This window comes from Oceanisphaera ostreae (genome assembly GCF_042676125.1).
GTDB classification, from domain to species: domain Bacteria; phylum Pseudomonadota; class Gammaproteobacteria; order Enterobacterales; family Aeromonadaceae; genus Oceanimonas; species Oceanimonas ostreae.
In genome coordinates this window covers 115,344-221,179 of record NZ_JBHTJS010000058.1, presented here as the reverse complement: position 1 = coordinate 221,179, position 105,836 = coordinate 115,344, and the positions used below count along the sequence as shown (strand labels likewise).

The window sequence follows — 105,836 nt, the reverse complement described above, 5'->3', positions numbered from 1 at the left end:
CCTGTATATCTGATGAGGTGATGATATCACCTCTGAACAGGTGGCCACTTTAAGTGTGCCACTACAATAAGGTACGAAAGTACTTCAGAGATAATGCTACTGGCACGGCTGGGAACATGCCAAAAATAAACCAAAAGGTAGTTTGCTTAGCTCCAATTAACTTACCCCCTATAATTGAACAAACCGAAATCGTCCGTCGAGTCGAGCAGCTGTTTGCCTTCGCCGATCAGGTCGAGCAGCGGGTCAAAGACGCCCAGGCTCGGGTCAACCACCTCACTCAGTCCATTCTGGCCAAAGCCTTTCGCGGCGAGCTTACCGCCGACTGGCGCCAGCAGCACCCGGAGCTTATCAGCGGCGAGCACAGTGCAGAGGCCCTGCTGGCTCGCATCCAGGCCGAACGCGCCGCCCAAACACCCGCCAAGCGGGGCAGGAAAAAGGCGAACACATGAGCATAGGGCGCACCATCAGGATCTACCTGGACGACGGCTCTATTACCGGTATCCGTCATGCTGAAATCGTCAACTGGACGGGCCAGGCCATTTCCGCGCCCAGAACCCAGATCAAGGCCCTGGCCGAGTGGCCCGAGTCGAACAAACCGGGGGTCTATTTTCTGTTTGGCATCGATGATGCGTCCGGTAGCCAGGCCTTGTACATAGGCGAGGCCGAGAATGTACTGGAACGCCTGGACCAAGACCTAAAGGGTAAAGACTTCTGGAACGAGGTGGTGTTTTTCACCAGCAAGGATGAAAACCTCACCAAGTCCCATGTGAAATACCTGGAGTCTCGCCTCGTTGAACTGGCCAAGTCCGCCAACCGCTATGTACTGTTAAACGGTAACAGCCCACAGCTTTCCTCATTGCCCCGTGGCGATCGAGACTCGATGGAAGAGTTTATTGGTAACCTGCGCACGCTATTGGGGGTGATTGGCCATAAGGCGCTGGAGCCGGTGGCCAGCCATGAGCAGGTAAAAGAAGAAAAGGTGCTGATCCCCAACCCAGCCGAAGCGAATGCGTCACAAGGCTTCACCCTGAGTCATAAAAAGCTTAAGGCAAATGCTATCGTCAACAACGAAGGCATCGTCGTGCTGCAAGGTGCCGAGTTATCACCCAAGATGACCCACTCCCTGGCGGAGGGTTACAAAAAGCTGCGCCAGCAACTGCTGGATAACGGCACCATAGCGGAAGACAACGGGCGGCTATTTTTCACCAGGGATCAGCTGTTCACCAGTCCGTCACAAGCCGCCGCCATCATCGTCGGCTACCCAATTAATGGCCGTACCCATTGGCTCAACGCTCAAGGGCTGAGTATTAAAGACCTAGAAGAGCAAACTGCCCCCTGACCATCACCTGAGGCTGGCTTATCACCAAGGCATCGGTTGTGCTTGATCGGGGGCATCGGTTGTAGTGAACAACCTATCCCGGCCAATAAATTAGGCCGATTTTAGGCCTGATCTGGCGGCAACCCGTCAGTGTAATAATGGGTGCGCTGCCGGTTGTAGTAGCCATTAAGTAATCGCAGATATCGTTTTTGCCTCAGCCATGGCGAGTAACAGATAGCGGGAACCCAGTCCGTTTTCAGGCTGCGGACATTTTTCCATGGAAGCATTCCCCCAGCAGTTACCACAGCGGCTCATATTCTGCGTAATGCGATAACCTCACAGTCGTTGCCGGAAGACTCGGCGGGCGTATTGACGACCCAGATCTGAGTGTTGAACAACAGCCCTGTTGCTCTGCCTGCCCGATAACGCCCTACCTGATAACCTTTCTCCTGCATTATCAATAATAGGGCGAATAACTGTACCTATTACGACCTTTTTATCTCATCTCGAAGGTCGACCAACCACATCAAAGCGTTCATTTTCTTGATTAAGCAAAAATAGGGCGAATAACTGTACCTATAACGCTCTTCTGGTGATAGTTATTCGCTTTTTACCCTTTTTAGGTGTCGTTAGGCTGGAAAATGACTGCTTTGAGGGTAGCTAAACAAGGCTGTTTGGCTACCGTACCGCAACAAGTAGGTATCTTGTTTAGGTACTACATAATTCAGCTACTCAATAAGGGGGTTGCTCGTGATGTAAAGTCAAAAAACGACCAAAAAGCCGATGTTTTGCAGTACCTCAACAAGCGTGTTTGGCTACCGTACCGCAACAAGTAAGTATCTTGTCGAGCAACCCGTTTTTTTAGCAGAAAAATTGGCGGTTGCTCGTGATGAAAACTCGCCAATGGTCGCCTAATTAAAGAAAAGGCTCGATTAGACAAGTAGTGTTTTTTTACCGGTAGGTGAACATATCTATCTTGTTTACCTACCCATCATAAAACAATCATGTCGAGGTACTTGTGCTGTGCCTCTGGGTAGGAAAAGGGTGGTACCTAAACAAGTAGGTATCTTGTTTAGGTACCACCTGAATGTAGGTGGTCGCCTTCTTGTCTTAAAGGGGTAGCGCGACATGTAGATAGTTAATGTTTAGGAGCCAAGTTATGGTGAAAGCGGTTTCAACTCAAAAACGTAACTAATTGATGAGCGAGATGATGAGCAGGTTATTTGGACGTCAATTCGGGAAGAGCCGGATGTGTTGTTGCTCAATGGTATGGATTTGGTAGATATCGGCAGGCGACAGTGGAAGCGTGATTTAGTGGCTTGGGCAACGCGAGTGGCTAATGAGTTTTGGGAAACGCACGCGAAGTACAAAAATGGTGACGGTGGCGATAAGGAATATGGGGAGTACGGCGTAAGGGTGAGAGAGAGCTTTGACTACGATGGTTCAGTGGTACAAGGCAAGGGAGGGGGTAACAAAGGGAAGAGCATGATGTACGACACCATGTGGAAGCCCAAAGGTAACTCATTCCATATGCCAGCACAGAAGTTAAAGGATGCAAAGGATTGGGAACTTGAGGCCATCATGAAGGCCGAAGACGAGTTCCAGATCGTGCGTCGGTGCAGTGAGCACCTGAAAGCTATGCAGGGGCCGACCCAGGGATATGCGCAAACGCTGTTGGTGCACGAAGTCAGTAAGTTGGATCATTTGGGATGATATGGTGATTTGGATGTATTTCGAGGTGAGATAAGCGGGCTATAGATTCGGGCCAGCGCGTTGTACTTCGAGCCTGTAAATAATTCGGTGTACTGTTCCAGTCGGTTGCGTAATTGATGCTCGGCGCTGTCGTGTACACCACTAACCAAAGCGTTCGCAGCGATTTCCGTTAGACAGCAAGGTTTGTAGATTCGGGCCATCTCTTCAGCCGGCTTTTTATCATGCCTGCGTTCAATGCTACTTTGTCGCTTTGAACAGAGCAGGTGCTCCATAACTGGAGCAGACCTTCCCTTAGATGCCTCTACAAGCCTTTATTGTGCTCTCTGTTGCAAGATCTTATGTCGACAGATAAATCCCCGGTCGATGCGGGATTGTGCGTAGATTCGGGCAATTCGGGCGTTTTTGAGGTACTCCCAGCAACTACGGTGATCCCAGTTGGTTGCATCACTGGCTAATGCCTCGCAGTCCAGACCGGACCTTGATGTAGTAAGGAAAAGATACCGTTTGCTCCCGACGGTATCTTTTTTAAGATCAGCTGTATTTGTCTATTTCGGATTGGGCAATATTCCACTTTCTGGCGAGCCGGTGCACGCCAACCGACATCAGCTTTGAGCAAAGCCGCCTGGCATTTCTTCCGTGAAAGATGACGTAATGTGCAGTTTGATTCTGGTGAATGCAGCGCGTAGGTCTTGCTCCAGCAATATGCTCCCAGCTGTATTGCAGCCAGTCAGCAAAATCTTTGGATGCTGTGACCATGCTTACTGTCAGTGTGCCATTGTTGTGGCGTACGTGGCCATCTCCCTCGATCAAGCCTACATGATAAGCGAGTATTTGCTCCCTAGTGAGATGGTCCTCATTGGGGGGCTGTATAGTATAGGACTTGTTAGGAGTCAGACTCCAGTGAGTATTAAGATCTTCGATCCATTGAGGTACACCGGAGATTCTGAGTTCGTTCTGAGAGTGTCCCTTAACTTTAAAAGACCGAATGACACCTGTGTAGCCGGTCACTTCACGAATATATTCCAGCAGGTGCAGATCTTTTTCAGCTAGAGCAATCCCTACCTGGTTGATGGGTTTGTCTACGTTCATGGGCTTGATCCAGCCATCGGCGGCCAGCAGGCCGGCTACATACGAGTTTTCTACTGTTGGCTGATTAAAGTAGGTGTGGTTTTTCTCATACTTGGCACATTTGGCCGGGTTTTTAAATGCCACACCAAGGCGAAGCCCCCGTTGATACACTGAGCCCTCAGAGCGGCCCAATACAAGTCCAATTTCAGCCATTGTCATTTCCTGAGCATGTTCCTGGATGTACTTGTCTTCTTCTCGACTGTAGAGCAGATCGTCTCGCCAGGAGTGAGTCAGACTCAGCATGTGGGCCTTCCCACGCACTGACCGCCAGGTTCGTTTTAGTTGTGCTGCGATTTCCTGAGTGGGAGTACCGTCTTTGTAGCCCTTCTTCAGCAGTTCGATTTCCTCTTCAGTCCATGGTCGTTTGGTGGGTTTTGGCATATTATGGTCTCCTTGGATTATCGAGTGATAATATAAATAATCACTCGATAATAAATATACCGCATCAACTGATAATAGCAATCATCAATTGATAAAAAATATATTCGGAGTAAAGGGCGTGCTGAGGTTTCATTTAAAGGAGTTGATTGCCGAAAAGGAGTTTTCGGAGAACAGGCGGATCACGGTTAAGGAAATTGCAGAGGAAACAGGTATTAACAGAATGACTCTGTCCAAGATCATCAATCATCGTGGGCACAGCACAGTGACTGATAACCTGGATAAGCTATGTGCGTATTTTGGTTGCCCGATAGAAAAGCTGGTGACCTATATGGAGGATCCGGTAGATCCTCAAGCCTGAGTCCTGGAGGCAGGCGCAGGTAACTTAGAGCTGAGACTGATGGCTGAAGTCTGCATCAGACAAAGTGGCCATACACATAAAAAGACACTGCCTGTATCCGACGGTGTCTTTTTGTTGGTGGGGACTTCAAAACAGCCCGACCAGAAAGGAAGGGATCAACCAAGAAGGAGTGGGGATCGCCAATGCGGTGGAATCTGTTTATTTAGTCTGGGGGAGCCTTGGATCGAGCCTGACTGTAGTACGCTAGACTCTGCTCTCGGCTGAACTTCAGCTTCGCGTCCGTTGACGTTATAGCGGTTCATTGGTGCTTCTCTTACAGCACGGTTCTGCGGGTAAACCGTTTCAGCGTGGCGTTGCTACTGTACAAGTGAGTCTAAATGGCGACTGTAGAATGCTAAGGTCCGATACCGACAACATTAGCAGACCCCGTCTACACCCGACGGTGTCTTTTGATTAGCGGTCATTTTCAGCCAGGCGCGGTATGAGGATGCTTGCCAGCTTTTGGTGCGGCCGTTTATCCTGAGCGCTGCAGAAATCTTTCGCTCTTAACCCATGCCCAAGGCGTCCGGCGATCCCTGGTGATGAGCGTGGCTACTTATTGTTGACCACTACAGTCTGCCATCGACCTAAAGGGGCAACGTTCTGGGTTACTAAACCCTGCAACCCATGGCCAGTATAAAGTGGCTGTCCAACCGATAGTGCCATTCCTGTCACATACAAGCCTTGGAAATTTTCCTTCTTCAACCCAGTCTAACAAGGTTTCTGGGGTTTCCTTTAGCCACCCGCTCATCTGAACGATAGTAATTAAGTCACTACGATTTACTTGCGTCATACACTTTTAACCTTTGCTCAACTCATCAAGGCCTAACTGTATCGAGGTGGGGTATGCTGGTAACTCGTGTAAACGACGAATTTCTACACTAACTCTAAGAAGCGATAGGATAGTCGATAGGGCCACTAAGTGTTTTAAATTTGAAGGATTGGTTCGCTCGGCCACTACACCCTAAGTGCAGGCAATAAAAAGGGGCTAACAAACTTTATCTGCTAGCCCCTAATTTAAGCCTGTCGAGAGACACTTTGACTAGGATCTGGATCTTCTTTGTATACCCCCCGACAGTGAGTTAGAGGGTTAAGACAGTCTTATTTATTATCCTTCCCCTCTAACCACGCTTCGTAAACTGACTCTCGCCAGCCAATCGCTCGGCCGTTGTAACGTATGGGTTCTGGAAAAAAGCCTTTTCGTACCCAAAGCCACAAAGTCTTCGGCACTCGGCCTACTAACTCACACATCAGACTGACGGGAATTATTCGATCATATTCTTTGGTCATAATTTCATTAACTCCTTTGTTTAGAGGAGTTCAGAATATCGAGGTTTTGTTCAGGCGTGGTTTGGGTAATTGACAGTTTTCTGTGCAAACTCGAGAAAGTTGAGAAAAACGGTAGAAAAGGGCGGTAGGCAGTAAAATATTTATTTGGAGCCGAAGGGAGCCAAATAGCTTCGAGCTTACTTGACCCATTACTTGACCCAGAAACGCAGGCAACAAAAAAGGGTTAGCGGCTGTTAACCTGCTAACCCTTACTGTATATGGTGGCCCCTCCCAGACTTGAACTGGGGACCTAACGATTATGAGTCGTGTGCTCTAACCAACTGAGCTAAGGGGCCTAAAGTGGTGGTGATTATATGTAAAGCGGTGTGGGCTGTCTAGTCGCGTTGGCGGATATCCGTTTGATTTTTAAACGATTGGCGCTCTTTAGTAAATAAAAATAATTTGGCACAAAAAAAAGGGCGCTCATGCGCCCTTTTTTCATTTTGCTGTACAGTGTCTAACGACTTACTCGTCGAGAAAGCTGCGTAACACTTCTGAACGGCTGGGGTGGCGTAGCTTGCGCAGTGCCTTAGCTTCAATTTGGCGAATACGCTCACGCGTTACGTCAAACTGTTTGCCTACTTCTTCCAACGTGTGGTCGGTGTTCATGTCGATACCAAAACGCATGCGCAGTACTTTGGCTTCTCGTGCGGTTAGGCCCGAGAGTACGTCTTTGGTGGCGGCACACAGGCTTTCGTTAGTTGCTTGGTCAGCCGGTAAGGACAAGGTCGTGTCCTCAATGAAGTCGCCCAAGTGGGAGTCTTCATCATCACCAATGGGGGTTTCCATTGAGATCGGCTCTTTAGCAATTTTAAGTACCTTGCGGATCTTATCTTCTGGCATAACCATGCGATGCGCCAATTCTTCTGGCGTAGGCTCACGACCCATCTCTTGCAGCATTTGGCGCGATACACGGTTGAGCTTATTAATGGTCTCAATCATGTGCACCGGAATACGAATGGTGCGCGCTTGGTCGGCAATAGAGCGGGTGATGGCCTGACGGATCCACCAAGTAGCATAAGTTGAGAACTTATAACCACGACGGTATTCAAACTTATCTACCGCTTTCATCAAGCCGATGTTGCCTTCCTGGATTAAGTCGAGGAACTGCAAACCACGGTTGGTGTATTTTTTGGCAATAGAAATAACCAGACGCAAGTTGGCTTCAACCATTTCTTTCTTCGCGCGGCGAGCTTTGGCTTCACCTATGCTCATGCGACGGTTGATGTCTTTAATTTGCAAAATGGTTAAATCAGTTTCTTCTTCTACTAGCTTAATTTTGCCAATAGAGCGCAATACGTCTTCGGCAACTTCTTCTAGTCTTACCGACCAGCTTTTGCCTGCAGCTAGCTGCTTGTGGAACCATTCAGTATTACTTTCGTCTTGAGCAAAGGCTTGCACGAAGGTTTTCTTCGGCATTTTGCACTGATCAACACACAGTTTTAGAATAAGACGCTCTTGCACGCGAACACGGGTCATGGTGTCACGCATGGCGTTAACCAAGCGATCAAATTGCTTAGGGATCAACCGGAATTCGCGGAAGATGTAAGCCAGCTCGGCAATTTCAGCAGCGGCTTCCGGTGACGGACGACCTTTGCTGTTAATGACGCCGCGCATAATTTCGTACTGCTCGCGCAGCGCTGCAAATTTTTCGCGTGCTAGTTCAGGGTCGGGGCCAGTATCAACTTCTTCCTCGTCCTCTTCGTCTTCATCCGTTTCTTCCAGTTCTTTGTCACTCAGTTCTGAGCCGATATGCGTCGCGGTTGGCGCAGCAGGTTCGGTTGAATCTGGGTCAAGAAAGCCGGTGATGATATCGCTTAGCTTGATGTCGCCGGCTTCAAAGCGGTCAAACTGATCAAGCAAAGTGGTAATCGTCTGAGGATATTCAGACACCGAGCTTTGTACTTGATTAATGCCTTCTTCAATTCGCTTGGCGATAACGATTTCGCCTTCACGAGTCAGTAGCTCTACCGTACCCATTTCGCGCATATACATACGCACGGGGTCGGTAGTACGACCAATTTCTGACTCTACGGAAGCTAGCGCCTGAGCGGCTGCTTCTGCGGCGTCTTCATCGGCCGACGTTTCAGACATCATTAAGTCATCGGCATCGGGGGCACTTTCTACCACCTGAATACCCATGTCATTGATCATTTGAATAATATCTTCAATTTGATCAGAGTCGACAATGTCTTGAGGAAGGTGATCGTTAACCTCGGCGTAAGTCAGGTATCCCTGTTCTTTACCTTTGGCAACGAGAAGTTTAAGCTGTGACTGTGGGGTTTGCTCCATAGAACTCGTCCGGTTAGATCTTGCAAGAGGGTGTAGGCGATTAGGCACACATAATGTAGTGCACAATTGGCCGGTTATAACAAAACTTAACCAACGCCGCTATGTTGTTGGTGTGTGCTTGCCAACACGCCCTGCCTGAATGGCCGGTGAGAGTGTTGCAGCTTTTCTAGGGTTTTATATTACCCGTTTTCCGGGCCTGTTTTACTTTATGGGGGCATCGCTCCCAATTTTCAATGTTCAGTTGTTATTTGCTTTACTTTCGCTGAGTAATAGCATTAATTCTTGTGTTTCTACTGACGTTAGACCGCCTTGTCTGCTTTTTTGTTGCAGCATTTCTATATGACCCGCCAAATAATCGTTAATTAACACCACGAAAATATCTTGCAGCTCTTGTTCTATATGTTCGCCTGCGAATAATTCATCCGCCATGGCTAATCGTGCCAGTGCACGTGCTGAGCTATGACCACGCCAATGCTCAAGCAGCTGAGCGGTGGTAATGCCTGGCTGGCGTTGCACTTGAGCCAATAGGCTTTGCAATAAGTCCATTCCCGGAGTGGATAACTCGGCGAGATCTGGCATTGCTGGCAGATTGGCTGCGGCAGCCGGATATTGTAGCACAAGGGCAATGGCTCGGCGAATCGGCGTTAGCTTTATCTTTTTATTTACGGGCTTTACCGTCGTTGGCGATTGACCACCCGGTTGCAAGCGATGAAATAAATCGCGCACCCGGCGCTCATTTTCGCCCCAGTTTAGTTGCCGAGACAGCTGAGTGATCAGCCCTTCTCGAGTAAAGCCTTCTGGTACACGAATAATAGCCTCTGCTGCTTTATTCGCCAGTTCATGTTGTCCGGCATCGCCGGCCATGGCGTCTTGGCCAAGGCGTTCAAATAAGAAATCGCCAAAGTCTTGTGCTTGATCTAACTGTTGGGTAAAGGCTTCGTTGCCCAACTTGCGCACTAGGGTATCTGGGTCTTCACCGTCGGGTAAAAATACAAACTTGAGGCTGCGGCCATCTTGCAGCAGCGGCAGGGCATTTTCGAGTGCCCGCCATGCGGCTTCACGCCCGGCGCGGTCTCCGTCGTAGCAACAAACTACTTCGCGTGTGGTGCGAAATAACAGCTGAAGATGCTCTGGCGTGGTGGCGGTTCCCAGGCTGGCTACGGCATAGTCGATACCAAATTGCGCCAGTGCGACGACATCCATGTAGCCTTCTACGATTAAAACTCGCTCGGGGTTCCGGTGTGCTTGGCGTACTTCATAGAGGCCATACAGCTCACGGCCTTTATGGAATACCGGTGTTTCGGGCGAGTTTAAATATTTAGGGGTGCCATCGCCCAGCACGCGCCCACCAAAGCCAATCACACGACCACGGCGGTCGTGAATGGGGAACATAATGCGATCGCGAAAACGGTCGTAAACTCGACCATTGTCACTTTTTAGCAGCATGCCACCTTCAATTAACTGGTTTTCTGCTTCGGTGTTGATAGCGAATTTTCGTTTTACGCCGTCCCACTGTTCGGGCACATAGCCGATATTAAAGCGCTTCACCACTTCACCGCTTAGGCCGCGACCTTTTAGGTAGGTAATGGCGTCTTGCGACTGGCGTAGTTGGGTTTGGTAAAAACGGCTGATGTCTTGTAACTGGGCGTATAAATCTTGGCGTACGGCTTTGGCCGCCGCTTGTTGTTGTGGGGTCAGCGAAGAGTTGCTGTTCTCGCGTGGTACCGTTACCCCGTGCATGCCAGCGAGTTCGTCGATGGCATCTAAAAATTCTAGCCCGTCATACTCCATTAAAAAACCCAGCACGGTGCCGTGTGCGCCACAGCCAAAGCAGTGATAAAACTGTTTTTCGTGACTAACGGTAAAGGAGGGGGATTTTTCGTTATGAAAAGGGCAGCAAGCTTGATAGTTTTTGCCGGCTTTTTTTAATTTTACCCGCTGATCGATAAGATCGACTATGTCGGTTCTGGCCAACAGGTCGTCAATAAATGATTGGGGGATTCTGCCTGACATGATTCACCGGGAAAGCGAAGAAAAAACAAAGCCGTGCATCAAAAAGAAGCACGGCTCGTCGGCAGGGAACAGCGTAAACCGTTAAGCCAGTTTGGCTTTAATGCTAGCGCTGACCTTACCCATATCTGCACGTCCCTGGATTTGCGGTTTTAACACCGCCATCACTTTGCCCATATCTTGCATGCTAGTTGCACCGGTTTCGGCGATGGCATGCTTAAGCAAAGTATCCAGTTCGTCTGCGCTAAGAGGTTGCGGCAAAAACTCTTGCAGCACCACTATTTCCTGGCGCTCACCATCGGCTAGCTCTTGGCGTCCGGCCTGCTCATAAAGAGAGGCGGCGTCTTTGCGCTGTTTTACCATTTTGGTAACGATGGTGATGATCGCGTCATCGTCCAGGCTTTCGCGGCTATCAATCTCTTTTTGTTTGATCTCTGCCAGCAGCATTCTCAACGTACTAAGGCGTGCCTTATCTTTGGCACGCATAGCAATTTTTTGCTGTTCAGACAGTTGGTCTTTTAAGGACATGAGATCAACAACTTTTAGTACAGGCGAATGCGACGAGCGTTTTCACGAGAAAGCTTCTTAGCATGACGCTTAACAGCGGCAGCTTTAGCGCGCTTACGCACTGTAGTTGGCTTCTCGTATTGCTCACGACGACGCACTTCAGACAGGATACCTGCCTTTTCGCATGAACGCTTGAAGCGTCGCAGAGCTACGTCGAAGGGCTCGTTTTCACGTACTTTAATTACTGGCATGTGCCTCTCACCTCGGTTAACTGATTTTTTATTAAACCAGTCTGACTATAAAATGGTGCGAAATTCTACTCCGAAGCCTTACCTAAAGTAAAGTCCGAAGGCGGTCCGCTGGTTAAAAAACCACTAGAAGTGTAACATAAGCTCCTCTTGTTCAATAGTCCAGCGATAAGACCAACATGCGTGTATTAGGTATAGAAACCTCCTGTGATGAAACTGGCATTGCCATCTATGACGATAAGCTCGGCATTATGGCCCATCAACTCTACAGTCAGGTGGCGCTGCATGCGGATTATGGCGGTGTGGTGCCTGAGCTTGCTAGCCGCGACCACATTCGTAAAACTATTCCTTTAATTGAAGCGGCGCTGCTTGATGCTGGCTGCACCAAAGACGATATCGACGGCGTGGCTTTTACCGCCGGGCCCGGTTTAATGGGCGCGCTGTTAGTGGGTGCCACCATCGGGCGCAGCTTAGCCTTTGCTTGGGGCAAACCGGCAGTGGCGGTGCATCATATGGAAGGTCATTTATTGGCGCCCATGTTAGAAGAGCACGCACCTGAGTTTCCGTTTGTCGCCTTGCTGGTGTCCGGTGGCCATACATTATTAGTGCGGGTAGATGGCATTGGCCGTTATGAGATCTTAGGTGAATCGGTAGATGACGCGGCCGGTGAAGCATTTGATAAAACCGCCAAGTTAATGGGGTTGGATTATCCTGGTGGGCCGCGTTTGGCAAAGCTTGCAGAACAAGGCCAACCTAATCGCTTTAAGTTTCCGCGCCCAATGACGGACAGACCTGGGTTAGATTTTAGTTTTTCTGGCCTAAAAACGTCGACTGCCACCACCATTGCCGCCGAGAGCAAGAAGGCCGTTGATGGTCAAATAGATGAGCAAACCCGCGCCGATATTGCCCATGCGTTTCAGCAGGCGGTAGTAGATACGCTGGCGATTAAGTGCAAGCGCGCCTTAAAGCAAACTGGGCTGAATCGTCTAGTCGTCGCCGGAGGTGTGAGTGCCAATGTGTCGTTGCGCGCGCAATTAAGTGAGCTAATGGCCAGCCTCAATGGCGAGGCGTTTTATCCACGTAATGAATATTGCACCGATAATGGCGCCATGATCGCCTTCGCCGGTTTGCAACGATTAAGAGCAGGGGACACTGAGCCGTTAGCCGTACGTGCGCGACCACGCTGGCCGCTAGACGAACTAACTGCGGTTTAAAAACGCGCCGAGCGCCTGGCACCAAGCTAAACAAAAAACGCTAAAGACTAATGATTTCTCGTCACGGAATACACGGAAGAACACGGAAAAGTTAAGATAAAAACTAAGAGGGATTATTACAGGTTAAGGCCTTATATATCATAAGCCCTGGTCGTTTTTGATTTGTCTTTACGTCCGTGAGTTCCGTGGCAAAAATAGCTTTGGTTGTTGGTTTTAGCTAGGCGCTTGGTGCTGGGCGCTATATTTATTACTCTTCACCTGTTTTATCCGGGCGTTTAAATCGGTCGATGATGGGTTTTTCTTGGCGGTGATAGAGGCGGCTGATGTTGCCGTGGTGGCGTAGGATAATCAGGCAGGAAAGCAAAGACACCGAGAGCGTGTATTCGGGCTTAATGAAATAGACGTAAAGCGGTGCCACTAAGGCGGTGAGCAAAGACGCCAGCGACGAATAGCCAAAAAGACCTAAACACACCAGCCAAGTCAGCATCATTAGGCCGGCCATGTCCATGCCGAGCGGCAACAAGGTGCCGAGAGCCGTGGCTACGGCCTTACCGCCGCGAAAGTGAAAAAACAGCGGAAACATATGGCCAATGCAGGCCGCCATGCCAATAAAAGCCAAATATAACGGGCTGATCTCTAGATACCACCCCAGATAAACCGGCAATGTGCCTTTTAGAATATCCAGCAACAGTACCCATACCGCAGCACTGCGATTACCTGTGCGCAGTACATTAGTGGCGCCAGGGTTGCCCGATCCATGAACGCGAGGGTCAGGCAGGCGATAGAGTCGGGAGATCAGTACTGCGCTGGAGATGGATCCCCCCAGGTAAGCGAGTACAATCATAAAGAAGATGAGGGCCGTCATTGCGGTTTATACCTCGGGATCAATCCGTTACTATTGCGAGCCTAAACCGAGCCATTTGCAAGCTAAGCAACTACTGTCTGCTAGCAAGCGAGACTCGATTCCGCACATAGTCACCAGCTTAACAGAAGATAGAGATGATGGATAAAGTGTTTGTACAAGGCCTAGAAGTGCTGACCACCATAGGCGTTTATGAGTGGGAAAAGGGTATTCAGCAGAAGCTGCGTTTCGATCTAGAAATGGGTCATGATAATGTACCAGCCGCGCAAAATGACGATATTAATAAGGCACTTGATTACGCCACCTTGTCGCAGTTAGTTACCGAGTACGCTGAACAGCATCAATTTGAGTTAGTAGAAACCATGGCTGAACGCGTGGCTGAGTTGATCCTAACTCGCTTTGCGGTTAAATCGGTTAAAGTGCGCCTGACCAAACCTACCGCCGTGGCTAATGCCAGTGGTGTAGGTGTAGAAATCGAGCGGTTTGCTAATTAAACGCTAACGTATTTTTAATATTATCGCTAACAAACCTTGTGCGAAGCCGTCATAAATGCGTCATTGTTCATTGTTAAGATATTGGCGTTACTGGCTAAAGGAATGATGTAATGGAAGTGCATGCCATACTATTGGCTCTTATTCAGGGGTTTACCGAGTTTTTACCTATTTCTAGCTCGGCGCACCTTATTCTCCCCTCGGTGTTATTGGGGTGGGAAGATCAGGGCATTGCATTTGATGTGGCGGTACACCTAGGTAGCTTGTTGGCGGTGGTGTATTACTTTCGCCAAGAGGTGGCAAGCTTGACTGTTGCTTGGTTGCGCTCGATAAGAGAAAGGGAGCAAAGCACGGAATCAAAACTAGCTTGGTGTCTCGTGCTAGCTACCCTTCCAGCCTGTATCGTCGGTGTTTTATTTGGCAGTTTAATCGCCGATTTTTTACGCTCAGGGTGGGTGATTGCCGTTACCACTATCGTATTTGGCTTGCTGTTGTGGTGGGCCGATAAAATAGCGCAGCTGTATAAAAGTGAATATCAAACCGGTTGGCGAGGTGCTTTACTACTCGGTTGTGCCCAAGCGCTAGCACTTATCCCCGGAACGTCCCGTAGTGGTATTACCTTAACCGCTGGATTAATGTTGGGGATGACGCGCGATGCTGCTGCTCGTTTTTCTTTTTTAATGTCGATTCCCATTATCTTGTTAGCTGGCAGCCATCAGGCGACCGGACTCGTGAGCGCAGGTATAGCTATTCCTTGGGTGGCTATTGGTTTGGGCGTAGTGGTCTCATTTATCAGTGCTTTAGCCTGCATTCATTTGTTTTTAGCCTTACTAAATCGCATCGGCGTTATGCCATTTGTGCTATACCGGTTAGGTTTGGGAGGGGTGTTATTTTGGGTAATGGCAGGCCAGATATAGGTCTCTTACAGCACCCAGCGCCTAACTAACCCAAAACACCGGTTTTTGTAGTCCCACGCTTTAGCTGTGGGTCTTGCGGAGCAAGAATGTTTACAGCGTCGAGCACCACGCTCAAATAAAAGACGGTGTTCATCTATCTGAGTGTTGAATTTTAATCTCCATTCCCTAATCCCCTGCACCTTCTAATATCTGCTCAAGGCGTTGTAGCCGAGCTTGGGTGATTGCTTCACCAATGGCGGGGCCGGTTATCCCTTGAGCGAGAAAAGGGGCGGCGGTGATGGTTTTTAGTTCATTAAACCACTGCCAAAGCTGGATGAGTTGCGGGTAGTCACTAAGGCCCGATTCAGCTTGGGCGCACAGCAGTAATTGAGCAAAACGTTCGGGTCTGCGCCACGCATCAGTTGCTTGAAATAACGCTAATATATCCTTGGCTTGCGCCACGCTTGGCTTGCTTAATTGATGCACCTCCATATGCCAACGACTAGCTAGTAGCGCTAACTCTTTATGCTCAGTGGGCACTTTTATGCGTTTGCATAAACCACTAATGGTATCTGCGGTTAGCTTATGGCACAGCACGGCAAAACGACAAGCGAGGTCGGAGCTGATTGACGCACAGTGTAGCAATGCCTGCAGCGTATGCTCTGCGACGCTAGGTTGGCTAGCTGAGTCGTTAGCCGCTTCATTAGCAAACAGGGTGTCAATCTCTGGAAATAATACAGCTAGTGCATTGCAGCGACGCAATACCTCAAAAAATACTTGCGGGTGATCACTGGCCAATGCTTTTTCGGTTTCTTTCCATACTCGCTCGGGCGTAAGCGTGGCTAGCTCGCCGCTGGCGGCCATTTGCTGCATTAAAGCCTGAGTTTCACCGGCGACACTAAAGCCTAAATGATAAAAGCGGGCGGCAAAGCGGGCCACGCGCAATACGCGCAGTGGATCTTCACCAAAAGCATCCGACACATGGCGCAGGCTACGGGCCGCAATATCAGCTTGGCCATGGTAAGGGTCAATCAGCGTGCCGTCATTACTTTGGGCAATGGCATTAATGGTGAGGTCGCGTCGGCTTAGGTCGTCTTCTAGGGTAACTTGGGGGCCAAAATCGCAAATAAAGCCGGTATAACCGGTGCCGGCTTTTCGCTCGGTACGGGCAAGGGCATATTCTTCTTTGCTTTTAGGGTGTAAGAATACCGGGAAGTCTGTGCCTACCTGCTGATAACCCAGTTGCACTAGCTGTTCAGGCTGGGCACCAACTACCACATAATCCCTGTCGTAAACGGTTAAGCCCAATAACGAATCTCGTACCGCGCCCCCGACTAAATAAATTTCCAACGGTTATTCCTCAATCAAGAATGTACGGCTGCAACTAGCTTATACCAATCAGCGACACTGTCTCTTTACCGTCATTCTAACTGTTTACACGCAGCCGCCGCATAGATTCTGGGCTGCTGCTGATACGGTAAGTGTATCAAGTTGAGCTGATAGTGCCGCGCCTGCTCTACTGCAAGCGTGGTGGGCGCGCTTAAGGTGATCAGAGTAGGGTTGTAAGTGCGTACCATCTTTAGGATCAGCTCTATGCTGCAACGGCTAGTTACTAATATCATGCCCTCAGGCTGACTGGGCTGCCGATGCCGCCATCCCAATAGCTTATCGAGTGCATTATGACGACCGACATCTTCACTGGCATGCTGTATTTGGCCCTGCTTATCGGCAAAAAAAGCGGCGTGTAGGGCGCCACAGTTTCGATTCAACTTTTGCCAGTCTGGAAGTTGAGCGCGCAGCCCCATTAGTGCCTCTGTGCTAGGCAATGGGCTAATCGGCAAGGGAGGTAGGTTGGGTAAGGCGGCTTGTAACGATTCGATGCCGCACAAGCCACAGCCGGTACGACCCGATAGATTGCGCCTTTGCTCCTGCCACGGCTGATGGCAGCGGTTGGCCAGTGTGGCGTTGGCTATAATGGCATTTTTCTGGCGAGTAAACTCGAGATCGTGAATGTCTCTGTGATGCTGGATAATACCTTCCGTCAAGAGAAAGCCGATCATAAAGGCTTCAAGTTGATAGGGGCTGACCATCATTACCGCATGATTAACGCCATTGAGGGTAATGGCTAATGGGACTTCATTGGCTAGAGTGTGTTCTGTGCCTGCCAAGGTGCTGACTACTTGGCTGGGTGCCAAGTTATCAAAGGTAGCATCGTCCATTATATCGTCCTGCGCAAAAAGGCGAGAGTAGAGCTGTGGCGGAAAGTAGTAGGAGTCGAACCTACCTAGGAGCGTCTAACACCCCCAACTGGGTTTGAAGCCCAGCCGCACCACCGGATACGATTACTTTCCACAGAGATAAGATCTATTAAGCCTAACAATGCCAACATAACGCTAGGTTGTAAATAGCATATTGTCGGTACGGATCACATGCTTATCTTGCAAGCGCCGACTATAGCCAATTCGTTGAAAAAACTCGAGTATTTGCAATGTTCTTTTTCGCCCAAGCGCCAATTGATCCCGAAGTTCGGCAGCTTTAATACCTTGTTCCTGAGGGTACTCGCGCAACAGTTGAGCAAGTTGTTCGATATGCTGATGGTGATAGAGCAAATCAGGTTGCACTTGATACAGTTTGCCACGCTGCACCAGTTTTCGGGAAAGTTGGCGAATATCTTGCTCGGGCATTTCCAACAGGGTTGCTATATCGCGTACCCAAGGAGGATCATACTGACCTTGGTAAGCCAGATGCAGAATTTGCTCTGCCAGTTGCTGCTCTTGCTCACTGAAGCTCACCGTATGCTGAGGCATATGGTACCAAGCCCCTTGAACCCTAAGGCGCTGCTGCTGTACTAGGGATTGTAATGCACTTTGCCACAAAGAGAGCGGCATGGCGGGATCCGTCATACGGCGCAACCTATCAGCTCCCATGCCCGGTTCATCCGGATAGCGTTGATGGGCCAGCTCCAGCGTGGTTTCAATCTTGCTTAGCAGATTCTCCCAGAGCTGCTGATCCATCAGTACGGCCACTTGCTTGTTCGTTGCTGGCGTTATCCACAATGCATGGTCGGGAAGAGCAAGCTGCTCGACGTCTCCGTTAACCAGTCGCTGCAGATCTGGATAGGTAACGCCGTAAGGAGCTTGGCGAAGCAAGGGTTGCAGGTGATTGTTGGCTAGACTCTTTCTTTCTAGATAATTGGCAATGGCGGCCAACCAGCTCAGGCGCGCTGGGGTGCGGCGTTTTCGATCCGGCCCGTTGGCATCAAGCACACAGCCCCCCCCAATAGTGTGTTTGGCCTGTGCGTTGCGAATAATAAAGCGATCGCCGGGCATAGCACACTGCGGACTGTCAAATACCAGCTGCGCAAAAGCTTGTTCCCCGGCCTGCAATGTCTCTTTGTTGAGCGGTACTAGATGCGCCATCACATGCGCCGCCCCTATATGCACATGCACCGGGGCCCAAGTGGTGAGCGGCTGCACCATATTACTGAGTAAATTTAACTGTACATCGATGCGCGTCGAGGGTGTAAAGCAGCGATCATCCGCCAGCCAGGCGCCACGGTCGATGGTCTCTTTGGCGATATTAGCAATATTCAGTGCGCAGCGCTGACCCGCTAAAGCGGTGTTGCTGGGCAGATTTTGCGCATGAATACTGCGTACTCTTATTGGGGTATTGACGGGCATCAAGCGCAGCTTAACATTGCTGCTTTGCAAATCGAATGCTCCACCGTGTACGGTGCCGGTGACCACTGTGCCTTGGCCGGTCAAGGTAAAGGCGCGATCGATGGCTAAACGAAACAGGCCCGTGCGGGTCGCAGCTTGCTGCTGTTGAGCCTGCTGTTGCAAAAACGCACTTAAGGTTGCTATGCCGGTGCCAGATAAGCTATCAACGATAAACTGCGGTGCCGTGGCTAAAAAGGTATTAGCCAGCGCTTGGCTGAGTTGCTGTAGCGTGTGGGTCAGTTGCTCTGGCTGAGCTTTGTCTTGTTTGGTAATAACCACACAGCCCTGAGATAGGCCGAGTAAGGATAAAATAGCTATGTGTTCAATGGTTTGCGGCATAATTCCATCGTCAGCCGCTACCACTAACATGGCATAATCAATACCTGTGGCACCCGCTACCATGGTATGAATAAGCCCTTCGTGGCCGGGCACATCAACAAAACCGAGGGTGATATCATCAGCAAGCTGTTGATAGGCATAGCCCAAGCTAATGGTAATACCTCTTTGTTGCTCGTCCTTTAAGCGGTCAGTATTCACGCCGGTTAGCGCGCGTACCAAGGCCGTTTTGCCATGATCAATATGACCCGCCGTACCTATAATCATAACCGAGTGGCACTCCATGTTTCTTGCAGCAGACTTGCTTGTTGAGCCGTTAGGCAACGGCAGTCTAAGTAGATCGCGTTTTTATGGATGCGGCCAATAATAGGCTGCGATTGATTACGCAGCCAGCGCTCTAGTTGCATGATTTGACGTCCGGCCTTGTCGGAGCCCGCATAATGAACCACCAGCCCGAAACTTGGCAGAGATTCAATCGGCATAGCACCGCTGCCAATTTGGCTGTGCATGGGCGCGCAGCTCACTTGATAATCGCCACCCACCGCGAGCTGTAAGCTCGATTGCAGTCGTTCGGCTTGCTGTTGTATCTCGGCCTGAGGGCGAGTTAGCAAGCGCAGAGTGGTTAATCGCTCGGGTAATAATTCGGGGCTGCGATATAGCGACAGCACGGACTCTAACGCTGCCATGGTTAACTTACCCACCCGCAAAGCGCGCTTTAACGGATGTTTTTTAATGATCTCAATGAGTGATTTGCGACCGACAATAAAGCCTGCTTGCGGCCCACCTAATAGCTTGTCGCCGCTAAAAGTCACCAGATCGACACCCGCGTCGACAATCTCTTTTACGGTGGGCTCATGGGGCAGCCCCCACTGCGCTAAATCAACCAGAGTACCGCTGCCTAAGTCCACCGTGACTGGCACCTGATGTTGCTGGCCGAGCTTAACCAGTTCACTCAGGTCGGTCTCTTTAGTAAAACCCACTACCGCATAGTTGCTGCAGTGTACTTTCATCAGCATGGCGGTGTGCTCATTAATGGCCCGATCATAGTCTGCATAATGGGTGCGGTTGGTGGTGCCCACCTCGACTAGTTTACTGCCAGCACTGCTCATAATGTCGGGGATGCGAAATGAGCCGCCAATTTCTACCAACTCGCCGCGTGACACAATGACTTCCTTTTGCGACGCCAAGGCGTTAAGCATCAGTAGCACGGCGGCGGCGTTGTTATTGACCACGGTGGCGGCCTCGGCGCCGGTCAATTCGCAGATCAGCTCTTCAATCAAACTGTCTCGGTCACCACGCTTTCCGCTGGCTAAGTCAAATTCGAGGTTGGTGGGCTGAGTCAGCACCTGAGTGACGGCCTCTACGGCACAGTCGGGTAATAAGGCGCGGCCCAAATTGGTATGTAGCACGGTACCAGTGAGGTTAATAACGGTTTTTAGCTTAGAGGCTGTTAAGGCGTTGAGCCGCTCGATAAGCTGCGCGATTATGTAGGCGGGATCTACATCGGCTGTGGTCAGTTGCTGTTGCAGGACCCGAGTGCGCAACTGCGCCAATAACAAGCGTAATTGTTGAGTGACCAGCGTTAGCCCGTGTTGATTGATGGCTGGTGTTAACTCTGGCTTATGCAGCACCTTATCCAATGCCGGCAAATCTGCCGGCAGGGCGAGTGGCTGCTGGGAGGAAGTGGATAGGGTCATTATTGTTCAGCTGCTTGCCAAAAATAGGGGTTGTTATTGGCACGATAAAAGTTCGCTTCGCCCATTAAAATATCTAGCGGAAGACTGGCTAGATCATCGGCGAAAGCCTCAGCAAACTGCTCTTTATCAAGATAGAAAATCTTGCGGTAATGCTGGCAATGATCACAAGACTCGGCCTTGATACCGGCACTACCTTCCTCCAGCGAGTGATAAGCCAGCTTTTTGGTATCTTCGCAATGGGTGCAGGTGACGCGCACAATATGCCATTGGCTCGAGCATAACGAGCAGGTAGCGTAGCGGATCTGCTCTTTGGGCCCGCCCAACATCACGGTGCTGGACACCGGCTGGCTGCCACAGCAAGGGCACAAACCAAAAGGTGTGTGCGCAGGAATTTTCTGGCTTTCGAGCCCTGCTACTAACTGGCTCCAGTAAACTTGTAAACCGGCCATGATAAAAGGCGCACGAGCCGCATCGATTTTTTCTAGTTTTTGGTTGAGCAAGTCATCGGCCTGTTGCTCAATAAGTTCAGGCTTATTATTAATATCATCAGCCAATTGCACTAAATTGTTGCGTACCGCATCTGGCAGGGGTTCGGAATGAGTCGTTTGTTGTAACAGCTGCTCGAGAATGGCGCTCAGCATAGCGCGCCAAGTGGCGTCTCGCTTAATGTTGCTGGCGCTAAAAGGCGGCATACCGTGAGCTTGCGCTTGGGCAAGCTGTGATTCATCGATGGCGGTTAGTGACCAGTCTTGAGCAAATACCTGTTGCTGGGCATCTGCCAGCTGAGCAATCAATAGCAGATAATCCTCAATCGGATTATCGGTGGCTAAATCTCTCAGCCGCTGGGCGCGCGTGCTAAAGGTGTCCGGCATGGGGGAAATAAGGCGCACTACGCTGGTGCGATCCAGCGTTTCTATTTCGCCACGGGTAAGAATTCGCTGCATGAGCACTCCTTGAGTGAAGTCAGTATTTGTCTATTTATAAAAAATTGAAGCACAAAAATCTAAGATAAAAAGCCGTCAAACGAGTCTGGTCATTTGACGGCAGTCGGATAATTGTGATGCGAACTTACCCGCTTACTTTAGGTTGGAATCACGCATTTTCTTGCGATACCACTTACGGTGATGCTTCCACGCCCAGCCCGGGGTTACCGTGCCGCGAGTCATGGCGCGTACCGAGCCTTTCACCCAAATGCCCGCGTAAGCGTGCACTATGATGGCGCAAATAAGTACGAAGGCAAACAGTGCATGCAGCAAAGATGCCCAGCGAATCAGTTCCACCGGAAAGGTGAAATAGGTCCGCCACATCAGCACGCCCGAGACCAACAAGCCCAACATCAGCACGATTAACACCCAAAATAGTACCTTTTGGCCACCGTTATAACGGCCGGCTTCCGGCACGCCTTCTTCTTGATGAGAGATAACCTTAGGCACGGCTTTCAACCAAGCTCGGTCGTCCGCCGTCATGCGGTTATCTCGCCACAGCTGCAGCGCAAAGCTGAAGAAGCTGACAAACATCACCACACCAATAAAGGGGTGCAGGATCCGCGTCCAAGTGCCACCCCCTAATAGGTTGCTCAGCCAAAATAGGCTTGGGTGAAATAATGCAACGCCAGAAATGGTCAGCAGTACGAAGCTCAGGGCAATCAGCCAGTGATTAAGTCGCTGATTAGCCGTGTAGCGCACAATTTCTTGGTCATCGTTAACCATGTTTATCCTCCTCGGCCGCTTGTTCTGCAGCCTGCAGCGCCACCAGCTCTGCCGCATGCTTGGCAGCCAGCTCGTCGGCCTTCGTCACCTCTGAAGGGCGATTGCGGATATAGTGCGCCGCGCCCACCAGCGCGGTTAGCACCATGGCCGCCACCCCAATGGGTTTGGCCGGCCCCTTCCACAGCGAAACAATCGCGCTGATCTTGGGTGCTTTTGGCAAATCACTGTAAAGCTGTGGTTTGTCCGCGTGGTGCAATACATACATCACATGCGTACCGCCTACGCCTTCGGGATCGTACAGGCCCGCATTGTCATAACCGCGAGACTTGAGATCTTTAATACGCTCGTCGGCGTGATGCTTCATATCATCCTTGGAGCCAAACGAAATGGCGCCCGTGGGGCAAATCTTCACGCAGGCCGGTTCTTGGCCCACCACTACTCGGTCCACGCACAAGTTACACTTGTAGGCTTTTTTGTCCGTTTTAGAAATGCGTGGTACATCAAACGGACAACCGGTTACGCAGTAACCACAGCCGATACAGCTGTCTTGGTTGAAGTCCACTATGCCATTGGCATGCTGCACTATGGCACCGGGAGACGGGCAGGCTTTTAAACAGCCGGGGTCTTCACAGTGCATGCAGCCATCTTTGCGGATCAGCCACTCCAAATCGCCGTCGTCTTTTTCATATTCAGAAAAGCGCATTACGGTCCAGCTGTTCTCGGTCAAATCGGCGGGGTTGTCGTACACGCCCACGTTATGCCCGACCTCATCTCGCAGGTCGTTCCACTCCATGCATGCCACCTGACAGGCCTTACAACCTATGCATTGCGACACATCAATAAGCTTGGCAACGCCCCCGCCTTGCACGGGGGAATTACGAACGCTGGGTGAAGGTGTGGTGGTCGCCGAGCGACGTTTAATATCCATTCCTTGTGAAGCCATGACTTCCTCCTACACCTTTTCTACGTTGACGAGAAAGGACTTAAACTCAGGTGTTTGTGAGTTAGCGTCCCCGACCGAGGGCGTGAGCGTATTGGCCAAAAAGCCCGGTTTAGTCACGCCGACAAAGCCCCAGTGAATGGGAATGCCGATGTGATGTACCCGCTTGCCGTCTATGTCCATGCCACGAATGCGCTTGGTGACCACCGCCTTGGCTTTAATGTAGCCACGGTTGGATGACACTTTCACCACATCCCCTTGGTTGATGCCCAGCTCACCTGCCAGCTCGGCGCCAATTTCCACGAACTGCTCTGGCTGAATAACGGCGTTCAGCAGTACGTTCTTACTCCAGTAGTGGAAATGCTCGGTTAAGCGATAAGTGGTGCCCACATAGGGGAATTGCTCCACTTTACCCATTTCAGCTCTGTCAGCATCAAACAGGCGCGCGGCGGGGTTATTGGTCGCTCGTGCGTTGTCTTTAAATAAAGGGTTATAACCGAGCGGCGTTTCAAAAGGCTCGTAATGGGTAGGAAAGGGACCTTCGGCCATGTTGCCCTTGGCAAAAAAGCGTGCTACGCCTTCGGGGTTCATGATGAAGGGACCCATGCCATCGGTGGGTGGCTCATTGGCTTTAAAGTCTGGCACATCCGCGCCTGTCCATTTGCTGCCATTCCAGTGCACCAGCGATCGGCTTGTATCGAAGGGTTTGCCTTCGATATCGCAGGAAGCTCGGTTATATAGCACGCGGCGGTTAGCCGGCCATGCCCAAGCCCAGTTTAGTGTCTGACCAATACCGGTGGGGTCGCTGCTGTCGCGGCGCGCCATCATATTGCCTTCTTCGGTCCAAGAGCCCGAGTAAATCCAGCAGCCACCTAAAGTGGAGCCGTCATCACGCATTTCGCCAAAGCCTGATAACTGCTCTCCGGCCTTGCGAATCACCTTGCCTTCACCGTCAGTTAAGTCAGTTAAGGCGCGGCCATTCAGCTCTTTTGCCAACTCTTCGGCCGTGGGCTCGTAGGGATTAGCATAGGGCCAAGACAGCTGAGTAATAGGCTCGGCAAAGGTGCCGCCCTCGGTTTCGTAGAGCTTGCGAATATGCTGATACAGAGTGGCCATGATCTCGATATCGGTCTTGGCTTCTCCCGGTGGCTCGGCGGCTTTCCAGTGCCATTGTAGCCAACGGCCCGAGTTAACTAAGGTGCCGGCTTCTTCGGCAAAGCAAGAGGTCGGTAAGCGATATACTTCAGTTGGAATATCCTTCGAGCTCACATCATTGGACTCGCCCATGTTGCGCCAAAATTCGGAAGTCTCGGTCACCAGAGGATCCATGATCACCATGAACTTCAGCTGAGATAATGATTTGATCATCTTGGCTTTGTTCGGTGCCGCTGCGAGCGGGTTAAAACCCTGACAGATATAACCGTTCATCTTGCCTTGGTTCATCAACTCATAAACTTGCAGCATGTCGTAGGGTTTATCCAGCTTAGGCAGCAGGTCGAAGGCATAGTTGTTTTCTGCTTGCGCATGATCGCCCCACCAAGCCTTGGCTAGGCTGACATGGAACTTTTTATAGTTTTGCCAATAGCTCAGCTGATTTTGGCGCAGCGGTTTTTGGGTGCGTTTGGCAATGTAGCCATCAAAATCTTGCTCGGCTTCATTTGGCAGCGTCATATAGCCCGGCAGCAGGTTGGTCATTAGCCCTAAATCCGTTAAACCTTGGATATTAGAGTGACCGCGCAGCGCGTTCATGCCGCCACCGGCTATGCCGATGTTACCTAGCAATAGCTGCATCATGGCGCCGGTGCGAATAATCTGCGAACCAATGGAGTGCTGAGTCCAGCCCAATGCATAGAGAATAGTGCCTGCGCGATCGGGGGTATGAGTGGAAGCCAGTAGTTCACATATCTGATTAAATTTAGGAACAGGCGTGCCACAAACTCGCGCCACCATTTCTGGCGTATAACGTTGATAATGTTGCTTTAACAGCTGATACACAGAGCGCGGATGCTGCAAGCTAGGATCGGCAATGACCTCACCTTGCTCATCCAGTTGGTAATCCCAGCTGGATTTATCGTAATGGCTGGTGTCTTCGTTATAGCCGGAGAAAATGCCATCTTCGAAGTCGAAGTCTTCATGCACCAAGAACGATAGATCTGTGTAGTTTTTCACGTATTCGTGCTGGATCTGGTTGGTATCAAGCAGATACTTGATAACCCCGCCTAAAAAGACGATATCGGTACCGGTGCGGATCGGCGCATACACGTCGGCCACCGAGGCTGAGCGGTTAAAGCGCGGATCGACCACGATCAGCGTGGCATTATTATGTGCCTTCGCTTCGGTTACCCATTTAAAACCACAAGGGTGCGCCTCTGCAGCGTTGCCGCCCATAATAAGAATAACGTCGGCATTTTTAATATCGACCCAATGATTCGTCATAGCGCCACGGCCAAATGTTGGGGCAAGACCTGCCACCGTAGGACCGTGTCAAACGCGTGCTTGGTTATCGAATGCCAATATACCCATAGGGCGTATTACTTTATGGGTGATGTAACCCACTTCGTTACTACTGGCAGATGCGGCCAGCATGCCGGTGGTAAGCCAGCGGTTAACGGTTTTGCCATCGTCAGTCTGTTGAACGAAGTTCGCATCGCGATCTTCCTTCATTAATTTCGCGATGCCGCTATAGGCTTGTTCCCAAGAAATACGCTGCCACGTATCGGAGCCGGGGGCGCGATATTCAGGAAAGGTCAGACGGTTAGGGCTGTGAATAAAGTCCACGAGTCCCGCACCTTTCGGGCACAAGGTGCCGCGGTTAACCGGATGGTCATGATCGCCTTCGATGTGCATCACACTTGGCTTGGCGTTCTTGGCGCCATCACCCATGCTGTACACCAAAATACCACAGGCAACGGAGCAGTAAGGGCAAGTGCTGCGAGTTTCGGTGGCGCGCAATAGCTTATATTGTCGCGCCGCCGCTAAAGCGGGGGTGGGCGTCATACCTAACACCGCCATGCTCGACGTTGCTAGGGTGGCACCTGTTATCTTAAAAAAATCGCGTCGGCTGATATTGCTCATGACGCTCTCCTTGTAACATAAAGTTCTAGTGGTAAGGGTCAATAGACCCTCATCATTGTGCGATGGTGTACAGACAGTGACGTTGACTGATACCGCATTTCATATAAAGAGTGATGTGGGTAATATGAATCCCATCATTCTATCAGCCAGCGTAGCTTAGTTCATTATGCTTCGCTATTAGACCATAGTAACAATATGGATGGTCTCGCTATTAAGCTGCACTCCTTCGGGTGGCGATACGCTGTACGCTTTCCGCCGTACGTTAAAGCAAAACACCGGTTTGGCCTTTACGTAAAGCGTACGGCGTATAGCGTACCGCTTATATCTAACAGCTATGATTTTTAACCTTCTCCTAACGATAACAGCGTGGCGTTGCCGCCAATGGCGGTGGTGTTATTGCTGATGGTTTTCTCGGTAATAAAGCGGGTGAGGTAATGAGGGCCACCGGCTTTGGGGCCGGTGCCTGATAAGCCTTGGCCGCCAAAGGGTTGTACGCCAACCATGGCACCAATTTGGTCGCGGTTAATGTACACGTTCCCCACATTGGCGCGCCGAGCAATATGGTCGGCAAACGAGGCATTACGGCTGTGAATACCCAGCGTTAGGCCGTATCCGGTTTGATTAATATCGTCGATGACTTTGTCTATCTCTTTTGCCTTAAAGCGGATCACATGCAGGATAGGGCCAAAGTGTTCTTTGGTTAGCTTACCAATAGCGGCAATCTCTAGCGCCGTGGGCTGAACGTAGTAGCCATTATGACAATTATCGCCTAGTGGCGTTTGGGCAATAAAGGCATTACCCGCCTCTTGCATGGCGGCGAGATGAGCCATGAGCCCTGCTTGTGCGCCTTGATCGATAACTGGGCCAACATCTGTAGACCATAAAGCAGGATCGGCCACACTAAGCTCAGCCATGGCTCCTTTAAGAATCTCTAGTACTCGCTCGGCGATGTCTTCTTGTAAATACAGCACTCGCAGTGCCGAGCAACGCTGGCCTGCACTTTGAAAGGCGGCGCGCACAACATCGCGCACCACTTGCTCGGGCAGGGCGGTGGAGTCCACTATCATGGCATTTTGGCCGCCAGTTTCGGCTATTAGCGGAATAATAGCGCCCTGACGCTGAGCCAAGGTTTGGTTGATGCGCATGGCGGTGTCGGTCGATCCCGTAAAGCACACCCCGGCAATACGTGGGTCGGCGGTAAGTGCTGCGCCCACCGTGGCACCATCGCCGGGTAACAGCTGTAGCACCTCGGGGGGAATACCGGCTTTATGTGCCAAGGTGGTGGCGAGCTGAGCAATCAAACTGGTTTGCTCAGCAGGCTTAGCTAGCACCGTATTACCGGTGACTAGCGCCGCACTTACTTGGCCTAAGAATATGGCCAGCGGAAAGTTCCAAGGGCTAATACATACAAAGGAGCCGCGCCCTTGGGCTTGCAAGGTGTTGAGCTCGCCGGTGTAGCCTGGCAGGGTTGAGGGCGCCATTAAGCGTCGCCCCTCGTTGGCATAGTAACGGCAAAAATCGACGGCTTCGCGTACTTCGTCTATGCCATCTTGCAGCAACTTACCGGCTTCTCGGGTACATAAAGAAATAAACTCAGCCTGATGCGCTTCTAACAAATCGGCGAGCTTTTCTAGAGCCTGGGCTCGCATTTCTACCGGTGTATCGCGCCATGACACAAAGGCCGATTGAGCCGTGCTCACCGCGTGTTCAACCATGGCCTTATCGGCGAAATGCACTTGGCCTACGGCGTGTTTATGGTCCTGTGGGCTGAATACCGTATGCGGCGTGCCGCGGGTTTCGGCTTTGCCCCCGATGAGCGGACTGGCTTGCCACAGCTGCGTACTGAGTTTATCTAGCGTGGTAAAGAAGGGGGTGCGAATGCCTGCAATATTCAGGTTTAGGCCGCGAGAGTTCAGGCGGTCGGGGAAGATAGCCAACGGCAGGGGGATCTTATCATTGGCTAAGGTGTCGCATTCGGCCAAGGACTCTCGCGGGTGCGTCACTAAAGTATCAATGGGCGTTTTTGGGTCTACCAGTTTATGTACAAACGAGGTGTTAGCGCCATTTTCCAGTAGACGGCGCACCAGGTAGGGCAAGAGATCTTTATGCGCACCAACGGGGGCATAAATGCGGCAATTCAATCTGGGGTGCTCGGCCAATACTGCGTTATATAACTCTTCGCCCATGCCATGCAGGCGTTGAAACTCATAATCGCGGTCATTTGCCATGGCCATTACTGACACCACCGTATGGGCATTGTGGGTAGCAAACTGCGGGTATATGGCTCCTTGAGTGGCATCACTGAGCAGATAACGAGCACAGGCTAGATAAGAAATATCAGTACCTGCCTTGCGGGTAAATACTGGGTAACCATTGATGCCACCTTGTTGGCAAAGCTTTATTTCGCTGTCCCAGTAGGCACCTTTTACTAGGCGTAATGGAATTTCGTCGCCTTGATCTTTGGCCAAGGCGGTTAGCCAGCATAATACGGGTAGCGCTCGCTTAGAGTAGGCTTGAATAACAATACCTAATCCCCCCCACCCTTTATTAATTGGGCTCTTATACAGCGCTTCAAATAGGTCGAGAGAGAGCTCGAGTCGGTCCATTTCTTCGGCATCAATGGTCACAAATACGTTTAATTGGCGAGCCAACTCAAGCAACTTAAGCACCGTATCAAATAGCTCACAGAGTACGCGCTCACGATTTGCCTCTTCATAACGCGGATGCAATGCAGACAACTTAATTGATATAGAGGGGCGGGGCACTGGGTTGTTATGAGCCGCGGTCTCGTCTAACTTTTCATTACCCACGGTGGTAATGGCATTAGCGTAATCCTGATAATATTTGTCGGCGTCGGTGGCGGTCATGGCCGCTTCGCCCAGCATATCGTAAGAGTGGGTATAGCCGTTCTTGCGCGCTTTGCGGCTGGCTGTAAGCGCTTCTTTGATATTGCGGCCCAACACAAACTGCTTGCCCATAATCTTCATAGCGGCGTACATGGCCGAACGCACCATGGGCTCGCCCAAACGGTTGATCATCCGGTTAAGTACATTAGCTGGGTGACCTTCCAGATTTTTGTCCATGGAAATGACTTTACCGGTCAACATGAGCCCCCAGGTGGAGGCATTCACCAGCGTGGAGTCACTTTGGCGAAAGTATTTGGCCCAGTCGGCACCAGATAGCTTGTCTTTAATTAACTCATCAGCAGTGTGGCTATCAGGAATACGCAGTAATGCCTCGGCCAAGCACATTAAAATAATGCCCTCTTGAGTATCTAGGCTGTATTGCTGTAGGAAGGCATCAATGCCATCCCCGCCGTCGCTTTCTTTGCGTACCCGAGTGACCAACTTGTGGGCTTGTTCTTGAACGTGCGCCAAGTCTTGACGGCTGGAGGGTATTTGCTCCATCAACGATTTTAGATAGGTGTTCTCGTCAACAATGTACTGTTCGGTAATCCCTTGGCGTAGGGCCTGTCGATCACTGGAAGTATAATGAGGGGCAAAAGCGGCGGCGACGGTAAACATAACGGCACTCCTAACATTAGGGCTTGTTGACCCTTCGAGATGATTTTTAAAACCCCTGCGGGTTCGGCTAAACGCGTTTGGCTCGAACAAAACTTAACCGCGAAAGGTCAACAGATCCTAATAAGGTATACGATTTAAAAGCCAATAGTAGAGGGTGCTATCGGAGTTTGCCGATATTTGCGATCCCTGCGCGGTTTTAGGGGCTCAGTTTGGAGCTAGCTAGCCCTATAATCCAAGAGTGCTAATCTTGGGCGCATTGTTTGCTTGCTACACACCTCCTATAATGTGGGCTCTTTTTCTCTGTGGTAAGCAAGCACTGTGCACTATCAACGTCTTCCTAAAGGGCACTTCGCCCTGACTGTAGTTTATTTGATCACCGGCGCCTCTATTGCCGCTTCTATGGTGTTTTCTTTATTGCTATTTTTGTCCCTCGAGCAAGGCTTGCTAATGAAGCTGATGTTTGGTGGCTTAGCTTTGGTCTTTGAAGTAGGCAAATTTTATATCTGGTATGAAATGGGCGAACGCGTCAGTCGCCGCGACTCCGTTGGTGCCGCTAAGGCGCTGTGCTTTTACGCTGTGCTGGCAGGGTTATCGATTGCAGGCAGTGTGGGCGGTATTAATGCCGCGACCAATACCTTGCTAGAAGGCGATGCGGCTAAGGCCGGCGAGGTGCAAAGCTATAACGATAAAATTGCCGGCCTAGAGAGAGAAATAGACATTAATGAGCAGGCGGCACAGGCCTATATTGATATGAAGCGTATCGCTAATGGCATGACCAATATGCTGGAGCGCAATGCAGATTTACGTCAACGCCAGGATGAGCTGCGCCGCGAGCGAGACCAAGTGGCTATTACCAGCCAAAGCTCGTTGATGGGGTTAATGTCGAGCTTAGCCGATGGTTTAGGCTGGCCGCTGTCGCGGGTGCAGTTTGGCATTGTGGCGGCGTTGTCTATGCTATTAGATTTTTTTGCCGCCTTTTTCATTGCCTTGCTCGGGGATGAACTTCGGTTTCGGCGCAGCCAAAAGCAAGCGCAATTACCTGTGATTACCGAAGCTAGCCAAGAGGCAAGCCCCGTGGTGCCTGTTCGCCCAGATTATTACCATGAAGTGGTTAATAAGCTGCGAGCAGGAGAGTTACGTTGTGCGAAGGGCGCGGTATCACGAATGTTAGAAAAACCGCTGGAAGAAGTGGAAGATATTTTTCACTGGCTGCTGCAAGACGGCATTGTCTATCGCAAGCCCAACCGGCATTTTGCAGTAAAGGTTTAAACACGGCTTACCCGCTGCGCGGGAATCTATGAATTAAAAGTGGGACTAGGGACGGGTGAATAGGGAGTAGTTAATGATAGGTAAACACGATTTTCTAATCTCCAATCCCCAATCCCTCAATAGTCATTGCAAGGAACGTAGCGACGTGGCAATCCATGTTGTGCAGTGTTGTTTGCAGAATGGATTGCTTCGCAGTACTCGCAAAGACAGTGTTTATCTTTATCTGACAGCTTCAAGCTTATGGCTTCCTACTTTCTTTTAAGCCGTCTTGCCGGACTTGCTCCGGTATCTCAGCCCTTTCAGGGAGCTGTACGTTTAACGCTGTACGCCATACGTTCAAAAAGGCACCGGTTTGTTTTTTCGTACAGTGGTCAGCGTAGGGCGTACGGCTGTTTCTTCTAAGCCATAAAAAAACACCGTCGGCTGACGGTGTTTTTTTGCTAGTCTCTGATTTCAAATCAATTCATCCAGCGGCCATTCTTATTCTTGCGGCGTAGTGGGATCATGGGCAGGAAGATACCAAATAGCAGACCGATGCCAGCGACTATACCGCCGTTCAATAGCCAATCTAAACGCATTTGATGCTCTTTATCGTCCATTAAACTGGTTAAGCGCAGGTTTTCAGTTTTAAGCTGAGTATGTTGCAAGCGCAGTTCACTTAACTGGTCGCTGACATTGGTTAGCTCTTGCTCTTGTTGCTGCAAGCGGGTGCTCTTATCCAATATGTCTTGTTCGTGACGCTCGCCCGCTGTACTAAGCAGTAGCTTCGTTTCTTCTAACTGCGTTTCTAGTGCGGGCAACTTAGAGCGAAAACTCTCGTTGCTTTGCATAAACTGGCCATCTACCCAGCCAACACGGCCGTCTGCGTCACGAATTTGTACATATTCGGTCTGCGCATCACGGTCTAGTTGCACCACGGGCTCGCCCGCATTAATGGAGCCAATAATACGGTATTTGTTACTGGATCCTGCGTGCAAATAAGTGTGCACATCGTCAGCAATATAACGATTAGCGGCTTCGGCCATGCTGATCCACGGCAGATAGCATAGCAGTGCTACAAGAAGTTTCGCTTTCACCTGAGGTTCCTTCACTTTTAACGATGAAGTCATGGTAATGGGTGCGGAGGAAGAGGACAAGAACAAGGGGGCAATCTTGCCCCCTTGAAAGTGGAATTTAGCTAAAGGACCACTGAATAATATAGAAAAAGATAATCGATAAGATAGCACCTGCAGGCAGAGTCACTATCCAAGAAACTACTATATTACGCAATACGTTAAGGTTTAACGCGGCAATGCCGCGAGCCAAACCTACCCCCATAACGGCACCCACTAGAGTTTGAGTTGTGGAAATAGGCAAGCCGGTACCAGATGCGATCACCACTGTCGCAGCTGTGGCAAGCTGAGCAGCAAAGCCGCGGCTAGGCGTTAGGTGAGTAATACCCGTGCCCACTGTGGCCATAACTTTATGACCCATAGAGGCTAAACCGATCACAATACCAATGCCACCTAACGGCAGTATCCACCACGCGATGCTGGACTTAGCCGCAATCTCGCCTGAGCTTTGCACTATGCTCACTACGGCAGACAAAGGGCCGATAGCATTGGCTACGTCGTTAGAGCCGTGAGCAAAAGCCATGGCACAGGCGGTCACCACCATCAAAATGCCAAAGACCTTCTCTACGTTCGAGTAGGACATGTCTTTGTCATTTTGCGGATTGTATTCTTTGCGCTTGATGTAGAAACCACACAACACGGCGGAAGCCAAAGAGACGGCTATTGATACTCCCCAACTTTCTACATCGTTCATCTCTAAGCCAACGTGTTTGAGACCCTTTTTCAAGGTCACTAAACAGATGACCATCACGGTCAAAAAGATATAGGCAGGAACGTATTTTTTAGCGGCCGCTAGCGGGTTATCGGCGTTGAAGATAAGCCGCTGTACGCTAATAAAGGTAAAGTAGGCCAACACGCCCGAGAGTGCCGGGGTAATAATCCACGAGCCGACCACGCCGCCTACCTTACCCCAATGAACGGCGTCTGAACCCATTGACACCAGCGCAAAACCAATAATAGCGCCAATAATCGAGTGGGTGGTCGACACCGGCCAGCCGTAGTAAGAAGCAACGAGTAGCCAAGTACCCGATGCAAGCAAAGAGGCAATCATGCCGAACACCAGTAAGTCTGGGTGATCGATAAAGGCATTAGAGTCAATAATGCCATTTTTTATGGTTGAGGTGACTTCGCCACCGGCCAAATAAGCGCCGGCAAACTCGAAGATCATGGCGATGAGAATGGCTTGCTTGATGGTCAGCGAGCGCGTACCTACCGACGTACCCATGGCATTTGCCACATCATTTGCACCTATGCCCCAGGCCATAAAAAAGCCGAAGAGCGCCGCCATCAAAATAAGCAGGGTGCCATAGTTTGCGATGATATCCATTTGTATACCTTGTTATGTCGCTCAGGAACGAGACAGCATTAGCTCTAAACGGGAACCTACCCGTTCGGCCTGATCTGCCAAATCACCAACCCATTCAAGGATTTTGTATAAGAACATGATGTCGATGGGGTTATAGCCATCTTCAATAGCGTGCAATTGCTTGCGTAACTTGGCTTGCATCACATCGGTATCATCTTCAATGAGATCGAGTTGGTGGATCATCTCGGATACCAAGTCCATTTCACGACCTTTAAAGCCGGTTTCTAGCAGCTCGTCGAGTTCGTCAATGGCTTTTGCAGCTTGAGCTGTAGCATCAATGCACCGGCGCAGGTAAATCATGAAATCAGTTTTAAGTTGCAGCGGTATCGCCATTTGGCGACCGACAATACGACCCGCGATATCTTTCGCCTTATTAGCGATTTTGTCTTGCTGTGTAAGCAACTCCAACATGTCGGTGCGTTCCACCGGCATAAAAAGACCTCGAGGCAGCTTGAGACGGATTTCCCGTTTCAAGGTATCAGCTTCCCGTTCGAGCTGTGAAATGCGTCGCTGAATACGTTCTGCTTGCTCCCAGTCCTGCTCCCACATGGCGTCGAAGAAGGGAATCAACTCTTGCGCAGTTTCATGTACTTTTGCAACATGCTTCTGCAGCGGCTTAATAGGAGACTTGGCAAAGAGTCCCAAAATAGTATTTACTGACATGGATAACCCTGTGTCGGTGAAAAAACACTCGATACATAAATGTGGCGCGAATGGTAACTTAACTACCATGGCAAGAAAACAGCATTTTTAATAATACTGTAGAATTTGCCGCTTGTTATTTTTTATTTAACTTTAAAATCAAAAGGTTGGAGTGTTAAGTCGCCCTTATGGATACTGAAATTGAACTTAAGTTTCTCGTCACCTCTGATGTGGGTAGCCGACTACCTGCCCTGTTGCAGTCTTACCAAATTAGCGAGCATGACCAACAACATTTAGCTAATACCTACTTTGACACCGCCGATTTGGCGCTAGGTAGTATAAAAGCGGGCCTGCGTATTCGTAGTCAAAACGGCAAAATGGAACAAACCGTGAAGTTAGCAGGTAGCCAAGTTGGTGGCTTGCACCAACGTCCAGAATACAATGTGCCGCTGACGGTGCACAGCCCGGATTTATCACTGTTTTCGGCCAGTATTTGGCCTGAAAAATTCAATGTTGAACGAGTACAGCAGTCATTACAGCCGCTATTTAGCACTGATTTTTTGCGCCAACGTTGGTTGATTACCATCGAAGATACCGACATTGAGCTGGCTCTGGATGCGGGTGAAGTGCAGTCAGGCTTTCAACGCGAGGCCATTCACGAACTTGAGTTAGAGCTGGTAAAAGGCGATGTGTCGCAGTTATTTGAACTCGCTGATGAACTCGTTAAGGCGGGAGGGCTTCGTTTAGGCGCAATTTCTAAGGCGCAGCGTGGCTATCGCTTAGCTGGTTTTGGTACCAGCCCCAAATTACAGATGCTCGAGCCCTTAGCATTGACTAGCGCCGATCACTGCGAGCAAACCATGATGGCGTTGCTGCATAAAGGTTTGCATCACTGGCAGCATCACGAAGAGGGCTGGCTGGCGGAGTCTGGCGAGCGACTCGATTGGTTAATGCAGCTACGAGAAGGGGTGTCTTTAGTACATCAAACCTTGCTGTTGTTTAGAGAGCAGGTATCGCACCGTGTTAACAGCGGATGGATTGACGATTTATTGTGGTTGCAGCAACAATTTTCTTGGTTAGATCGCGCACAAATGTTGGCGTATCTGACGGCCGACAAGGGACATTATTTACGGAGGTTAGACTGCCAGTCGTCGGTGCTTAGTCTGCTAGAAGCTCAGCAGCAACAACTGCCCGATGAAGCGCAACTAGAAGCGCTCTTTTACAGTGCCCGCTATGGCCGCCTAATGCTGGGACTAACGCACTGGCTATATCGACAAGACTGGCGAGCCGGTCTTGTACCAGAGCAAACGGCTCAGCTAGCCGCTCCCATCGTAGATTTAGCACAACAACGGTTAAATGAAAGCTGGCATGTATTACGCCACAGTGCGTTGGGGGAGCCTAGTCTGAATGGAGAGCGTTATATCCAGCAAAAGGGCAAGCTCAGACGAAACTTAATGGTGGGGTTGTGTTTTAGCACTCTGTATCAGGAAGCTGAGCACATTGGCTTTCGCATGCCATGGCTAGATATTTTGCGCGGCATAGAAGACTTAGACATGTTGTCGCCGTTAGAAGATGTGCGTGAACAACTGGATGCGACCGAGGGGGCAGAGCTTGAGCTCTGGCTGGCGCGCAAACAGAAGTTTCTATTGGAGGCGCTAGAGCAATCTCGTACTCAAGCATTGCAGCTACAGCCTTACTGGAAATAAAATGGCCTTAGATGCCTGCTGACGTGAAAGGATAATAATATGCTCGAAATGCCTCCCTTGCTGGTAGCTCAAGCGGATAAGCACTGGGTCCGTTTTGTTGAACGAGCCGGCGATGTGGTAGAGCACGTCGGCGAGTCACGTCGAGCCCAACTTTATCGGTTGTTTGCCTGTAGCGACTTTGCCGCCACTAGTCTGTGCCAGCAACCCGAGCTGGCGCTAGAGCTGGATGATGACCAAGATTTGCATAATAGCCAACGAGACGCGGATTATGTATCGACTTTGGCGCAGCAGTTAGCTGACATTACAGACGAAGCCGCGTTACTACGCATTTTGCGCCATTTTCGTCGTCGCGAGCTGCTAGTCATTGCGTGGCGCGAAATGCTGCTAGGCGCCGAAGTGGAAGAAAGCTTTGTGCACATCTCAGCGCTGGCCGATGCGCTTATTTTGGCGGCCTATCGCTGGCTGTATCAACACCAATGTAACGAGTTGGGCACGCCTACTGATACTGAGGGCAACGCAGTGCCGATGCTGATTATTGGCATGGGTAAGCTGGGGGGGCGTGAGCTTAATTTCTCTTCTGATATCGACCTTATTTTTACCTTTCCCCATAACGGAGTCACCCAAGGCGGGCGGCGTGAGCTGGCCAATCAGCAGTTTTTTATCCGTTTAGGGCAAAAGTTAGTGAATGCGCTGCATCAAACCACCATTGACGGCCAAGTGTATCGGGTAGATATGCGGCTGCGGCCTTTTGGTGAATCTGGGCCGCTGGCGGTGAGCTTTACTGGTATGGAAGATTATTACCAGCACCATGGCCGCACTTGGGAACGCTATGCCATGGTGAAGGCGCGCGTTATCAATGGTGAAGGCGAATACAGCGACCAACTACGCGCCATGCTTAGGCCGTTTGTATTTCGCCGTTACATCGACTTTGGTGTGATCGACTCGCTGCGCCAGATGAAGGCGATGATCGCTGCCGAAGTACGCCGCAAAGGGCTGCATGACAACATTAAGTTGGGCGCGGGTGGAATTCGTGAAATTGAATTTATTGCTCAGGTGTTTCAGCTTATTCGCGGTGGTCGCGAGCCCTCGCTGCAAGTGCGCCATCTACCTACGGCCTTGGCCGCCATTGAGGCACTAGGTGATATCAGTGCGGCAGATGCCAAACAATTGCACCAAAGTTACCGCTTTTTACGCCGAGTTGAGAATTTTTTGCAGGCGTTTGACGATCAGCAAACACAAACGTTGCCCCATGATGAGCTAAATTGCAGCCGACTTGCGTGGCTAATGGGGCATGCGCAGTGGGATGATTTTTACCACGCACTACGCGATGCCATGAGTCAGGTTCGTCTGCAGTTTGATGGCCTTATTGGGGACAGTACCGAGGCGGAAGAAGAAGGTGCGGCGCAAATTTGGTTCGATGTTTGGCAAACCGATCTTGATGAGTCTGAGCTGATCCCGTTGTTACAAGAACAAGGCATTCACCAAGAAAAAGCCACGCGCTTGGCACAAGCGCTGTATCGTTTTAAAGATGAGTGCCCGCGCCGCGCTATGGGGCCTCAGGGGCGAGAAGCGCTGGATAAACTGATGCCGGTGTTGCTTGAGCGGATTAATCAGTCCGACACGCCGGGCATGTTATTTTTGCGACTACAAAACTTGTTGCTGAAAATTGCCACCCGCACCGCTTACTTGCAATTATTGGTCGAAAACGCTGGGGCTCTCACGCAGCTTATTCGGTTGTGTGAAGCCAGCTCTTTAGTGGCAGAGCAGCTCGCGCTTTATCCAATTTTGCTAGATGAGCTGTTGGTGCCTCAGGTGCTGTACAACCCTATTCCGCTTGAAGGTTACCGAGATGAGTTGCGCCAGTTTTTGCTGCGCGTGCCAGAAGAAGATGTAGAGCAACAAATGGAGGCATTACGCCAGTTTAAGCAAATTCACCTGTTGCGTATTGCTGCCGCCGACATTGCCGGTGTCATGCCGCTAATGAAAGTCAGTGATCACTTAACGTGGCTGGCCGAGGCGATTGTTGATGAGGTTATTAATCAGGCGTGGACGCAAATAAGCGCCCGTCATGGTGTACCTGACATGTTGGCTGACAGCTCACACCGTGGGTTTGGTGTGGTGGCCTACGGCAAACTGGGCGGCATAGAATTGGCCTACAGTTCAGATCTCGATCTGGTGTTTTTGCATGAGACGGGGCTGAAAGGACAAACCAATGGTAATAAGCCGCTGGATGTACGCCAATTTTACCTGCGCTTAGCGCAGCGCATTATTCATCTATTTAGCACCCGCACTGCCAGTGGCGTACTTTATGAGCTAGATATGCGCCTGAGGCCCAGCGGCGACTCTGGCCTAATGGTCAGTCCCCTCGATGCGTATCAAGACTACCTGCAGCGCCAAGCCTGGACGTGGGAGCACCAAGCACTGGTGCGTAGTCGCTTGATAGTCGGCAATAGCACATTGCATCAGGAGTTTGCACGCGTGCGGCAAGAGACCCTTACCCGTATTCGCGATAAGGCGACGCTGGCCGAGGATGTGGTAAAAATGCGTGAAAAAATGCGTACCCACATGCTAAAAGTCAAACCCGGTGAGTTTAACCTTAAGCAATCAATGGGCGGCTTAGTTGATATCGAGTTTTTAACTCAGTACTTGGTACTGGCTTACGGGCAAGATTATCCTGATGCCTTAACGCGTTGGTCAGACAATATTCGTATTCTGGAAGCGGCTGTAGAAGTGGGCTTGCTTGACGAAGACGAGGCCGAGCGCTTAAAAGCCGCTTATTGCGCGATAAGAAACCAAGGCCATCGACTCAGCCTGTCAGATCAACCCGGCCGCATACCCGACACCGAGCTTATTCAAGAGCGAAGCTGGGTGACAGATAGCTGGAAAAAATGGCTCAAGACACAGCTGTAAGCTATAAGCCGTAAGCCGTAAGTGAAAGCTAAATACAGACCAAAACAGCCATTTTTACGAGGTCGGAGTGGCTGTTTTTATTTTTAACTGACAGCTTAAAGCTGACGGCTGAGAGCTGTGTTTTAATACCGATAAGGTACGCCTTCGGGGGTGGTCTTAAAGCGTCTGTGTAGCCACATGTATTGCTCGGGTGCTAAGCGAATGGCGGCTTCTATCACTTTATTGCTGGCGATGGCATCGGCGACGTCGTCGCCGATGGGGAAGTTGCTCATTGCCGGCTGAATTAACAAGCGATAGCCGTCTTTTTCACGCAGCGTAAAACAGGGCAGGGTGACGGTCTTTTTCACGCGCGCCAATGTAGCGGTGCCGGTAATCGTGGCGGCTTGCTCAACGGCAAAAAAGGGCACAAAGACACTGGCATGGCGGCCATAGTCGTGATCCGGAGCATACCAAAGCGCATCGCCTTGGCGCAGGGCTTTCAGCATGCCCTTGATATTGAGACGGTTTACCAAGTACTTATTAGATCGGCAACGGCCCTGTACCTGCGCATATTCCAGCACCGCATTGGTATTGGGGCGATACACGCCCACGCCGGGGCGATATAAGCCAAACTGGCGAGCGTTAAGCTCGAGCGTTAAAAAGTGCGCAGATAGCAAAAGCATGCCTTGGCCCTTGGCCACGGCGTCATCTACGTGCTCGGTGCCTTCCATGCGCGTAATAGCACGCATCCGCCAATGGGGCCAAAACCAGGCCATGCCCGTTTCAAATACCGCACAACCAACACTCTCAAAATTAGCAATCAGCGTGCGTTCACGTTCGGTTTCATTGAGCTCAGGCAGCGCTAGCTCAAGGTTGCGCCGGGCAATTTTAACGCGAGAGTTCAGTATGCGCATCGACAAGCGACCCAAACCACGGCCCAGCACCATTTGCCCACGCCAGGGTAATAGCGTCACTAATAACCACAATAGGCTAAGACCGAGCCAGTTAAAGAGATAACGCGGATGCAGTAACGCAGTAGTAAAAGGAGGAAGCCGAGAGTCTTGCATAGAAGTCGCCATGATCAATTAATGACGGAATACTAATTAACTTACACGCCAATGACTAGTCCTTCGGGCCGCAGTGCGCCATACGTCGTACGCTTTACGCTGTAAGCACAGGAAATAACTGCGTCTTTTTACGTATGGCGTGCGGCGTAAGGCTTACGGCTATGTTTTAAAGTCGTTTGTGATAAGATTTCGGCTTTCCCCAGTTCAAAAGAGTCGAACCATGAAGATCAAGTTACCGGAATTCGATAATGCCAAGGTGTTGGTGGTAGGAGATGTGATGTTAGACCGCTATTGGTCTGGCCCCACAGGGCGTATCTCACCTGAGGCACCGGTACCTGTGGTCAAGGTTGAGCATAATGAAGAACGCCCAGGCGGCGCGGCTAACGTGGCGCTCAACGTGGCGGCACTAGGTGCCAAGGCTCGCTTACTGGGTCTTACCGGCGACGACGAAGCGGCCACCGCGCTGCAAGATAAAATGCAGGGTGTAGGCGTAGAGTGCGATTTTTTACGCTTAGCCACTCACCCCACTATTACTAAGTTGCGGATCATGAGCCGTAATCAGCAGCTGCTACGTCTTGATTTTGAAGACTGTTTTGCACCAGATGATGCGTTACCACTGACCGAAAAAACCTGTGCGGCACTAAGCCAAGCCGGTGTGGTGGTGCTATCGGATTATGCCAAAGGCGCCTTAACGCAAGTGCAAGACTTGATTCAGGCGGCAAATCAGGCAGGCGTGCCGGTGTTGGTTGACCCTAAAGGCTCTGAGTTTGAGAAGTATCGCGGTGCCACCTTGCTCACGCCGAACATGACTGAGTTTGAAGCGGTAGTGGGCAAGGTGAAGGACGAGCAAGAACTGGTGGCTCGTGGCCGTGAGCTGATCAAAAAATTCGACTTTAAGGCGCTGTTGGTTACGCGTTCTGAACACGGCATGACCTTAATTCATGCGGATGAACATGAGCTACATTTGCCGGCTCAGGCCCATGAAGTATTCGACGTCACCGGTGCCGGTGATACCGTGATTGCCACATTGGCTACCGCGCTGGCGGCGGGTTTACACCTAGATGAAGCCTGTGCGTTGGCTAACGTGGCTGCCAGTATCGTGGTTGGCAAGCTGGGCACCTCGACAGTGTCCGCCATCGAGCTGGCCAACGTGTTATACGGCTCGCCAGAGTCTGGCATGGGGGTGGTGACCGAGCAGCAGCTGAAGCAGGTCATGGACGCGGCGCGTCGCCGCGGCGAAAAAATCGTGATGACCAACGGTTGTTTCGATATTTTGCACGCCGGCCATGTGTCTTACCTGAGCCATGCGCGCAAGCTGGGTGATCGCCTAGTGGTGGCGGTGAATACCGATGCTTCGGTACGGGCGCTTAAAGGCGATGGCCGTCCGGTAAACACCGTTGATCGACGCATGGCGGTATTAGCCGGTTTGGGCGCGGTAGATTGGGTTGTGCCCTTTAGTGAGGACACGCCGCAGCGTTTGATTGCCGAAACCTTGCCCGACGTATTGGTGAAAGGCGGCGACTATAAGGCTGAAGATATCGCCGGTTTTGAGGAAGTCACCGCCAACGGCGGCGAAGTTAAAGTGCTTAACTTTGAGGAAGGTTGCTCCACCACCGCCATTATTCAAGCTATTCGTACGCGGGGATAAGAGATAGCCGGAAGCGGTAAGCTAGAAGGCAAAACCCGCGCCAAGCTAAATATAAAAAACCGAGCTCACAGGCTCGGTTTTTTATTGGTGGCACCTTTGTGTTGTGAATAGGCATTAGGAATGGGAAATCCAACGACTAAACCAACCCGCGCAGCCTTTTGTAGTGTGCCGCTTTAGCTGGCACTCCCGTCTCAGCGGGAATGTTTAAAGCTATCCTGCTTCGCAGGACCCACAGCTAAAGCATGGGACTACAAGTACGGTGTCTATCTTTGTAATTTACTGTGTTCATCTCTAGTTTTATGTTTAAAAAACCACCGAGCCAAGCCTTTTCCCTCACGCCTTACGCCTCACCTTTTCATCATTCAATGCCTGCCAGGCGTCAAATTGGCTGAGGAATACCTGGCCAGTGAGTTGCTCGAGAAAGTGACTCTTTTGTAATCGGTCCATGACGGGGCCTTTTACTTCCGATAAGTGAAAGGTCACGCCGCTGTCGTGCAGCCGATGGTTAATGGCTTCTAGGCTTTCCAGTGCCGAAGCATCAATTAGGTTCACGGCCGGGCACATCAATACCAAATGCTTAACCTGAGGCTGCTCTACTATGAGCGCATAAATACGGTCTTCAAGGTGACGGGCATTGGCAAAGTAAAGGCTTTCATCAATGCGTAAAGTGATGAGCCTAGAGTTGGTTTCTACCTGATGACGGTCGATATTACGAAAATGTTCACTGCCCGGCACTCGGCCTACTACGGCACTGTGTGGCTTGCTGGTTCGATATAGAAACAACAGTAACGACAGGCTCACACCGGCAATAATTCCCACCTCTACTCCCTGAACTAAGGTCAGCACTATGGTGACTAACATGGCCGAGAAATCACTGCGTGAGTACTGCCAAGTGCGCTTGAGAGCCCCCAAATCAATGAGCGATAACACCGCAACGATAATAGTGGCTGCAAGTGTCGCCTGTGGTAAATAAAACATCAGTGGCGTTAAAAATAACGCGGCTAGGGCAATGCCCAGGGCGGTAAACGCCCCTGCGGCGGGTGTTTGCGCACCAGCATCAAAGTTAACCACAGATCGTGAAAAGCCGCCGGTAACCGGAAAGCCACCACACAACGCTGAGCCAATATTGGCGGCGCCTAAGCCAATCAGTTCTTGATTAGGCTCGATGCGCTGACGCCGCTTGGCGGCCAGGGTTTGCGCCACCGATACCGATTCTACAAAACCCACCAAACTGATGAACACGGCCGATACCAGTAGTTGCTGCCACAACTCACTATCAAACGAGGGCAGGGTAAAGCTGGGTAAGCCCGCAGGGATAGCGCCCACCACGCGCACTCCGGATTCCGTAAGCTCACCGGCCCATACGATTAAAATAGTGCTGATTACTGCTAATACAGGCGCGGTTTTAGACACTAAAGCGGCCCCATGGGCGGTTAACCCACAGTGAGTGAGTAATGGGGTTAGACCTTTGCGAGACCAGAATAAAAACAATACCGCGCTACCACCAATAGTCAGTGTGATCAGGTTGGTGTGCTGAATATTAGCCGCTATCGCTAGCAGCATATCTAACAAATTATGGCCGCTGGCACTGATGCCTAATAGGTGTTGTAACTGACTAGCAGCAATCAGTAGGCCAGAGGCGGTAATAAATCCAGAAATGACCGGATGGCTTAAAAAGTTGGCTAAGAGACCTAACTTTAAAAAACCCATTAGCATCAACATAATGCCCGATATAAAGGCCAAAGCGATGGCCGCCGCTATGTATTCGCTACTGCCTTCTAGCGCTAGGTTACCGACTGCCGCTGCTGTCATTAATGAAATAACCGCCACCGGTCCCACCGATAAGGTGCGACTAGTACCAAATAGGGTATAAGCCAGTAGGGGCAAAATACTGGCGTACAGACCAATTTCGGGAGGTAACCCTGCCAGCATGGCATAGGCTAAAGACTGAGGAATCAACATGATAGTGACAATAATGGCCGCTATCATGTCGCCAGCTAGGGTGCGTCTGTTATACACACTGAGCCAGCCCATTATCGGTAAATAGCGTTTGAACATTAAAAAGCCTTAAATGGATGTCACAGCAAAACTAGTAATTAAGTATATTCTTAACTAATGGCGAGGGGCAAATAACAATGTTGAATGTTGAATGTTGAATGTTGAATGTTGAATGAAATATAGCGCCACCTCTTTGTAACAAAAAAAAGCACCGAACCTGCCGGTCCGGTGCTTATATTTTTCTGGGCGCTGGCCGCTACAAGTTACTTGCGAATCAAACCATTATTAATATCGACTAAGTCTTGCTCGGTTAAGTTACCGGCTGCTTGACGCAGCGTTAGCTGGCTTAGAATATAGTCATAACGCGCCGAAGATAGATTTTGCTTAGCGTTATAGAGTTGGCGGGTGGCATTCAACACGTCAACGATGGTGCGGGTACCCACTTCATAACCGGCTTCGGTGGCATTAAGTGCACTTTGTGCCGAAATAACAAACTGCTCGAAAGCACGCACCGAACCAGCGGCGGCATCTACGTCATTATAAGAGGAGTAAACGCGACTTTTTACTGCGCGAAAGCTGCTTTCTAACTGTTCGCTGGCGGCTACATAGCCAAACTGAGCTTGCTTAACCTGTGAGGTAGTGGCGCCACCACTGTATATTGGCAAATTGAAAGATAACCCTACCAGCCCTTCGTTTACGGTACCTCCTTGCGTGCTAACCCCAGTATTGTCTCTGTAATTGGTGTAGTTGCTGCTGAGTGCCGCATTGAGATCCAGCGTAGGATGATGACCGGCCTGAGCCAAGCCAATATTTTCATTGGCAATTTCTTTACCTATACGCTGTTGGTGCAATTCTAGATTCTGCTCTAGAGCAATTTCTAACCAAGCATCTGCGTTAATAACGGATTTTTGCGGGCTAAATGAGTCGGTATTAAGTTTATTGAGTTGGGCATAGCTCATGTTGGTCAGCTCGCGCAGCACTTCTTTGGCATTATTCACCGCATTTTCGGCATTAATCTCTTCGGCTAACGCTTGATCATATTGAGCTTGGGCTTCATGTACATCAGTCATGGCCGTTAAACCGACTTCAAATCGTTGCTTGGTTTGATCGAGCTGGCGGCTTACCGCTTCTTTATTTGATTGCACAAAACTTAAGGCATCTTCGGCACTTAGCACATTAAAGTAGGCCTCAGTGGCGCGCAGAATAAGGTTCTGTTGCACTTGGTTGTATATTACATCGGCTTGAGTGGCCAGCTTTTCGGTGATATCGAGGTTTATCCAAGCTGATTTTCTATACAAGGCTTGGCCCAATTTAAGGTTGGCGCTTGCCGTATTACGGTCACTGCCGCTGCTTTGTATATAGTTGGCATCGGCGCCTAAATTTATTTGAGGCAGCAATGGAGCGCGAGACTCGTTAACTTTCTCGAAGGCAGAATCCCGCTCAGCCTTGGCTTGACGTACCTGAGGATCGTTATTGGTAGCCTGCTGATAAATATCAAGTAAGTCTTCGGCTTGGGCTGGGCCTGCCGCACAGAGTAAGATCAGGGTCGATAATAGCGTTTTTTTCATTAGTTTTGCCTTATGTAACAGGTGAGCCATGATCGCCGTGCAGGGCAGGCTGGTTGTTTTTGTTGGTAAAGTATAAGAGTAACATCACTATTCAGGGTTAGGCAGCTTATAAAATGAATATCTAACCGAGTTGGATAGTTTGTGAATGAACGTTCATTCATTTGGGCTGTAGTCTAAAATCTAGCGCTTAAAAGTCAAGGAAGGAGTCGAAATGAGTAATAAACAAGGCCCCCACTTTGGGCATGAGGATGTGCAGCTCTTGGCCGAAGATGTGGGGTATCAGGGATTTTTTCGCTTATTACGCTTGCGTTTACGGCACAAATTGTTTGCCGGTGGTTGGAGCAAAGAGATTACTCGCGAGCTATTCGATCGAGGCCACGCGGCGGCGGTATTGCCTTACGACCCAATCACCGATGAAGTGGTGTTAGTCGAGCAGTTCAGGGTTGGGGCCATTTATGGTGACGCCAGCCCGTGGCTACTAGAAGTAGTGGCAGGCATAGTAGAGCCTGGAGAGACAGCAGAAGACGTAGTTCGCCGCGAGGCCGAAGAAGAAGCAGGATTAACATTAAACAGTTTAACCCGAGTGATGAGTTACTTTCCGAGCCCTGGCGGTTGTGGCGAGCGAATTACCTTATTTGTTGGGGAAGTAGATGCGAGCCAAGCGGCGCAGCATGCAGGATTGGCTGATGAGAGTGAAGATATTCGCGTGCATCGCGTACCCAGAGAGCAGGCGATGCAGTGGATGGCCGAAGGCAAGCTAGATAACGCCAGCACTATTATTGCCCTACAGTGGCTAGCCCTACAGCGAACATAGGTTGGTGAATAGTTTTTTTGTAGGGTGCCGCTTTAGCTGGCACTCCCGTCTCGGCGGGATTTAAACTCTGCTCCACAGAACTTGCAGCTGAAGCGCAAGTCTACAAAGACGGTGTGCGTTGTAGCTTGTTAACCCAGTTGCCTCTGTTGTGGCGAAGGGGCAAGCTTACTACTCTATTTTTTATTAGCCTGATAGAGGCGGATCAGTAGTGTCAGCCCTGAGAGCTGGCAAGGAGATAAATGTTGACTACTAGGGTGTACGCCCGCAAACATGTGCCTGATTTAAAAACCTTGCAGCGCACCTGTGATGTGAATTACATGGCACTAATGAAGCTGCTACCCCAAGGATCCGTGGTGGGTGATAGCGTGTCGGTCGGTATTAGTGAGCAAGTCTTGTTTGTACTGAAAGTACTAGAAATTGCGCCCTACACATGGCATGTGTCCATCGAGCAATGTACTGCTGGTTTGCCTTCTTTTATGCGCATGAAGATAAAAGTTCGTATATATCATGACGCAAGAATGGCTGAAGTGTGTGCTAGCCAGCAGATATTGACTCTGCGTTCGAGTTATCATTACCCTAATACCAAGATGCATCATCGCAATGAAAAAGAGCAGGTAAACCTTTTTTTAGCCGAATGGCTGAAATGTTGCCTACAACATGGATTTAGTACGGTCAAACAGATTTGAATCACACACACCCTCAGTTAGATACCATTGAACTTAAGCCACTGCGCCAAGACGGTGTGGTAGAGCTGTTGCAAATTACCGATACCCACCTATTTGCCGATAAAGACGCCGACTTCTTAGGGATTGCGCCTTGGCATAGTGGGCAAGCGGTAGTGAATGCCATCCTTGAAAATGAACAATTGGCAGGGACACAGCCCCACGACTTAATTCTAGCCACCGGTGATTTATCTCAAGACCATTCCCGCGACTCATATCGCCATTTTAGCGAATTAATGAGCGAGTTAGCCCCCCCCGTATTCTGGCTGCCGGGCAACCATGACGACGCCGATTTAATGCAGGCCGAGCTGGATAATGCCGGCATTAGTAATGCCAAACATTTATTGTGTGGCCAGTGGCAAATACTGTTGCTGGATACCCAGCTTGCCGGCGAAACCCACGGTGAACTGTCGGCGGCGCAATTATCACTGCTTGAGCAAGCCATTACCGCTTATCCTCGCCATCATCTGCTGTTGGCGGTGCATCATCAGGCGATACCGGTGGGCTGTGCTTGGCTGGATCAGCATAACTTGCGCAATGCGTCGGCCATGCAGGCCTTATTGGTTAAACATCAGGCTTCGCGGGTGGTGTTGTGCGGGCATGTGCATCAGGGCTTTGATCAGCGTGAGCAGGATATTCGCTATTTAGCCAGCCCTGCCACCTGCATTCAGTTTAAACCATTGTCGGACGAGTTTGTCCTCGACAGTATGGCGCCGGGCTGGCGCGCACTGTCGTTGCATCCCGATGGCCGCTTAAGCACTCAAGTGTGGCGATTGCCACCTCATGCCTTTGAGCCCGACTTCAGTGCTACAGGGTATTAAGATGCCAACGCTTCTTTATTTGCATGGTTTTAACTCATCACCACAATCGGTTAAAGCGCAACAAATGCAGAAATACCTGCAACAAAAGCGACCCGATATTCATTTTATCTGCCCGCAACTGGCCGCCACACCCGCCGCCGCGTGGTCACAAATACGGGCTATTTGTGACGACCTTCGCGCAAAGACGGACGGTGCGTTTGGTGTAGCCGGTAGCTCATTAGGGGGCTTTTTAGCCACCCAAGTGGCCGAGCGATACGGCGTACGAGCGGTGGTGATTAACCCCGCCGTTAATCCGCATATATTGCTGCAAGATTATTTAGGTGAGCAGCTTAATCCCTATACTCATCAGCGCTATCAATTAACCGAACAGCACATACATGAGCTGCGCGAGCTGCGCATCGATGCCCCTAGCTGCATGGAGCGCATTTGGCTGTTACAACAGCAAGGCGATGAAGTATTGGATTATCGAGAAGCCCTCGAATACTACCGCTTCGCCCGAGTCTGCATTCAAAAAGGCGGCGATCACTCCTTCATCCGCTTCGACCACTACTGCGCCCAAATTATCCGTTTTTTGGAGCTCTAGATCTTAATGACCAACACCTATCTGCAACGGAATCCACGGAAGAACACGGAAGAACACGGAAAAATAGTGATCAGATCTGAAAAAGACCTTAGGGGGTAAGGGCTAAACCATCAGATAGGGCTTCTAGCACTTACCAATAACAAGCTTTTATCTTGGTCACTCGTCGATCTTATCTCAGCTTAATTTTTCCGCGCCTTCCGTGTTCTTCCGTTACAAAAGTAGCTCTGGCTCTAGATCTTAGTTTTTCTCTTCAACATTACCACTCGGCACTGCTCTTCATCCTTAAAGCTGACATCCCATAGCGGTAGGTAGTAAGATGCCGCCACGCATTCTGATTATTTAGGGTCAACATGACATCCAGTCAATATACTGCTGATGCTATTGAGGTACTCAATGGCCTAGAGCCGGTGCGTCGTCGCCCTGGTATGTATACCGACACTACGCGCCCTAATCACCTCGGCCAAGAGGTCATCGACAACAGTGTTGATGAAGCCCTCGCCGGCCATGCCAGCAAAATTGAAGTGATTCTGCACCCAGATCAATCGCTGGAAGTGATCGACAATGGTCGTGGTATGCCGGTTGATATTCACCCAGAAGAAGGTATTTCTGGCGTAGAGCTAATTTTTACTAAACTGCATGCGGGCGGTAAGTTTTCTAATAAAAACTACCAGTTCTCTGGCGGTTTGCACGGCGTGGGTATTTCTGTAGTGAGCGCTTTGAGCTCGCGGTTGGATGTAAGCATACGACGTGCCGGCCAAGTGTATGAAATGGCTTTTGAGCACGGTAACAAGGTGAGCGAACTCACCGTTACCGGCACGTGCGGCCAACGCAATACCGGCACTCGAGTGCACTTTTGGCCTGACGCCAGCTACTTTGATTCCCCCAAGTTCTCGGTGACGCGCCTTAAGCACTTACTAAAAGCCAAGGCAGTATTGTGCCCAGGCCTGACGCTGCGTTTCGTCGATAAAGTCAACGATGAAACCACCGAGTGGTATTACGAAGACGGCTTACAGGATTATCTGGTTGAGTCAGTAAAAGATTATACCTGCCTGCCTGAGATCCCCTTTGTCGGTAATTTTAGTGCCGAATTTTCGGCGGCCGAATGGGCGCTCACGTGGTTGCCCGATGGTGGCGAAGGCATAGGCGAAAGCTATGTTAACCTAATCCCCACTACCCAAGGCGGCACCCACGTTAACGGCTTACGCCAAGGTCTTTTGGATGCTATGCGCGAGTTTTGTGAGTTTAGAAACTTGTTGCCGCGCGGCGTAAAATTAACGCCCGACGATATCTGGGAGCGTTGCGCTTATATTCTGTCGGTTAAAATGCAAGACCCGCAGTTTGCTGGCCAAACCAAAGAACGATTGTCGTCACGCCAAAGCTCGGCATTTGTGTCGGGCGTGGTCAAAGACGCTTTTAGCTTGTGGCTAAACCAGCATACTGAGCTGGCCGAGCAAATTGCCGAGCTGTGTATCAGCAGCGCTCAGCGTCGCTTGCGTCAAGCGAAAAAAGTAGTGCGTAAAAAGGTCACTCAAGGGCCAGCCTTACCGGGAAAATTGACCGACTGTGCTTGTTCGGATCCGATGCGTGGCGAATTGTTCTTAGTAGAGGGTGATTCGGCGGGCGGCAGTGCTAAACAGGCTCGAGACCGTGAATTTCAGGCCATTATGCCGCTGCGCGGTAAAATTCTGAATACTTGGGAAGTCGATTCAGGCCAAGTGCTTGCTTCACAAGAAGTACACGATATTTCGGTCGCTATTGGCCTGGATCCCGACTCGACGGATCTCACTGATTTACGCTACGGCAAAATCTGTATTTTGGCGGATGCGGACTCGGACGGTTTACATATTGCCACACTACTGTGTGCCTTATTTGTGCGCCACTTTCGTCACTTAGTTGAACAAGGGCATGTGTACGTGGCGATGCCGCCTTTGTACCGTATCGATATCGGTAAAGAGCTGCATTACGCGCTCGATGACGGTGAACGAGATGGCATATTAGAGCGCATTAAAGCCGAAAAGAAACGCGGCAAAATACAGGTCACCCGCTTTAAGGGCTTGGGCGAAATGAACCCCAAGCAACTGCGCGAAACCACGCTAGATCCGAACACTCGTAGACTGGTGCAGCTGACGGTGGATGATATGGAAGCCACCGAAACCTTAATGGATATGCTGCTGGCTAAGAAGCGCTCCAGTGATCGTCGTGAATGGCTAGAAACCAAGGGTAACTTGGTCGATCCCCTGGCCTGAGGAAAGAAATTAAATGAGTACTAACGATTTTACGATGGAAGGCGTCGAGCGCCTACCCATGCACACCTTTACCGAGCAGGCATACCTCAACTATTCCATGTATGTGATCATGGACCGCGCCTTGCCACACATTGGTGATGGTCTTAAGCCAGTACAGCGGCGTATTATTTACGCCATGAGCGAGTTAGGATTATCGGCCAGCTCTAAGCATAAAAAGTCGGCCCGCACCGTGGGCGACGTACTGGGTAAGTATCACCCGCACGGTGATTCGGCCTGTTACGAAGCCATGGTTTTGATGGCCCAGCCGTTTTCTTATCGTTATCCACTGGTGGACGGCCAAGGTAACTGGGGGGCGCCGGACGATCCTAAGTCGTTTGCCGCCATGCGTTATACGGAAGCGCGTTTGTCGCGCTACGCCGAACTGTTGCTCTCAGAACTTGGCCAAGGCACGGTCGAATGGATCCCCAACTTCGATGGCACCATGAACGAGCCGCGGGTGCTGCCTGCGCGCTTGCCGCACATTTTGATGAATGGCATTACCGGCATAGCGGTAGGCATGGCCACCGACATTCCGCCTCATAATATTCGCGAGCTGGCAGCGGCCTGTGTGCATTTGCTAGATAACTCTAAGGCCAACGTGGCCGAGCTAATGCAGTTTGTGCAAGGGCCCGACTATCCGACTGATGCCGAGATCATCACGCCGCGCGCAGATATTCAAAAAATTTATGAAACCGGCCGCGGCAGTATCAAAATGCGCGCCGTGTATGAAATGGAGCAGGGCGACATTGTGGTTACCGCCTTGCCCCATCAGGCCAGTAGCGGCAAGATCCTAGAGCAAATCGCCGCGCAAATGCAGGCCAAGAAGCTGCCGATGGTGGCCGATTTACGCGATGAGGCGGATCATGAAAACCCGACGCGCTTGGTGATCATCCCGCGCTCAAATCGAGTTGATGTTGAGCAGCTGATGCAGCATTTATTTGCCAGCACCGATCTTGAAAAAAGCTATCGCGTTAACTTGAATATGCTGGGGCTGAATAGCAAGCCGCAGGTAAAAGCCCTCGATGTAATTTTAAGCGAATGGTTGGTCTTTCGTCGCCAAACCGTGCGTAACCGCTTGCAGTATCGATTAGACAGAGTAGAAGCTCGGCTGCACATTTTGGATGGTTTGCTGGCCGCGTTTTTAAACATCGATGAAGTGATTGAGATAATTCGTCGCGAAGACGAACCCAAGCCGGTGTTAATGGCGCGCTTTGAGCTTACTGAGATCCAAGCAGAAGCTATCTTAGACCTGAAGTTACGCCACTTGGCCAAGTTAGAAGAAATGAAGATCCGTGGTGAACAAGACGAGCTGGCCGCCGAGCGTGATAAGTTAGCCTTGTTGCTCGGATCTGAGCGCCGTTTAAGCACCTTGATTAGAAAAGAAATATTGGCCGATGCCGAAAAGTTTGGTGACGATCGTCGCTCGCCACTGATCGAGCGTAGCGAGGCCAAAGCACTAAGTGAAAAAGAGCTGATCCCCAGTGAGTCGGTAACCGTCGTGCTTTCAGAAAAAGGCTGGATCCGTTCGGCCAAGGGACACGATGTAGATGGCGCCAGCTTGAGTTATCGCGCTGGCGACAGCTTCTTATCGGCGGCCAATGGTCGCAGCAATCAAATGGCGGTGTTCATATCCAGCATCGGACGTGGTTACGGTCAAGATGCTCACGGCTTGCCATCGGCGCGGGGTCAAGGCGAACCACTCACCGGCCGCTGTAGTTTAAGCCCCGGCGAGCAGCCGAGCTTCGTATTAATGGGCGAAGATGAGCGATTGTTCTTGCTCGCATCCGATGCGGGTTACGGCTTCGTCTGCCGCTTTGGTGATATGGTCAGTCGTAATAAAAACGGCAAGGCGCTGCTCACTGTGCCAAAGGGTGGCTTGGTGTTAAAACCGGTAGCCATCGACCAGCTCGAGAGTAGCCAGTGCTTAGCGGTCACCAATGAAGGCCGTATGCTGTTGTTCCCGCTGCAAGACTTACCGTTACTCAGTAAGGGTAAAGGCAATAAGATTATCGGCATTACTGGTGCCAAGGTGCAAGCACGCGAAGACTTCATCAAACAGGTAGTGGTGGTGCCAGCAGGGGCCAGCGTTACCTTGCATGCGGGCAAGCGCAAGCTCACTCTCAAGCCCAACGATTTAGCTCACTATCAAGGCGAACGCGGCCGCCGCGGCGCCTTACTACCCCGCGGTTTACAGCGAGTAGATAGCTTAGAAGTTGAAAACATATTAGCGGGCAATGAAGAGTAAATAGCGAAGGTGAGCTGGGTCTGCGCAAGTTGACTCAGCTCACCTTTTTTACTGTAATGACGGCCTATTTTAGTACTGAAAGGAATCCAGAATGCCGATTTTGAATATTGCATTAATTGCAGGCCGTAGTAACGAGCAAAAAGAAGCGTTGATTAAAGAAGTGACCGATGCCTGTGTGAAAGCGCTCGATGTGAAACCCGAAACCGTTCGTATCTTGCTGCAAGATATTGCCGCTCAAGACTTTGGCGTGGCGGGTGAGTCGGTGCGAGTCAAGCGCGAGCGTTTAGCTTAACGAGCTTGCTATTAGCAGGGTAGCTACCCTGCTAATACTGTCCCCTGCGGGTAGCTGTAAGGCGCCAGCATTAAGTGATCTGCTATATAAATCAGCCCGAGAGCTGTCAAAAATCAGAAACTTAGCCTTCGGCTTGGTTTCGCTTTTTCTTTTGTTCTTCAACTTACAGCCTATAGCTTACGGCTGTAAGCGGTGTCTCATCCTCACGTCTTATTCTAATGTCGGTAGGCTTTTGTGGCTGCTAGGCGTAAACTGACTCCCTATTTTTTGTCGTTAACTGCTTGGCCTACGCATGAAAACCCTGTTATTTATCGCACTCGGTGGTGCTTTAGGTGCCACGTTACGCTTTGGCATTACGGACTTAATGGCGCGGTTATTAGGCCGTTCATTTCCTTACGGCACCTTAACGGTGAACCTGCTGGGCTCTCTGGTAATGGGCTGTGTATTTATTTTGGTGCAACAACAAATAGTGAATGCTCATAGCTGGCGGCCGTTTGTAATGGTCGGCATGTTAGGTGCCCTCACGACCTTTTCATCCTTTTCACTGGATAGCTTATTATTACTTGAGCAAGGTCAATGGCTTAAAGCGATGTTGAATGTGTGCCTTAATGTGGTTTGTTGTATCATAGTGACCTATTTGGGCATGCAGATAACGACCAGCGTATTGGCTTCTCGTTAGTCTAGGCCACGCATTTGCAGTACACTCACTTACTTTGATTTTATAGGTGCCCCCAGCATGTCAGAACAAGACAAGTCGACGACTCACTTCGGTTATAAGACGATAGAAGCTAACGAAAAAGAGCAGATGGTCGCCGGCGTATTTCATTCGGTAGCGGCGAAGTACGATTTGATGAATGACCTTATGTCGTTTGGTGTTCATCGACTGTGGAAACGTTTTACGGTTGATTGTTCTGGCATTCGCAAAGGGCAAAAAGTGTTGGATCTGGCGGGAGGCACTGGTGATTTAACCGCTAAGTTTTCGCGCATTGTGGGCGAAACGGGGCAGGTGGTGTTGGCCGATATTAATGATTCCATGCTAAAAGTGGGCCGCGACAAGCTAAGAAATAAAGGCTTGGGCAGTAATATTGCTTACGTGCAGGCGAATGCCGAACAATTACCCTTTCCTGATAATCATTTCGATTTAATAACCATCGCTTTTGGTCTGCGTAATGTGACCGATAAAGACAAGGCGTTGGCCTCTATGCAGCGCGTGCTTAAGCCCGGTGGTCGTTTGTTGGTGCTGGAGTTTTCTAAGCCGCAGCACGAAATTATGAATAAGCTATATGATTTCTATTCATTTAATATTCTGCCTAAAGTGGGCAGCTTAGTGGCCAAAGACAGCGACAGCTATCAGTATTTGGCAGAGTCTATCCGTATGCATCCCGATCAAGAAACCTTGAAGAGCATGATGGAGCAGGCCGGGTTAGAGCAAGTGGAATACTTCAATCTAACCGATGGCGTAGTGGCACTGCATCGCGGGTTTAAATTCTGATGAAATCACTGTTGCGGCCCTTGCTCAATGGCACTATTGAAACGGCGTTTAATCGTTTTATACGCCAAGACGGCGAACGATTGAAGAAGATGGCACCATTGCAAGGCAAGGTGCTGCAGCTGACGATCACCGATGTTGCGAGTCTCTATTTGCTATTTTCTGGTGATAGGCTGGCCGTGTTACAGCAATATGAAGGTGCGCTAGACAGCCACCTGAGTTTGTCATTGAATGCACTGGGTTTATTAAAAGACAAAAGCCTATTGATGCAGTACATCCGTGACGGACGTATTGACCTGCAGGGCGACCCTACGCCGTGGCAGGATTTTTCTGCGTTACTTAAAGACCCCACCCTCGATATAGAAGGCTGGCTGGCTTCTTATACCGGAGATATTGCCGCGCACCTGCTGTGCCGCCACGGTGGAGAGCTTAAAGCCGGATTAGCCCGCCGAGCATTAGGCTTGCGTGATCAGCTTGGCGATTATGTGCGTGAAGAAGCGCGGCTGGCGGTGGGACCTTTAGAGTTGGCTGATTTTAATGACGAGGTAGTCGAGTTACATAAAGCCATGTTGCGACTAGAGCAGCGACTGGCGACGCTAACAGATAAGGTTAGGCATTCATGAAAAAGTGGCGTGAGTTGGTTCGACTCTATCAAATTGGCAAAACGTTGTTCGACTACGGACTGGACGAACTTATTCCGGCTCGGCTACAAATATGGCCGGCACGCATTGCCAGAAAAAGCCTATTTTGGCTGAAAAATCGTCACCCAGACTTATCTCGAGGCGAACGCATACGGCTCGCATTTGAGGAGCTTGGCCCGGTATTTATTAAGTTTGGCCAGATGCTGTCGACACGCCGAGACTTGCTGCCACCGGATATCGCCGCAGAGTTGGCGCTGTTGCAAGACAGAGTGCCACCGTTTGACGGTCGCTTGGCGCGTAAACAAATAGAAGCCAGCCTAGGTGCGCCTATTGGCGAACTATTTGATGACTTTGATGAAACACCGCTGGCATCGGCCTCTATTGCTCAAGTGCACACCGCGCGTTTAAAAAGTGGCGAAGAAATCGTTATTAAGGTGATCCGGCCGAGTATTTATAACGTTATTGAAGCCGATGTGAGTTTAATGCACTCCATGGCCAGCCTCATCACGCGGCTTGTGCCGGAACGTAGCCGTCGGTTTCGGCCAATTGAAGTAGTAGAAGAATATCGCAAGACCCTATTTGATGAGTTAAACCTGTTACGCGAAGCGGCGAATGCCATTCAACTGCGTCGTAACTTTGAAGGCTCTCGTACTCTGTATGTGCCCGAGATCTATACCAGTTATTGCCAAAAAGATGTACTGGTGATGGAGCGTATCTACGGTATTCCGGTGTCTGATATTGATGCTCTGGAAGCGAACGGCACTAACATGAAATTGTTAGCAGAGCGGGGCGTTGAGGTGTTTTTTACTCAGGTGTTTCGCGACAGCTTTTTTCATGCAGATATGCATCCCGGGAATATTTTCGTCTCTTATGAGCATCCAGAAGACCCGCAGTGGATTGGTATCGACTGCGGCATCGTTGGTACTCTAAATAAAGACGATAAACGCTATCTTGCAGAAAACTTTTTAGCTTTTTTCAACCGAGATTACCGCAAAGTTGCCGAGCTGCATGTGGAGTCTGGCTGGGTACCTGCGGATACTAAAATAGAAGAATTTGAGTCGGCGATTCGTACCGTGCTGGAGCCTATCTTTGAGAAGCCACTCTCAGAAATATCCTTTGGTCATGTGTTGCTGAACCTGTTTAATACCGCGCGCCGTTTTAATATGGCGGTGCAGCCGCAGTTGGTGCTATTACAGAAAACGCTGCTTTATGTAGAAGGTGTTGGCCGCCAGCTCTATCCACAACTGGACTTATGGAAAACGGCTAAACCGTTTTTAGAAGAATGGATGCAGCGTCAAGTAGGTTACAAGGCGGTGATCAACGCGGTAAAAGAAAAAGCGCCGTTTTGGGCCGAAAAATTGCCAGAATTACCCGAGCTGGTTTATGACGCGTTACGCCAAGCCAAGATGCAGCAGCACCAAGTGCAAGGGCTGTATCAGCAGTTTGCACAGCAGAATAAGAAGCAAGGCAAAGGGCGGTTTTTGTTAGCCATGGGAGCGTCGCTGTTATTGGCCAGTACCTTGTTGTTAGGAATGGATAAAACGGAGTGGGCCATGTCTGGTTTGATACTCACTTTGGTTGTATGGTTGTTAGGTTGGCAAAAAATCGCACGTTAATTTGATCTGGTATCAAGGCATTGTCATTAAGGTCGGATATCATGTTGTTTTATTTTCGATATAGGAAAGTGGATTATGGGTAACATCGGTATATGGCAATTATTGATAGTGGTATTGATAGTCGTACTTTTATTCGGCACTAAAAAATTACGCGGTATGGGTAGCGACTTGGGCTCGGCAGTTAAGGGCTTTAAAAAGGCGATGGGCGACGACGATAAAAACGGTGAGAAAGACCAGCAAGATGCTGACTTCAAGCAAGCGTCTTTATCTGAAAAGAAAGATGAATCAGAGATCATCACGCCTAAAGAACAGGAAAAAAACAAAGATAATGATCGAGTGTAATCATGTTTGATATCGGTTTCTGGGAGCTGGTGGTTATAGCCGTAGTCGGGCTTTTGGTGTTAGGGCCAGAGCGGCTGCCGACGGCGATCAGAACCGTCTCTCGATTTTTTAAAACCATAAAAACCACGGCTAATGCGGTGAAAACTGAGCTTGCTCAGGAATTACGCATGGATGAGCTGCATCAAGACCTAAAAAAAGCCGAGCAGCTCAATATGAAAAAACTGAGCCCAGAGCTACAAGAGTCTATTGATCAGCTCAAAGATGCAGCAGACTCTGTGACGCGGCCATATGAAAAGAAAGCGGCCCCCACGGATAAAAGCGATCAGGATCCGTCTTCTCAAGCACCGCAGGATAAATCTTAAATGAACAAAATACATCAGCCACTTATCAGTCATTTAGTGGAGCTGCGGGGCCGCCTGTTACGGGCATTCGCCGCCATTGTGCTGGTCTTTGTGGCCTTGGTGTATTTTGCCAACGACATTTACAGTATTTTAGCCGAACCTTTGCTACGACAGTTGCCCGAAGGCACCAGTATGATCGCCACTGGCGTGGCAACGCCATTTTTAACACCGATGAAACTGACTTTAATAGTGGCGTTTTTTTTGGCCATTCCTTATGTGCTGTATCAGGTGTGGGCGTTTATTGCGCCTGGGTTGTATAAGCACGAAAAGCGGTTGATTGCGCCACTGGTATTTTCTAGTGCGCTACTGTTTTATGCGGGCGCGGCCTTTGCTTACTTTGTGGTGTTCCCACTGGCGTTTGCTTTTTTTACTAAGATGGCCCCAGCAGGCGTAACCATTGCCACCGACATTGCCAGTTATCTCGACTTTGTATTGGGGCTGTTTATCGCCTTCGGTATTGCCTTTGAGATCCCCATTGCCACCATTTTATTATGTTGGACAGGGGTGACCACACCTAAAGACTTGGCCAGCAAACGCGCTTATGTGATTGTGGTGGTCTTTATTGTGGGTATGCTGCTGACGCCGCCGGACATTATTTCTCAGACCTTGCTGGCCATTCCCATGTGGCTGCTATTTGAAGTAGGCGTGTTCTTTGCGCGCTTCTATACCCGACCCACAGACGACGAAGATAACGAAGCAGAGCAGGATCAAGCGTCATGATTGATATTGGGGTTAACTTAACCAATAGCCAGTTTGACCATGACAGAGACCAAGCAATAGCACGCGCTAAAGCAGCGGGAGTGTCAGGGCTGATCCTTACCGGTACCAACGTGGCAGAAAGCCAAGCGGTAGCCGACTATGCCGCTACTGAGTCTGGTTTTTGCTACGCCACCGCCGGTGTACATCCACACGATGCCAAAACCTTCGAGGCACACACGCTAACCGAGCTACGAGCACTTGCCGTACGCCCCGAAGTAGTGGCTATTGGCGAGTGTGGGCTGGATTTTAACCGTGACTTTTCGCCGCGCCCCCAGCAAGAGTCGGCGTTTGAGGCACAGCTTGAATTGGCCGCCGAATTACAGCTACCGGTATTTATGCATTGTCGAGATGCGCATCAGCGCTTTATGGACATTCTCACGCCTTGGCGTTCTAAGTTACCCGCGGCAGTACTGCATTGCTTTACTGGTAATGAGGCCGAATTGCGAGATTGTCTTGCGCTCGATTTGCACATTGGCATTACCGGCTGGATTTGTGACGAGCGTCGTGGCCAAGAGTTGCAGCAGCTGGTGTCGCTTATACCCGCTAATCGATTAATGATAGAAACCGACAGCCCGTATTTGCTGCCACGAGATTTACCCAAAAAGCCCAGTGGGCGGCGTAATGAGCCCGCTAACTTAGCGCATATCGCACGCCGTATTGCCTCCTGTCGGGGCGACAATCCCGACGCGCTGATTGCTGCAGCCACAGCGACCAGTCGCGCCTTTTTCCGTATTTAAGCCCTTTCAGGACTAATTTAGGAGTAACTATGACTCAACAAATATTTGGTGGTTTTCATTCCCGTCGTCTACGACGTACTCGTAAGAACGACTTTAGCCGTCGTTTGGTACGTGAAAATACCTTAACGGTTGATGATCTTATTTATCCGGTATTTGTACTGCCCGGCCAGGGCCGTCGCGAAGCCGTTGAGTCTATGCCGGGCATCGATCGCTTATCCATCGATTTACTGTTAGAAGAAGCCGCCGAATTGGTCACGCTAGGTGTGCCGTTAATTGCGCTATTCCCAGTAGTGGACGCCAACCAGAAAACCCTGATGGCCGAAGAGGCATACAACCCAGAGGGCTTGGCACAAGAAGCGGTACGCGCACTGAAAGAAGCCTTTCCTGAGCTGGGAGTGATGACCGATGTAGCTCTGGATCCGTTTACGGTACACGGTCAAGACGGCATTTTAGACGACAATGGCTACGTGTTAAACGACATTACCACAGAGGTATTGGTAAAGCAGGCGCTCAGCCATGCACAGGCTGGTGCCGATATAGTGGCGCCGTCGGATATGATGGATGGCCGTATAGGCGCTATTCGCCAGGCACTGGAAGAAGCCGGCTTTATTAACACGCAGATTATGGCGTATTCCGCTAAGTATGCGTCTAACTATTACGGCCCATTCCGTGATGCGGTGGGCTCGGCGGCTAACCTGAAAGGCGCGAATAAGTCGACTTACCAGATGGACCCAGCTAACAGTGACGAAGCGCTGCAAGAAGTGGCGCTCGATATTGCAGAAGGCGCCGACAGCGTGATGGTTAAGCCGGGCATGCCGTATTTGGATGTGGTACGACGAGTGAAAGATCAGTTTGGCGTGCCTACCTTTGCTTATCAGGTGAGTGGCGAATACGCCATGCACATGGCAGCGATTCAAAATGGCTGGTTGAAAGAGCGCGAAACGGTGATGGAATCCTTAATGTGCTTCAAGCGCGCCGGTGCCGACGGCATCCTGACTTACTTTGCCAAGCGCGTAGCCACCTGGCTGAAAGAAGAGCAGCTGGCCAAATACGCAGATAAAAAGTAATTATTCTGGTATTCGAAAACGATAAAGGCGCCGAGAGGCGCCTTTTTTGATCTTATGAAACGGTGAAGAGAGGACGAGCCAAAGACCGACACAAAACCGAGAACCTGACGAAGACGGTAACAATACAAAACACTGTGTTTAGCTTTAACTTACGGCGTATGACGTACCGCGTACAGCTTGGTTAACGCTCTTCAATCACCAACGGCCAACCCATCTCAGTTTGGCGCTGAGCTTCTTGCTGTAGCTCATTGGCGCGCAGGTGGTGAGACTGACCCCAGTTGGTGGGTAATGTCAGCGTGAGCTGTACCCCTTGGGTAGTAAGCTGAAACTCAGGCACAGTGCCGCGGGTGCGGCGCAAGCATAAAATAATGGCGAGGCGTAATAACCGCGCCAGCAAAATCGCCTGCTCGGGGGCAATGGCACTTTGCTGCTCTAGTGTTGCTAGCTGAAACGTATCGCGTTGATTCAGTAGCAAGGCACCCAGTAGCTGTTTTTGTGCGGTAGTGAAACCGGGTAAGTCGATATGATGAATGATGTAGGCGGCATGCTCAGGCGCACGCTTGTACTCTATGCACAAACCCAGCTCGTAGAATAAGGCAGACCAGGCCAGCATGGGCTTGGCCGTCGTATCTAATGGCTGACTGCTGGCTACTTGCTGCAATGCAGCTAGGGCGGTGTTACGCACCCGCTCAGCTTGCTCTCGGTCGAGTTGATAACGACTGATCAGGCTATCTGCAGTGCGCTCGCGGGCATCGCACTCTTGGCGTCGCCCTAACATGCCATACATTAATCCTTCACGCAGCGCGCCTCCCGCCAGCACCATGTTTTCGATGGCTAACAAGTTGAACAAGGCAATAAGAATAGCCAAGCCCGATGGGAAAACACTAATGCGGTCGGCCTGTAAGCCGGGTAAGACAAGCTGGCTTATGTGTCCGCAGGCAATAACTTGCTGTTTAAGCGCGAGCAGCTTTTCTAGGGTAACGTGCTCATCTTGCCCTTGGTTAACCATGATTTCTTGAATGGCTTGTATGGTACCCGAGGCACCAATGCAGCCCTGCCAGCCCAGCTTCAAATAGGTGCTGGCCACGGGGGTGAGCACCGTGCGCGCAGCGGCAATGGCTTGCTCGAAGTTGGCGTCGGTTAAGGCTTCATCGGCAAAGTAGCGTGTTAGCCAAGTCACACAGCCCATATCTAGGCTGTTTAACAACTGGGCTGAGGTGCCTTCACCAATAATGAGTTCGGTGCTGGCACCGCCAATATCAATCACTAACCGCCGCCCAGTGCCTGATGACGTCCAGGACACACCTTCGTAGATGAGGGCAGCTTCTTCTTCACCAGAAATAATGCGCACCGGATGGCCGAGTATGGCCTCGGCTTGTGCTAAAAATACGTCAATATTGCGGGCGAGGCGTAAGGTCGCGGTGCCCACAATGCGAATATGGTCGGCGGGAATATCCTGCAATTGTTCGGCGAACAAGTGCAGGCAATCCCAGCCTCGTTGTAGCGTTGGAGCATCTAAGTTGCCGTCGGCTTGTAAGCCGGCGGCAAGACGTACTTTACGCTTTATTTTAGCCACGGTACGGCTGGCACCTGCCACCTCGTGTACCACCAGCATATGAAAGCTGTTTGAGCCTAAATCGATGGCGGCATATAGGGCGGCATTGTTCATGTTGTTTAGCTCTGCCCGCTTTGAGTGCGACGGTGGCGATTCTGTCCACCAGGTCGACGCTGGCCACTACCCTGACTGCCCCGGTTGTTGCGGTTGGTATGAGCTCTGTGGTGGTGAATGTGCGTTGGCGTTGCTACATCACTCAGCAAATGGTTACTGTCATAGTTGCTGACCGAAATGTCATGCTCAATGTAGGCTTCTATCGCCGGCAGATTAAACACATACTCTTCACAGGCAAAACTGATAGAACAGCCACTCGCACCGGCACGACCGGTACGGCCAATGCGATGTACGTAGTCTTCCGCGTCGTCGGGTAAGTCATAGTTAAAGACGTGGCTCACGTTGGGAATATGCAAGCCTCGTGCGGCGACATCGGTAGCCACTAAAATATCAAGCGCGCCGCTGGTGAAGTCTTCCAAAATAGCCATGCGTTTGCGTTGTGGCACATCACCGGTGAGCAGCCCTACGCGGTGGCCATCAGCCTCTAACCAGCCATGTACTTTTTCACAGCTGTGCTTGGTGTTGGAAAATACGATGGCTTTATCGGGCCATTCGTTTTCCATCAGGGTCAGCAACAGCAACATCTTGTCTTCTTGTGCTGGGTAGAATAGTTCTTCTTTGATACTGATGCCGGTTTTTCGCTCAGGCTCAATCGCTACGTGCTCTGGGCTGTTCATATGCTCATAAGCAAGCTCTTGCACCCGCAGTGACAGCGTAGCAGAAAACAGCATATTGATGCGCTGTGCAGCGGGTGGCATGCGACGGAATAAAAACCGAATATCTTTGATAAAGCCCAGATCAAACATCCGATCCGCTTCATCTAGCACCACCACTTGAATGGCACCCATATCGATCACCTGCTTTTTCAAGAAGTCGATGATGCGACCCGTGGTGCCGATTAAAATATCGACGCCGGCGTTTAATACTGCGGTTTGTTCTTCGTAGCCTTCGCCGCCATAAGCTAGACCTAGCTTTAATCCGGTGCTCTCACTTATGGTGTCGGCATCGTTATAAATCTGCACTGCCAGCTCGCGCGTGGGGGCCATGATGATGGCTCTTGGCTGATTGAGTTGGCGATGTTCAGGAATCGGTGTGGTTAATAGGTGATTAAAAGTGGCCGCAAGAAAGGCGATGGTTTTACCCGTTCCCGTCTGGGCTTGCCCAGCGATATCTTGGCCCGCAATTAAATGGGGTAACGACAGCGCCTGTATTGGCGTGCAGTTGTGAAATCCTTTTGCGTCCAATCCGGTGACAACTTGAGGTTGTAGACCCAATTGGGCAAACTTTACGTCTGTTAAATGTGTTTTGCTCATAATGTTCAGAATATCAGGTTAGGCTTGCAATAATAAACAGGATCATTTGAAATAGGGCAACTAAATTGCCTTAACGTTGAGTGTTGGGGCTTAAAACAACTGAATTGGAGTTGGTGATGAGTGACAAAATTGTTCAGCTGACCGATGCCAGCTTCGAAGCTGACGTCGTTAAAGCCAATGGTCCAGTATTAGTCGATTTTTGGGCTGAGTGGTGTGGACCTTGTAAGATGATCGCCCCTATTCTGGCTGAAGTAGCCGAAGAGTATGAAGGCAAGGTGACGGTAGCGAAGCTAAATATCGACCAAAATGCTGAGACCCCGCCAAAATTTGGCATTCGTGGTATCCCTACTTTGTTGCTGTTTAAAAACGGTGAAGTAGCGGCCACCAAAGTAGGCGCGCTGTCTAAGAGCCAGTTAAAAGAGTTTTTAGACGCTAACCTGTAATGCTAAAAAAGAGGTGCGCAAGGCACCTCTTTTTGTTTTTGCTAGACTGCATTAGATTTTGGTGCTAGTTTAATAATCGTTTGTTAATCCACATTTGTGCCAATTTAACGGCCCTGCAATTTTAAGTCTCACTCCAGCAGACTTTTTTCCTCCTAATTACATATCCTGGTTGATAGAAACCCACCACTATGAATCTGACTGAACTCAAGAATACCCCCGTTTCTGAGCTAGTAAAGCTTGGAGAAACAATGGGCTTGGAAAACCTCGCCCGTTTACGTAAGCAAGACATCATTTTCGCTATCCTCAAGGCGCATGCTAAAGGTGGTGCAGATATCTTTGGCAACGGCGTGCTGGAGATATTACAAGATGGTTTTGGCTTTTTGCGCAGTGCCGACTCTTCTTATTTGGCAGGGCCTGACGATATTTATGTCTCACCCAGTCAGATTCGTCGTTTCAATTTGCGCACCGGTGATACTATCTCCGGCAAAATACGCCCACCCAAAGATGGTGAACGCTATTTTGCACTGCTAAAAATTAACGAAGTTAACTACGACCGCCCCGAAAACGCCCGCAATAAAATTCTGTTTGAAAATTTAACGCCTCTGCATGCCGACGAACGCATGAAAATGGAACGCGGTAATGGCTCAACAGAAGATATTACGGCTCGGGTACTGGATTTAGCATCGCCGATTGGTAAAGGTCAGCGTGGCTTAATTGTAGCGCCGCCTAAGGCTGGTAAGACGATGCTGCTGCAAAATATTGCGCAAAGCATTGCCTATAACCACCCTGAGTGTGTGTTGATTGTGTTGCTGATTGATGAGCGTCCCGAAGAAGTAACCGAGATGCAGCGTATGGTAAAAGGCGAAGTTATCGCCTCTACCTTCGATGAGCCCGCCCAGCGCCACGTGCAAGTGGCCGACATGGTGATTGAAAAAGCCAAACGCTTAGTTGAACATAAGAAAGACGTAGTGATTTTGCTCGACTCTATTACTCGTCTGGCTCGTGCCTACAACACGGTTGTACCGTCTTCAGGTAAGGTATTAACCGGCGGTTTGGACGCGAATGCGCTGCACAGACCTAAACGTTTCTTTGGTGCGGCACGTAATGTAGAAGAGGGCGGCAGTCTGACCATTATTGCCACCGCACTGGTAGACACCGGCTCTAAGATGGATGAAGTTATCTATGAGGAGTTTAAAGGTACCGGTAACATGGAACTGCACTTGTCGCGCAAAATTGCCGAGAAGCGGATCTACCCAGCCATCGACATTACGCGCTCAGGCACCCGACGTGAAGAGCTACTCACCACGGCAGACGAACTGCAAAAGATGTGGATCTTGCGCAAAATCGTCCACCCTATGGGTGAGAGCGACAGCATCGAGTTCTTGATTGATAAGTTGGCGATGACTAAAACTAACGACGAATTCTTTGATGCCATGAAACGCCAGCAAAAATAAGCGTAACATGCCTAAAAGCCGCGGCCGGTCCGCGGCTTTTTTATTGCCCGATACAAGCCCAGTTGAACAGGGTATAATCTTTGATATTAGTCGATGCTCTTGGAATAAACCTATGAAATATAAGGACTTGCGTGACTTTATTGCGCAGCTCGAAGCTCAGGGCGAACTCAAGCGTATTCAGCATGAAATCGACCCATATCTGGAAATGACCGAAATTTGTGATCGCACGCTCAAGGCGGGCGGTCCGGCGCTATTATTTGAAAACCCTAAAGGTTTTGATATGCCGGTGCTGGGCAATTTGTTTGGTACACCCAAACGAGTAGCCATGGGTATGGGGCAGCAAGATGTTGATTCGTTACGTGAAGTGGGGCGCTGGTTATCTTATTTAAAAGAGCCAGAGCCGCCCAAAGGCCTGAAAGAGCTGATGGAAAAACTGCCTATTTTTAAGCAAGTGCTGAATATGCCGACCAAACGGCTAAAAAAAGCGCCTTGCCAAGAAATCGTGCTAGAAGGCGATCAGGTTGATCTCACCAAGTTACCCATTCAGCATTGCTGGCCCGATGATGCCGCGCCGCTTATTACTTGGGGGCTGACCATTACGCGTGGTCCTTACAAAAAGCGGCAAAACCTTGGTATTTATCGCCAGCAATTACTGGGCAAAAACAAAGTTATTATGCGCTGGCTCAGCCATCGCGGTGGCGCGTTAGACTTTCGTGAATGGCAAGAAGCCAATCCGGGCCAGCCATATCCGGTAGCTGTGGCACTGGGCGCCGATCCGGCGACCATTCTCGGCGCCGTCACACCGGTGCCTGATACGCTGTCGGAATATGCGTTTGCCGGTTTATTGCGTGGTAGTCGTACCGAAGTGGTTAAGTGCATCGGCAGTGATTTAGATGTGCCGGCCAGCGCCGAAATCGTGCTTGAAGGCTTTATTTATCCCGATGAAATGGCACCAGAAGGGCCTTATGGCGATCACACCGGCTATTACAACGAGATTGATGAGTTTCCGGTATTTACCGTAGAGCGTATTACTCGTCGTAAAGATGCGATTTACCATTCGACCTATACCGGACGGCCACCGGATGAACCGGCTATTTTGGGTGTGGCACTGAATGAGGTCTTCGTACCCATTCTACAAAAGCAGTTTCCCGAGATAGTCGACTTCTATTTACCGCCCGAGGGCTGCTCGTATCGTATGGCGGTGGTCACCATTAAGAAACAGTATCCGGGTCATGCCAAACGGGTAATGCTCGGTGTTTGGTCATATTTACGCCAATTTATGTACACCAAGTTTGTTATTGTCTGCGATGATGATATTAATGCTAGAGACTGGAACGATGTAATTTGGGCCATTACTACCCGAATGGACCCTGCGCGCGATACTACCTTAATTGAGCACACCCCCATCGACTATTTGGACTTTGCCTCGCCGGTATCTGGCCTAGGCTCCAAAATGGGAATGGATGCCACTAATAAGTGGCCCGGTGAAACCGACAGAGAATGGGGCGTTCCAATTGTGATGCCCGACGAAATAATACACAGAGTCGATGACTTATGGGATCAGCTCGGGATCCTCGACTCCAGTACTAAACAGAGTGAACTCAAAGGATAGTCATGCAGAACGTAACATGTAGTGTGGAAGCCCTAGAAGAAATGGTCGATACCCTGTGGTATGTGCGGTTAAAGCCGGAATTACCCGTAGATTTTCTTCCTGGCCAATATTTGTTGGTGGTCATGGCAGATGACGATAAACGTCCTTTTTCTATTGCTAACACCATGAATGACGAAGGGGTGTTAGAAATGCACATTGGTGCCACTCCCGATAATACCTATGCCATGCAGGTGCTAAAGCGCATGCAAGACCAAGGTCAAATTGAGGTGCAGTTGCCAGCAGGCAAGGCGCATTTGCGAGAAGGCTCTCCCCACCCTGTGATCTTAATCGCCGGTGGCACTGGCTTTGCTTACACTCGCTCTATTTTGCAGCAGATGATCGTTGATGGCTTGCGCCAGCCAGTCTTTTTATACTGGGGTGTGCGTTTTGCAGACCAGCTGTATGCAGATGAAGAAATGAAAACCTGGGCCGCCGAGCATTCAGAGTTTACCTATGTGCCGGTGGTTCAAAATAATGATGAATCTTGGCAGGGACGCTCCGGCTTGGTGCATGACGCGATTATGAGTGACTTCGTTAGCTTGTCTGATTATGACGTCTATATTGCCGGGCGTTTTGAAATGGCCGGCGTGGCGCGCGAAGCGTTCAAAGAAAAAGGTATCAATCCAGAGCAGTTATTTGGCGATGCTTACGAGTTTATTTAAGCCAGTACGTTACAACAAGGCCTGTACCTTAGGCTGATAGCGTAAACAAAAACGGCACCGGACAATAATTTGTCCGGTGCCGTTTTTATATGCGGGTCTGGTGTTACTTACCAAGACTAATACCAATCAGATTAGGTATTTGGTTAGGTGTTGGGTCGGAACTAGGAGGTAATACAGCCCCCTCTCATGGCACGCTACGAGTACATCCATGTAAGCTCGGACATGCCATCCTTGGCATTGTTCGGCCTTTACAGAGCAGCTCAACAGAGACTGTCACTTGCTCAGATTAGTATTATGGGTTCAAGATCTAGTGTCTTGATGGCATCTAGCGCCAGCTCAAACCGACCTTGCTGGCACAAACCCAACATACCGCCTTCTTCATACGCCGCGAGTGCCACTGCTAGGCAAGCCAGTCGCACTTGTTCTGCTAGCGCTAACTCAGCCTTGTTGTTTATCATCTAACGACTGCGCATTCTGACTGCCAGTTAACTTAGATTCTGCTGAATTACCGTCTAACTTACGCTCTATCAGCGCTAGCTTAGCTTCCATCTGGTTGATTTTTTCACGAGTGCGCAGCAAGACTTTGGTTTGCACATCAAACTCTTCTCGCGTCACCATATCCAGTTTACCTAATTGCGCCTGCAATACGGTACGAATGCGTTTTTCCGCTTCTTCGCCCATATTTTTAAGGCCGCTGGGCAGACTGCTTTGAATTTGTTTGGCGATGTCTTCTAATTTTTTAGGGTCTAACATGATGATCTCCTTAGGCTATGGCGACATTTTAGCCTTAATTAGTCGGCTACGTCAGCCTTTCAGGCAGCTGTACGTTATACGCCTTACGCTATACGTTAAAAAAGACGGTGTTGGCCTTTAACTTACGGCGTACGGCGTCAGACGTATAGCTTTCTTTAAACCGGTTCTAGTGCTGTTTGTTGGAAGGCTTGGATCAGTGGGTCATCGAGGCGTTTTTTCAATAAACAGACTCCTACTTCAATCGACTTAAGAGCAGGGCTGGCCGACAAAATACGTACTTTATCGCCCATCGGGCTGTGGTCGATCACTACGCGCGGTACCACACCAATGCCAAAGCCCAGTGCCACCATGCCAATAATGGCTTCGTTGCCTGCCACTTCTGCATAAATATTAGGGCTGACGCCTTTAGCTTTAAACCACTGGTTGGCGCGTTTTCTGGCTACGCCTTGCTCGGACACGATCACCGGTAGCTTTCGCCAATCGAGTGGTCGCAGCTCGAGTAATTCACTAACTGGGCCGGCTTGTGTGGGGGCGATAAATACCATGGGCACGGTTTGGAGATTAATAAAATGCACCTTAGCGGGTAGCGCATCGGGCCGAGCAGCAATGGCCAGCTCACTTTCATCATCTAATATCTTGTCGATGGCCAGCGCTGGGTCGCCGGTTTCGAGGCGAATTTCGAGCCTTGGGTAGCGGCTGCGAAAGCGTTCTAAAATACCGGGTAGCAAGAAGTAGCTTGCGGTGACCGAGCAATACACCCGCAGCCGACCTTGCAAGCTGTCATCCCCGTGTTTGAGTTCTTGCTTAAGGTGTTGCCAGTCGCTGAGCCAACCTACAGCAAATTGCTGTAGGCGTGCGCCCGCCGGTGTCAGTGACACGCTACGATTATCTCTTATCAACAGCTCGCTACCGGTATCTTGCTCTAGGCGTTGAATAGCACGGCTTAACGTTGAAGGGCTTACCGCCATGGCATCGGCGGTGTGGCCAAAGTGTAAACTCTGGCTTAAATGTACAAAGAGTTCTAGATGGCGAAAGTCCACGGTGGTTCCTTAAAACATAGCGCCAAGCGCCTGGCGCCCAGCACGAAGAAAAACCAAAGCGGTGTCTTATTTTAGCTGGGCGCTTGGTGCCTGGCGCTCGGCGCTGTATTTAACATTGCAAAAATCGCAACACTCTGTTTCGAATATATCATTTTAAGCAATGATGCGTCTGAGGTATAGTAGTTCTGTCGTCACCGCCAGCAACACACTTAAGCGGTGCAAAAATTTATCATCAATGAATTAATAGGAAGTTTATTCATGGCTAACAATTACTTTAATACCCTGACTTTGCGCGAGCAGCTTGAGCAACTGGGCAAGTGTCGCTTCATGCATCGCAACGAATTCGCTGATGGCTGTGATTACTTGAAAGGTAAAAAAGTAGTTATCGTCGGTTGTGGTGCTCAAGGCTTGAACCAAGGCTTGAACATGCGTGACTCAGGCTTAGACGTTGCCTATGCACTGCGCGACGAAGCCATCGCTGAAAAGCGTCAGTCTTATAAGCAAGCGACTGAGAACGGTTTTAAAGTAGGCACCTACCAAGAGCTGATCCCAACGGCTGACTTGGTAATGAACCTGACTCCTGACAAGCAGCACACCTCTGCCGTTAACGCCGTTATGCCGTTAATGAAAGAAGGCGCGACGCTGGGCTACTCACATGGCTTCAACATCGTTGAAGAAGGCATGCAGATCCGTAAAGACATTACCGTAGTAATGGTTGCTCCTAAGTGCCCTGGTACTGAAGTACGTGAAGAATATAAGCGTGGTTTCGGCGTACCTACACTGATTGCCGTGCACCCAGTAAACGATGCTAAAGGCGAAGGTTTGGCCATTGCTAAAGCATGGGCTTCTGCCACTGGTGGCGACCGTGCCGGTGTTCTTGAGTCTTCGTTTGTAGCCGAAGTTAAGTCTGACTTAATGGGTGAGCAAACTATTCTGTGTGGCATGCTGCAAGCCGGTGCTATTTTAGCTCACGACAAAATGCTATCCGACGGTATCGACGCCGGTTATGCAGGTAAATTGATTCAGTTCGGTTGGGAAACTATCACCGAAGCACTGAAGCAAGGCGGCATCACTAACATGATGGACCGTTTGTCTAACCCCGCTAAAATTAAAGCCTTCGACCTAGCTGAAGAGTTGAAAGAGCTGATGCGTCCATTGTTCAACAAGCACATGGATGACATCATTCAGGGCAACTTCTCTGCTGGCATGATGGCCGACTGGGCAAATGACGACAAAGACCTGCTGACTTGGCGTGAAGAAACTGCCGAAACTAGCTTCGAGCAGTATCCTGCAACAGACGTAGTAATCGACGAGCAAGAATACTTCGATAACGCGATTTTGTTGGTTGCCATGGTTAAAGCCGGTGTTGAGCTGGCGTTTGAAGCCATGACCGCATCAGGCATCATCGATGAGTCTGCTTACTACGAGTCTCTGCACGAACTGCCACTGATTGCTAACACCGTTGCGCGTAAGCGTTTGTACGAAATGAACGTAGTAATCTCCGATACTGCAGAGTACGGTAACTACCTGTTCGCTCACGCCGCTGTGCCTTTGTTACGCGAAAAGTTCATGCCTAACGTGAACACCGACGTAATCGGCAAGAGCTTCAAAGTTGCGTCTAACTCAGTTGATAACCGTCGCTTAATCGACGTGAACGAAGCCATTCGTAATCACCCAGTTGAGACCATCGGTAAGACCCTGCGTTCTTACATGACCGACATGCAAAACATCGCTGTTGGCGGTTAATCGCGAAATTTAAATAACGCGATATAAAAAAGAGAGCTTCGGCTCTCTTTTTTTGTTTGCCCAGCAAAGCTGGCAAACCCGATAGGCTGAAAGAGGCCTTATCACCCTGACTAAGGGGAAGATAATCCGAATGGCAAGGGCGTCACTGGCTAACGGTGGGGACTGAAGGAAGCCATAGGAAGTTAGATGTACACAACTAACCGTAACCTGTTTCGGCAGCATTGGTGGGTAAGCGTGCGAAATAGCGCAAAGCCCAATACTTAGTCAGACCAATGCTGTGTTTGAGGGTGGAATATCTAACAGGGAGTCAGTGCAATAACTGGGGAAGCCTGGCACTGTATCCAACCAAGTGGTTGGACGTATGATTCAAGGGGTGACCCAAGAATATTGCGAGTGTGAGGTGGCAGATGAACCCGTAGTAGTGAGTAAGGCTAGGCCGATGAAAGCCAGTAATGGTGTGGAGGATAAAACCAAGCCGACTATCAGCATTGTGTTTGATAGGGTCAATTTAAGTCAAAAGCTCTAATTGATTGCGAAGGGGGGAAGCATGCTTTAAGACTGTAATGAATAGTTTATTTTTTTCATGGGTACACAAGCTGTCTGATCAACAGGAGACGTAGATTTGGTGCGCTAGGAATAGTGTTAACTGATGAATATGCTCGTATACGGGAAGTATTTGTAGTCAATTTTGGTAGATTGCCTTTGAGCTAGAACGCCAAGATCCTACATCGAAAATTACCACCATGTCAGGTTTAGATTATCCCCATACAACGCACGATGTTAGTTTTCATAATGATGTTGTGTCACAAATTAAAGTGATATGAAGTATGCATGAGCCGTGTACGAGGTCCGTACGCACGGTTCTGTGGGAGGGATGAGGAGTAATCCTCACCCTACCCGATATTTTAAAAACGAGATGGGGGGAGGCGTGCAGTGAAGGGGACGACATAAACAAGCGCCGAGGGCTCTCTTTTGTAGGCAAACGCTTGTTCTTGCATTTTGCCGCAGGCAAAACGGCTTTAAACCGACATTCCGCACCTAATTTCTAGATTTAAAATTGAGATTTACATCACAACTTTGAATCTGGGGGCAGAATTTAGCTGACACCTAAAATGGTGTCATGTATTAATAATCGGTTACGCTGTTTTTATCCCACATTAGGAAGCTGAGGAGCATGCATTACCATCCCGAAACTCGATTTTACACTTTGATTTCAAAACAGCTACTTTCCTCATCTTCTGTAAATGTGTAGGCATCTTCGTCGAAAATAAATATTAAAACAGGTGCGGAATGTCGGTTTAAAGACTCCCGCTGAGACGGGACTGCAGCTAAAGCGCAGGCTACAAAACACCGTTCCCTGATCCCCATTCCCTAATCTTGGGTTGAGTTGATATACTGGCCGCCAATTTAGGGGAGTGAATATGAGTTTTGACGAGCGTTTTGGGGGGATTGCCCGATTGTACGGAAATGATGCCTTGGCAACATTTGCACAATCCCACATCTGTGTGATCGGCATTGGTGGCGTAGGATCATGGGCGGCAGAAGCTCTGGCACGATCAGGAGTCGGCGCCATTACCTTGATCGACATGGACGATATCTGCATCACCAATACTAATCGTCAGATCCATGCGCTCAGCAATCAGATCGGGCAAGAGAAAACGGTGGCCATGGGTGAGCGAATCGCACGGATCAATCCAGATTGTAAGGTGACGATCGTCGATGATTTTATTAGTGCCGACAATCAAGCCGAGTATTTACTGACGGATTTTGATTATGTGCTGGACGCCATCGACTCGGTAAAAGCCAAAGTAGCCTTAATAGCCTTTTGTAAGCGCAACAAGATCCCGATCATCACCGCCGGTGGCGCGGGCGGACAAACAGATCCCAGTCAGATCATGATCCGCGATCTCAGCAAAACTATTCAAGATCCCTTGGCGGCCAAAGTGCGTAACGATCTTCGTCGTTTTCACAACTTCAGCAAAAATCCCAAGCGTAAGTTTGGCGTCGACTGCGTATTTTCCACCGAGCAGCCGCGCTACCCTGATGGCAGCGGCGGTATCTGCAATGCCAAGCCCAGCTTAGACGGCACCATGAAAATGGACTGCGCCTCCGGCTTCGGCGCCATCACCCACATCACCGCCACCTTCGGCTTCTTTATGGTCAGCCGCATACTCGCTAAATTAGCGGTGAAGCAAGCCGTAAGCGATCAGCTGTAAGCCGTCAGCAAAGCAAAGTCCTGACGTTCGTCAGGATGACGATAATAAACAGCAAAGTAATCACGCAGAACTTATATTGGATTATGTGGCTAGCTTATCTTTATCGTCACCCTCGCGAAGGCGGGGGTCCAGTGCCTTTGCAGGCAGCTATCTGGCTGACAGCTCTGCGCCACAAACCCTGGATTCCCGTCCCAACCTACGCGAGGATGACGTTCCTTCGCGGGAATAACGACAGAATCACGCTGGTTATGCGGCATTACTTATGAGTATTTATGTAGTCTGCGCTTTAGCTGCAGTCCCGTCTCAGCGGGATTCTTTAATACCATCCTGCTCCGCAGAACCTGCAGCTAAAGCACTGGGCTACAGGGGGCGGTGTTTATCTTTGACGGACAGCGTACGGCTTACGGCGTACAGCTGTGTTTTATAGCCGTTACTACAGCCCGCAAGCCGTTGCCTCTGGATGGGCTGAGGTGAGCCAGCAGTTGCAGCTCGGCAAAATAAGCGTCAATGTCGAAGCCGTGAATATTGGCGGCAGTCTTGTTGTTCAATGCCGCCAGTACTACCGCCATTAGACCCTTGACGATGCGCGCGTCTGAGTCGCAATGAAACTGCCACAAACCTTCCTCATGCTCATTCTTCACCAACGCACTCACCAGCCAGGCCTGGCTTTCACAACCGTGAATGGCGTTTGCCTCGGTTTTATCTACGCTATCCAATGGCGGTAACTGCTTAGCTAGTTTGATCAGCTCTTTATAGCGGGCTTCCCAGCCGTGGGTGGCTTGAAAGCGGGCGCGAATATCGGTGTCGGTAAGGGTATGGCCCAGGGGGTGACTATAGTGCTGCATTAGAAAAACTCCCGTGCTTTATCTATGCCGGCCAATAAGGCGGCAATGTCGTCAGACGTATTATAAAAGGCGACAGAGGCGCGAGTCGTGCCTTGCTCTAGCCCCAAGGCCTGCATTAGTGGCATGGCACAATGGTGGCCGGTGCGCACCGCTACCCCTTGCATGTCCAGCAAAGTGGCCAAGTCTTGAGGGTGTACATCATCAATTACAAACGACACGGCACCGGCTTTAGGACGACCGATAATACGTACGTCTGGCATGGCGCTTAAACCGGCTAATAGCTGCTGCATTAAGTTATGTTCGTGGGCAGTGATTGCGTTGCGATTTAAGCCTGATAAATAATCAATGGCTGCGCCTAAGCCAATGGCCCCAGCAATATTGGGGGTGCCGGCTTCAAACTTGAAAGGCAACTCGCCAAAGCTGGTGTGGGTGAAGCTCACATGCTTAATCATCTCGCCACCGGTTTGCCACGGGGGCATGGCTTCCAATAATTCCCGCTTGCCGTACAGCACGCCTATGCCGGTGGGGCCAAACATCTTGTGCCCAGAAAACACATAAAAGTCGCAATCTAACGTCTGCACATCAATAGGGAAATGACCCACCGCTTGCGCACCATCCACCAAGGTGACCGCACCCACCGCCTTGGCCATGGCAATCAGCTGTTTAATGGGGTTTATTACCCCAAGTGCATTAGAGATATGACTAATGGCCAGCAACTTGGTGCGGGGGGAAAACAGTGTGGCGGCCGCGCTCATATCTAACTCGGCATCAGCTGTTAACGGAATCACCTTGATGATGGCGCCAGTGGTGGCGGCCACTTGCTGCCACGGCACTATGTTGGCGTGATGCTCGAGCGTCGATAATAAAATTTCATCGCCGGCCTTAAGGCTGTGCATGCCAAAGCTGTACGCCACCAAGTTAATGGCTTCTGTGGTGCCGCGAGTCCAAATTACTTGCCGTGTATCGGGGGCATTAATAAAGGCCGCGACCTTAGCGCGTGCGGCCTCGAAGGCTTGAGTGGCTTGGCCACTTAAGGCATGGGCGGCACGATGCACATTGGCATTTTGCTGTTGATAATAATGGTTAAGCGCATCCAGCACCGCTTGTGGCTTTTGCGTGGTGGCGGCGTTATCCAAGTACACCAACGGATAATCATTGACGGATTGCGCCAGAATAGGAAAGTCGAGTCTAAGAGTGTCTATGTCTAGTGGCATCATAAGTTCAGGTAAATAAGCGGCTGGCAAGATCATGTGCGGTTAAGAGTGAAGAGTAAAGAGTAATTGATAGCTGTCAGCCGTCAGCGGTAAGCGATCAGCTAAGAAACTCCAAACCCAAGAAAGGTGGTTTTATCTTCCTCTGACAGCTTATAGCTTACGGCTTAAAGCAGCCCGAAGGGCTTACGCCTTTCACCCAGAGTCGGCAACCGTTAGAATACGGGCCCTGTTTAACTGTCGGAGTGCCCTTATGAAACTCAACCCAGCCCAAGACGAAGCCGTGCACTTTATTGGTGGCCCCTGCCTGGTGTTGGCGGGCGCCGGCAGTGGTAAAACACGAGTGATCACCAATAAAATCGCCTACTTGGTGCGAAAATGTGATTATAAGGCGCGAAATATCGCTGCGGTGACCTTTACCAACAAGGCCGCCCGCGAAATGAAAGAGCGGGTGCTACAAACCCTAAGTAAGAGCGAAGCCCGTGGTTTGATGGTGTCTACCTTTCATACTTTAGGTTTAGATATTATTCGTCGTGAGCATAAGACACTAAATCTAAAGGCGGGCTTTTCGCTGTTTGACGATCAAGATCAGCTGGCGCTATTAAAGGATCTAACCGACAAGGAGTTAGACGGGGATAAAGATGCGCTTAGTCGCTTAGTGAGTACCATTTCTAGTTGGAAAAATGATCTGGTGCTGCCGGCTCGTGCCGCACGTATCGCTCAAGATCCTGAGCAAGTGCTGTTTGCCGAATGTTACGCTCGTTATCAGCGCCAAATGAAAGCCTACAATGCGCTGGATTTCGATGACTTGATCTTAATGCCTACCTTATTGTTGAAAACTAACGATGAAGTACGGCAGTTCTGGCAAAACAAAATTCGTTACTTACTGGTCGATGAGTATCAAGACACCAACACCAGCCAATATGAACTGGTTAAGTTACTGGCCGGTGAGCGCTCGCGCTTTACGGTGGTGGGAGATGACGATCAGTCGATTTACTCTTGGCGCGGTGCGCGGCCACAAAATTTGGTGTTATTAAAAGAAGATTATCCACAGCTAAAAGTGATCATGCTGGAGCAAAATTATCGTTCGCGCGGACAAATTTTGCAGTGCGCCAACATCTTGATCGCCAATAATCCCCATGTGTTTGAAAAGAAACTATTTTCTGAAATGGCTTATGAAGCGCCGGTGCGGGTGCTGTTTGCTAAAAATGAAGAGCATGAGGCAGAGCGGGTAGTAGCGGAAATTATGGGCCACAAATTTATGAATGGCAGTAAATTTGGCGAATATGCGATTCTTTATCGGGGCAACCATCAGTCGCGGCTGCTAGAAAAACAGCTAATGACTAACCGTATTCCTTACAAAATTAGCGGCGGCACTTCGTTTTTCTCGCGTACTGAGATTAAAGATATGATGGCCTATTTACGGTTGTTGGTGAATCCAGACGACGACAATGCCTTTTTGCGTGTAGTAAATACGCCGCGTCGTGAAATAGGGCCAACTAGCCTCGAAAAACTGGGTACTTATGCTAATAGTCGCGGAAAAAGCCTGTTTGCCGCCAGCTTTGAAATGGGTCTTGAGCAAACGCTAGATGGCCGAGGTTTAGTGTCCGTTCGCGCCTTTTGTAACTGGTTGGTACGACGTGGCGAAGAAGCTGCGCGGGGCGGAGCACAAGACGCGGTGCGCGATATGATCAAAGACATTAACTATGAAGAGTGGTTATACGAAAGTTCGCCCAGCCCCAGAGCCGCCGAAATGCGTATGCAAAACGTGTCGACTATTTTTAAATGGGTTAGCCAAATGATCGAAGGTTCCGATCTAGAAGATCCGATGACGCTGCCAGAAGTGGTTATTCGCCTGACTTTGCGCGACATGATGGAGCGCGGAGAAGATGAAGACGACGGCGAACAAGTACAGCTAATGACGCTGCACTCATCCAAAGGGTTGGAATTTCCTTATGTGTTTATGGTGGGTATGGAAGAGGGATTACTGCCACACCAAAGCAGCATCGATGAAGACAATATTGAAGAAGAGCGCCGCTTAGCCTACGTGGGTATTACTCGCGCTCAGCAAGCGCTTACTTTTACTCTGTGTCGCGAACGTCGCCAATATGGTGAGCAGATGCGCCCAGAACCCAGCCGTTTCTTGCTTGAACTACCGCAGCAAGACTTAGACTGGGAACATAATCGCAAGCCACCCAGCGAAACAGAACGTATGGAAAAAGGCCAAGCCAGCGTGGCGAGTTTACGGGCGATGTTTGATAAAAAATAAAAAAGCCGCATGGCTGCGGCTTTTTATTAGGTCGTTATATAGCGAGAAAATGCTTAGATGGCATCCAGCATATAGTCTACCGCGTTAGTAATCTCTTCATCAGAGCAGTTACCACAGGCACCGCGAGGTGGCATGGCGTTAAAGCCCTGAAGAGCATGCTGAATTAAAGTATCGCGCCCTTTAGCTACATGCGAAGCCCACTGCTCGGCATTACCCTTAATAGGCGCTCCCGCAGCACCAGTGCCATGACAAGCAGAACAAGATGCGTTGTATACAGCCTCACCGCTACGCGGCGCTGCCGGTTCATCACTATCGCTTGCAGCTACAGTGTCGACAATACCTACCAGATCGGCTGCGGTATAAACGCTTCCTACCGGTTGGGTACGGTCGTTAATCGCTTCAGGCGACATTTCGTTGGCGGCATAAGCCATACCACTTAACGCGGCAGCGGCAACACCGGCCAGCAACAGGTTTTTTAACAGGCTCACCTTTTTATTCTCCCAGTTGGCTTATTCATAGCTATCAATATTGTTAAACCAGCGGAGTATACCGTAACTATCACGGTCATTAAACGGCCACCTTCGCTGGCTAACCGTTAAAAAAAAAGTTTTTTTTGTGTCTGAACACGCGATTCCATCAGGTCAGTAACATAAATCTTTATGGTATTATTCCTGTTTTATTGGCATAAAAATGGCTGCGACTGAAACGGAGCATCTAACAACTAGGGATCATAACCACATGCAGAATACTTCTAAAGACCTCTCCCAGAGTGAGGCGATAGATCAAATTGATCGTATTGTTGGTCTTTGGCAGCAAGTTAGGCCCGATCTTGAGCTAAAAAGTACCGAAGTAATTGGTCGCATTGTGCGCCTCGAATATTTTATTACCCGCCGCGTGCTGCAAGATTTGGCTCACTACGACTTAAATGTGGGCGAGTTTGATGTGTTAGCGGCGTTGCGTCGCCATCCACCTAGTTTTCAACTATCACCTCATCAGTTACAAAGTATGGTCCTTATTTCTTCTGGGGCGCTCACTAATCGTATTAATCGTCTGGAAAGTCGAGGCTTGGTCAGCCGTGCTCAGGCGGAGCACGATCGACGCGGCGTCATTGTTACGCTTACCGATCAGGGTTTTAATGTATTGGAGACGGCGGTAAAGCATCACTTAGCTGCCGAGGCTGAGTTGGCGAATACGTTGTCAATTGAGGAGCAACGACAAGTAGCGGCCTTGTTGAAAAAAATGCTGCTAGCAATAGAAGACTGAGCCCTGCTTCAACTTGATAGCAACTTATCGATAAAATAAGCGGCATAACATCGCTAATTTCTCTTTTTCTGCTGATAATCAAATGAGTCGTATCCGGAGCCTCGGGCCGGTTGCAGTCCCGCAGTATCAGTTTCTCGAGCGGCCCAAGGGCCACCTAGGAGGTTATTGAATGAAGTTATATTACAGGCCTGGTGCTTGTTCACTTTCTGCTCACATCGTGCTTGCTTGGCTAGGGCTGCCCTATGAGCTGGAGTTGGCAGATACACGAGATCCAGAATTTAGAAACATTAATTACTTAGCTGCGGTGCCCGTGCTATTCACCGAAGAAATGGGCGCTTTGTATCAAAGTAGCGCCATTTTGCGCTATTTGTCTCGTTTGCCTGAAGGTGCGCATTTAGGCCCGGGGCCAGACCCCATCATGCAGTGCCAGTGTGATTATTGGCTGAGTTTCTTTAACGCCGATGTATATCGTGCATTTGCGCCTTTTTTCAATCCAGAAAAATACACTACCGACACCAGTGAGCAAGCTAAAAAAGCCATCAAAGGCGCGGTACCTGCCCAGATTCTTCCTTTGCTGAAGCGTATGGACATGCATTTGGGCAGTCGTGATTATTACTTAGAAGACGATCGGGGCATTGTGGATGCATGTGCTTTTGTATACTGCTATTGGGCGACAAAAGTGCTGGAAAATGGCTTAAGCGATTACCCAAATGTAGCTCGCCATTTTGCCGACATGAAAGCCGACCCTGCGGTACAAAAAGTAATGAAAATAGAAGGGTTAAAATAGCGGTAAGCTGTCAGTTATTTTCAGTACTTAGCGTTAGTAAAACCGCCTATTGCAGGGCGGTTTTATTCTTTATGTCGGATATTCTCGCGCTCACACTATTGTTCAAAGACGGATTAATGCCTTTTTCTTATGACTGCTCTTTTCTCTTATGATTACTTAGCGTTAGCTGCTGCGGCTTGCTGGGCGGTGGCCAGTTTATTATCGGCCCATGCCGCGCGCCATTTAGGCGCCTTTGCCTTTTCGCGCTGGCGGATGTTTTGTGTCAGCGTCATGCTGTGGGGGGCGGCGTTATTAACCGGTGGCTGGGTTAGCTTAAACAGCCACAGCCTCAGCATTATGGCTATTTCTGGTTTGATCGGTATTTTTATCGGTGATACGGCATTATTTGCCGCCATGAACCGCTTAGGTCCGCGTCGCGCTAGCGTGTTATTCGCCACTCATGCACTATTTTCTGCTCTGTTGGCCTATTTGATCTTTGGTGAAATTATCGCTGGCTGGACGCTGGTAGGCTGCCTGTTATTAATCGGCGGCGTAATGACTGCCATTTTTATGGGCAAGCGCGCCAATGAAACACATGCCTGGGAGCAAGATAACGGCAGCCCTTGGCTGGGCATTTCTTTGGGACTATTGGCCGCGTTGTGCCAGTCGGTTTCTACCTTGATGGTAAAGCCGGTGATGATGGATGAACTGGCCGCCGTCGACCCCGTGTCTGCTTCCGCAGTACGCATGAGCACTGCTTTTTTAGCGCATTTATTTTTGCTGTGGTGTGGCTGGTCAGTGGCTAAACCTGCGCAGCGTATTAACTGGCCGATTTTTGGTATGGTCGCCATGAATGCCTTTTTGGCGATGGGCGTGGGCATGACCTTGATTTTGTTGGCGCTACGCCATGGTGAGGTAGGCATGGTGGCGATGCTTAGTTCTGTGAGTCCGGTATTGGTGTTGCCCTTGCTCTGGTTATTAACAAAACGCCGTCCTGCTCACGGCGCTTGGCTAGGCGCCGCCATTACCGTGATCGGTGCGGCCTTAATAGTAGCGCGACATTAATGTAACCCCTTCGGGGAGCTGTACGCCGTACGCTATAAGTCAAAGAAAGGCGGTGCGTGTCTTTAACTTAGGGCGTACAGCGTCAAGCATAGCGCTATGTTTTCTGCCATGGCCTTAGCGGGTTTGCCGACAGCAGATGCCGGCTCTTTGCTGTTTAGGCGCTTACTGCTGGGGTCTGGTTTGCAAGCCCTGGCTGACTGTGTAAATCCACTTGCTGGGCCACGGCTGACAACAAAGCCTGTATGGTGGCTGAAGTCGTATCTTCTGCCAGTGCGGCAGCACTGCAGTGGGTGTCGTTGATGCGCACTCGGATACACGCCAAGGCGTTTGCTTTCGTGCCCTCGCCCAAGGCAAATTCGTCATAAGCCTCTACCGCCACCACAACGCCGAACTGTGCTTTTAAAGCTTCTGCCACCGCTTCCACCGCCCCTGAACCTTGCCCTTTAAGATGAATCTGCTGAGCAGGAGTCCCAAAGCGCACCTCGGCGTGTACGCCGACTTCGTCACGGTGCAAGTCATAGGTCACCAACGCCCAGTCTGGAACCACGTTGAGGTATTTTTCCTCAAACAAACGATGAATGGTCAATGAGTCAATTTCACCGCCATTGATTTCAGCCTCTGCCTGCACCACTTTACTGAACTCAATCTGCAACCAGCGCGGCAGGGTGATGTCGTAGTCTCGCTCCAGTATATAAGCCACACCGCCCTTGCCGGACTGGCTGTTGATGCGAACCACTTCATCGTAACGACGGCCAAGATCAGCAGGATCAATGGGTAAGTAGGCCACATTCCAGACGTCACCTGCTTTGCGGCGAGCCAGACATTTGCGGATAGCGTCTTGATGACTGCCAGAAAACGCAGTAAACACCAGATCGCCGGCGTAGGGGTGGCGCGGGTGGGTTGAGATTTCGGTACAGGCCTCAACCGTCTCAACAATTTCGGCCATACCGGATAAATTCAGGCGCGGATCAATACCCTGGGAGTACAGGTTCATCGCCATGGTGACCAAGTCCATATTGCCGGTGCGCTCACCATTACCCATCAAGGTGCCTTCAACACGATCTGCTCCCGCCATCACCGCCAACTCTGCCGCTGCTACTCCGCAACCGCGATCGTTATGGGTATGAACACTGATGCTGAAGTGCTCACGATGACGAACATGGTCGCATACCCATTCAATTTGATCGGCAAATACGTTTGGCGTCGACATTTCGACCGTCGCGGGCAAGTTAATGATCACCGCCTGGCCCAAATCTGGTCGCCATACCGCATTTACGCTATCAATCACCTCGACGGCAAAATCAAGTTCGGTCCCGGTAAAACTTTCCGGAGAATACTGGAACGCCCACTCAGTCTCGGGTGCCAAATCAGCATGTTCTTTAACTAAACGAGCGCCATTAACGGCAATCTCGCGAATGCCATCACGGTCTAGGCCAAACACCTGCTCACGCTGTACTGTGGACGTCGAGTTATAGACATGAACAATGGCTTTATCTGCCCCCTTTAAGGCTTCGAAGGTGCGGGCGATTAACTCTGGTCGCGCTTGGGTTAACACCTGAATACGTACATCCTGTGGAATGCGGTTTTCTTCGATTAGTTTGCGACAAAAATCAAAGTCTGGCTGGCTTGCAGCAGGGAACCCAATCTCAATTTCCTTAAAGCCCAGCTTGACCAATAAATCAAAAAGGCGCTGCTTCTGAGTCACGTTCATCGGCTTGACTAGCGCCTGATTACCGTCACGAAGATCAACTGCACACCAGCGTGGTGCTTGTTCGATCGCCCGATCCGGCCAACGACGGTTTGTTTTACCAACAGGCTTGTAAGCCACGTATTTTTGATGAGTAAAGCTCATGTGCAGTACGCCTTAAAATTTGGAACGCTGAGATGTAACAATAGAATACCGCACATTCACAGGCTAATAATTGCGTTTTAATGCTAAACAACCCTAATATTAGCAATAATATTGCTTATATTTACACAATAAGGGTGAATGATGCCAAGTATTGAACAGGGGGTGATAAAAAGGGACAAGATATAACGGAAAGACCGAGAATACCTGCAACGGCAGGGAGAGCTGACAAGCAACAGCTGGTAGACGTAATTGGCCTTTCCTCTTCACCTAGCCCTCGAATCTGTACCTTAACTCATTGGCTCCGTACAATAACGCCCATAAGAAGCATCTACGCACTAATAATACCAATCGGAGAAAATAACGGATCTATTTAGCAGCCCTGTAAAGCCGAACAAAGGGGCGACTCCACCGACACGCTGCAAGCACATCCATGTGGCGCTCAAGCACATGACATCCATGTCATGTGCTGGTCGGTGGAGTCGATCCCTTTATCCGGCTCTAAGTTGTGGAGCCGCCTGTTAGCACCATCTACAGACAACGCAGAGCTTAAGAAGAGGTGACTCTGTTTCCTCTTTCATACTGATTTAAAATAGATCACATCTTTATTCTGATTGGTATAAGAGCCACTAACTAATAAGAGTCACTATGCGCATATTGCACACCTCCGACTGGCATCTTGGCCAGCATTTTATGGGTAAAACCCGCCTTGAAGAACATAAGGCTTTTTTGCGTTGGCTGGTGGAGCAGGTGCAAGAACAAGCAGTGGATGCGGTGTTGGTGGCGGGCGATGTGTTTGATACCGGTACTCCGCCCAGTTATGCCCGTGAGCTATATAACGGCTTTATCGTCGAATTGCAGCAAACAGGTGCGCAACTGGTGATATTAGGTGGTAATCATGACTCGGTGGCCATGCTTAATGAATCACGAAGCTTACTCGGTTGCCTAAATGTGCAGGTGATCCCAGGCGTGCTGGCCGATATTGAACATCAGGTGCTAACGCTGACTAATCGCGAAGGTGAACCGGGTGCGGTGTTATGTGCAGTGCCTTTTATTCGCGCTCGCGAGGTAATGATCAGCGAGTCTGGGCAAAGTGCCGCCGACAAACAACAGACTCTACAACAAGCAATAGCGGCGCATTATCAGCAATTATTTGAGCAAGCCGAGCGGCATAGTGAAGCTCATAATCAATCCCATGGCAGCCGGCTGCCGATTATTGCCACCGGCCATTTAACCACGGTGGGTGCGAGCAGTAGTGACTCGGTACGCGAAATTTATATTGGTACTTTGGATGCCTTCCCCGCCAGTGCTTTTCCGCCGGCGGACTATATCGCCTTGGGTCATATTCACCGGCCACAAAAGGTGGGCGGCCATGAGCATATTCGTTACTGCGGCTCGCCCATCGCCTTAAGCTTCGATGAAGTTGGCCAGCAAAAAGAAGTGTTGTTGGTCGATGTCTCGGCAGATGGCTTAACGGCCATTACTCCACTGCCGGTGCCGGTATTTCAGCCGCTGGCCAGAGTAAAAGGTAATTTAGAGCAGTTGGCTAAGGCAATGCAGCAGGTGGCGGCTGAACAAGCAAAAATAGCCGAACAAACGGCTAAACAAGTGCGGTCGGTGTGGCTAGAGGTGACGGTAGCTGAAGATGATTACTTAAGTGACCTACAGCCCAGAATCGAGCAATTGGCCGAGGGGCTAGCGTTAGAGATCTTACTGGTACGCCGCCAGCGCACATTACAGCAAGATGGACTAACGGCTGAGGTAGGAGTGACCTTGAGCGAGCTAACGCCACAGCAGGTATTTGGTCAGCGGCTAGCTACGGAGTTATTACCTCCGGAGCGCGAACAGGCGCTTAATGGTTTATATCAAACGTTATTGGCAGACATGGAGCAAGATGCATGAAAATCCTCAGTCTGCGGCTAAAAAACCTAAACTCCCTGAAAGGGGAGTGGAAAATTGATTTTACCCAGCCGCCTTTTTGCGACAGCGGCTTGTTCGCCATCGTCGGACCCACTGGGGCCGGTAAAACGACGCTGCTCGACGCTATTTGTTTAGCTTTGTATCACGAAACGCCACGCATGAAATCAGTGTCGGCCAGCAGCAACGAGCTAATGACCCGCCACACCGCAGATTGTTTAGCGGAAGTGGAGTTCGACATTAAAGGACAAGGTTATCGTGCCTTTTGGAGTCAACGCCGTTCACGAGACAAGATAGACGGTAAGCTACAAGCTCCCAAGGTAGAGCTCGCCAAGCTAGATGGCACCATCATTACCACTAAAATTCATGACAAGCTGCGCTTAACAGAAGAATTGAGCGGTTTAGACTTTGGCCGCTTTACTAAGTCCATGTTGCTGGCGCAGGGCGGTTTTGCGGCGTTTTTGCACGCCAACGCCAACGAACGGGCCGAGTTGCTTGAAGAACTGACCGGCACCGATATTTATGCGCAATTATCGAAGCGAGTATTTGAGAAAACACGAGCGCAACAGGGCATCTTGGCCGAGCTTAATGCGCGAGCCCAAGGCATGGAGTTGCTTAGTGATGAGCAAAGACTGCAAGCACAAGCCGATATTAAGGCCGCCGAAGTGGAGTGGGTACAAAAAAGCCAAGGCTTAGGACAGCTGCAAACTCGCTTACAGCAGATAGTGGCTTATCAAGAAGCAAGCGAGCAGCAGGCGGCGGCACTATTGGCGCAGCAAGGTGCCAAGCACGCATGGCAGTTGGCTGAATCGCAACGTACACAGTTAGAGAAAGCGTTGCCAGCCAACCGCTTACTGCCAGATTGGCAGCAGTTGCAACAAAGCCACACCAGAGTACTGCAATTTAGTCAGCAGCTGCGCCAAGAACAGCAAGAACAAGAGCAGTTGGCGACACATAGTCATGACTTAGTGTGGCAGGCGCTGCAGGTGAGTGGCCAACAAACGCAACAGCTTACTGCTACAGAGCAACGCCTTAATGACGAACAAACAAAGCTGGGCCAACAGATGGCCAGTAACCCGGTGGCAGAGCGGTTGGGGGAATATTTAGCGGGTTGGCGTGAACAAATTAAAACCCGTACCCAAGAGCAAGCCAACTTAGATAAGCTGAGCCAAGCCTTGGTTGATCAGCAAAACCAGCTCAATCGGCTCAATAGCCAACGTCAGCAGCTGCAATCTAAAGTGGAGCTGGCGCAACAGCAGCTCGAGCAAACTACTTCAGCCGATGCGCAACAACAGCAGTTGCTGCAACAGGTGTTGGCTGGCCAGTCACTGGCTAACTTACGTCAGCAGATTCAAAAGCTTAGGCAAGAACAGCCGCAGTGGAGTCAGTTGCATCACGATTGGAAACAGTTGGCGAAGCAACAGCAGTCACATACTCGATTAGTACAAAAACTGGCGATGCAACAGCCTGAGCTGGCGCAGTTAGAGCAACAGCTGCAACAGTCTCGTGCCAATTATAAAGCCCTGCAAGAGCACATTCGCGATAAAGAAAAGTTGCTAGAGCAAGAGCAACGTATTCGTGCACTAGAGCAACACAGGTCCCGATTACAGCCCGATGAAGCCTGCCCGCTGTGTGGCAGTGAAACTCACCCCGCGATTGAAGAATATCAGGCGTTAGATGACGCAACGGCGAACAGCTTGGCTGAAAAGCAGCAACAGCGGGCTGAACAAGAACTGCAAGGACAGCAATTAAGCCAAATGGTGGCTAAACGCCAAGCCGAAGTAGAACAAGGGCTGAGCCAATTACAGCAATTGGCACAAGACATGGTGCAAATTACCGCGCAGCTAGATGCCGTGTTAGCTGATCTTGGCCTACTTACACAAGAGTCAGCACAAGGTAAAGAGCAAGTTCAGGCGGCGCAGCAAGCTGTTATCGGCCAGCGTCAGCAGCAGTTGCAGAGTCTTGAGCAACAGCTAACTAAAATAGAACAGCAACAAGAGCAAGGCCTGCAAGCGCAACAGCTGAAGGTTCAGGCCGAGCAGGCCTTGAGTGAATTGCAGCATGAACACAACTTATTACTGCAACAAGGGCAGTCATTTACTGAAGAAGTTGCCCGCCAGCAAGCGCACATTGCTCAGCAACAGCAACGGGTGCAGCAACAAGAAGCCACGCTGAGCGAGTCACTGCAAGCGCTTAACTGGCCAGTGCCGGAAAGCTGGCAAGCTTGGTTAGTCGAATGCGAACAGCAATGGCAGCAGTGGCAGCAACAGCAAAAACGGTTGCTGCAGCTAGTAGAGGAACGCCAACAGTTGGCAAGCCAGCAACGGTTGGCCGAAGCAGATGCAATGCAGTGGCAAGCACGCTGGCAGGCATTAGGTCTTGCCGAACGAGCACCATTAGTCCCCGTGGCCGGCGCTATTATTGAGCTTGCTTCGCTGACCGAATGTTGGCTTGACGCCAACCAGCAGTGGCAGCAAAAAACCACACGGCTGGAGACCTTGCAACAGCAGGGTAGTGCGCTTGATATCGAGCTGAACAACCGACAACAAGTATGGCAAGAAAAGTTAGCTGCTAGCCCTTTTTCCGATCAAGCTGCGTTTTTAGCCGCCGTGCTCAGTGATGCCGAGCTGCAACAGTTAGCCCAGCAACAACAACAGTTAGAGCAGACGCTAAATAAAGCGCAAACACTGCTCGAACAAGCCGAGCAGCGCGCCGTAACTGCCAAGCAAGATCTAGGTGAGCAAGAAATAGATGCCAGCACTCAGTCCAAATTAAAAACAGAGTTGCAAGCCCAATTGCAGCAGCTGCAAGGTGAGTTAAGTGCCACGCAACAACAGATTGGTGGCCATCAGTCTCGGCTTGATACCGACACCGAACGCCGACAGCGCCAGCAGGCGTTATTTGATGATATTACGGCTCAGCAGCACAGCCTGCAGCTATGGGATCAGCTCAATCACCTGATTGGCTCCGCCGACGGTGCCAAGTATCGCCGCTTTGCCCAAGGGCTCACGCTGCAGCATCTAGTGCAATTAGCTAACCAGCGCTTAGAGCGTTTACACGGCCGTTATCAACTAGCTCGCACTGCGGGTGGTGAGCTGGAACTCTCGGTAATAGACACTTGGCAAGCCGATGTGGCGCGCGATACGCAAACGCTATCGGGGGGCGAAAGTTTCTTGGTGAGCTTGGCATTGGCACTGGCGTTATCGGATCTGGTGAGCAGTAAGACGCGTATCGACTCGTTATTTTTGGATGAAGGCTTTGGTACCCTTGATGCGGAAACTCTAGAGGTCGCCTTAGATGCACTGGATGCCTTGAATGCCAGCGGTAAAATGATCGGGGTGATCAGCCACATAGACGCCTTAAAAGAACGAGTGCCGGTACAAATTAAGCTCAGCAAAAGTCAGGGGTTAGGCCTCAGCCGATTGGCACCGGAGTTTGAGGTTTAAGCACAGCACCGAGCACCCAGCTAAGCAAAAAACGTTAAAGACTTCTTTGCCACGGAATACACGGAAGAACACGGAAAAATTAAGATTAAAAGCTCTAAAATAGACCTTTATTTGGTAAGACCTGACAATAAATAGTCTCTTTTTAGGGTGTTGGTCTTTCGTCCGTGTCTTTCCGTGTATTCCGTGGCAAAAATAGCTTTAGGTTTGGTTGTTGGAAATAAAAAAGACCGAACCTGTAGTAACAGGTTCGGTCTTTTTGTTTAGCTTTCAGCTTCCGGCTATATATTTAGTTAGCTCTCAGTAATAAGAGCAGGGATACCGGGTAGCATGCCAACGGCGGCCATAATGGCCAGTAGAATGATAAAGGTGATACCGGGGATCACCCAGCGGTCGGTGCGGCGTAGTGTTTTGCCGCGCTCTTTGTCACCGATTAAGCCTAAGTTATCGAGCAGCATGGTCAGCGACCAACCGAATACCGGATTCACAAAGGCAGAGGCGAATACCACGATACCAGCCGACTGACTACTGGTGGTGCTACGGGTCATCTGCATACCGGCTTCGAGCAGCGGCATGAATACACCGACAATGAGCGCCACACGCAATACGGGGTCCCATACGGCCAAGTCCATGGGGTAGCCCCACAGCGCGGCAATAATACACATCACTCCAGTTAATACGGCTCCGGCCGGAATAGGGCGCTTAGCTATTGCTGCTGGAATAATATAAGTCCCCCAAGAAGACGCCAGGTTACCGCCACCCAGTACGCTACCTACCGCCTGACGTACCGAGGCCACACCCATGGTGTCATCTACGTTCATCAGCACCTTAGTGGCTTTTTTCGGGTAGTTAAGCTCTTGGAATACCCGTTGCCCCATAAAATCCGGTGACCACATGGCCACGGCCAATACGGCAAAGGGGGCGACGCTAATAAAGTGATGTAGCTCGGGCCAGCCCATCTGCCAGCCGGTATTTTCACCCCACCAGTAAGAGGGGGTTAGGTGGGGGATACCGGGCTCGGTGACAAACTCGAATGGCGCACCCAAAGAAATAGCGATCACAAAGGCGATGCCTGAGCCGAGGGGAATCGACAGCCAGCGCATTTCTAGGCGAGCGAGCAGGGCGTACATGATAATAGTACTTAAAATAACCACGAAGGCGACATAGCCCATGTCGATGCCATTCGCCCAGGCGGTTAGTGCACCAATTTGGCTGAGCAGACCTATGGCGCCTAAATAAATCAGCAGGCCGCCGCGCACCCCATCACTGGTTAGCGCCATCAGCTTACTACCCCCTTTGGTAATACTGAGCAATAAGCCAAACAGACCGACCAGTAACCCTAACGCCAACGGGTGGCCGCCCGAGGCAACAATCAACGGGATCAGCGGGATCATGGGGCCATGAGTGCCTGCCAAGTTAGCATTGGGATTGATCAGGCCAGAAAACAAGATCACAAACAATACGGCGGCAATTAACATCTCGAAGCGGACGTTTTCTACCACAAACTCATTGGATAGTCCTAAGGGACCGGCAAACGCCGCCACCACGGCTGCCACCATCACAATTTTACCTATGGTGGCGGCAAGGGCAGGCACCAAGTCTTCTAATTCAAAACGATAATCTCTAAAAGGTAAGTTAATACGCCAGCGCTTGGGCTCCATTATGGTGAGCTCATGCTCAAGATAGGCAGTGCGGCTTTCAAAATCGCGGCTGGGCTTATGCTTATCGCGATAATTGGTGTTGTCTGTTTGTGACACAGGACTCTCCTTGATGGTGACCATCTAAATGGTGTCATTTCACAGCAGAGCATAGGGTTTGTTATCAGATTGTTCTATTCGACATAAGTCTTAACATTTGGCATTTAAAATATAATAACGACGCTTCGGCATGCCGCCCCAGATTTTCTTTCGTTATTGCGCTGAGGTCGGTGGAGCAGACAAGCAACCCAGATTAGTAGACCATGATTTATGTTATTGTGCTGTTTTCTCACTCTGTGAAGATGAGACGACATAGATAAGGAAGGGACGGCATGATACAGCTGCATCATCTGAATGACTCTCGCTCACAGCGCATTATCTGGATGCTGGAAGAGCTGGAAATAGACTATGAGATTAAGTGCTATCAGCGTGATGCCAAAACACAGTTGGCTCCCGAGAGCTTAAAGCGCGTGCATCCGCTAGGTAAGGCGCCGGTGTTAACCGATGATAATATTCGCCTTGCCGAGTCGGGTGCCATTATCGACTATCTGGCGCAACGTTATGGCAGCCAAGCCCTCTTACCCACAGTAAACACGGATGCTTGGTGGGATTATGTCTATTGGTTGCACTATGCCGAGGGTTCTTTGATGCCGCCTTTGTTGATGCGTCATGTGTTTAACAAAATGGAACAGGCGCCGATGCCGTTTTTTATTCGGCCACTGGTAAAGAAGTTGGTAGCCGGAGTTAATGATGCTTTTTTGACTCAGCAAATTCACACCCATCTTAATTTTGTGGCAGACCACCTAGCCTGCCACGAATGGTTTTTGGGTGAACAGTTTAGTGCCGCCGACATTCAGATGAGCTTTCCACTGGAAGCGGCGATGCACAGCGCTAAATTGGCTGATTGCTACCCCAGAATAAAAGCCTATGTAGCACAGCTACAGGCAAGACCGGCTTATCTGCAAGCGTTACAAAAAAGTGGACCCTATCTCTATGGGCCAAAGCAAACCGCGTGATGATAACGGCCTGTGCCGTGTGCGATTAATGATTAAAAAGTGAGAAAAAGTAATGGATAAGATGAATGATCTAGAAGGGCTAGTGATGCCGGTTCTGGATAAATATATTCCGCAATTTTCGGATCTGGTATATACCCTCGCAGTCGTCTTATTGATTGTATTGATTTCGGCTGGCATTCACTTTTTATTACACCGCGTGGTTATTTCTTGGGTTGGCGGCCGGGCGCAGGGGAATCGGCAAATCTGGCGCCAGGCATTTTTTGAGCGCAAACTGTTTAGCCGGCTAGCACTCACGTTGCAAGGCATTATCATCTATATCCAAGCGGGTGTGTGGTTAGAAAGCGAGTCCACTTTATTGCCTATAGTTCAGGCCTCGGCACATATCTGGATTTTACTCTACAGCATGTTATCGCTGTTCTCATTACTGGACGCGCTACTGGATATTTTTCAGCATAAACCGGCGATGCTGAACTTCCCGCTACGTGGAATTTTTCAAAGTATTAAGCTGATTGCCAGTATCTTTATAACGTTGTTGGTCATTTCTACCTTGATTGGTAAGTCACCGCTGATACTGCTTAGTGGTTTAGGCGCCATGACGGCGATACTGATGTTGGTCTTCAAAGACCCGATATTGGGGTTGGTAGCTGGTATTCAATTGTCGGCAAATAATATGTTAACAGTGGGTGATTGGTTAGAAATGCCCAAGTACGGTGCCGACGGTGCTGTTATTGATATCGGCCTGACTACGGTTAAGGTGCAAAACTGGGACAAAACCATTACCACCATTCCCACTTACGCGCTTATTTCCGATTCGTTTAAAAACTGGCGGGGCATGAGCGAGTCGGGGGGACGTCGTCTCAAGCGCAGCCTGCTGCTCGACAGCAGCAGTGTGGACTTCTTGCAATCAGACGATATTCACCGGCTGCAACGGGCGCAAATGCTGGCGCCGTATCTGGATGAAAAAGTGCAGGAACTCACACAATATAATAGTGCTCAGAAGCTGGATTTATCCTCGTTGGTTAATGGCCGCCGCCTGACCAATATAGGCACTTTTCGGGCGTATCTGGAAAGGTTGTTAAAGAATCATCCCCACATTCACCAACAGATGACGCTGATGGTGCGCCAACTTGAGCAAACACCGAATGGTATACCGATTGAGATTTATGCCTTTACCAATACCACCAAGTGGGTGGAGTACGAAGCCATACAAGGGGATATCTTCGATCATATCTTTGCGGTATTGCCAGAGTTTGGCTTAAGGGCGTATCAGACCCCGACCGGATATGACATGCGTTCGTTGGCGCGGGTGGAACAAGAAGAGTCACAGCAACGCAAGATGGGCTAAAGCCGCAATGCTGAGTGCTTAATTTTTAATATGGAATGAAAAACGTAATAAAAAAGGGCCTCAGGGCCCTTTTTTATTACTTAGCGATGCTGATTACAGTACTTTGTTTGGGTGGTTAGGGAAGCTTTCGCTGCCCAACACTTTGCCATCCACTTCTTTACCGTAATAGATTTCTACGTTGTGCTTGTGAAACTGCTCACGAGTTTCTTGGACATCGCCTTTGTTACGCGGGTCTTGCGGCCGATCACGCGAGTTTATGTAGGTAGCCACGTCCCACGCTTGCTGGTCTGTTAGCTTGCCCGGTTGACCCAGCGGCATATTGTGCTGAATGAAGTTGGCAGCGGTGTTAACTCTGTGCATACCCGCGCCCCAGTTGTAGGTATTAGGGCCCCATAACGGTGGGAACACATAGCGGTCATTCACTTTTTGACCTTCGCCGTTTACACCATGGCACACTGAACATTCTTGCTCAAATACGGTTTTTCCGCGGGCAATGTCGGGTGTTTGTTCCGGCTCAGGTGCTTTTGGATAGGCTCGGCCAGGTAGTTCGGGCTCTTTACTACCACCTGCTTCTAGATATGCCTTCATGAATGGGAAGTCATCGCGCTTGCCACCTTTAAGCAGTTCGGCATCGCTGGGCACTTCCATATCGGCGGGATCAAAGTCTGCACCGGTTAGAGTGCCTTGAGCTAGCCAGTAGGCATAAGCGGATAAATCTACTAATGCATCAGCACCATAGTCTGGTGGTGACCCGTTCATGGAATATAAGAAGCAGCCCTGCATCCGCTCTTCAAACGAGTTGATCTTATTGTTTTTGGAACGGAAAGCCGGGTAGCTCATATAGGCTGCCCACAAGGGCGCGGCGTTTTCTTTACGACCAGCATCCGAGTGACAGTTCACACAGTTAAGACCGTTACCCACATATTGTGGCGATAAACTCTGGGTATCTACGAAGTTCTTATAGCCGCGTACTACTTTTTCACCAAACACACCATCAGGTAACTTGTCCCAACTTGGGGGGGAGGGATAGTGTTCAGCAGTTTTACCTGGCAGCGGATCTTGTATCGCTAGTTTATTAACATCGGCTTCGGTGGCATAGGTAGAGCCTACGGTGGCCAAAGCTAAGCTGACCAATAGTGACGAATAAGATAATTTCATCATTATTTAACCTCCACGCTAGCAAAGTATTTGGCCACAGCAGTAATTTCTTCGGCAGTCAGTTTTTCTGCCACATGACTCATCAAACCATTGCTATCGCCGGTGCGCGCGCCATTTTGCCATGCGTTTAACTGGTTTTCGATGTAATCGGCATGCTGACCCGCGAGGCTCGGAAAGGTTTCGCCTACTCCCACGCCTGCAGGACCATGACAAGAAACACAGCTAGGTAAGTCACGCTCCCAAGCACCTAAGTAGGCCAGTTTTTCACCTAAGTCAGTAATGTCTTGTGGTGATTTCTCACCGCGAAAAACCAGGTCTGTCGGCTGCGGAAATGGCAAGCTGGCAAACCATTCACTAGTTACCTTCACGCCAGCTTCGTCTAGCATCATCGCCATGGGTTTCATGATCGGATTATTGCGCTCACCCGTTTTAAAGTGTTCTAGCTGAGCCATTAAATAGGCAGCAGGCATACCGGCAATAGCGGGCGCTAAATGTGGCATACCAAGGCCTGTTGTTTGATGACAAGCGATACAGGCAGCCGCTTGGGGGGGCATCTCGGCTGAGGCCGGCAATGCATTTATAGCCAGGGCACTAGCTAAGAATACGAGCTTTTTCATAATTATTATCCTGAAGTTATGCTTCTAAGCGTATTCTAAGAGTGTCGTCATTAAGGCGGTATACGTATTTACCACATAACCTTAATAGATTTGATCTATCGCATACGTTTTCATTACAAAACTATAACATTGGTGACCACGAGCGCATATTACTGCTCACGCCACTGCAACCACAGCCGAGTATCGAACTCGAGCTGATGATAGTCAGGTTCCATATGGCAGCAGAGTTGATAAAACGCCTTGTTATGGTCCTTTTCTTTAAAGTGAGCTAGCTCGTGCACTACGATCATGGATAAAAACTCTGGTGGTGCTTCTTTAAATAAGCTGGCCACCGTAATGCTGTTATGAGACTTCAGTTTGCTGCCTTGTACTCGAGACTGAACGGTATGCACGCCCAACGCATGTTTTAGCACCTTGAGTTTACTGTTGTAGCTGACTTGAGAAAGCGGACCACTTTTACGCATATACTGATTTTTTAGCTCGTTTACATATTGATATAGCGCCTTGTCACTTTGTATTTGGTGCTGCTCGGGGTATTTTTTCTCGAGATAATCACCTAAGCGACCACTGCTTATCAGTAGCCTTGCTTGCTCTTGAATATGTTCGGGGTAGTGAGCGATATACTTTAAGGTGGTCACCGGTTTTATCCTTTAAGAAAGCTGGAAATGAAGAGCGAAGAGTGAAACCAAACTTAAAAACCGAGACTAAAGTTCTTAATGACTAAAGACTCTTTGCCACGGAAGAACACGGAACTCACGGACGCAGTTCACGTGCGATAAGAGATTTAACGAGTAAGAGCAAAGCCATCCTCTGATGCCCATATGTTTGGCCCTTACCGGTACCATTAGCGCCATTTTCAGATTTGATCTCTATTTTTCCGTGTTCTTCCGTGGATTCCGTGGCAAATTTTTTTAGATCTCGATCTCCTGCGCCACAGGATCTACAGCGGTCGCGTGGGACTACAAGTGACAGCTTCACTCTTCACTGTTTATCGCGGCAAAAAAATGAGCGACATCATTGATGTCGCTCATTTTATAACAGTGAATGCCAAAATAGCACCGAACGTTAGGCTAAGCTGAGCAGTTGTTGAGACTGGACCTTGGCTGCTTGACCATATACACCGGCGATGACCTGATTTCTCTGCTCCATCAGACCACTGGCATCTTTAGCGGTAGGCGTGTCGGTGGCAATATCCGTTGGTGATTTAGTCACTGTTGCAGCAGTGGCTGCTGATGTGTCAGAGGTTGAGGGGGCCGATGTAGCACCGGTGGCCTTTTCTGCCGCCAATGGGTCCTCGTGACTTGGATCGCTCGCTTGCTGTAGCTCGGCCCTCGCTTCAACAATTAATTGGTCGGCGCGTGCTGCGGCATTTTTATCGGCACTGGAAGGTTCGGCTGGCGCCAGAGCTGCCGCTTTCACTTGCTGCATCTTTTCTATGGTGGCATTGGGATCACCGGCGATGGGTGATAAGTCTGCCGATACGGACCCCTCAACCACATACTGCTTACCATCGGGCCCTGTTTCATATTCGTAGCTGGGGGCGCCGGTATGTTGGCCACCTACGCTGGCGTGTTGTTGCTCGTGCACCCGAACTTCTTGATCTCGTTGCTGTAGCTGTAGCAGCTCTTCTTGCTGCTCAATCGTCAGCTCTTTACCCGCCGCATTTTTCTGCGTGCTAGCGGTAGATGCATTATCTGCATCTTCTGCTGACTCAGCACTTTTGGCGCCGGCTTTAGTTTCGTCGCCCGCGTCAGCTTTGGCTGCACCGTCAGAATGCCCTTGGCGATTATAAAGCTCTGGAGTGTCAGCTTGTTCCGATGCGGTAAAACTGTCTGTCGCCGACTGTCGGGTAGCGGATTGTTCGGCTTCGATGACTGGCTCTATAAGCGGGCGCTGCGCATTATCTTGCTGGATCTGGCTGGCGGCCATGGGGTGGGCAAAGGGAAATAACTCTTGATTGGCATGAGGTATCTGCATATTACACCCGAATATCAATTAAGGTGCCGAGCATATCATCGGCAGTTTTTATACTGTGCACGTTGGCCTGTGCATGCAGTTCGGCTTGTTGTAGTTGAATGAGATTACTCGTTGCCGATTTTTTGCTGGCATCAACAAACTGATCCAGATTCCCTTCGGCACCCGCACTAGATTGGTTAGCAAGGGTATTAATATTTTGCCGGCTGATATTTAGTGACGCTTCGGTCACGCTGTCAGCTGAACGTTGGTAACCCTGCAAACCTGCAGAAAAGGCAGATTGAATATTCATCGCGCCTCCTGAATAAACGCCATTTACATTGCCTAATTATTCATCATAACTAACATAATTGAAAGTATTGGTGAAAAGCTGCCATAAGTAGGCTGTTATCAATAGCTAAAAGCCGCCGAAGAACAGTGCTAAGTGCGAGATACCGGAGCCGTCATGCTGATACCGGGTCGTGGCCCGGCATTTATACTAGTATGGCGACATAAGCAGTCCGGCATAACTTATGTGGATTCAGGGGCTCGCTTATCTTTTTCGTCACCCTCGCGAAGGCGGAGGTCCAGTCTCTTTGCAGGCGGTCCGCTGGTTGATAGTTCTGCGCCACAGGTCCTGGATTCCCGTCCCCGCCTACGCGAGGATGACGTTCCTTCGGGAATGACGGCAGAACCACACCTGTTAAGCGGCATTACTTAAGAGCTAAGTCTGCTTTAGCTCGGCGCTAGGCGCTGGGCGCTGTTTTCTCCAACATCGACCGTAAAAAGTGTGCGGTATGAGAGGTGGGGTGAGTGGCCACTTCCTCTGGCGTGCCCGCCACTAAGATTTGGCCGCCGCCGCTGCCGCCTTCTGGGCCCATATCCACAATCCAGTCGGCGGTTTTAACCACATCCAAGTTGTGCTCGATAATCACCACCGTATTACCGTGATCGCGCAGGCGATGTAACACGGTCAGTAGTAGCTGAATATCCTGAAAATGCAGGCCGGTGGTCGGCTCATCCAAAATATACAGGGTTTGGCCGGTGTCACGTTTCGACAGCTCTTTAGCCAACTTCACCCGCTGCGCTTCACCGCCCGACAAGGTGGTGGCCGACTGGCCAAGGCGAATATACGACAAGCCTACATCCATTAGCGTTTGCAGCTTGCGGTGTATAGCCGGCACAGGGGCGAAAAATTCACAGGCCGCTTCTACCGTCATATCCAACACTTCGTGAATGTTTAAGCCTTTGTATCTTACCTCGAGGGTTTCGCGGTTATAACGCTGGCTCTTACACACATCGCAGGGCACATACACATCAGGCAAGAAGTGCATTTCTACCTTAATTAAACCATCGCCTTGGCAGGCTTCACAGCGTCCGCCTTTCACGTTAAACGAGAACCGGCCCGGCTTATAACCGCGCGAACGTGACTCGTGAGTTGCGGCAAACAGCTCGCGAATCGGTGTAAAAATACCGGTATAGGTAGCAGGGTTAGATCGCGGGGTACGGCCAATGGGGCTTTGGTCGATATCCACCACTTTATCGAGTTTGTCCATGCCTTCTATGGTGCGATAAGGCGCGGGTTGGCTGACGGTGGCTTTATTGAGCTCGCGATGGGCGATAGGGAACAAGGTATTGTTGATAAGCGTCGACTTACCCGAGCCAGACACACCAGTAACACAGGTCATTAAACCCAGTGGCAGCTGCAACTCTACATTTTGTAAGTTGTTACCCGTGGCACCGCTTAGGGTAAGCCAGTGCTCACCTACTGGCGTGCGTTGAGCAGGAATGGCAATACTCTTTTTACCAGATAAATAGGCACCGGTTAACGAGTCAGGGTTGGCCATTACCTCGGCAGGCGTACCTTGCGCCACTATGTAACCGCCGTGTATCCCAGCGCCGGGGCCAATATCTAGTACATAGTCGGCGGCGCGAATCGCGTCTTCATCGTGCTCGACTACGATCACGGTATTACCGATATCACGCAGGTGAACCAAGGTGGTAAGTAAGCGTTCATTATCGCGCTGGTGCAGGCCAATACTGGGCTCGTCCAATACATACATCACACCAACCAAGCCGGCGCCAATTTGGCTGGCCAGTCGAATGCGCTGGGCTTCACCGCCAGATAAGGTATCGGCGCTGCGCGATAAGGTCAGATAATTGAGGCCGACGTTAACCAAGAAGCCGAGACGAGCACCAATTTCTTTAAAAATTTTGTCGGCAATTTGTGCCTTCTGGCCAGACAGCTCCATATTAGTGAAAAAATCATGGGCTTCACCAATGGCCATGTTCGCTACTTGGGGCAGGGTGTGCTCGGCCACAAAAACATTACGCGGCCCTTCTTTTAGTCGAGCGCCGCTACACGTTGGGCAGGCGCGGTGGCTTTGGTACTTGGCCAATTCATCGCGTACCGAATTAGATTCGGTCTCGCGGTAACGGCGTTCCATATTATGCACAATGCCTTCAAACGGATGTTTGCGCACCAGCACATCACCGCGGTCGTTCATGTACTTAAATTCTATGCTGGTGCGGCCCGAGCCATACAGCACCGCTTGTTGAATATCGTCTGTTAGCTCTTGATAAGGCACTTCTAAGTCGAAGTCATAATGCTCGGCCAGAGATTTAAGCATTTGATAATAGTAATAACTGCGCTTATCCCAGCCGCGAATTGCACCGCCCGATAAGCTCAGCTCTGGGTTGCTGATCACCTTTTCAGGATCGACCACTTGCTGAGTGCCTAGGCCATCACAGGTTTCACAAGCACCGGCGGGGTTATTAAACGAAAAGATGCGTGGCTCTAGCTCGGCAATGGAATAACCACATTGCGGGCAAGCAAAGTTGGCGGAAAACACCAAATCGGTTTGGTTGCTGTCATCCATGGCTACCACAGAAGCGATGCCACCAGACAGCTCAAGCGCGGTTTCAAAGGATTCGGCCAAGCGCAGTTGCAGATCGTCACGCACTTTAAAGCGGTCGACCACTACTTCGATAGTGTGCTTTTTCTGTAGCTCCAACGTGGGCGGATCCGATAAGTCACACACTTCGCCGTCGATGCGGGCGCGAATAAAGCCCTGCGCCGATAAGCCGTCTAGCAGCTTGGTGTGCTCGCCTTTACGGTCGCGCACGACGGGCGCCAACAGCATCAGCTTTTCGCCTTCTGGCTGCTCTAGCACCTTATCCACCATTTGATTGATGGTTTGTGCCGTTAGCGGTAGCGAATGCGTGGGGCATCTTGGCTCACCCACGCGGGCAAACAGTAGGCGTAGATAATCGTAAATTTCGGTAATGGTGCCCACGGTAGATCGCGGGTTATGAGAGGTAGACTTCTGCTCAATGGAGATCGCCGGCGACAAGCCTTCGATATGGTCCACGTCGGGCTTTTCCATTAACGAAAGAAACTGACGCGCATAGGCAGACAGCGACTCTACGTAACGGCGCTGTCCTTCTGCATATAAGGTATCGAAGGCGAGGGATGACTTACCCGATCCAGATAAACCGGTGATCACAATGAGCTTGTCTCGGGGCAAGTCCACACTGATATTTTTTAGGTTATGGGTTCGGGCTCCGCGTACTTCGATTTTCTTCATCTGCAACTTCACCTTGATGTAAATTCGACCGGACAGTATGGCACTGGATCATAAGCCCGCCAAGTTAGAATAAGCATTAATCTTGACTACGTCTCCGTGCTAAACTAGCGGCCATTTCTATTATCATATGTAATAGCGCAGAGGATTAATGAGCGACGAGCAAGGTTTTAGCCCCCGCGAACGGCGGGCCTCCTTTACCCTAGCGGGCATATTTGGCATGCGAATGCTTGGCTTGTTTATGATCATGCCGGTGTTTGCTTTATACGGTACCGACCTCATCGGCTTTTCCCCTCTGTGGGTGGGTATTGTCATTGGTATTTACGGCTTAACCCAAGCGGTGTTACAAATACCAGCCGGTTGGTTATCGGATCGCATTGGCCGCAAGCCGGTGATTTATGGTGGACTCACCTTATTTGCCTTGGGCTCGGTGGTCGCCGCCATGTCCGACTCTGTGTATGGCGTTGCTATTGGTCGTGTGCTGCAAGGTTCTGGTGCCATTGCTGGCGCAATTCTAGCCTTGGCCGCCGACATTACTCGTGAAGAAAATCGCACGAAAGCCATGGCCATTATTGGCGTGTGCATCGGTATTTCCTTTGCTATTGCCATGGTGCTGGGGCCGGTATTGGCCTCTTTCTTTGGTTTGTCGGGCGTATTTTGGGCTACCGCGATATTGTCGGTAGTGGGCATTATTATGGTGCGTTTTATGCTGCCAGACTCAATACATCGCGGCCAAATTCGTGACGTCACCGCAGCACCTGAGCTGTTTGGCCGTTTACTAAAAGACAAACAGTTATTACGCCTCGACTTTGGCATTATGCTACTGCATTTAACGCTTACTGCCGTGTTTGTGGCCTTTCCGCTTAGCTTGCTAGATGCGGGCTTAGCAGCCAAGCATCATTGGTGGTTGTACCTGCCTACGCTGCTGTTATCTTTTGTACTAATAGTGCCGTTTTTAATTTTGGGCGCAAAGCGCAACATCAACAAACAGCTGTTTCAGGCTTCTATTTTAGTGATGATGCTGGCGTTGATTTTAATGGCTGCGGGCCAAGGTCATATCGCCGTGTTAGCGCTGGCCATGGTGCTGTACTTTACCGCTTTTAACTTTATGGAAGCCTCGTTGCCGGCATTTTTGTCGATGTTAGCACCGGCTGGTGCCAAAGGCACTGCCATGGGTATTTATTCGACCAGCCAGTTTTTTGGTGCTTTTTTAGGTGGTGTGCTGGGTGGTCTTTTGTATCAAGAGCTTGGCGGCGCCGGTGTGTTTTTACTGGTAGCGGCCTGCATGGCATTTTGGTTTTGGTTAGCGGCGGGCATGAGTAATGTTAGCAAGGTGAGATCTCATATTTTGCCCATAAGTGTTAATATAGAAAACACTGAACGCCGCGAGCACTTACTCACGCAGCTGTTAGCGTTGCCTGGCGTGCACGAAGCTTTAATTATCCCAGAAGAGGGAGCCGCTTACCTAAAGGTAGACGGCAATATTTTTGAATTAGATCAAGCGCAAAGCTTGATTAACCTGTAAGTACGGAGCGAGTTATGGCCAATAGAGGCATTAATAAAGTTATCCTGATCGGCCACCTAGGTCAGGACCCGGAAGTGCGTTACATGCCTAACGGTAATGCGGTGGCAAATATTACTTTGGCCACCAGCGAAACCTGGCGTGACAAGCAATCCGGCGAGCAGAAAGAACGTACCGAGTGGCACCGCGTGGTGTTTTTCGGCAAGCTGGCAGAAATTGTTGGTGAATATCAGCGTAAAGGCTCGCAGATATACATAGAAGGTCGTTTACAAACCCGTAAGTGGCAGGACCAAAGTGGCCAAGATAAATACACCACTGAAGTTGTGGTCGATATGGGCGGCACCATGCAAATGCTGGGCGGACGCCCACAAGGCGGTGGTCAAGGCGGCGGTCAGAGTGGTGGCCAAAGCAACTGGGGCCAGCAAGGCGGTCAACAGCAAGGTGGCCAACAACAGGGCGGCGGGCAGAACAACTGGGGTGGCCAACAAGGCGGCCAGCAGCAGCAACAGGGTGGTCAAGATAATTGGGGCGGTCAGCAAGGCGGTCAACAGCAGCCTCCTGCACCGCAGGGCCAGCCACAATATGGCCAGCAAAATAAACCTGCAGCGCCACAAAATCAGCCAGCGACACCGGCACCAACCTATAATGAACCCCCAATGGACTTCGACGACGATATACCATTCTAGATCAAGACTCATTTGAGTTAACTTTCGAAGTTAAGCCTCTGTTTATACAGGGGCTTTTTTGTAGGCGAACGCTTGCTCTCGCATTTCGCTGCAGGCGGAACGACTTAAGATCTAAACACCTTTTGCCACGGAATCCACAGAGTCCACGGAAAAATAGAGATCAGATCAGAAAGAGATTTTGATGGTAAGATCAGAGGCTCGATATGAGCAAAAGTGACAGGCGAAACAGAGGCTGAATATGCAGGTTGGTTTGGGTGTGTCTTCGTTCTATATCGCCTCCTTCACCCTTCACGGCTTATAGCTGCCCAAAGGGCTCTAAATACTCTTGGTTTTAATAATGTGCTGGTGCCTTTTGTGCCGTGGCACTTCGTTTGTAGGCAGTGCAGTAGCGCAAACTGTGATGCCTTGTTCGCGCATTTGCTGGCGGGTTCCGGTTAGCAACGGGTGCCAGTCGGGCAGAGGTTCACCTTTTTGGATGCGACGATAAGCGCAGGAGTTAGGTAGCCAGTTATAGAGGGGAATATTCGTCGGCGTTAACTGATGGCAGTGGGGTACTAAACTAAAGCGGTTGTGATAATCACTGCAACGGCTTTGAGCTATGTCTAACAGTTCACAAGCAATATTAAAGACGGTTACCTGATTATCCCCTACCTCACGAACTAAGCAGCATTGGCCACAACCATCACACAGGGCTTCCCACTCTTTGGCGTTCAACTCATCTAGCGAATAATGTTCCCAAAACTTTTCCCGCACGTTTTTTAACTCTCTCATCTATTAAGCCGGTGTCTATTAAACGGCAATCGGCTCATTTAGTCCATTTTGGTGTTTTTTCAGGAGTTTTTGCGGTTGTTTATATCCAATTCATTAAATAACGAGTCTCTTTAGCTGTTTTTTGGCACGCACCTTGCCACTGTATGATAAAATTGGGCTCATATGACTGTGGTGTTGTGACGTTTCTTCATGTGCCGCGAGCTTGACGTAATTTATACTTAAAAATAGTCGCTATCTTGACACTTTGTGTCGTACGGCTGAGGGAGAAGCATGCGAAATCATCGAATATAGCGTCTTTTTCTGGATATTTTAATAGCATTGGTATTTTAGTGACTAGGCTAGAATAATAACGAACGTGGGCTGTTAGATTGCATAGGCTAGAGCAGCAGCATTCAGGGAAGAATGCCGGAATATGCCGGTGTAGTCAGGGATTATCAATGAGACTTACTAATCAGCTTGCCGCGACTATCAGTTTGTTCATGCTGGCAACCGTTATCTTGATGTTGGTAGGAGCAGGAGTTAGCTTCTATCAAGTAGGGGCTGTATATCAGAATCGTCAGGTAGACGGCTTGGTGCGCTTGGTTGATGATATTTGGCAACAGGGTTCCGACAAGCAAGCTCTCATAGATAGCAGGGTACCGGCATTGTTGGACTCTAGCAGTATTCTCGACCTAGTGGTGCTGCAAGAAGAGTCGATTTTGTATCACTACCATACCTCGCAAGTCTTATCTGAAAACGAGCTGTCACTGGAATACTTACGTCCGCTTAGTTCGCACCCGGGCTTGCAAGTCCGCTTGGTGTTACGACCTCCTTTTTATGAAGCTTCTAACTCCTTACCCTCGTTCTTTTGGTTAGCTGGCGCTATTTCATTGGTGTTTTTAGGGACCTTTTTTATTTTAGGTTGGCTGAGACGTCAGTTGCATGGGGCCGAGCTGCTTGAACTACGTGGACACTATATTTTGCAGAACAAATTGAGCATGCAGCCGCATAACCCTGCAGATGAATGGCCGCCCTTAGCCAGCAGGGCATTCGACAAGCTACAGCTTGAGCTAAAGGAGTTAGGTAAAGAGCGCAGCCGGTTCGATACCTTTATGCGTGCCAATGTATTTATAGATAAAAAAATAGGCATCGGCAACCGCGTGTTTTTTGATAACCGATTAGAAGCCGTGTTAAGTGATCCATCTAGCCATTCTGGCGCCTTGTTGTTGGTTGAGCTGCAAGATTTAGAAAAAATTAACCACTACGTGAGCTATAAACGTGGCGATGAATTGTTGTCTGCGGCCTCTGTTTATTTGGGGCATTTCATTCAACGCTCACCGGGGGCGCTGCAGGCCCGTTATAACGGCAATACCTTCGCTTTATTGTTGCCCAATCTAGTCGAAAGTGAGGCGCAGGAAGTGGCTCGCCAAGTGATGAAAGTGTTGCGCCGCCTGCATTGGCCTGATTATGTAAAAGACCCCGCCATTTATATTGGTGGAGTATGCTTTCGCTATGGAGAGCAGATAACCCAGGTCCAAGAAGAGGCCGAGCTGGCATTGCGTAGTGCGGCATTGCAAGGGGGGGATGGTTACTTCATGTATTATAAAGGGGTCACTGAAGAAAGCATGGGCAAGGGGACGGTGCGTTGGCGTACCTTGCTTACCCGTTTGTTAGAACGGGACTTAATTCAGCTAGACCGCCAAGGTATTTATACTGAAACAGACCAGCCTCCTATCATGTATGAATTATTGGCGCGCATTCAAGATGAACAAGGCCGAGAGCTGTCTGCGGGGCATTTCTTGCCTATGGCGGCAAAATGTGGGCTATTAAAAGAGCTAGATAAAACATTGATACAGCGGACGCTGATGATGTTACAGGCCGATGAACAAAATAATATTCTATCGCTTAATATTTCTGCAGCTAGTTTATTGCACCGTGACTTTTATCGCTGGCTGCTCTTTGAGTTAATTCAGTATCCCAAATCATTGCTTAATCGATTCGTTATTGAGTTGTCTGAAGCGCAGGTTAGTCGACACTTTCAGGAGTTGAGAAAACCGCTACGAGGCCTTAAAGCATTGGGTTGTCTATTATCGGTAGATCATGCTGGGCAAGATATTGTGAGCACGCAATATATTAAAGAATATAAACTGGATTATCTTAAATTACATTCCAGTTTAGTGCGCGACGTTAACAGTAAACCCACTAACCAAATGGCGGTAAGAAGTTTAATGGGTAATTGCGTAGGCAGCCCCACACGGGTGATTGCTATTGGCGTAGAGACGCTGGCCGAATGGCACTGCTTATCTCAGCAGGGGATTAATGCCGGGCAAGGTTACTTTTTTGCGCGGCCCGAGCGATTAACGCAACCGCAACGACCCGCGCGCCCCCTGAAGGCCGCCGGTGTGTAAAAATACTAACTTGCTGCCGGCGGGATAAGCACCGGCGGCAATATCACGAAATAACCCCAGCAGCGTCTTGCCGCTGTAAATGGGCTCGAGCGGCAGGACAAGTTGGCCCGCCAGTAAATTAATGTCGGCATTATCAGCGGCTGAGCATTTAGCGTAACCGCCACCATGATGCTCAAGTGACAACTGCCAGCCGGGATCATCGGCGGCATTAGGGTGTAAGCGACAGATTTCGTCGGCTAGCCATTGGGCACCCTTTAATACTGCATAACCTTTTATTCGGGTGTGGCTGGGTCGAGCAGACAGTAATCCTGCTAGGGTGCCGCCACTGGCGACGGGCAGTATAACTTCGTCTATGGTGAGTGGTTGTTGGTTGAAACTCTGCTGCGGCGCCTGGCTTAGTTCTTGTTCTATCTCCTGCCACAGTTCTGCCACTCCTGGTAGCGCATCGGCACAGCTGCCACCTTCAGGAATAATACGGTATTTCGGATAACGCTGGGCTAGCTCTAATAGCCAATCGGTGTCTTGGCGACGGCGATATTGCTGGCGGTCGACAAACACGAGAGTCATGCCCCACGCTTGTGCATCGCGCAGAGTCGGGTTATCAGCACTGCTCGCTTCGCCACGCACAATGCCAACCGTGGGTAAACCTAGGTAATGCCCTGCAGCAGCAAGCGCGTGTAGATGATTAGAGTAAGCACCGCCAAAGCTCAGAATACCGCGATCGCCTTCTAATAAAGCGTTGCGCAGTATGTATTTAAGCTTGCGCCATTTGTTGCCCGAAATGGTGGGGTGGATTAAGTCATCGCGTTTAACCCACAGTGTTAGCTGGTGTTGAGCTAATAAAGGATGCTGCAGCGGTTGCAGCCGTTGTGCTCGTGGGCACGTTGCGTACAGGTGGTGCCAAGCGGATAGCGTCATACAGCGTAAAAATAAATGAGTTAATCGCACAAGTCTAAGGAACTTATTACGCTATTGAAACTCGTACCTACACATTGTGTGGTTTTAGCTATGCTTGTTCCTTGCCAGAGGTGGGCTGCATTGATAAAGTTAGCCGCACTTTACTGCTTTCTTAATCCAAGGTCTCCTTCAGCATATGTTTAAAAAGCTAAGAGGCATGTTTTCCAACGATCTGTCGATCGATTTGGGCACGGCCAACACACTCATCTACGTTAAAGATCAGGGTATCGTTCTTAACGAGCCTTCTGTTGTGGCTATTCGCCAAGATAAATCAGGCCAAAGCCAAAGTGTTGCCGCCGTGGGTCATGCCGCCAAACAAATGCTGGGTCGTACCCCTGGCAATATTGCCGCCATTCGCCCCATGAAAGACGGTGTTATTGCCGATTTTTACGTAACCGAAAAAATGCTACAGCATTTTATCAAACAGGTGCATGACAATAATTTCTTTCGCCCCAGCCCACGGGTTTTGGTGTGCGTACCTTGCGGTTCAACTCAAGTAGAACGCAGAGCCATTAAAGAATCGGCGTTGGGTGCAGGTGCACGCGAAGTCTATTTAATTGACGAACCCATGGCTGCCGCCATTGGTGCGGGGTTGCCTGTATCTGAAGCAACCGGCTCTATGGTGGTCGATATTGGTGGCGGTACTACCGAAGTGGCGATTATTTCACTGAATGGTGTGGTGTATTCGCAGTCGGTACGCATA

At 50.0% G+C, this 105,836-nt stretch carries 85 protein-coding genes and 2 tRNA genes (1 of these 87 only partly in view); 46 read left to right on the top strand and 41 right to left on the bottom strand.

The features are described from left to right. The first annotated feature begins 116 nt into the window (after nt 1–116). The 3 genes from ACFQ1C_RS14650 to mobI all read left to right on the top strand — a co-directional run bounded on the left by ACFQ1C_RS14650 (nt 117) and on the right by mobI (nt 3,031). On the top strand, nt 117–449 hold the full coding sequence (locus ACFQ1C_RS14650) for a hypothetical protein (protein ID WP_379559410.1): 333 nt from the start codon (nt 117–119) through the stop codon (nt 447–449). Beyond that, the gene (locus ACFQ1C_RS14645; RefSeq protein ID WP_379559409.1) at nt 446–1,339 is read left to right on the top strand and encodes a GIY-YIG nuclease family protein; all 894 of its coding nucleotides are present in this window, start codon (nt 446–448) and stop codon (nt 1,337–1,339) included. The genes ACFQ1C_RS14650 and ACFQ1C_RS14645 overlap by 4 nt, the downstream gene beginning before the upstream one ends. 1,230 nt (nt 1,340–2,569) lie before the next feature. Then, the gene (gene mobI / locus ACFQ1C_RS14640; protein ID WP_379559408.1) at nt 2,570–3,031 is read left to right on the top strand and encodes a conjugative transfer protein MobI(A/C); all 462 of its coding nucleotides are present in this window, start codon (nt 2,570–2,572) and stop codon (nt 3,029–3,031) included. 531 nt (nt 3,032–3,562) lie between these two features. Here mobI and ACFQ1C_RS14635 read toward each other — a convergent pair. Further along, nucleotides 3,563–4,540 (bottom strand): LAGLIDADG family homing endonuclease, encoded by a 978-nt coding sequence (locus ACFQ1C_RS14635; protein WP_379559407.1) that lies wholly within the window; start codon nt 4,538–4,540, stop codon nt 3,563–3,565. A 118-nt stretch (nt 4,541–4,658) separates the two neighbouring features. Between ACFQ1C_RS14635 and ACFQ1C_RS14630 the strand changes: the two genes are divergently transcribed. Then, the gene (locus ACFQ1C_RS14630; protein ID WP_379559417.1) at nt 4,659–4,898 is read left to right on the top strand and encodes a helix-turn-helix domain-containing protein; all 240 of its coding nucleotides are present in this window, start codon (nt 4,659–4,661) and stop codon (nt 4,896–4,898) included. 1,587 nt (nt 4,899–6,485) lie between these two features. Here ACFQ1C_RS14630 and ACFQ1C_RS14625 read toward each other — a convergent pair. From ACFQ1C_RS14625 to rpsU, 5 genes are all read right to left on the bottom strand, one after another. Beyond that, nucleotides 6,486–6,562 (bottom strand) — tRNA-Ile (locus ACFQ1C_RS14625). 169 nt (nt 6,563–6,731) lie between these two features. After that, nucleotides 6,732–8,606: an RNA polymerase sigma factor RpoD gene (gene rpoD / locus ACFQ1C_RS14620; RefSeq protein ID WP_424417947.1), complete on the bottom strand. Its 1,875-nt coding sequence runs from the start codon at nt 8,604–8,606 to the stop codon at nt 6,732–6,734. Between the two features lie 189 nt (nt 8,607–8,795). Further along, nucleotides 8,796–10,571: a DNA primase gene (gene dnaG / locus ACFQ1C_RS14615; protein WP_379559405.1), complete on the bottom strand. Its 1,776-nt coding sequence runs from the start codon at nt 10,569–10,571 to the stop codon at nt 8,796–8,798. A gap of 81 nt (nt 10,572–10,652) precedes the next feature. Next, nucleotides 10,653–11,096, bottom strand: a complete 444-nt coding sequence (locus tag ACFQ1C_RS14610; protein WP_379559404.1) for a GatB/YqeY domain-containing protein — start codon at nt 11,094–11,096, stop codon at nt 10,653–10,655. Nucleotides 11,097–11,110: 14 nt separating this feature from the next. After that, entirely contained in the window at nt 11,111–11,326 is a 216-nt protein-coding gene (gene rpsU, locus ACFQ1C_RS14605; RefSeq protein ID WP_087035180.1) for a 30S ribosomal protein S21, read from the bottom strand. A gap of 176 nt (nt 11,327–11,502) precedes the next feature. Here rpsU and tsaD point away from each other — a divergent pair, with 176 nt between their 5' ends. Continuing rightward, nucleotides 11,503–12,537 (top strand): tRNA (adenosine(37)-N6)-threonylcarbamoyltransferase complex transferase subunit TsaD, encoded by a 1,035-nt coding sequence (gene tsaD, locus ACFQ1C_RS14600; RefSeq protein WP_379559403.1) that lies wholly within the window; start codon nt 11,503–11,505, stop codon nt 12,535–12,537. 247 nt (nt 12,538–12,784) lie between these two features. On the opposite strand, the gene plsY is transcribed toward tsaD, so the two are convergent. Then, nucleotides 12,785–13,402, bottom strand: coding sequence for a glycerol-3-phosphate 1-O-acyltransferase PlsY (gene plsY / locus ACFQ1C_RS14595; protein WP_379559402.1), 618 nt, complete (start codon nt 13,400–13,402; stop codon nt 12,785–12,787). A gap of 137 nt (nt 13,403–13,539) precedes the next feature. Between plsY and folB the strand changes: the two genes are divergently transcribed. Continuing rightward, nucleotides 13,540–13,893: a dihydroneopterin aldolase gene (gene folB, locus ACFQ1C_RS14590; protein WP_379559416.1), complete on the top strand. Its 354-nt coding sequence runs from the start codon at nt 13,540–13,542 to the stop codon at nt 13,891–13,893. Nucleotides 13,894–14,003: 110 nt separating this feature from the next. Next, entirely contained in the window at nt 14,004–14,807 is an 804-nt protein-coding gene (locus tag ACFQ1C_RS14585; RefSeq protein WP_379559401.1) for an undecaprenyl-diphosphate phosphatase, read from the top strand. 165 nt (nt 14,808–14,972) lie between these two features. Here ACFQ1C_RS14585 and cca read toward each other — a convergent pair whose 3' ends face one another. From cca to putA, 10 genes are all read right to left on the bottom strand, one after another. Then, on the bottom strand, nt 14,973–16,136 hold the full coding sequence (gene cca, locus ACFQ1C_RS14580) for a multifunctional CCA tRNA nucleotidyl transferase/2'3'-cyclic phosphodiesterase/2'nucleotidase/phosphatase (protein WP_379559400.1): 1,164 nt from the start codon (nt 16,134–16,136) through the stop codon (nt 14,973–14,975). A 71-nt stretch (nt 16,137–16,207) separates the two neighbouring features. Next, nucleotides 16,208–17,005: a formate dehydrogenase accessory sulfurtransferase FdhD gene (gene fdhD, locus ACFQ1C_RS14575; RefSeq protein ID WP_379559399.1), complete on the bottom strand. Its 798-nt coding sequence runs from the start codon at nt 17,003–17,005 to the stop codon at nt 16,208–16,210. Between the two features lie 36 nt (nt 17,006–17,041). After that, nucleotides 17,042–17,137, bottom strand: a tRNA-Sec gene (locus tag ACFQ1C_RS14570). Nucleotides 17,138–17,179: 42 nt separating this feature from the next. Next, entirely contained in the window at nt 17,180–19,108 is a 1,929-nt protein-coding gene (gene selB / locus ACFQ1C_RS14565; RefSeq protein WP_379559398.1) for a selenocysteine-specific translation elongation factor, read from the bottom strand. Then, entirely contained in the window at nt 19,105–20,538 is a 1,434-nt protein-coding gene (selA, locus tag ACFQ1C_RS14560; protein WP_379559397.1) for an L-seryl-tRNA(Sec) selenium transferase, read from the bottom strand. Before selA ends, selB begins: the two co-directional genes overlap by 4 nt. Further along, the gene (fdhE, locus tag ACFQ1C_RS14555) at nt 20,538–21,482 is read right to left on the bottom strand and encodes a formate dehydrogenase accessory protein FdhE (protein WP_379559396.1); all 945 of its coding nucleotides are present in this window, start codon (nt 21,480–21,482) and stop codon (nt 20,538–20,540) included. Before fdhE ends, selA begins: the two co-directional genes overlap by 1 nt. 132 nt (nt 21,483–21,614) lie before the next feature. Continuing rightward, complete coding sequence (locus tag ACFQ1C_RS14550) at nt 21,615–22,247, bottom strand: formate dehydrogenase subunit gamma (RefSeq protein WP_379559395.1); 633 nt, start codon at nt 22,245–22,247, stop codon at nt 21,615–21,617. Beyond that, nucleotides 22,240–23,190, bottom strand: a complete 951-nt coding sequence (gene fdxH / locus ACFQ1C_RS14545; protein ID WP_379559394.1) for a formate dehydrogenase subunit beta — start codon at nt 23,188–23,190, stop codon at nt 22,240–22,242. Before fdxH ends, ACFQ1C_RS14550 begins: the two co-directional genes overlap by 8 nt. A 9-nt stretch (nt 23,191–23,199) precedes the next feature. Beyond that, entirely contained in the window at nt 23,200–26,262 is a 3,063-nt protein-coding gene (fdnG, locus tag ACFQ1C_RS14540; protein WP_379559393.1) for a formate dehydrogenase-N subunit alpha, read from the bottom strand. A 341-nt stretch (nt 26,263–26,603) separates the two neighbouring features. Continuing rightward, on the bottom strand, nt 26,604–29,786 hold the full coding sequence (gene putA / locus ACFQ1C_RS14535; RefSeq protein WP_379559392.1) for a bifunctional proline dehydrogenase/L-glutamate gamma-semialdehyde dehydrogenase PutA: 3,183 nt from the start codon (nt 29,784–29,786) through the stop codon (nt 26,604–26,606). Nucleotides 29,787–30,104: 318 nt separating this feature from the next. On the opposite strand from putA, the gene ACFQ1C_RS14530 reads away from it, so the two are divergent. Then, the gene (locus ACFQ1C_RS14530; protein WP_379559391.1) at nt 30,105–31,055 is read left to right on the top strand and encodes a hypothetical protein; all 951 of its coding nucleotides are present in this window, start codon (nt 30,105–30,107) and stop codon (nt 31,053–31,055) included. Between the two features lie 458 nt (nt 31,056–31,513). Here the strand turns inward: ACFQ1C_RS14530 and ACFQ1C_RS14525 are convergent, their stop codons facing one another. The 3 genes from ACFQ1C_RS14525 to ACFQ1C_RS14515 all read right to left on the bottom strand — a co-directional run bounded on the left by ACFQ1C_RS14525 (nt 31,514) and on the right by ACFQ1C_RS14515 (nt 34,196). Beyond that, entirely contained in the window at nt 31,514–32,131 is a 618-nt protein-coding gene (locus tag ACFQ1C_RS14525) for a TIGR04211 family SH3 domain-containing protein (protein ID WP_379559390.1), read from the bottom strand. Between the two features lie 97 nt (nt 32,132–32,228). Then, on the bottom strand, nt 32,229–33,494 hold the full coding sequence (locus ACFQ1C_RS14520; protein ID WP_379559389.1) for an inorganic phosphate transporter: 1,266 nt from the start codon (nt 33,492–33,494) through the stop codon (nt 32,229–32,231). 21 nt (nt 33,495–33,515) lie between these two features. Beyond that, nucleotides 33,516–34,196, bottom strand: coding sequence for a TIGR00153 family protein (locus ACFQ1C_RS14515; RefSeq protein WP_379559388.1), 681 nt, complete (start codon nt 34,194–34,196; stop codon nt 33,516–33,518). 167 nt (nt 34,197–34,363) lie between these two features. On the opposite strand from ACFQ1C_RS14515, the gene ACFQ1C_RS14510 reads away from it, so the two are divergent. Both ACFQ1C_RS14510 and glnE read left to right on the top strand, forming a co-directional pair. Continuing rightward, complete coding sequence (locus tag ACFQ1C_RS14510) at nt 34,364–35,881, top strand: CYTH and CHAD domain-containing protein (RefSeq protein WP_379559387.1); 1,518 nt, start codon at nt 34,364–34,366, stop codon at nt 35,879–35,881. A 39-nt stretch (nt 35,882–35,920) separates the two neighbouring features. Beyond that, entirely contained in the window at nt 35,921–38,791 is a 2,871-nt protein-coding gene (gene glnE / locus ACFQ1C_RS14505; protein ID WP_379559386.1) for a bifunctional [glutamate--ammonia ligase]-adenylyl-L-tyrosine phosphorylase/[glutamate--ammonia-ligase] adenylyltransferase, read from the top strand. A 122-nt stretch (nt 38,792–38,913) separates the two neighbouring features. Here the strand turns inward: glnE and lpxL are convergent, their stop codons facing one another. Then, entirely contained in the window at nt 38,914–39,837 is a 924-nt protein-coding gene (gene lpxL / locus ACFQ1C_RS14500) for an LpxL/LpxP family Kdo(2)-lipid IV(A) lauroyl/palmitoleoyl acyltransferase (RefSeq protein WP_379559385.1), read from the bottom strand. 220 nt (nt 39,838–40,057) lie between these two features. On the opposite strand from lpxL, the gene hldE reads away from it, so the two are divergent. Continuing rightward, nucleotides 40,058–41,485, top strand: coding sequence for a bifunctional D-glycero-beta-D-manno-heptose-7-phosphate kinase/D-glycero-beta-D-manno-heptose 1-phosphate adenylyltransferase HldE (gene hldE / locus ACFQ1C_RS14495; protein ID WP_379559384.1), 1,428 nt, complete (start codon nt 40,058–40,060; stop codon nt 41,483–41,485). A 333-nt stretch (nt 41,486–41,818) separates the two neighbouring features. On the opposite strand, the gene ACFQ1C_RS14490 is transcribed toward hldE, so the two are convergent. Together ACFQ1C_RS14490 and tolC are read right to left on the bottom strand one after the other, a co-directional pair. After that, the gene (locus ACFQ1C_RS14490; protein ID WP_379559383.1) at nt 41,819–43,543 is read right to left on the bottom strand and encodes a SulP family inorganic anion transporter; all 1,725 of its coding nucleotides are present in this window, start codon (nt 43,541–43,543) and stop codon (nt 41,819–41,821) included. A 203-nt stretch (nt 43,544–43,746) separates the two neighbouring features. Then, nucleotides 43,747–45,051 carry an outer membrane channel protein TolC gene (tolC, locus tag ACFQ1C_RS14485; protein ID WP_379559382.1) on the bottom strand — a complete coding sequence of 435 codons (1,305 nt, stop codon included), beginning with the start codon at nt 45,049–45,051 and terminating at the stop codon, nt 43,747–43,749. A 211-nt stretch (nt 45,052–45,262) separates the two neighbouring features. Here tolC and nudF point away from each other — a divergent pair, with 211 nt between their 5' ends. The 16 genes from nudF (at nt 45,263) to hemB (ending at nt 59,865) form a co-directional block, all read left to right on the top strand. Then, nucleotides 45,263–45,865 (top strand): ADP-ribose diphosphatase, encoded by a 603-nt coding sequence (gene nudF, locus ACFQ1C_RS14480; RefSeq protein ID WP_379559381.1) that lies wholly within the window; start codon nt 45,263–45,265, stop codon nt 45,863–45,865. 239 nt (nt 45,866–46,104) lie between these two features. Continuing rightward, complete coding sequence (locus ACFQ1C_RS14475; RefSeq protein ID WP_379559380.1) at nt 46,105–46,551, top strand: DUF1249 domain-containing protein; 447 nt, start codon at nt 46,105–46,107, stop codon at nt 46,549–46,551. Nucleotides 46,552–46,577: 26 nt separating this feature from the next. Beyond that, entirely contained in the window at nt 46,578–47,408 is an 831-nt protein-coding gene (gene cpdA / locus ACFQ1C_RS14470) for a 3',5'-cyclic-AMP phosphodiesterase (protein ID WP_379559415.1), read from the top strand. Nucleotide 47,409: 1 nt separating this feature from the next. Next, complete coding sequence (locus ACFQ1C_RS14465) at nt 47,410–47,991, top strand: YqiA/YcfP family alpha/beta fold hydrolase (RefSeq protein WP_379559379.1); 582 nt, start codon at nt 47,410–47,412, stop codon at nt 47,989–47,991. A gap of 350 nt (nt 47,992–48,341) precedes the next feature. Further along, nucleotides 48,342–50,237, top strand: coding sequence for a DNA topoisomerase IV subunit B (parE, locus tag ACFQ1C_RS14460; RefSeq protein WP_379559378.1), 1,896 nt, complete (start codon nt 48,342–48,344; stop codon nt 50,235–50,237). A gap of 13 nt (nt 50,238–50,250) precedes the next feature. Continuing rightward, nucleotides 50,251–52,521: a DNA topoisomerase IV subunit A gene (gene parC / locus ACFQ1C_RS14455; RefSeq protein ID WP_379559377.1), complete on the top strand. Its 2,271-nt coding sequence runs from the start codon at nt 50,251–50,253 to the stop codon at nt 52,519–52,521. Between the two features lie 91 nt (nt 52,522–52,612). Continuing rightward, a complete protein-coding gene (locus ACFQ1C_RS14450) occupies nt 52,613–52,813 on the top strand; it encodes a tautomerase family protein (protein ID WP_379559376.1) in 201 nt (66 codons plus the stop codon). A 292-nt stretch (nt 52,814–53,105) separates the two neighbouring features. Further along, nucleotides 53,106–53,492: a fluoride efflux transporter CrcB gene (gene crcB / locus ACFQ1C_RS14445; protein WP_379559375.1), complete on the top strand. Its 387-nt coding sequence runs from the start codon at nt 53,106–53,108 to the stop codon at nt 53,490–53,492. 57 nt (nt 53,493–53,549) lie between these two features. After that, on the top strand, nt 53,550–54,305 hold the full coding sequence (gene ubiE / locus ACFQ1C_RS14440; protein ID WP_379559374.1) for a bifunctional demethylmenaquinone methyltransferase/2-methoxy-6-polyprenyl-1,4-benzoquinol methylase UbiE: 756 nt from the start codon (nt 53,550–53,552) through the stop codon (nt 54,303–54,305). Next, complete coding sequence (locus tag ACFQ1C_RS14435; RefSeq protein ID WP_379559373.1) at nt 54,305–54,925, top strand: ubiquinone biosynthesis accessory factor UbiJ; 621 nt, start codon at nt 54,305–54,307, stop codon at nt 54,923–54,925. Before ubiE ends, ACFQ1C_RS14435 begins: the two co-directional genes overlap by 1 nt. Further along, nucleotides 54,922–56,559 (top strand): ubiquinone biosynthesis regulatory protein kinase UbiB, encoded by a 1,638-nt coding sequence (gene ubiB, locus ACFQ1C_RS14430; RefSeq protein WP_379559372.1) that lies wholly within the window; start codon nt 54,922–54,924, stop codon nt 56,557–56,559. The genes ACFQ1C_RS14435 and ubiB overlap by 4 nt, the downstream gene beginning before the upstream one ends. A gap of 75 nt (nt 56,560–56,634) precedes the next feature. After that, nucleotides 56,635–56,901, top strand: coding sequence for a Sec-independent protein translocase subunit TatA (gene tatA / locus ACFQ1C_RS14425; RefSeq protein WP_379559371.1), 267 nt, complete (start codon nt 56,635–56,637; stop codon nt 56,899–56,901). A gap of 2 nt (nt 56,902–56,903) precedes the next feature. Beyond that, a complete protein-coding gene (gene tatB / locus ACFQ1C_RS14420; protein WP_379559370.1) occupies nt 56,904–57,263 on the top strand; it encodes a Sec-independent protein translocase protein TatB in 360 nt (119 codons plus the stop codon). Next, nucleotides 57,264–58,022, top strand: a complete 759-nt coding sequence (gene tatC, locus ACFQ1C_RS14415) for a twin-arginine translocase subunit TatC (protein WP_379559369.1) — start codon at nt 57,264–57,266, stop codon at nt 58,020–58,022. Then, nucleotides 58,019–58,798 carry a TatD family hydrolase gene (locus ACFQ1C_RS14410; RefSeq protein ID WP_379559368.1) on the top strand — a complete coding sequence of 260 codons (780 nt, stop codon included), beginning with the start codon at nt 58,019–58,021 and terminating at the stop codon, nt 58,796–58,798. Before tatC ends, ACFQ1C_RS14410 begins: the two co-directional genes overlap by 4 nt. Nucleotides 58,799–58,827: 29 nt before the next feature. Continuing rightward, the gene (hemB, locus tag ACFQ1C_RS14405; protein WP_379559367.1) at nt 58,828–59,865 is read left to right on the top strand and encodes a porphobilinogen synthase; all 1,038 of its coding nucleotides are present in this window, start codon (nt 58,828–58,830) and stop codon (nt 59,863–59,865) included. A gap of 181 nt (nt 59,866–60,046) precedes the next feature. Here the strand turns inward: hemB and gppA are convergent, their stop codons facing one another. Continuing rightward, on the bottom strand, nt 60,047–61,534 hold the full coding sequence (gene gppA / locus ACFQ1C_RS14400) for a guanosine-5'-triphosphate,3'-diphosphate diphosphatase (RefSeq protein ID WP_379559366.1): 1,488 nt from the start codon (nt 61,532–61,534) through the stop codon (nt 60,047–60,049). Between the two features lie 5 nt (nt 61,535–61,539). Beyond that, nucleotides 61,540–62,847 (bottom strand): ATP-dependent RNA helicase RhlB, encoded by a 1,308-nt coding sequence (gene rhlB / locus ACFQ1C_RS14395; protein ID WP_379559365.1) that lies wholly within the window; start codon nt 62,845–62,847, stop codon nt 61,540–61,542. A 116-nt stretch (nt 62,848–62,963) separates the two neighbouring features. On the opposite strand from rhlB, the gene trxA reads away from it, so the two are divergent. The 4 genes from trxA to fre all read left to right on the top strand — a co-directional run bounded on the left by trxA (nt 62,964) and on the right by fre (nt 67,057). Next, nucleotides 62,964–63,290: a thioredoxin TrxA gene (gene trxA, locus ACFQ1C_RS14390; protein ID WP_379559364.1), complete on the top strand. Its 327-nt coding sequence runs from the start codon at nt 62,964–62,966 to the stop codon at nt 63,288–63,290. A gap of 188 nt (nt 63,291–63,478) precedes the next feature. After that, nucleotides 63,479–64,744, top strand: coding sequence for a transcription termination factor Rho (gene rho / locus ACFQ1C_RS14385; protein WP_379559363.1), 1,266 nt, complete (start codon nt 63,479–63,481; stop codon nt 64,742–64,744). Nucleotides 64,745–64,856: 112 nt separating this feature from the next. After that, nucleotides 64,857–66,356, top strand: coding sequence for a 4-hydroxy-3-polyprenylbenzoate decarboxylase (gene ubiD, locus ACFQ1C_RS14380; protein WP_379559362.1), 1,500 nt, complete (start codon nt 64,857–64,859; stop codon nt 66,354–66,356). A gap of 2 nt (nt 66,357–66,358) precedes the next feature. Then, complete coding sequence (fre, locus tag ACFQ1C_RS14375) at nt 66,359–67,057, top strand: NAD(P)H-flavin reductase (RefSeq protein WP_379559361.1); 699 nt, start codon at nt 66,359–66,361, stop codon at nt 67,055–67,057. Nucleotides 67,058–67,338: 281 nt separating this feature from the next. Here fre and ACFQ1C_RS14370 read toward each other — a convergent pair whose 3' ends face one another. From ACFQ1C_RS14370 to ilvY, 3 genes are all read right to left on the bottom strand, one after another. After that, nucleotides 67,339–67,515: a hypothetical protein gene (locus ACFQ1C_RS14370; protein ID WP_379559360.1), complete on the bottom strand. Its 177-nt coding sequence runs from the start codon at nt 67,513–67,515 to the stop codon at nt 67,339–67,341. Next, nucleotides 67,496–67,810 (bottom strand): ubiquinone biosynthesis accessory factor UbiK, encoded by a 315-nt coding sequence (gene ubiK / locus ACFQ1C_RS14365; protein WP_379559359.1) that lies wholly within the window; start codon nt 67,808–67,810, stop codon nt 67,496–67,498. The genes ACFQ1C_RS14370 and ubiK overlap by 20 nt, the downstream gene beginning before the upstream one ends. A 155-nt stretch (nt 67,811–67,965) precedes the next feature. Further along, the gene (gene ilvY, locus ACFQ1C_RS14360) at nt 67,966–68,850 is read right to left on the bottom strand and encodes an HTH-type transcriptional activator IlvY (protein WP_379559358.1); all 885 of its coding nucleotides are present in this window, start codon (nt 68,848–68,850) and stop codon (nt 67,966–67,968) included. Between the two features lie 258 nt (nt 68,851–69,108). Here ilvY and ilvC point away from each other — a divergent pair, with 258 nt between their 5' ends. The 3 genes from ilvC (at nt 69,109) to tcdA (ending at nt 72,812) form a co-directional block, all read left to right on the top strand. Beyond that, on the top strand, nt 69,109–70,596 hold the full coding sequence (gene ilvC, locus ACFQ1C_RS14355; protein ID WP_379559357.1) for a ketol-acid reductoisomerase: 1,488 nt from the start codon (nt 69,109–69,111) through the stop codon (nt 70,594–70,596). A 361-nt stretch (nt 70,597–70,957) separates the two neighbouring features. Then, nucleotides 70,958–71,122, top strand: coding sequence for a hypothetical protein (locus ACFQ1C_RS14350; protein ID WP_379559356.1), 165 nt, complete (start codon nt 70,958–70,960; stop codon nt 71,120–71,122). An 889-nt stretch (nt 71,123–72,011) separates the two neighbouring features. After that, on the top strand, nt 72,012–72,812 hold the full coding sequence (gene tcdA / locus ACFQ1C_RS14345) for a tRNA cyclic N6-threonylcarbamoyladenosine(37) synthase TcdA (RefSeq protein ID WP_449290071.1): 801 nt from the start codon (nt 72,012–72,014) through the stop codon (nt 72,810–72,812). Between the two features lie 401 nt (nt 72,813–73,213). Here the strand turns inward: tcdA and ACFQ1C_RS14340 are convergent, their stop codons facing one another. Further along, the gene (locus ACFQ1C_RS14340; RefSeq protein ID WP_379559354.1) at nt 73,214–73,657 is read right to left on the bottom strand and encodes a SufE family protein; all 444 of its coding nucleotides are present in this window, start codon (nt 73,655–73,657) and stop codon (nt 73,214–73,216) included. Then, complete coding sequence (locus ACFQ1C_RS14335; RefSeq protein WP_379559414.1) at nt 73,657–74,871, bottom strand: aminotransferase class V-fold PLP-dependent enzyme; 1,215 nt, start codon at nt 74,869–74,871, stop codon at nt 73,657–73,659. The genes ACFQ1C_RS14340 and ACFQ1C_RS14335 overlap by 1 nt, the downstream gene beginning before the upstream one ends. Before the next feature lie 250 nt (nt 74,872–75,121). On the opposite strand from ACFQ1C_RS14335, the gene rep reads away from it, so the two are divergent. Beyond that, nucleotides 75,122–77,137 carry a DNA helicase Rep gene (rep, locus tag ACFQ1C_RS14330; RefSeq protein ID WP_379559353.1) on the top strand — a complete coding sequence of 672 codons (2,016 nt, stop codon included), beginning with the start codon at nt 75,122–75,124 and terminating at the stop codon, nt 77,135–77,137. Nucleotides 77,138–77,190: 53 nt separating this feature from the next. Here rep and ACFQ1C_RS14325 read toward each other — a convergent pair whose 3' ends face one another. Then, nucleotides 77,191–77,625, bottom strand: coding sequence for a c-type cytochrome (locus tag ACFQ1C_RS14325; protein WP_379559352.1), 435 nt, complete (start codon nt 77,623–77,625; stop codon nt 77,191–77,193). Between the two features lie 250 nt (nt 77,626–77,875). Here ACFQ1C_RS14325 and ACFQ1C_RS14320 point away from each other — a divergent pair, with 250 nt between their 5' ends. From ACFQ1C_RS14320 to ACFQ1C_RS14310, 3 genes are all read left to right on the top strand, one after another. After that, complete coding sequence (locus ACFQ1C_RS14320; protein WP_379559351.1) at nt 77,876–78,400, top strand: MarR family winged helix-turn-helix transcriptional regulator; 525 nt, start codon at nt 77,876–77,878, stop codon at nt 78,398–78,400. 169 nt (nt 78,401–78,569) lie between these two features. Then, complete coding sequence (locus ACFQ1C_RS14315) at nt 78,570–79,187, top strand: glutathione S-transferase family protein (RefSeq protein WP_379559350.1); 618 nt, start codon at nt 78,570–78,572, stop codon at nt 79,185–79,187. Nucleotides 79,188–79,316: 129 nt separating this feature from the next. Then, nucleotides 79,317–80,231: a DMT family transporter gene (locus ACFQ1C_RS14310; RefSeq protein ID WP_379559349.1), complete on the top strand. Its 915-nt coding sequence runs from the start codon at nt 79,317–79,319 to the stop codon at nt 80,229–80,231. Between the two features lie 154 nt (nt 80,232–80,385). On the opposite strand, the gene ACFQ1C_RS14305 is transcribed toward ACFQ1C_RS14310, so the two are convergent. After that, on the bottom strand, nt 80,386–82,083 hold the full coding sequence (locus tag ACFQ1C_RS14305; RefSeq protein ID WP_379559348.1) for a 2-isopropylmalate synthase: 1,698 nt from the start codon (nt 82,081–82,083) through the stop codon (nt 80,386–80,388). A 645-nt stretch (nt 82,084–82,728) separates the two neighbouring features. On the opposite strand from ACFQ1C_RS14305, the gene sbcD reads away from it, so the two are divergent. Both sbcD and ACFQ1C_RS14295 read left to right on the top strand, forming a co-directional pair. Continuing rightward, nucleotides 82,729–83,982 carry an exonuclease subunit SbcD gene (gene sbcD, locus ACFQ1C_RS14300; RefSeq protein WP_379559347.1) on the top strand — a complete coding sequence of 418 codons (1,254 nt, stop codon included), beginning with the start codon at nt 82,729–82,731 and terminating at the stop codon, nt 83,980–83,982. Next, entirely contained in the window at nt 83,979–87,443 is a 3,465-nt protein-coding gene (locus ACFQ1C_RS14295) for an AAA family ATPase (RefSeq protein ID WP_379559346.1), read from the top strand. The genes sbcD and ACFQ1C_RS14295 overlap by 4 nt, the downstream gene beginning before the upstream one ends. Before the next feature lie 290 nt (nt 87,444–87,733). Here ACFQ1C_RS14295 and ACFQ1C_RS14290 read toward each other — a convergent pair whose 3' ends face one another. Next, a complete protein-coding gene (locus ACFQ1C_RS14290; protein WP_379559345.1) occupies nt 87,734–89,197 on the bottom strand; it encodes a DUF3360 family protein in 1,464 nt (487 codons plus the stop codon). 272 nt (nt 89,198–89,469) lie between these two features. Between ACFQ1C_RS14290 and ACFQ1C_RS14285 the strand changes: the two genes are divergently transcribed. Further along, nucleotides 89,470–90,153, top strand: coding sequence for a glutathione S-transferase (locus tag ACFQ1C_RS14285; protein ID WP_379559344.1), 684 nt, complete (start codon nt 89,470–89,472; stop codon nt 90,151–90,153). A 52-nt stretch (nt 90,154–90,205) separates the two neighbouring features. After that, the gene (locus tag ACFQ1C_RS14280) at nt 90,206–91,498 is read left to right on the top strand and encodes a mechanosensitive ion channel family protein (protein ID WP_379559343.1); all 1,293 of its coding nucleotides are present in this window, start codon (nt 90,206–90,208) and stop codon (nt 91,496–91,498) included. 93 nt (nt 91,499–91,591) lie between these two features. Here ACFQ1C_RS14280 and ACFQ1C_RS14275 read toward each other — a convergent pair whose 3' ends face one another. The 6 genes from ACFQ1C_RS14275 to uvrA all read right to left on the bottom strand — a co-directional run bounded on the left by ACFQ1C_RS14275 (nt 91,592) and on the right by uvrA (nt 98,813). After that, on the bottom strand, nt 91,592–92,659 hold the full coding sequence (locus ACFQ1C_RS14275) for a c-type cytochrome (protein ID WP_379559342.1): 1,068 nt from the start codon (nt 92,657–92,659) through the stop codon (nt 91,592–91,594). Then, entirely contained in the window at nt 92,659–93,273 is a 615-nt protein-coding gene (locus ACFQ1C_RS14270) for a c-type cytochrome (protein ID WP_379559341.1), read from the bottom strand. The genes ACFQ1C_RS14275 and ACFQ1C_RS14270 overlap by 1 nt, the downstream gene beginning before the upstream one ends. Nucleotides 93,274–93,422: 149 nt before the next feature. After that, entirely contained in the window at nt 93,423–93,911 is a 489-nt protein-coding gene (locus ACFQ1C_RS14265) for a M48 family metallopeptidase (protein ID WP_379559340.1), read from the bottom strand. 427 nt (nt 93,912–94,338) lie between these two features. Continuing rightward, nucleotides 94,339–95,250, bottom strand: a complete 912-nt coding sequence (locus tag ACFQ1C_RS14260) for a putative metalloprotease CJM1_0395 family protein (RefSeq protein WP_379559339.1) — start codon at nt 95,248–95,250, stop codon at nt 94,339–94,341. A 1-nt stretch (nt 95,251) separates the two neighbouring features. Further along, on the bottom strand, nt 95,252–95,539 hold the full coding sequence (locus tag ACFQ1C_RS14255; protein WP_379559338.1) for a flagellar biosynthesis protein FlgE: 288 nt from the start codon (nt 95,537–95,539) through the stop codon (nt 95,252–95,254). A 433-nt stretch (nt 95,540–95,972) separates the two neighbouring features. Next, complete coding sequence (gene uvrA, locus ACFQ1C_RS14250; RefSeq protein WP_379559337.1) at nt 95,973–98,813, bottom strand: excinuclease ABC subunit UvrA; 2,841 nt, start codon at nt 98,811–98,813, stop codon at nt 95,973–95,975. A 148-nt stretch (nt 98,814–98,961) separates the two neighbouring features. Here uvrA and ACFQ1C_RS14245 point away from each other — a divergent pair, with 148 nt between their 5' ends. Both ACFQ1C_RS14245 and ssb read left to right on the top strand, forming a co-directional pair. Next, nucleotides 98,962–100,335, top strand: a complete 1,374-nt coding sequence (locus ACFQ1C_RS14245) for an MFS transporter (protein WP_379559336.1) — start codon at nt 98,962–98,964, stop codon at nt 100,333–100,335. A gap of 14 nt (nt 100,336–100,349) precedes the next feature. Then, nucleotides 100,350–101,018, top strand: a complete 669-nt coding sequence (gene ssb, locus ACFQ1C_RS14240) for a single-stranded DNA-binding protein (protein WP_379559335.1) — start codon at nt 100,350–100,352, stop codon at nt 101,016–101,018. Nucleotides 101,019–101,333: 315 nt separating this feature from the next. On the opposite strand, the gene ACFQ1C_RS14235 is transcribed toward ssb, so the two are convergent. Next, on the bottom strand, nt 101,334–101,789 hold the full coding sequence (locus ACFQ1C_RS14235) for a YkgJ family cysteine cluster protein (protein ID WP_379559334.1): 456 nt from the start codon (nt 101,787–101,789) through the stop codon (nt 101,334–101,336). 437 nt (nt 101,790–102,226) lie between these two features. On the opposite strand from ACFQ1C_RS14235, the gene ACFQ1C_RS14230 reads away from it, so the two are divergent. Continuing rightward, entirely contained in the window at nt 102,227–104,176 is a 1,950-nt protein-coding gene (locus ACFQ1C_RS14230; RefSeq protein ID WP_379559333.1) for an EAL domain-containing protein, read from the top strand. On the opposite strand, the gene ACFQ1C_RS14225 is transcribed toward ACFQ1C_RS14230, so the two are convergent. Continuing rightward, nucleotides 104,126–105,094 carry a 1-aminocyclopropane-1-carboxylate deaminase/D-cysteine desulfhydrase gene (locus tag ACFQ1C_RS14225; protein WP_379559413.1) on the bottom strand — a complete coding sequence of 323 codons (969 nt, stop codon included), beginning with the start codon at nt 105,092–105,094 and terminating at the stop codon, nt 104,126–104,128. The genes ACFQ1C_RS14230 and ACFQ1C_RS14225 overlap by 51 nt on opposite strands. Nucleotides 105,095–105,269: 175 nt before the next feature. On the opposite strand from ACFQ1C_RS14225, the gene ACFQ1C_RS14220 reads away from it, so the two are divergent. After that, nucleotides 105,270–105,836, top strand: partial view of a rod shape-determining protein gene (locus ACFQ1C_RS14220; protein ID WP_379559332.1) — the 5' portion only. The gene runs 477 nt beyond the window's last position; only the first 567 of its 1,044 coding nucleotides appear in the window; the start codon lies at nt 105,270–105,272; the stop codon falls past the right edge of the window.

Coding starts and splice junctions, on each gene's coding strand:
- uvrA (WP_379559337.1), bottom strand. CDS start 98,813: ATGAAGAAAATCGAAGTACGCGGAGCCCGAACCCATAACCTAAAAAAT.
- ACFQ1C_RS14270 (WP_379559341.1), bottom strand. CDS start 93,273: ATGAAAAAGCTCGTATTCTTAGCTAGTGCCCTGGCTATAAATGCATTG.
- ACFQ1C_RS14475 (WP_379559380.1), top strand. CDS start 46,105: ATGTTGACTACTAGGGTGTACGCCCGCAAACATGTGCCTGATTTAAAA.
- ACFQ1C_RS14260 (WP_379559339.1), bottom strand. CDS start 95,250: ATGCAGATACCTCATGCCAATCAAGAGTTATTTCCCTTTGCCCACCCC.
- ACFQ1C_RS14635 (WP_379559407.1), bottom strand. CDS start 4,540: ATGCCAAAACCCACCAAACGACCATGGACTGAAGAGGAAATCGAACTG.
- hldE (WP_379559384.1), top strand. CDS start 40,058: ATGAAGATCAAGTTACCGGAATTCGATAATGCCAAGGTGTTGGTGGTA.
- tsaD (WP_379559403.1), top strand. CDS start 11,503: ATGCGTGTATTAGGTATAGAAACCTCCTGTGATGAAACTGGCATTGCC.
- rep (WP_379559353.1), top strand. CDS start 75,122: ATGAAACTCAACCCAGCCCAAGACGAAGCCGTGCACTTTATTGGTGGC.
- ACFQ1C_RS14245 (WP_379559336.1), top strand. CDS start 98,962: ATGAGCGACGAGCAAGGTTTTAGCCCCCGCGAACGGCGGGCCTCCTTT.
- selB (WP_379559398.1), bottom strand. CDS start 19,108: ATGATTATAGGTACGGCGGGTCATATTGATCATGGCAAAACGGCCTTG.
- rpsU (WP_087035180.1), bottom strand. CDS start 11,326: ATGCCAGTAATTAAAGTACGTGAAAACGAGCCCTTCGACGTAGCTCTG.
- ACFQ1C_RS14585 (WP_379559401.1), top strand. CDS start 14,004: ATGGAAGTGCATGCCATACTATTGGCTCTTATTCAGGGGTTTACCGAG.
- ACFQ1C_RS14370 (WP_379559360.1), bottom strand. CDS start 67,515: ATGATAAACAACAAGGCTGAGTTAGCGCTAGCAGAACAAGTGCGACTG.
- rho (WP_379559363.1), top strand. CDS start 63,479: ATGAATCTGACTGAACTCAAGAATACCCCCGTTTCTGAGCTAGTAAAG.
- ACFQ1C_RS14490 (WP_379559383.1), bottom strand. CDS start 43,543: ATGTTCAAACGCTATTTACCGATAATGGGCTGGCTCAGTGTGTATAAC.
- parE (WP_379559378.1), top strand. CDS start 48,342: ATGACATCCAGTCAATATACTGCTGATGCTATTGAGGTACTCAATGGC.
- ACFQ1C_RS14550 (WP_379559395.1), bottom strand. CDS start 22,247: ATGGTTAACGATGACCAAGAAATTGTGCGCTACACGGCTAATCAGCGA.
- ACFQ1C_RS14340 (WP_379559354.1), bottom strand. CDS start 73,657: ATGCAGCACTATAGTCACCCCCTGGGCCATACCCTTACCGACACCGAT.
- fre (WP_379559361.1), top strand. CDS start 66,359: ATGCAGAACGTAACATGTAGTGTGGAAGCCCTAGAAGAAATGGTCGAT.
- glnE (WP_379559386.1), top strand. CDS start 35,921: ATGCTCGAAATGCCTCCCTTGCTGGTAGCTCAAGCGGATAAGCACTGG.
- lpxL (WP_379559385.1), bottom strand. CDS start 39,837: ATGCAAGACTCTCGGCTTCCTCCTTTTACTACTGCGTTACTGCATCCG.
- ACFQ1C_RS14410 (WP_379559368.1), top strand. CDS start 58,019: ATGATTGATATTGGGGTTAACTTAACCAATAGCCAGTTTGACCATGAC.
- ACFQ1C_RS14465 (WP_379559379.1), top strand. CDS start 47,410: ATGCCAACGCTTCTTTATTTGCATGGTTTTAACTCATCACCACAATCG.
- parC (WP_379559377.1), top strand. CDS start 50,251: ATGAGTACTAACGATTTTACGATGGAAGGCGTCGAGCGCCTACCCATG.
- ACFQ1C_RS14335 (WP_379559414.1), bottom strand. CDS start 74,871: ATGCCACTAGACATAGACACTCTTAGACTCGACTTTCCTATTCTGGCG.
- rhlB (WP_379559365.1), bottom strand. CDS start 62,847: ATGAGCAAAACACATTTAACAGACGTAAAGTTTGCCCAATTGGGTCTA.
- dnaG (WP_379559405.1), bottom strand. CDS start 10,571: ATGTCAGGCAGAATCCCCCAATCATTTATTGACGACCTGTTGGCCAGA.
- gppA (WP_379559366.1), bottom strand. CDS start 61,534: ATGAACAATGCCGCCCTATATGCCGCCATCGATTTAGGCTCAAACAGC.
- tatC (WP_379559369.1), top strand. CDS start 57,264: ATGAACAAAATACATCAGCCACTTATCAGTCATTTAGTGGAGCTGCGG.
- ACFQ1C_RS14275 (WP_379559342.1), bottom strand. CDS start 92,659: ATGATGAAATTATCTTATTCGTCACTATTGGTCAGCTTAGCTTTGGCC.
- ACFQ1C_RS14305 (WP_379559348.1), bottom strand. CDS start 82,083: ATGAGCTTTACTCATCAAAAATACGTGGCTTACAAGCCTGTTGGTAAA.
- ACFQ1C_RS14280 (WP_379559343.1), top strand. CDS start 90,206: ATGGATAAGATGAATGATCTAGAAGGGCTAGTGATGCCGGTTCTGGAT.
- tatA (WP_379559371.1), top strand. CDS start 56,635: ATGGGTAACATCGGTATATGGCAATTATTGATAGTGGTATTGATAGTC.
- fdxH (WP_379559394.1), bottom strand. CDS start 23,190: ATGGCTTCACAAGGAATGGATATTAAACGTCGCTCGGCGACCACCACA.
- ACFQ1C_RS14230 (WP_379559333.1), top strand. CDS start 102,227: ATGAGACTTACTAATCAGCTTGCCGCGACTATCAGTTTGTTCATGCTG.
- ACFQ1C_RS14520 (WP_379559389.1), bottom strand. CDS start 33,494: ATGGATATCATCGCAAACTATGGCACCCTGCTTATTTTGATGGCGGCG.
- ACFQ1C_RS14225 (WP_379559413.1), bottom strand. CDS start 105,094: ATGACGCTATCCGCTTGGCACCACCTGTACGCAACGTGCCCACGAGCA.
- hemB (WP_379559367.1), top strand. CDS start 58,828: ATGACTCAACAAATATTTGGTGGTTTTCATTCCCGTCGTCTACGACGT.
- fdhD (WP_379559399.1), bottom strand. CDS start 17,005: ATGGACGATGCTACCTTTGATAACTTGGCACCCAGCCAAGTAGTCAGC.
- ACFQ1C_RS14255 (WP_379559338.1), bottom strand. CDS start 95,539: ATGAATATTCAATCTGCCTTTTCTGCAGGTTTGCAGGGTTACCAACGT.
- ubiD (WP_379559362.1), top strand. CDS start 64,857: ATGAAATATAAGGACTTGCGTGACTTTATTGCGCAGCTCGAAGCTCAG.
- ACFQ1C_RS14320 (WP_379559351.1), top strand. CDS start 77,876: ATGCAGAATACTTCTAAAGACCTCTCCCAGAGTGAGGCGATAGATCAA.
- folB (WP_379559416.1), top strand. CDS start 13,540: ATGGATAAAGTGTTTGTACAAGGCCTAGAAGTGCTGACCACCATAGGC.
- putA (WP_379559392.1), bottom strand. CDS start 29,786: ATGTTTACCGTCGCCGCCGCTTTTGCCCCTCATTATACTTCCAGTGAT.
- trxA (WP_379559364.1), top strand. CDS start 62,964: ATGAGTGACAAAATTGTTCAGCTGACCGATGCCAGCTTCGAAGCTGAC.
- ACFQ1C_RS14645 (WP_379559409.1), top strand. CDS start 446: ATGAGCATAGGGCGCACCATCAGGATCTACCTGGACGACGGCTCTATT.
- crcB (WP_379559375.1), top strand. CDS start 53,106: ATGAAAACCCTGTTATTTATCGCACTCGGTGGTGCTTTAGGTGCCACG.
- ACFQ1C_RS14350 (WP_379559356.1), top strand. CDS start 70,958: ATGATTCAAGGGGTGACCCAAGAATATTGCGAGTGTGAGGTGGCAGAT.
- ACFQ1C_RS14235 (WP_379559334.1), bottom strand. CDS start 101,789: ATGAGAGAGTTAAAAAACGTGCGGGAAAAGTTTTGGGAACATTATTCG.
- ACFQ1C_RS14285 (WP_379559344.1), top strand. CDS start 89,470: ATGATACAGCTGCATCATCTGAATGACTCTCGCTCACAGCGCATTATC.
- tolC (WP_379559382.1), bottom strand. CDS start 45,051: ATGAAAAAAACGCTATTATCGACCCTGATCTTACTCTGTGCGGCAGGC.
- plsY (WP_379559402.1), bottom strand. CDS start 13,402: ATGACGGCCCTCATCTTCTTTATGATTGTACTCGCTTACCTGGGGGGA.
- ubiE (WP_379559374.1), top strand. CDS start 53,550: ATGTCAGAACAAGACAAGTCGACGACTCACTTCGGTTATAAGACGATA.
- ubiB (WP_379559372.1), top strand. CDS start 54,922: ATGAAAAAGTGGCGTGAGTTGGTTCGACTCTATCAAATTGGCAAAACG.
- ACFQ1C_RS14295 (WP_379559346.1), top strand. CDS start 83,979: ATGAAAATCCTCAGTCTGCGGCTAAAAAACCTAAACTCCCTGAAAGGG.
- ssb (WP_379559335.1), top strand. CDS start 100,350: ATGGCCAATAGAGGCATTAATAAAGTTATCCTGATCGGCCACCTAGGT.
- ACFQ1C_RS14315 (WP_379559350.1), top strand. CDS start 78,570: ATGAAGTTATATTACAGGCCTGGTGCTTGTTCACTTTCTGCTCACATC.
- ACFQ1C_RS14450 (WP_379559376.1), top strand. CDS start 52,613: ATGCCGATTTTGAATATTGCATTAATTGCAGGCCGTAGTAACGAGCAA.
- fdhE (WP_379559396.1), bottom strand. CDS start 21,482: ATGCAGCGAATTCTTACCCGTGGCGAAATAGAAACGCTGGATCGCACC.
- ACFQ1C_RS14310 (WP_379559349.1), top strand. CDS start 79,317: ATGACTGCTCTTTTCTCTTATGATTACTTAGCGTTAGCTGCTGCGGCT.
- ACFQ1C_RS14515 (WP_379559388.1), bottom strand. CDS start 34,196: ATGTCAGTAAATACTATTTTGGGACTCTTTGCCAAGTCTCCTATTAAG.
- ACFQ1C_RS14510 (WP_379559387.1), top strand. CDS start 34,364: ATGGATACTGAAATTGAACTTAAGTTTCTCGTCACCTCTGATGTGGGT.
- selA (WP_379559397.1), bottom strand. CDS start 20,538: ATGACCCTATCCACTTCCTCCCAGCAGCCACTCGCCCTGCCGGCAGAT.
- ACFQ1C_RS14650 (WP_379559410.1), top strand. CDS start 117: ATGCCAAAAATAAACCAAAAGGTAGTTTGCTTAGCTCCAATTAACTTA.
- sbcD (WP_379559347.1), top strand. CDS start 82,729: ATGCGCATATTGCACACCTCCGACTGGCATCTTGGCCAGCATTTTATG.
- ilvC (WP_379559357.1), top strand. CDS start 69,109: ATGGCTAACAATTACTTTAATACCCTGACTTTGCGCGAGCAGCTTGAG.
- ubiK (WP_379559359.1), bottom strand. CDS start 67,810: ATGTTAGACCCTAAAAAATTAGAAGACATCGCCAAACAAATTCAAAGC.
- tatB (WP_379559370.1), top strand. CDS start 56,904: ATGTTTGATATCGGTTTCTGGGAGCTGGTGGTTATAGCCGTAGTCGGG.
- ACFQ1C_RS14610 (WP_379559404.1), bottom strand. CDS start 11,096: ATGTCCTTAAAAGACCAACTGTCTGAACAGCAAAAAATTGCTATGCGT.
- nudF (WP_379559381.1), top strand. CDS start 45,263: ATGAGTAATAAACAAGGCCCCCACTTTGGGCATGAGGATGTGCAGCTC.
- ACFQ1C_RS14435 (WP_379559373.1), top strand. CDS start 54,305: ATGAAATCACTGTTGCGGCCCTTGCTCAATGGCACTATTGAAACGGCG.